Raw genomic sequence first — 106825 nt, forward strand, 5'->3', positions numbered from 1 at the left:
CGAAGGCGTTGACGAAGTTGCGCAGTTTCGAGTCGACCCGGCGCAGGGAGTAGGCGCCGAGCACCGCGATGATGATCCCGAACACGCTGGACCAGAAACTGATCTCGAGGCTGAACTGGATCGCCTGCAGATAGAATTTCGAATTGAAGATCCTGGTGAAGTTGGCGATGCCCCAGCCGAACTCTTCCGATTGCAGGCTGTTGATCATCACCCAGGACAGCGGGGCGATCTGGAACACGATAAAGAACAGTGCGAAAGGCACCAGGCACAAGGCTGCCAGCCATTTTCCGCGCGTCATGGTGTTCACTTGAGCAGCTCCCGGCACACAGGTTTGTCGTGGGCCACACCCAGCAGTTCGCAGACGGTGCCGCAGATTTCAGTCTGTTTCGGTGCAGCGTTGGCGTCGAAGCTGAAGGCATCGCCGAGGACGAACAGCGGTACTTCCCGTTCTTCCGGCAGCAGGCCGTTGTGGGAGCGGTCGTTGTTCATGCCGTGGTCGGCGGTCACCAGCACCTGATACCCGGCGTCGAGCCAGGTTCGCAGATAGTCGGCCAGAATAATGTCGGCCGAGCGGGCGCTGTTGCGGTATTGCGGGGTGTCGAGGCCGTGCTTATGTCCGGCGTCGTCGATGTTCATGGGGTGGACCAGTAAAAAGTTCGGCGCATGACGCAGGCGCAGGTTTTCGGCGTCGGCGAACAGGTGCGAGTCCGGGTAGTGATCGCTCCAGTAGAAATGACCGTGCTGGATTGGCAGGTCCGGGTCGTCGGTGTGACGATCCCGCGCGGCAATAAACGGCGAACGGTTATACAGCTCGCTGACCCAGTGATAGGCCGCGGCGGCGGTTACAAGGCCGGCATCGCGGGCGTAGTGATAGATGCTGCGCTGGTTGGACAGGCGCGAGACGTTGTTGTGGACGATGCCACTGTCGATCGGCGTGACGCCGGTCAGGATGCACTCGTAAAGCGGTCGGGACAGCGCCGGCAGTTCGCACTCCAGTTTGTAGAGCGCCGCGCGTCCTGCGCCAACGTAAGCCTGCAGGTGCCCCATGGCGTGACGGGCGACCTCGTAATTGAGGCCGTCGAGCACGACAAGGATGACGTTGTGCTTCATAAGGGCTGGAACTCCGAAAAGCGAAACTGGATCTGATCGTCGTAGGAGCTGGCGGAGCCTGCGATCTTTTTGGTTTCACTTGAGTGTCGAGTGAAAGATCAAAAGATCGCAGCCTGCGGCAGCTCCTACGGATACATCATTGCTTCATATTGACGATGACTTCTTCCTGCCACTTCTGCGGAAGGGCTTTGGAGGTCTTTTCCCATGCGTCTGCGTCTTTGATCGGCGTGACCTTTTTGTACTGCTCGTTAGGCAGCAACTGGGCCTGAACCTCGGGCGGCAGAGTCAGATGCTCGGCGCGGATCGGACGGGCGTTACCGCGTGCCAGATTGGTTTGGCCGGCGTCGCTGAAGATGTATTCGCGGGCCAGTTTGGCGGCATTCGGGTGCTTGGCGTACTTGTTGATGATGGTGGTGTAACCGGAGATCACCGAGCCATCGGATGGAATCAGCACGGTGTAGTCATCCGGGTTCACCATTTTGGCCTTGTAGCTCAGACCATTGAAGTCCCAGACCACACCGACCTCGATTTCACCCTTTTCCATGGTGGCAATTGTCGGGTTGGCCATCGACAGGCGGCCTTGCTTGGCGATCTCGGAAAACAGATCCAGCGCCGGCTGGAGGTTTTTCTCATTGCCGCCGTTGGCAAGCGCGGCAGCCAGAACGCCGTTGGCCGCTTGGGCCGCGGTGCTCACATCACCGATGGAAACTTTGTATTTGCCGTCCTTGAGGTCAGCCCATTTGGTCGGAGCGTCGGAGCCGTGCAGCAACTTTTTGTTGACGATGAACGCGATGGTGCCGGTGTAGGCGAGCGCCCAGTTGCCGTCCTTATCCTTTGCCCAGCTCGGGATCTGATCCCAGGTGCTTGGCTTGTAAGGTTGTACAACGCCTTGCTTCACCGAGATCGGACCGAACGCTGCACCGACATCACCGATATCGGCAGTGGCGTTGTCTTTTTCAGCGGCGAACTTGGCGATTTCCTGGGCCGAGCTCATGTCGGTGTCAATGTGTTTCAGGCCGTAGTTCTTGGCCAAGTCATCCCAGGTGCCTTTCCAGTTGGCCCAGTTGTCGGGCATGCCGACACTATTGACCTCACCTTCCGCTTTCGCCGCGGCTTCCAGGGTTTTCAAATCGCTATCAGCCGCCGTCGCGGCGGTGCACATGGCAATGGTCGAGCCTAACAGTGAGGCCAGGAAAAGCTGTTTCATCCGAAGCTCCTTTGGGCGTTTTCAACGCTGCGATTGCGGTTGTGTTGGTCTAGGTCAGCAATACCTGAGCCAATTTAGGCGCCTTTGATGACATTTTCATGTCGACGACTGGTCGGCCTATATTTTTTGGGCTGCAATGCTCAGGCTTCGGAGTAAGCGTAGACCATGGCTAATAGGCTGATATAAAAGGACTTGGCCGTGAAATTGCAGGTGTCTGGATCAACCGTTCGGCGGCTTTGTCATCTGTCAGTCATGTGCAGTGCCTAGGCTTGTCGGGAGTTGAGGGAGCCGATTTGAATCGCGGTTCCGCCCCGAAACAGTGCTGGTCTAGTCCAGATAGGTAACGTTGATGCGCATCGAGACAACCAAAGCGGTGACAGCCATCGGACAGGTTCTGCAGGAACAGCTCGACCATGGCCTGTTGGCGCCCGGGAGCAAACTGCCGGCCGAGCGCAAGCTTAGTGAGTTGTTCGGGACCACGCGGATCACCGTGCGTGAAGCGTTGTTGCAACTGGAAGCCCAGGGGCAGATTTATCGGGAGGAGCGCCGTGGCTGGTTCGTGTCGCCACCGCGCCTGGCCTACAACCTGATGCAGCGCAGTCACTTTCACGCGATGGTCATTGCACAGGGGCGGGTGCCGTCCACCGAGGTGATTTCGGCGCGGTTGCAGCCGGCGTCGGTGGCGGTCTGTGCCTGGTTGCAGTTGCCGGCGTTGTCGAGCGTGATTCAGATTTGCCGGGCACGGCGGATTGATGAACGGCTGGTGTTATATGTGGAGCACTATTTGAATCCGCAGTTTTTTCCGGGGATTCTGGATTTCGATTTGAATCAGTCGATTACCGAGCTGTATGCGCGACATTACGACTTGCACTATGGGCGGGTGCGTTTCGAGATTGTGCCGACGGCGTTGTCGGTGGATGCGGCGGCAGCTTTACGGGTGTCGGTGGGGAGTCCGGGGTTGCGCATCGCTCGGGTCAATTACGATCAGCATGAGCGGTTGATCGATTGTGATCTGGAGTTTTGGCGGCACGATGCGATTCATGTCGGGGTTGATGTGGTTTGAGCCTCGCCGCCATAGGCTGTGACCATTATCCGAAGCGGTAAATGTCCATGCCCAAGGCCCCCATGGTGAATCCCTTGTGGGTCACGCTGAATTTTCCTCCAGCACCGCGGGCAAAATACAAAGGCAGCAAATGTTCATCACTCGGATGGTTGCGCACCGCATTCGGTGCTTGCTGACGGTAGTCGTGCAACGCGGTTTCGTCGTTGGCAGCGAGTTTTTCGATCATCCAGTCACGAAATGCCTGGGCCCAGGGTTCGACGCTTTCCGGGCCGGCGTGCCAGTCCAGTTCGCGCAGGTTGTGGGTGATGCTGCCGGAACCGATCAGCAGCACGCCGTGTTCGCGCAGACTGGCCAGGGCATGACCGACACGGGTTTGCAAGGCAGGGCCGCCGCGCGTAGGCAGTGAGACTTGCACCACGGGGATGTCGGCTTGTGGATACATCAATGACAAGGGCACCCAGACACCATGGTCGAACGGCCGTTTTGCATCGATGCGTGCAGGCAGGCCATCACTCTTCAGCAGTTCGACAACCTCTGCGGCCAATTGTGGATTGCCGGGCGCCGGGTATTGCACGTCGAATAACGCCTGCGGAAACCCGCCGAAGTCATGCCAGGTTTCAGGCTGGGGATTGCCGCTGACGAGCAACTCATTGCTTTCCCAATGCGCAGAAACAATTACGATGGCTTTGGGTTTTGGCAATTCTGCGGCCAGACGAGCGAGGGCGGGCCCGCTGGCGCCCGGTTCCAGTGCCAACATGGGCGAGCCATGGGATATGTACAGGCTGGGGAACATGAATGAGCTCCTGAGGGGTAAGATGGCATCATCTTCAGTCAGATCATTGATCTAAATCTAATATAAGTTTTAGGGTCTTTTGATCGAATTTTCGGGATTAATTATGCAGCCGGAGTTTTGGCACAAGCGGTGGACGTCGAATCAGATCGGCTTTCACCTGCCGGAAGTAAATCCATATCTGCAACGGTACTGGCCGCAGCTGGGCCTGGAAGAGGGCGCGCGCGTACTGGTGCCGCTATGTGGGAAAAGCCTGGATCTGCTGTGGCTGGCGAAATGCGGTCATGAGGTGCTGGGCGTCGAGTTGTCGGAAAAAGCGGTGGAAGACTTTTTCCACGAGCATCAATTTGATCCGGACGTCAGCGACCAAGGCCCCTTCACGGTCTATCGGGCGGGCTCGATCGAGATCTGGTGTGGTGATTTCTTCGCGTTGACGGCCGGCGATGTCGCTGATTGCAGTGCGCTGTATGACCGCGCTGCGTTGATCGCCTTGCCACCGAAGATGCGGGAACAATACGCCGAGCATCTGAAGCGGATTGTGCCGAAGGATTCGCTGGGGCTGCTGATTACCCTGGATTACGACCAGGCACAAATGGAGGGGCCGCCCTTTGCAGTGCTGGATGACGAAGTGCAACGGTTGTTCGGTGCTTCGTGGGAGTTGAAAATTCTGGAAGACCAGGACGTTCTGGGCGAGAGCTGGAAGTTCCTGGAAAGCGGTGTTACGCGGCTTGAAGAGCGGGTTTATCGGGTTTCCAGCCGGTAGATTTGGGTTGTTTGTGCCGGCCCCATCGTCGGAACGCCGCCCGGAGCAAGCTCGCTCCCACAGTTGACCGAGTTGTCTAAATGGACGCGGTCTAATGTGGGAGCGAGCTTGCTCCGGGCGGCGTTCCGACGATGGGGCCCGAATGAACACCACAAAAATCAGCAGACAAAAAAAGGCCCGCATCACTGCGGGCCTTTTCTTTTAGTGCGGAACCTATCAGCCCCGACGACGCAGTGCGTCGATACGCTCTTCCAGCGGCGGGTGGCTCATGAACATACGGGCGAACCCCTGTTTGATGCCACCGTTGATGCCGAAAGCCGTCAGGGTGTCCGGCATGTGCACCGGCAGCCCCTGTTCGGCACGCAGGCGTTGCAATGCGCCGATCATTGCGGCGGTGCCGGCCAGACGTGCACCGGCTTCGTCTGCACGGAATTCGCGTTTACGCGAGAACCACATGACGATGGCGCTGGCCAGAATGCCCAGGACCAGTTCGGCGAAGATGGTTGCCACGTAGTAGGCGATGCCCTGGCCTTCTTCGTTCTTGAAGATCACCTTGTCGACAAAGTTACCGATGATCCGTGCGAAGAACATCACGAAGGTGTTCACCACGCCCTGGACCAATGCCAAGGTGACCATGTCGCCATTGGCTACGTGGCCGATTTCGTGAGCCAGAACGGCCTTCACTTCATCAGGGGAGAAACGCTCGAGCAGCCCTTGGCTGACCGCGACCAACGCGTCGTTCTTGTTCCAGCCGGTGGCAAAGGCGTTCGCCTCGTAGGCCGGGAAAATACCGACTTCGGGCATCTTGATCCCGGCTTCCCGGGACAATTGCTCGACGGTTTGCAGCAGCCATTGCTCGTGACGTGTGCGCGGCTGGCTGATGATTTGGGTGCTGGTGCTCATCTTCGCCATCCACTTGGAGATGAACAGCGAGAACAGCGAACCGGCGAAACCAAAGACCGCACAGAAAATCAGCAGCTGATTGAGGTTGAGATCAACCCCGTTGGCCGCCATGAACCCGTTGAAGCCGAAAAGGCTCAGGGTGATGCTGGCAATCAGCACGACCGCCAGGTTAGTGGCCAAAAACAGCAGGATGCGCATCATGGTTGTAGAAATCTCCTCATGCTAAAGATGTAGCGTACTGCGGGGTATATAAGGTGCTGGCCCGGGCTATTCAACCGGGTGACTATTTCAAACTGTGTCCTACGGCAACAGTCTAGCTGCTTGAAGGGCATTTCCGACGTCGATGCGGGAAGCGTTTGTCAGCCAATTAACGCCGTAAGCCCCGCCGTTGTTAGACGCGAGCACGCAACGAGTCATCAGTCAGCGATTGAAGAAGCGATGTTCGGCAGGGCGCAAAGAAAATGTTGCTGAATCAATCACCGTGCGACTTGCGCAAGCGTCGCACGGTGACAGGCAGGTTACTGGCGATAGGACTTGAGGAAGTTGCCGATACGTCCGATGGCCATGTCCAGGTCGTCCACGCGCGGCAGGGTCACCACACGGAAGTGGTCCGGCCATGGCCAGTTGAAGGCGGTGCCTTGCACCACCAGCAGCTTCTCCGACAGCAGCAGGTCGAGCACGAATTTCTCGTCGTTATGGATCGGGCAGACTTTCGGGTCGATCCGTGGGAACGCATACAGCGCGCCCATTGGCTTGACGCAGCTCACGCCGGGAATGTCGTTGAGCAATTCCCAGGTGCGATTGCGCTGTTCCAACAGTCGTCCGTTGGGCAATACCAGATCATTGATGCTCTGGTAGCCTCCGAGGGCGGTCTGGATCGCATGTTGGCTCGGCACGTTGGCACACAGACGCATGTTGGCCAGCATGTCGATGCCTTCGATGTAGCTCTGGGCGTGGTGTTTAGGGCCTGAAATGGCGATCCAGCCGGAACGGAAACCCGCCACGCGATAGGACTTGGACAGACCGTTGAACGTCAGGCACAGCAGGTCTGGCGCCAGGGAAGCCGTGCAGATGTGCACGGCATCGTCGTACAGAATCTTGTCGTAGATCTCGTCGGAAAAAACCACCAGGTTGTGCTGACGGGCCAGTTCCAGCATGCCCAACAGGACTTCTTTCGAATACACCGCGCCGGTCGGGTTGTTCGGGTTGATGATCACCAGTGCTTTGGTGTTCGGGGTGATCTTGGCCTTGATGTCGGCCAGATCCGGCCACCAGTTGGCCTGCTCGTCGCACAGGTAATGCACTGGGTTGCCGCCCGACAGGCTCACCGCGGCGGTCCACAGCGGGTAGTCCGGGGCCGGCACCAGCACTTCGTCGCCGTTGTTGAGCAGGGCCTGCATCGACATCACGATCAGCTCGGAAACGCCGTTGCCCAAATAGATGTCTTCAATGCCGACGCCTTCTACCTGCTTTTGCTGGTAGTACTGCATCACGGCCTTGCGGGCGCTGAACAGACCTTTGGAATCGCTGTAGCCCTGAGCAGTCGGCAGGTTGCGGATGACATCCTGAAGGATTTCATCCGGCGCTTCGAAACCAAAAGGCGCCGGGTTGCCGATGTTCAGCTTGAGGATGCGATGGCCTTCCTCTTCCAGGCGTTTGGCGTGCTTGAGCACTGGGCCGCGAATGTCGTAGCAGACGTTGGCGAGCTTGTTCGATTTGCTGACCTGCATGGCGATGTGTTCCCGAAAATGAACGATCCAGGCGGCGTATGAACGACCGTACTGGGAATCCTGCGTATTCACACAGGCCTGACGCCTTGAGAGGCAGCATCCATAAATCCGTTTGAATGCGCGTGGTCTGGCTGCCAGACTGGCGTTTGACGAGGCGCAATCATACGTGCCGCCCGATCCGTGGAAAAGGTACAGATCGGGCTTTTTCAGCTGCTGAGGTGTGATGATGGAAAAGTTGGAAAAAACCCTGGAAGAATGGCGGGCGATGCTCGATCCGGAGCAGTACAACGTTTGCCGCCTCAAAGGCACCGAACGGCCGTTCTCCGGCAAATATAACGACAGCAAGGTCGACGGTGTTTACCACTGCATCTGCTGCAGCGAGCCGCTGTTCGACTCCAAAACCAAATTCGACTCCGGCTGCGGCTGGCCGAGCTTTTATGCACCGATCGGCGACAGCGCCATGGTCGAGATCCGTGACGTCAGCCACGGCATGATCCGCACCGAAGTGGTCTGTGCCAAATGCGATGCGCACCTGGGGCACGTGTTCCCGGACGGCCCGCCGCCGACCGGCCTGCGTTATTGCATCAACTCGGTGTGCCTGGACCTGGTACCGCGCTCGTAATGCTAGCCCTGTAGGAGCTGCCGAAGGCTGCGATCTTTTGATCTTGATCTTCAGCGATCGAGAGAAGAGTCAAGATCAAAAGATCGCAGCCTTCGGCAGCTCCTACGGTTGATCGACTATCGATTTATTAAATTGCACGCAATTCAATTGCTCGCTATGTTTGTCTCATCTTCCCTCATTTAGAGTCCGAACCATGAGCGACAACCTGCTGAGCATCCCTTGCACCACTATCAAGGGTGAGCAAAAGACCCTGGCGGATTTCGCCGGCAAGGCCGTGTTGGTGGTCAACACCGCGAGCAAATGCGGCTTCACCCCACAGTACAAAGGCCTTGAAGAGTTGTGGCAGACCTACAAGGATCAAGGTCTGGTGGTGCTGGGTTTTCCGTGTAACCAGTTCGGCAAGCAAGAGCCAGGCAATGAAGGGGCGATTTCCGAGTTCTGCGAGTTGAACTTCGGCGTCAGTTTTCCGCTGTTCAAAAAGATTGAAGTCAATGGCGCTGGCGCCCATCCGCTGTTCGTTCAACTGAAAAAACGCGCGCCGGGTGTGCTGGGTTCTCAGGGCATCAAGTGGAACTTCACCAAGTTTCTGATTGGCAAGGATGGCCAGTTGGTCAAGCGCTTCGCCCCCGCGACCAAGCCGCAGGACCTGACCCGCGAGATCGAAGCCCTGCTCAAATGAACACCTTGTCAGTCGATTCCCTGAAGCTTGACAGTCAACTGTGCTTCAAGCTGTACGCCGCTTCCCGGGCGGTGATCCGCGCCTACAAGCCGATGCTCGATCAGCTCGGCCTGACCTACCCGCAATACCTGGCGATGCTGGTGTTGTGGGAATGGCAGGAGGCGGCCCCAGAGCAACCGACGGTCAAGGCGTTGGGCGAACGCTTGGCGCTGGATTCCGGCACGCTGACGCCGTTGCTCAAGCGTCTTGAGCAACTGCAACTGGTTCAGCGTCAGCGCTCGGCGCGGGACGAGCGTGAAGTGCACTTGAGCCTGTCGCCCACCGGCAAGGCTTTGCGCGATCAGGTCGGGCCGCTCAAGGCCCGTCTGTTATGCGACAGCGGTGTGGATCTGGATCGCCTGAATGATCTGCGCGATGGTCTTGATCACCTTTTAGGGCAAATCAAAGCACTGTCGTAGTAGGGACCCACAAGTCCAGCAGGGCAGCCAACTCTTCCCGGCGGAAGGGTTTTGCCAGGTAATCGCTCATGCCTGCCGCACGACAGCGTTCGCGCTCTTCGGACATGGCGTTGGCGGTCAGGGCGACGATGGGCAGCTGTGGCCAGCGTCCGCTGCGACGGATTTGCCGACTGGCCTCATAGCCGTCCATCACCGGCATGTTGCAATCCATCAGCACCAGATCGAATTCGCTCTGCTCCAGTTGATCCAGCGCCTCGCCACCGTGACCGGCGACAATCACCTCGCAACCGAGTTTTCCGAGCATCCCCTTGGCCACCAATTGGTTGACCGGATTGTCCTCCACCAGCAGCACGCGTCCGCGTCGTTGTGGGGAGAGGGCGTCGAGCCGGGCACCGTTGATGGTGTTGAGTTCCGGCTGCAGGGTTCGCCGCAGCGTCTGGTACAGCGCGTTGCGTGCCAGAGGCCGCGCCTGTTGCTGTAAGGGGGCGAGGGCGAGGGCTTCTTCGCTGGGCATGAAACTGCCGTAAGCGGTGACCAGCAGAATCGGTGCTGTACACGAAGGGCGCAGGCCAAACAGGCATTCGGGGCAATCGGTAATCAGTACATCCGGGTTCAGGCCCAGCAACGAGTCATCGAGGGAACGCTGCTCATAGTCGAGCCCCCAGCCGGGCAACACACTGTTCAACAGTTCTGCCAGACCGCTGCTGGCGGCGGTGATTGCGATGACCTTGCCCTGTAAAGAGGCCGGGGGAAGGGCGCGGGTGTGGCTGGGCAGCGGCAGATCCGCACAGAACTGGCTGCCGAAGCCTGCTTCCGAGCTGATGGTGAGGCGCCCTTGCATGGCTTCGCAGAGGTTGTAGGTCAACGCCAGACCCAACCCGGTCCCGCCGAATTGCCGGGTAATGCCGGCACCCGCCTGCGTGAAGGGCTGGAAGATCTTGACCTGGGCGTCCTGCGCGATACCGATGCCGGTGTCGCAGACTTCGATTCTGACGCCGTCCTCGAACGTTGACAGGCGCACATCGACGCGACCGAAGCGGGTGAACTTGAGGGCGTTGGACAAGAGGTTGCTGACGATCTGTCGGACCCGCGTCGGATCCCCAAGCACCAAGGCCGGAAAGTGCGGGTCGATCAGGCAGCTCAGCTCGACACTCGGCGCGGCGTTTTGCGACAGCAGGTTGGCGGTGTCCTCGATCAGCGAACCGAGGTCGAACGGAATATGTTCGAGCTCCAGTTGGCCGGCATCGAACTTCGACAGATCGAGAATATCGTTGAGCAGTTCCACCAGTACTTTGCCCGAGTCATGGGCGATGGACAGCTGTTGCTGTTGCTCGGCATTGAGCGGGCCGTCCAGGGAAAGCGCGATCATCCCCAGCAGGCCATTGAGCGGCGTGCGGATCTCGTGGCTCATGTTGGCCAGGAACACCGAGCGCGCTTCGGCCATGTCCAGGGCGGTGCTGCGGGCGACTTCCAGTTCCTGATTGGATTGGCTGAGCCGCGAGTTGATCGCCTTGAGTTCCGCAGTGCGGGCCGAGACGATGTTCTCCAGTTGCCCGAGGTAGTCGGTCAGGCGGTTTTCGGCGTTGCGTCGCTGCTGGATTTCGGTGGCGATGTTTTCGAATTGTTGATTGGCAACCTTGACCAGTACACCGATTTCATCGTTTTCATGGTCCGTCGGACACTCCAGCGACGTCGACTCCGTGCTGCGCGGGTCGCGACTGCTGAGTTCACGGATGACCCGCACCAACGGCTTGGTCAGCATCACATAGAACAGCGCCAGCAGGATGCCAGTCAGCAGCAGGCTGCGGGCGAAGCCATTGAGCAGGGTCACCTCGGCCCGACGCAGGAACCGGTTGCCGAATGAATAGGTGTCGACGTCCAGGCGCAGGGTGCCGAGGGATTCGGTCGGCAAGTGATCCAGGTAGAGACGGTCTTCGAACTGCCGGTTGGCGCCGAACAGGAAGTCGCTGATCACCCGATAGCCGCTTTGCACGCCCGGGCGTTTGACGCTGGCGAGCACGGTACCGTTGTTGTCGGTCAACTGCGCGCCGATGATCGCCGGCGAGCGCAACAGGCCCAGGGTCAGTTCCTGAGCGAGTTCGGCGTCGATGTTGTAGGCGATACGGGACGCGGGGTTATGGCTGATTTCCAGCAAAGACAGGATTTCGCGGTTGATGGAGGCGTCTTCACTGGCATAATCGATGCCTATTTGCAGCAGACTGAGCAGCGTGCCCAGAATGAAACCGACCAGCACGGTAAGCCTGGCTTGCTTGTAGGACAGCCGGTTGGTGAACTTGATATCCATGGGGTGTTGAACCACTTCCGTTTCCCTTCGCTGCTCAAGCATAGTCGATCATGCATGGATACCGATGTTCTCGCGAGCCCTTGTGCAAAGGGATGAACCGGACACCGAAGCTGTGTTTCGTCGCTGTATCGCCATCATTACTGTGAACGTGCCCGAGGAGAAGACGTGGATTCCCGATTAAATGCTTTTCTTGAACGTGCCGATGCTGTTTTGGCTCGTATTGAACCGTTGCTGCCCACCCCTCGGCAAGTTATCGACTGGAATCATTGCCTTGCCGCGCGCTGGCAACGCGAGGGGCGCAGCGGATTTCTGTTGCCGCTGGAAGTCAGCCTCGACATGCGTTTGTCCGACCTGATCGGTGTCGACCGGCAACTGGAGCAACTGGGGCGAAATACCCAACAGTTCCTCGATGGCATGCCGGCCAACCACGCATTGCTCTGGGGCGCGCGCGGCACCGGTAAATCGTCGCTGGTTCGCGCCTTGCTGGCCGAACACGCCAAGGCCGGTCTGCGGCTGATCGAGATCGAACGCGATCACCTGGCGGACTTGCCGCGCGTGGTCGAACAGATCGCCAAGCTGCCCCAGCGTTTTGTGCTGTTCTGCGATGACCTGTCGTTCGAGTCGGGCGAGGGTGACTATCGCGTGCTCAAGAGCGTGCTCGACGGCTCTCTCGAACAGGCCCCGGATAACGTTTTGCTGTACGCCACGTCCAACCGTCGCCACTTGGTGCCGGAAAAGGAAAGCGATAACGAAAACTGGAAACGCGTTGACGGCGAACTCCATCCCAGCGAGGCGGTGGAAGACAAGATTGCGCTGTCGGACCGTTTCGGATTGTGGCTGTCGTTCTATCCGTTTACTCAGGAGCACTTCCTCAACGTCGTCGAACACTGGATCGGTCAACTGGCCGACAAGGCGGGCCTTAAGTGGCAGCGAGACGAAGAACTGGACATCCTCGCGGTGCGCTGGGCTACGGGCCGGGGCAATCGCAACGGACGTTGTGCGTATCAATTTGCCCGCTATTGGGTCGGGCTGAAGCTGTTGGAGCACAAGGCATGATCGATTTACAAAAGAGCGGCCAGGGCCTCGAAGGCTACGGCATGCTGTGGGCGCAATTGGAGTCATTGCTGGCGGACGAGCGGGATTTCATTGCCAACGCCGCGCAGTTTTCTGCGTTCCTGTTCAACCAGCTCGATGACCTGAACTGGGCCGGGTTCTACCTCAATCGCAACGAAGAGTTGGTGCTTGGCCCGTTTCAGGGACAAATCGCCTGCGTGCGGATTCCGTTCGGTCGGGGTGTATGCGGAGCGGCGGCGGCCACCTTGCAGACCCAGTTGGTCGAGGACGTGCACGCGTTCCCCGGACACATCGCTTGCGACAGCGCGTCGAACAGCGAACTGGTGGTGCCACTGGTCAAGGAGGGACGATTGATTGGCGTACTGGACCTCGATAGCCCGAAACTGGCGCGTTTTACCGCTGAAGATCAGGCCGGTATCGAGCAGTTGGCGGCGATTTTCCTGCGCCTGACCGACTGCTGATCATGCCCTCAAGCCTGCCTTGACCAGCAGGCTTGTCGGATCTACCGCATCAATCTGTTGGGGATCGAGGAATCGATCGGCGTACTGCAAGTAGATTTGCGCGTTGATGAACAGCCCGAACAACTCAGGATCGATGTGGGCATCCCGGCACATCGTGGCCATGATGCCCAGCGCTTCGCTCAAGGACTTGGCTTTCTTGTAGGGGCGATCGGCGGCGGTCAGCGCTTCGAAAATATCGGCAATCGCCATCATCCGCGCCGGCAGGCTCATTTCTTCGCGCTTCAACTGTTTGGGATACCCGGTGCCGTCCATTTTCTCGTGGTGGCCGCCGGCGATCTCCGCGACGTTGGTGAGGTGGCCGGGGAAGGGCAGGTGGCTGAGCATCAGAATCGTCTGCACCATGTGGTGATTGATGATGTAACGCTCCTCGCGGGTCAGGGTGCCTCGGGCAACGCTCAGGTTGTAGAGCTCACCCCGGTTGTACTTGTAGCGCGGCACATCGAGCTTGAACCCCCACGGATTATCCTCCGGAATCAGTTCGGCTTCGGGCCGTTCGAACAGGTGCTCGGGTTTGTCCCCCAGCAATGGCTCGCTGACCGGCAGTGTCGGTGCCGGGGTCCGCGCCTGACGCCGGTTCTCCTCCCAGGAAACGCCCAGCCGGTCATCCAGGGTTCGGGTCCAGGTACGTTGGGCGATGCTGCGCAGGCGTTGCTGGTCGGATTCGGCCATCGCCTCGCCACCCAGGTTGCATCGGGCAACGAACGCGAAATCATCGTCCAGCCCTGCCAGCGTGGCGTTGCGCAGTCCGGCCAAGTGCTGCTCGTTACCGCCCAGGGCCATGGCTTGCCAATAGCTGATCCAGGCATCGCGCTTGAGCACTTCGAAGCGGGTGCGGATTTCGTGGATGCGGTCGTTAAGGGTTTCCAGTTTCGTGGCTTTATCGACCACGTATTCCGGAGTGGTGACCTTGCCGCAGTCGTGCAGCCAGGCGGCGATGTGCAGCGCTTCCCATTCATCTTCGGTGGGTTGATAGCCACTGAAGGCCGGGTCCTGGCTGGCAGCGGCAGCTTGAGCGAGCATCAGGGTCAGCGCCGGCACTCTCTGGCAGTGACCGCCGGTATAGGGGCTTTTGGCGTCAATCGCCCCCGCCAGCAGTTGAATGAAGGAATCCAGCAGTTGTTTTTGTTTGGCTTGCAGCCGCTGGCTTTCAATACTCACGGCGGCCGCGCCGGACACGGCCTGGAGGAATGCGATGCGGTCCGGACGAAGTTTTTCCAGATCGCTCAGGTTGCCGGTATCGGCCAACAGCAGGATCAGCAGGCCCACGGTTTCGTTATGACGATTGTGCAGCCGAATGCCGATCAGATGAACGCGGGGACACTCCAGCGCATGCAACACCTTCTGCAAATCCCCGGCCTGTTCGAAGCCAAGCGTGGTGACGATGTTGTCGGCATTCGACAGCTGTTGTAGCCATGCAGGGCTTTGCGGAGCCTGGAGTTCGTGTCCTCGAAGATCAAATGACGGCAATGCCCGTGAGGTGCCGTTGACGACCAGCCCATGGGGCTCCATTCGATCGCCATCACTTTCGCGCAGGTAGATCAGACCGGCCTGGGCCTGGCCGATTTTCACGGTTTCAAACAACACCCGTTCCAGCAAGGGGGCGAAGCGAGTCTCGGCGCTCAGGCTGTCGGTGATCTGGAAAAAACTCGCCAGGGTCTCTTTCATACGCGTCATCGACACGCTCAGTTGGTCGACTTCGAGCACAGGAGAGCGACGTGAGGCCGGAAAGTTGAAGTCGAAACTGCGAACCGCATCGGCCTCCCTTACCAGCGCGCGCAGGGGTTTGACCAGTATCCGCGAGGTCAGCCAGCCCAGCGGCAGGCACAGCAACAGCGTGGCCAGGGTAATCAGCGCGCCTTGCCAACGCATGCGGTAGGCATCGACGAGTAACTCATCTTCCGGTACCAGCAGCGCCAGTTGCAGTCCCTGGGGGCCGCCTTCCTGCATGCGACTGCGGGCAACGATCCATTGACGACCGGCGACATCCAGGCGGTTACCTGCGGGGGGATTGTTGAGCAATGCGTCGAGGCTGGGGCTGAGGTCAGCGGCTTTGATCAGGCGGGCAGTCTGATCGTCGATGATCAGTTTGCTGCTGTCGGGATAGGCGATGGCATTCCCTTCAGCATCGAACAGCACGATTTCGGTATTGGGGGTCACGACATGTTTGGCCAGGGTTGCGGAGAGTTCCGCCAGGGTCAGATCGGCACCCATGACAGCCTGTTCGCCACTGCGCCGGGCCAGGGTAGTGCCGACATTGTGGGTGGAGAAAAAGATGTAGGGTTCGGTGGTGATCTGATCGCTGTCGCTGCGGGCGTTGGCATACCAGGCGCGGGTTCGCGGATCGTAGGTTTCGTCGGGGTTGTCCTGGCGGCTGATGAGGGCCAGATCCTGATCGAAAAACAATGATTGGGAACGGACCTGACCGCTGTTGCCTGTTCGCTCAATGCTCCACACCTGATAAGCCGCAGTGTCCGGTGCCTTGAGGAGCGTTTTCAGGTCGGGGGTTCGCAAGGGCCGAACCATGAAGAAATCACCGTTGCCGTAGCCCAGATACAACGAGGCCAGGTCGGGGTTGTCCTTGAGCGACTGGCTGAAGGGTTTGAGTAGCGCCAGGCGTTGCTCAAGGTCAGTTGCCTGGGTCGCCGGGTATTCCGCCAGCAGGGTCAGCAGATGGCGAATCGGCTCATAGGTAGCGTGCAGGTCGAGACGGACGTCCTGCTCGATGCGGTTGAAGAGTTTTTCACTGCTGGAAAGAATGATCTGCGTGGTTTGCCGGTAGTTGAAAAGGCCCAGCACCACGCCAGTCAGCAACAGCAGGAAAGTGAACATCACGCTGATATGGACGTGCAGGGGAAACCGACGTTGATCCGGGCGCAGTGGGCTGGGCATTGCAGGTCTCTCCATGATGGTTAACGCACTGCTCAGCGTCCAAGCATAGTTAAGGCTCTGTCATTCTGCTTTTGTCGTTTTGGCCGATCTGTTGCTGCAATGCTTGCTCCAATTCGAGCATGGCGCGCTCTATCGCCTTGCTGCAATCGGCCACTTCGTCGTGATGAAACACTTCATGGCAGGCCTTTTCCAGCGCCTCGCAGCTGTCGATCACCCGGGAAGCCTGGACGATTCGGGCGGCGCCCTTGATTTTGTGGGCGACGTCGAGAAATGGCTGAGGTTCTTTGGAGGGGGACAGCGCCAGCAGTTCTTGTCGGTCCAGACGGTTGCTGTTCAACAGTTCGGTCAACAGTCGCTGGTCCAATACCGGATCGCCACCGGTCAAAAGACGCAGTCCTTGCAGGCTGAACGCGGGATCGCGGACGGTTGGCCTGATACCTTCAAACCACTGACTCAAGGCTGTCAGGGTAAGGGGCTTGAACAGGCAGTCGTCCATCCCGGCTTGTTTGCAGCGTTGTATTTCTTCCGGTTGTGCGTTGGCGGTAAAACCCAGCACGGTACAGGGCGGGCGATGCGTTTTTTGTTCTTGTCGGCGAATGGCGCGGGCCAGTTCGTATCCGTTCATGATCGGCATGTTGCAATCGACAATCACCAGATCGAACGGCTCGGCTTCCCATGCCTCAAATCCCGCCTTGCCATCCGGCGCGACGCTGAATCGGTGGCCCAGAAACTCCAGTTGCTGGCACATGAGCAAGCGATTGGCGGGGTGATCGTCGACCACCAAAACATTCAACGGGGGTGTCGTGGTGTGGATTTGCGCTTCAACAGTCTCTGGCTTCTGCTCGAGCGGCAGTGTTGCCAGATGCAACGACACCTCGACTTGAGTGCCGACACCCGGCTGGCTGCTCAATTGCAGGCTGCCGCCCATCATTTCGCACAGGCTGCGGCTGATCACCAGCCCAAGCCCCGCACCGCCTCTGGCTGATTGCCCGCAGTGATCGGCTTGAGCGAAAGGTTCGAACAGCCGCCGCTGATCCTGTTCACTGATCCCTATGCCGCTGTCGTGTACCTGCAACAGCATCCGGACCCGCTCAGGCTCGGCGGTTGGGTGCAGGTCGACGATGATCCTGATTTGGCCGCGCTCCGTAAATTTGATGGCGTTGCTCACCAGGTTGGACAGCACCTGCTTGAAGCGCATCGGGTCCAACAGGACATCAAACCCTGGATTGGCAGGGCGAAATTCCAGCTGCAGCCGCAGGCTTTTCTGGCGCGCCAGTCCATCGAAGACCCGCACCACCGAGGCCACGATTTCACTTGGATTGACCCGTTCAGGGCTCAGGCTCAGCCGTCCGGATTCAATCCGTGCAATGTCGAGAATGTCCCCGATCAGCTCCAGCAGGTCCTTGGCCGAGTTGTACGCCACATCGATGGCCGAGCGATCCGGGTGCGTATGATCGATGCGTTTCAGCGTGAGTTCGAGCATGCCGATGACCGCATTCATCGGGGTGCGGATCTCATGGCTCATGGTCGCCAGAAACGTGGTTTTGGCACGGTTGGCTTCATCGGCGCGTTCTTTGGCATAGCGCAGATCATCGAACAGTTGCCGCCGTTCGCTGATGTCGATCCAGCCGCCGATGATGCCTTGTACTTCACCGCTCGAATCACGGTAGGGAAGAATCCAGTGGTAAATCGTCAGCCTGCGGCCGCCGATGTGCAGCGCGCGATCGAGAATCAGCGGTATGCCCTCGGCCACGACGCGCTGGTAATCGGCCTGATACTCCCGGGCTTCGAACGCATTGCTCATATTGCCTTGCATGACGCCTTTGCCGATGACGTCTTCACGTCTCGCGCAGAAGGCTTCCAGGTAACTGTCGTTGCAGCTTTGCAGCAGCCCCTGACGATCGCGGACGTAGATGGGATGAGGCGTCCCGTTGACCAGTGAGCGCATGAATTCGAGTTGATCGTTCAATGCACGCTCGGCTGCCTGACGCTGCTTTATCTGGCGACGCATGTAAGCGTTCCAGGCAACGGAAATCAGCAGCAGCACCCCGGCACCGATAACGATTTGGTAGAACAGTCGGTGATAGTTGCGCCAGGTACTTTGCGAGGACGCCGAATAGCCGCGCCAGCGGCTGTTGATGATGCCCAGTTCTTCCGGCGCAATGCTCAGCAGTGCCTTGTTGAGGATGGCGTTCAGTTCTTTGGCATCTCGGCCTGTGGCCAGGGAAAACGCAGCCTGCCGGGTACCGATGGTGGTACTGATTTGAAGGGTGTGCTCGAAGAGCTGCGATGAGATGAAGTAGTTGGCAATCACCAGTGAATTCACCGCACCTTCTGCCTTGCCCTCGGCCAGCAACTCCACGGCGCTGAACGTGTCCGGGGTTTCAATCAGCCTGATCCGCGGGAACTCGCTGCGCAGGTAATCCACCAGGGGATTGCCTTGGGCGATTGCCAGGCGTTTGTCCTGCAACTGCGCAAGGCTTGTCGGGCTGTCGGCGGCTTTGCGAGTCAACAGGACAAAAGAGTTTTGCAGGTAGGGGCGGGTGAAGTTCAGCGTAGATTCACGTTGGGCGCTGGGGAGCAGGGCGGCGATCAAGTCGGCCTTATTGTCCCTGATCTGCTCGATCATCTCGTCATCACTGCGGCTGCGACGGACGTCGAAGCGCAAACCGGTGCGCAATCTGATCAGCTCGAGCAAGTCGGCGGTAACCCCACGAAAGTTGCCATCACTGTCGAAAAACGTCAGCGGCGCAAAAGCCTCATTGACCACCACACGCACTACCGGGTGTTGTGCCAGCCAGCGTTCCTCATTGTGGGTGAGCTGCAGTTTTTGATCGGTGAGCAGCATGTCACTGCCGGCACTCCAGCGCTTGGCAATGTTGTCTCGTTCGCTGGTGGGGATGGCCATGAGCATTGCGTTGATGATCCCGAGCAGTTGCGGGTTGTCCTTGTGCACGGCAAAGCTGAAACCGTGGGCTTCGTGTTTGCCGAAGTTGGCCATGCGGATGTTGTTCAGATACCCCTTGTTGATCATGTAATGGGTGGAAATGGTGTCACCCAGAAAAACGTCAGCCTGGTCGAAGGCAACGGCATTGATCGCATTCTGGTAGGACGGAAAGGACGTGATGATCGCCCTCGGATACATTGCCTTGACCTCCTCCAGCGGCAAATAGTGATACACCATGCTCAGGCGCAGACCGGCCAGGCCATCGGTCAAGGATCTGGTTTCACCTTCGCGCGTCACCAGAACCGGCTGGTCTACGGCGTAGGGGGTGGAAAGTACGATGTCAGCGTTGTGAGCTTCGAATCCATTGGCGGTCCCCAGCAAATCGATCTCGCCGTTTTCGAGTGCCTCTATAGCGGCCTCCCGGGACGAAAATCTCAGAACCTTGATTGGCAAACCGGTTGTTTTACCGAGGATGCCCGCGTAATCGGCGGTAAAACCTTCGTAGTCGTGACCACTGATGGTCAGGTCGAAAGGGGGGTAGTCCGGGGCTGACGTGCCCAGGATCAGTTCCCGTTTATTCTCAATCCATTGTCGTTGTGATTTATCCAGTTGGACTTCCTGGTGTCCGGCCATCGAGCGACTCATCAGGGTGTAGTTCTCGCTGACGGTCTGCGCAGCGGCCACTGAGGCGGTGAGGCATAATCCTGCGGCCATGAGTGTCAGATAATCCTTTATACGACTGGGCATCCTGTTTCTCACACTAACGCGTTGCGTTTTGCCATATCGATGAGTTCAACCAGGGATTTGGCTTTGAGTTTCTGCATGAGGCGTTTTTTATAAGTGCTGACAGTCTTGTTGCTCAGAAACATGCCTTTGGCAATTTCCTTGTTGGTGCGGCCTTGGGCAAAGAGTTGCAATACCATCAGTTCCCGGTCATTGACTGACTTGAACAGTTCCAGGTCGGCGAAACGTGCGTCATCACAGCGAACAGGATTCAAGGCCTGACTTGGGAAATAGTTGTAACCTGACAGTACGGCCTTTATAGCACTGACCAGTTCACTCAGGTCTTTCCGATCAATTTCTGTTCAGGTTGATATGGCAGACCGTGGTTGGTGCGAAATTCATGAAGCCTTGAAATGCATGTTTTCAAAAAAAATAATACTGATGAATATTGTTAGGCGAAAACTTATACGAGTGAAAGTGCTGTCGGGTGGCCGTAGGAGGTTCACGGCTTAATACTGCCCAGTGACTGAGTTAGTCCTATGTGGGTAAAGTTTAAAAGTGGCAGGGGGCGTGGCGAGCAGAGATCGGGTGCGAACGGCTTGAAGAAGTGTCGTGGTTGGAGATCGATGTGATGTTGGGAGAGGATAGTGACACCCTGCTCGATTGAGTATTAAATGCGCTTGTGATTATTTGAGTTTGAGATAAGAACTTACGGGGTGGTTGATAAGGTAATTCGATATCATGTCCCGCTGTATTAATGGTTTGGTGATAAAATTGGATAGGTGTTCTCCTATCAGAATGCTTCTTCTAATCAAGCATCGACTAGTTCCGGAGTTGTTGAAAACCAATCTGTCGGCCATTGCGCAGGTGATGTGCGAAGCGAGGATGTGTTGGCACTTATCAAAATCTTTTCTGTTTAGGTATTTTTCCCTCTCATGTCTGATTAGTGACACAAAGCCTTTCTTTAAAAACGTGTCATAAAAATCGTTGTAGCTGATTCGGAATTGTTCAAGGGCAACGCTGAGCAATATGCAATCGGGCGGGAGAGTTGGTACCTTAGGGCGGAAAAAATGTGCCGCTCTTTTTATTTTGGTTGAAATAGGGGAATCAATTGGTGTCTCTGAATTTAGATACGAGAGTATGAAGGCGCTGCTTCGATAGAATTCCGCCGTATTGGTCCTGGGTGGTATTTCTTTGGTGTCATATTTGTACAGCTTCTCGATAAGTCTAGGGGTTGGTCTTAACGGAAAGCCCATTGGGGCCAGCAGTGTTTCAATAATCGAAAATTTCTTCCGAAACAGATCCAGAACGCTGGGCCGAAAATAAAACGATGACTTACCCGCTACGTGAGAGAGTACATTGCGATAGGCCAGGGCTCTAAGGGTGTGTTCGGAAGCTTGTGCACGTTTAGCGGCTATAGTAATGCTCAGGTAATTTTGATTTTCCGTAGGTTTTTCTGTGCTTAGGTGAATGGCAAACTTTGAAATTTCTTTTTTTCTATAGATGGCAGTGGTTCGAGATTGTGTTGTGGCGGGAAATATTAGTGGCTGGATGCCAAAAAACTGCAGCACATCGGCCAGGCGGTTTACAGAGATTTTCAGAGTTTTGCTTGTGGTTTTGCTATTTAAGTATTTTTGTTTGAATTTTTGTATTTCCGTTTTAGGAATGTAGATTTTTTTCACGGATATGTAGCAGTTTTTCAAGTAATGCCACTTTATGAGCTCATGAACGGCTGCTTTTTCAATTCGAAGTGATTTCGCGGTCTGCGCATAGCTCAGGAATTTTGCGAAAAAAACTGGATCAGCTGGGAGGTTTGGTAGAATTAGCGGAAACGCTTCCGTGGCTCGTGATTTTTTGTGTGCCAACCTTAGCTTGATTGACTGGATGTCTTCTGAGGTAAATAGCCAGTACGACCAGTGGAGTTCGGCATTGTAGCTGGGTTCAACTTGCGATTCGAGAATGGCTTTGCGGATTTTTATGACTTTAACGCCACAGGTTGCTGCAATGTAGTGCGGAGGTTGGAGTCGATCGAGTAGGCAATCCACGTCAGCTGGAAGAAAAAATTTCCTGCCCTTCTTGCCGCAATAGAATGGCAATAAACCATCTCTGGAATAAGTTTGTACGACGTCCGGTTTTACATTTAGCCGCCTTGCGACCTCTTTGGTAGTCCACATCTCTGACTGTGCGATGGGTAAACGTCCAGCACTCTTGGCGTGATATTCTTCAAGCGCTAGAGATAATGCAAAAATGTCATCATTGGTAAAGAATTTTCTCGTTGCGTTAACGCTTTGGCATATCCGGCTTATGCTGGCGAAGCGTAAGCCCTCCGCTTGCATTTTTCGTCTGGCTTGTCCGGCCGTTAATAGAAAAGGTGTATCGCTCTGGATGCTGTCCTGAGAAAACGATGTCCTTTTCATGAAGGAATTTATAGCTTCATTCACTTCAGGGCTCTTGAAACCTGAGAAACGGGCGGCTATCCAAGACTTATCGATATCGGGATATATACTATGTAACGCTGTTAGGTGTTGCAGAATTCCGTGCGCATCATTATTCGCAATGAACATAGCTGCTTCATTAATCTGGCAGCGGCTGGCCTCGGGGGCGGTAGGTTTTTTTTGCATAACACTTCCCAAATTGCGAGCAATTCTCATAACCTTGTCAAGGTAAGCTTGATCGTGGGTCTTCAAACTCTGCACAAGATATTGTTCATGCCTGCAGTCCTGGGCAGTGCAGGGAGTACACTTAAGGACAACCCCGCAGTAGTGACATTTGCCATGTAGAGCATGCCACCACTTAAAATCTCCACCGCATGCGGGGCAGTGCGCCAAGTATTTTTTCTGGTGATATGGGCAAAATTCTGCAAGTTTTATGTCTTGAATTTGGCGTTGCCAGCCCTCTTCGAAACAGCCGTCACAGTACACAAAAGAACGTAACCTTAGATAAATGCTTGGTATTTCAATTCCGCTGACCAACAAATTCATCGTCTGGGCGCGGTTTACAGTTTTGTAAAATCCACTGAGTACTGCAGGGGCATAGGTCCCCGCCTCTTCTGCTAAAAATTGAGCGATCGCTGATGACTGGGTTACTGCAATGTGTTGTACAGCTGATTCACCCACGCAGTGGCTACTGAATTGACCAATCGTGTGAAATCCGTGAAACAGTGTTACCCGCCTGATCAAGCTGTATGGGCTTTCTTCAGCGAGCGGAATTGGTACGAAGATTAGCTTGTTCATTGGTGTACGCCGTTATCAACGCTAGACACTCACTCAGCGTCAAAGTGAACGGATTGGTTGCCTCACTGAGCTGTTTGGGGAGATTCAGGCATTGGCAGGCCTCGAAGAAGTCCTGGCGGGTGAGAGTAGTTGAGTTACGGGTTAAGGCACAGATAACCGCTTCGTGTACGGTTTGTCGAAGGTATTCCAGGCTTCCTACGCTCGCAACGTAAAGCGGCGCCATGATCATCAGATCGTGGAGATGAACATCGCCTTCGAACTTCATTAGCTTAAATAACTGCTGATCAAGAACCTTAAGCGTCATGTAGTACTCAGAGGTTTCGAGCTCGCTGAACTTGAAATGCTCCAGATACGCGACGTAGCAGTATCTTCTGATGAACGGTGAAAAACTTTGTTTTTTCTGTTCCTTAAGCAGAAGTTTGCACTCTTCGGTGCCTGCTAGCATGATGGGGATCTCACTCTTGCTCAGTAGTGTTACCAGCCAATCCAAGGTCACGCCGCGTGCTTTCTCCGCTTCCGGGTTCAACAAGCGCAGGATTTCGTCCAAGATTATGACTCTGACCCGGCATTTTTTTAGACGATCTAGGAGTAGTTCGTTAAGCGCATGCACGTCGCCGTGCGGCGGGTAAACACCCAGCGCTTTGAGTAGCGTGGTGCAAATCCCCTTGATCGTCACCGGAGCGGGAACGATGCAGTAGAGCGCGGTTATAATTTTGAATATGCCGTCTTTATCGCACTCTATATACGGCGGATTAAAGGTATCGGTGAACAGCTCGCACAGACGAGATTTTCCGGAGCCGGACGGCCCGATGATGAAGGCGCAGCTTGCCGTTTTACGTATTTCAGTGGCTTCCACGGCTTTGGAAAGCTGGGAGTAGGCGAACTGATAGCTGGGAAAGAACACGGTCTGTTTATTGAATTCGACCATGGCTTGAGCTTTCGATTCATCGAGCATGTTTGGTCACCACGCTCGCATAATCCGGTGGGGTATCAGGGTGGAATTGATAACGTCTGTTGCTGTCATCCTCCCTAGCCGCTGAAGGGGCGGGCAAGCTCGACCAAGCGTTGAAGTCGCCACGCTCCTCCGCGCGTTTCCGTGTTTTCCATTCAGTTTTGGTTTTCGCGTTGGCCAGTTCTCGTAATATCTGAACCCGCGCCTCGCGTGCGGCACTGTAGTTTCGTGATTGCTTTCTGGCTCTGAGCCGGGCCTTGATCATTTCGTGAAGGTGCATGGTCAAACCCTTTTGATAATCGGGATCAACCGGCATGACTTCGAAGAGTTCGTTTGGAGAATTAGGGTCGCAGACCCAGGCCTTGCCCAGTTCGGAAATGTCATAGAGCAGCCGCAGCGACCTAGGTTTTCCGGAATACTGGGTGGCCAGATAACTCACTGCTGGGCCAGTCCAGGCGAGTCCTTGGAAGCGCAGCCGGCCATTGTTGGGTTTGACGTAAGCGACACACAGCAGATGGCGATTAAGGTCTTCCTCGTTGTACCTTTTCCATTCGAACGCGAGAGTATTGGCTTGGTCCTCGTCCCAGGCTTCCAGGGGTGATTTGCCCAAGCCATCTTGGAATCCTGGATGGTAGGCAGTAACGAGCCAATCTTCGAAATTTTTCATGACGTCCTCCAAGGTGAGGGTGGCATTGGCTTCGGAGTCATAAGGATTTGGCCCCGAGAATGTCGTGCCGGGCATGCAATGGGCGATGGATGTGGTCCAGGTCTTGAAGAAACTTTCGATGTGCGGTTTTTGATCCGGATTACCCGGTTCACAGTAGGTCACGTCACTGCCAAGGTCCTGAAGGACGCTTTTCAAACGGGCATTGGCGAATTCGCTTCCATTGTCCAAACGATAACGGCGAGCCAGTCCTCCATAGGGATTACTACTCAACAGTGAATGTTTCAGCGCGCGTATCGTCTTTTCGGTGCTGGGCGGGTTGTAGGAGATGTCCCATCCTGTGATTACCCTGGTTCTCACTTCAATCAGCGCAGTCAAGTAAAGGCGTCCGGTCAAGTGGCCGTTCTCATCGACGGTTTCCACATCGAGTTCATGGGTATCGCCCTCGACGAGGTTGAAGAGCTCCAATGGCCGCCTACATTTTTTACTCCATTTTTGCCTTTTGATGGCTTGGCAGTAACCGAGCTGATAGTGGTCGGTCTCGTACCGGTCCAATTCTGTAATGATTCGGTACAGCGTACTGATCGACGGACAGGCGAGCTGATCGTGTGGAGGCCGTTTTTCGTTGCAGGCGTTAATTGAGCATTGGATGGCACTAATAAGGTCGGTTTTCTTGCACGGCGTAGGCTTAAAGAACAATTGAGCCAAGTTGAGCTGGATGAGTTCTTGCACAACCTCTGGCTGCCTGAAAACACGCCGGATTGGCGAACTCCGGGTTCGGGGTACGAGAGCGAGCTTATTTTCGCCCATGCTCAGGTAGGCTCTTATCCATAGGTAAAGGGCACCGTAGCTCGGTCTCGCTTCGCCCCTCTGTTCGGCAATCTCGGAGAGCAAAGTCAGCACCGGCTGGCGAGGCAGATGGCCGCCCCAGCGCTCCATCACGGGTAGTACATACCGCAGCCGTTTAGCCATGGTGGTCTGCTGGTGTGCATTCAATGCGTCGACGATCAGCTCCACCCGCGGAGCAAACGGTGCCTCCTGGGTTTTGACCAAGGTGCCATTCCGCCAGGCCCGCACCAAGCGCTCATACGACTGAATCACGATTTGTTTGCTGAATTTCAGCGAGCGCAGCTGATAGCGATTGCCTTGGGCCGCGACCACCTGGTAATCGGAACCGCAATATTGGTAATGCTCGCCGACATTGAGCTCCAGACTGTTCATCACATTCACCACACGCGGCTGAGTAAGTTCAGCGGGCGTTGCAGGTTGCAATGCAGCCGTTGATGAAACAGCGCACAGGTGATGTCAGCCTGCGAAACCCCCTGTTTCAGCAAAAACGCTATCGACGCAAACCCTTGTGGTTGGTCATGCAGCAGGCGAAGCATATACGGCACCCTGGCGAGGCTGCCGTTGTAGCCCAAATGGTAAAGCGTGCGAAGGTTTTGGATCTGGACAGGATGGCAAAACTGACGCTCTTCAACGCATTCGAACCGCAAGCCGTTTCGGCTGAACAGTTGCTCAAGTACGGCACGCCGTGTTTGCCATCTTCGATTGCGAGCACCCGCGCAGCTTTTCACCTCGTACACAACCTGGCCACCGTCCACCAGTGTTGCAAGAAAGTCAGGGGTATAGCGGGATTTCGACCCGGTGAAGCAGATGGTGAAGGGCTGCGATTGGTAGGCGGCGATAGCTGCTTGATATTCCAGATGAATGCAAAAATCAGCCTCCAGTAAGGTCTCGCAGCCTATGGAGACTTGGTTCTTGCGCGAGGCAACGAAGGTCACCAGCTTGCGGGGTTTTCCAAACGCCAACGGTCTGCTCGGTTCGAGCGTATAGCCCGCATGTGGCGCATGTCGATCATATGGAGTAACCATGGGTTGGGCTCCGAGAGTGCTGGCGATGATTGGTCCACATCACTCACCGCCAAGGCCTTGAAGTAAACTTTTCGAACGGGCATTGGGGAACTCGCTTCCATTGTCCAGGTGATAGCGCCGACACAGCGATGCATTTACCTGGCAACGTTGAGCTGCCTGCTTCGCCTCGGGGGAAAGTCTGCCCGTTCCGTGGGTAATTGTTGATGCCGGCGCGAGCTCGGCCAGGCCGGCTATTGGGATGATTCGCCAAGGCTTCGACCTTTCTAATTACCCTGGCGCAAATGCGTAGCCCGATTACAAAGCGTGTCTGTGTATCGGACACTATTAGGACTTGCGGGCATCCACTCATAGGTTCGTTGATATGGACGTCGGGCGCCCATTTCGACAGCAATTCGACGCTGACCTTCATCCCGAGCGCGCTTAGCAAGTAGCTGATCAAGTGGTGTCCGTGGCCGCGAGAAGAATCCCCCGCGAACACGAAACTATCCCGGCGAAACAAATTCAGGTTGGGGGGCGTGCTGGCCTGTCGAGAGGGATAGGGGCAGTGATGGAGGTTGGCCAGCGACAGCGTTGTTCGCAAAGAAAAGGGGGGGCGCAGCGCTTCGTCGTGCTCAGGTTGGGTGATTGATGGGGGCGGAGAGATCGACAGCGGGAGCAGTAAGCGAGGCGCGCGAAAAGCCAATTCTGCACTGACGCGAAGTGCAGTTGCTTCTCTCCGTAAACGATACCGATCAAGTATGGTGCTCATAATAGTGGCGCTCTCAGCACGTGGCAGAGGTTTGCTGATGTCACTGCGTTGTTAATATTATTCAACGCCATTTTTTAATGCAGATCGACGTCCAAACAGTTGTTGAAGAGCGGGTCCTATCTTGTTGATGTCGAGTGTCTTTTTGCTCCGTGTTATCAACACATGTTGCGTTTGCCGCTGCAATCACGCTTTCTTCGGTCACTAGTGTGCTTCACTGCAGGTGTTGAAAGCTGCAAAGGAGGCTGTGCCATGACTTGTTCATTGGTGATCCGTCGGCTGAGGGGCTGCGTGTTTGCTCACGACTTGTGCAGTTGCTTTGGATGTCCGCACAATGGACCGGCCTTGGCGCGATGTGGCTGCGAGTGGTCACACCAGCATCATCCGTTGGTAGACTTGGCCCGTAACAACAAGTGGCCGCGGTTGCTGACGGGCAGTGAGCTTCACGACGCGTGTTTGAAGGAGTTGCTGATGGACTTTCCCGCGTTGTGGTCCGTCCGGAGCAATTCGTTGTGGATCGTCCTGAGTACACTCTGGGATGAGCGCCTCTGCACCGATCAACTAGCGCAGATGCTGCACCTGAAAAATGGCTGCCTGCTTCCGACGCATAGCACCTCTCTGATGCATCGCCTGTCTGCCTGCCCTGACTGGCGCAACCTGGGTTGTGTGCTCGCCCTTTTGGGCTCGAAATCCATCCAATTCAAATCCCATCGTCGTTGGTTGCGCGAGCATTTTCTGAATTACCTACTCCTCGTGTGCATGGCTGAACCGTGCTGCTTCATCCGCGAGCCCCTATACGAGTTACTGAACAAATTGTATGAGCGCGATTTGCTCAAAGACATCGATGGCTGGCCTTCCGACTTCGCTTCCTTTGAGCAGGCCTGCCAAGTCTTCAACCACTACGGTAACTGGATGCGCTATCAGGGGTGGATCTGCGGTTGGGACCTTTACGCATCTACCCTTGTGCAGCTTTACCGGCCCGATCAAGAAATTCAGCGGCAAAACGCCTCAGTGCTGGTCGGTCCACCGGTGCCGGTTGAACTTCCGCCACAGATTGCCCTGAAAGTCGAGGCGAGGCTCAAACAACATCGACGTGACCAGTTCGCGATGGGGGGCAGGGACCCGCGGTCGCGGGTGGTCGTTGTGTTAACCCTCGCCCGTGATGGTGAGGGTCGGCTTCGGCGGCTGTTGGTCGGCGAAAGGAAGCCTAGCTCTCTCCAGCCATCGATGACGGCGGCGTACTGTGGCTGAGCAGATCCTGCAAGCGCGTGACCTGTTGCCGCTGGAGCCTTAACTCGCGACGGATCTGCCGTTCCGTGAGCACCTGACGCTTGACCCGTTCGCGCAGACCGGCGTGCTCGCTGGTCAACGTTTGGACCCGCGCCTGCGCGCTGTGCTCGCGGACTTCCGCGTCCTGGTGTTGTTGCCGCAACTGCTGCAGTGCACGTTCACGTTGGCGATCTTGCTGGCCCTGGTGGCGCAGTTCACCGACCAGCCGTTCGTTGTCCTGGAACAGGCGGGCGAGTTCATCCTGTTTGTCCGATAGGCCGATACGTAATGCGCGCAACTCGTGTTGCAACTGCTGCACTTGCGCGTCGTGACGCTGGGTTTCCTGCTCACGCTGGGTCAGATGCTCTTGGCGAAAGTGCTTCAGCGCCTCGCGCGCTTGGCGGTGCTTGTCCTCCAATGACTGGAGGTGCGCCGCCCGTTCGATCAACAGCTGGTTCAGGTCGTGTTGCAGCTGGCCCAAACGTTGGCATTCGCCGTCCGCTTGGCGCAGTTGCTCCTGGAGTGTTCGTTCGTGCTCACGCAGGGCCTGCAGCTCACGATCGAGGCCGGCGTAAGCGCTCTGCAGGTGATCGATTTGCGCCTGGTGCTGCAGCCGCTGCTGCTCATACGCCGAACGATCCCGCTGCAGGCGCTGGCGATCCTCGGCGACCGCCTGTTCGGCCAGCACGGTGAGGCGAGCGCTTAAACCGGCGACAAAGCTGTGCAGTTCCTCGTCGGGGGTGGGCGGCTGCGCCTGCTCTCGGGCGCCGAGCTCCTTCAGATAACGCTGAATGGTGCTCTTCGAACCGGTGTTGCCCAGCTCCACGCGCACCGCGTCGATGCTCGGGTGCTGGCCGCGGGCGAGCAGCGCTTCGCGGGCGATTTGCACCACCGCCTTGTTGATGCCTCCGCGTGCCATGGCCTGACTCCGACGATTTCGTATTGGTTTACGGAGTATGCAATTACAGCTGTAACCCTGCCTTTGGGACGGCAGGAATTCGGACGGACTGGCGTTCGAGAATGCTGAATTCTTGAACGTGATAAGCCTTTTTCGGCGCAGGGTTCCGGAAAGGCGGTATGCGGGAGGTGGGGTGAGCGATTCAGCCGAGCGGTACCTGCAAGCGGCGCGACGCGACAGCACCCTGCGCCGCTATGCGCAAGCCGTTGAACACTTTGAAGCGGAGTGGGGCGGGGTGCTGCCGGCCTCCAGTGAAAGCGTCGTGCGCTACCTGGCCGCCTATGGTGCACAGTTGGCCAGCAACACCCTGCGCACGCACCTGGCGGCATTGGCTCAGTGGCATCAGCAGCACGGCTTCGCCGACCCGACCAAGGCGTCGCGGGTGCGCGATGTCTTGCGCGGTATTCAGGCGCTGCATCCGCAACCTATCAAGCAGGCGGAAGTGCTGCAGTTACAGATGTTGGACGCGTGCATCAAGGGTTTGGAGGGGCAGCTGACCTCCGATCAGTTGGCGGTACGGTTGCGCGCGGCGCGGGACCAGACGTTGCTCCTGATCGGCTTTTGGCGTGCGCTGCGTGGCGACGAACTGTGCCGGCTGCGTGTCGAGCATATTCAGTTGCGCGAAGGGCAAGAGTTGGAAATCTTCCTCGCCAGCAGCAAGACCGATCGCGATCACCGCGGCCGTACCTTGGTGGTACCGGCCCTGAAGCGGCTCTGCCCAGTGGACGCCTACCAGCACTGGCTGGCGGTCAGTGGCATCAAGCAAGGGCCGGTGTTTCGCGCCATCGATCGCTGGGGCCACCTAGCGGAGGGGCGAGTCAATCCGAATAGTCTCTCGCGTATTTTGCGTCTGGCGTTTGTGCGCAGCGGTGTTGCTGGCGAGGGTTACACCGCGCATTCTCTGCGCCGCGGCTTTGCTACTTGGGCCAGTCGCAACCAGTGGAGCAGCAAGGCGTTGATGGAGTATGTCGGCTGGCGCGATGTGCAGTCGGCAGCACGCTACATTGAGGCCGATGCTCCCTTCGGCGATTGGGCTCGTTGAGCACGCCGCCTGCCAAAGCGTTCGTCCAGTCGGGAAGGGCAAAGGTGCAGTGTTGTGACTGATTCCTGGAGGGCGATATCGACGGCATTGCTTCGCCGAATGGCTAGTCGTAAGCCGCCATACTCGGTGAGCTGAGGATGGTAGGCCTGCAGTTTTGGTTGTGAAACTGACCGGTCGCTCACTAAGTTTTTTAAACTCCTGTAAACCGATTTTTTTTTGTAAGTCAGTGAGGTTAACAACTCAAAAAAGTGGTTTACAGCATCACTATTCTTCATTCGATTGCTCTTCTCCTACCTTCAGAAAGGCTGCGTGAAACGTCCATTGTTCTCTCGGCCGACCGCTTTCCGCCCGAGGTCGAAGTCTCTCCAGTCTGCCTCACGGGTCTAGCTGGAGTTGGAAAAAGCCAGACAATTGCTGCCTTACGCAAGGTATTGCCGCTGCCAATGGAGTTTTCGTGTGACCTGTACGAAGGCTCCGTGACCTTGGTGTCACATTGGTATGCGAGTGCGCGGGGTAGAGCGAGCGGCAAGGCGCTGCTTGAAGATTTTGTTTTCGGAGATGGCGACCGAATCGGAAGGACCACCGTCGCTCAGCTTTTAAAGGAATCCCGTCGAAGGGCTAACAGAGATGGCATTTCGCTCGCGGTGTTGGAAGAGATGCAACACACCAACGCTGGCTCTGGAGCTGCAAAGGTGACTGACATTTTACTGACCATGGCAGCCATTGGGTTGCCGATGGTTTTTGTGTGCAACTACAGCTTGGCTCACAAGCTGCTTGGTCGAAACAGCGAGGACAAGCAACGCCTGCTCGCTGATCCCCGAATCATGTTGCCGGACGAGCCTGGCAGCGCGGATTGGCTGAATTATGTCGCTGAATGTCTCAGAGTGAGCAACGGCTACATAAAGGCCGACATTGATGATCTGGCCATTGAGCTGTACCGCTGTACTTTTGGTATCAAGCGATTGGTGGTGCTGCTTTTGAAGCTGGCATATGTGGAATGTCGCAACGCGGGCCGGCAGTGCGTGAACCTGTTCGATATCACTCGTGCATACCGTGCTGCAGCGTACACGGCAAGCGCCGGTGAGGTAGAAGAGCTGCAGCTTCAGGCACTGAGCAGTCGCAAAAAGCAGAAGCACAAGGATTTGCAATGCCCCTTCGGTCTGCCTGTTGCGATGAAGACAAACGTCGTGAATTTCACTCGTGCTGATCGTCACGAACGTGTCATTGCCACGGTCTTCCACTCCTCGTTGACCAAAAAAGAGCGAGCAGTGGTCAAAGATATGGAAGCTCTCGGCATGGACGCGCCTCAGGCAGTCAAACCGCGCCGTCGGGCTCCGGTCACGAATCTGACTGATGAGGAGAAAGGGGACGCTTTCCTTAAGTATATGGATACCGTGGCACCTCCCAAGCCTAAAAGGCCGAAGTGATAACGCATGGTGCCAGAGCATCTATGGATGAGCGCTTCGCCAGGGGCGGTACGATTCCGAGATGAGGTTTTCACCGATCTTCATCTGAAATGTTACTCAAGCTTTTACTCGTTGCGCCGAAAGTCTTGATAGAGGCATTCTGCCATTCCATACAACGCCTGTCCCTGGGCTCTCGTTTTGGGAATACAAAGGAATGTATACCGTCGTCCAACTGGGCGTTGCGCTTTCAATCGCTCTGCTCTTCAGCCCCGATGCCCTGTCTAGTACCCTAACGCCTACAACTCACGCCGATCTTTTGGGGGTATACCAAGCCGCCAGCGAGAATGATGCCCAACTTTCCGCTGCTCGCCATGCCTATCGCGCCCAGCTAGAAGCCGTGCCCCAAGCCCGCGCGAGGTTACTACCCGAGTTAACCGTGGGGGCGACAAGCGAAACAACTCGGCTGGCGCGCGATGAGCCATCACTTTCGCGTGAGCGCAGCGGTACGATTTTTAGGGCAAACCTGAGCCAGCCATTGTTTCGCATTGACCGCTGGTATCAACTCAAGGCCGCTCAGGCGGGAGCAGCCCAAGCGGAGTTGGAACTGTCGGTTAAAGAGCAGGCGATGGTGTTTAACGCCGCTCAGGCGTACTTCGAAACCCTACGCCAGCTCGACGGCTTGGCAGCTGCCAAAGCGGAGCAAGCAGCAATGTTGCGTCAACGGGATCAGGCCCAAGGGAGACTTGAAGACGGCGCATCGAGTATCACCGACGTTTATGATGCCCAGGCGGCTTATGACAACGCCTGGGCCAATAGTCAATTGGCACGGCGCAAGGTTGATGATGCCTTCGAGGCACTCCTTCGCTTAACGAAGCAGTCCTATGATTCTATTGCTGGCGTGGTTCATCAGATGCCGGTTGAAGCGCCGGTGCCCAATGATTCAGAACAGTGGGTCGAGACCGCTATAAAGCAGAATCTGCAATTGCAAGCGAATGACCGAGTGGTGGAAGCTGCACAGCAGACCCTGCATCAGCGTAAGGCCAGCTATGCACCTACTGTTGACATAGTCGCGTCCTATCGCAAGGGTGACAACGACAGTTTCGGCTACAGCAACCCAACTGATTACGGTACCAACGGTTACCGCGGAAATGCCGCTCAGAGTTCCATTGGTTTAGAACTGAACATCCCTTTGTATTCCGGTGGCATGACTCGCTCCCAGGTTTCGGAGTCTACCGAGCGGCTCTACCAGAGCCAGGACGAACGAGAGGATCGTGTGCGTGAAGTGGTGCTCAATACCCATAATGCATTCCGCGGAATCAACGCTGACATAGAGCAAATTGGCGCGCGCCGGCAAAGCATCCTCTCAGGTCAAAAATCGGTGGAAGCTAACCAAGTGGGAGTGGATATCGGCTCGCGCAATATCGCCGATGTATTGAATGCTCAGCGCCAACTTTACGCTGCCGTACGCGACTACAACAACGCGCGGTACGACTACATCCTTGACAACCTCAAGCTCAAGCTCAAGCAAGCCGCAGGCAGCTTGAGCCCGGCGGACCTGAGCCAGCTGTCTGCATTCCTGAAGCAAGACTACGATCCTGACCGAGATTTTCTGCCCTCTATAGCGCCTGTAAAAGGTGCCGACAGACGGCTGTGAATATCTTGGATCTTATGTAGATAAATTGTTACTAGCGAATACACTCAATGATGTTGAAATGATGTCAAGTTAGCAGTCAGGCCGTTTCAGTCGCAGCAAGGATGTGCAATGGACGAAGAAAAACCGGCTGCTGCTCAGCCTGAAGGAGCGCAGCAATTCAACTCAGGCATAGCTGCGTTGGTCATGCTAGCTCGGTTTCATAGCGTTGCCGTTTCGGCTGACCAACTGGCCCATGAGTTCTGTACTCCCGGACGTCCGATGGGTGAAGCGGAAATCTTGTTGGCTGCGAGAAAGCTCGGCCTGCAAGCCAAAGTTGCCAGAACCAGTAGTGATCGCCTTGATCGCACACCATTGCCGGCGATCGCGGCTGATATTAATGACGGCTATTTCATTATCGCGCGTGTGGAGCATGGCAAGGTTCTGATCCACGACCCACACTCACAGCGTCCTGAAGTCTTGACCATCGAAGAGTTGGAAAAGCGGTGGTCTGGCACGTTGGTCTTACTGCGCTCTCAAGCAGGTAACGCTGGAGCGTCCTCGCGTTTCGACTTCACCTGGTTTATCCCTGCCATCGTCAAGTACCGCAAGCTGCTCGGTGAAGTACTGTTGGTGTCCTTCGTGTTACAGATGTTCTCGCTGGTTACGCCGTTGTTTTTCCAGGTGGTAATGGACAAAGTGTTGGTTCACCACGGCCTAACAACTTTGGATGTCATCGCCATAGGACTGGTTGTAGTGATGCTGTTCGAGTCAGCTTTGTCAGGCTTGCGAAGCTACGTGTTCGCGCATACCGCCAGCCGTATTGACGTCGAGCTGGGCTCCAAACTCTTCCGTCATCTGATTACTCTTCCCTTGGCGTATTTCCAGGCACGACGGGTGGGCGACTCGGTGGCTCGGGTGCGCGAATTAGAAAATATCCGCAGCTTCCTAACGGGCAACGCGATCACGCTGCTGCCGGACGTTCTGTTCTCTGTAGTGTTCCTGGCGGTGATGTTTTACTACAGCGGCTGGTTGACGCTGATTGTGGTGCTTTCACTGCCGCTTTATATCTTAGTCTCGGTGCTGGTCACGCCAATGCTGCGAGCTCGCCTGAACGACAGCTTCTCCCGCAGTGCGGAGAACCAAGCATTTTTGGTCGAGACGGTGAATGGCATTGATACCCTGAAGTCGATGGCTGTGGAACCCCAGGCAATTCGCAACTGGGATAACCAACTCGCCGGCTACGTGGCCGCAGGCTTCAAGACCCAAACCCTCTCGAACATCGCCAATGAAAGTGTGTCCTTGATCGGCAAACTGGTAACCGTGGCCACACTCTGGTTCGGTGCTCGGATGGTGATCGACGGGCAACTTACGGTGGGTCAACTGGTGGCCTTCAACATGCTTGCTGGTCGCGTGGCGCAACCTATTATGCGACTGGCGCAGCTGTGGACCAACTTTCAACAGACCGGTGTTTCCGTGCAACGCCTGGGCGATATCCTAAACACCCGTACCGAAATTTCCCAAACCGCCCGCAGCCCGTTACCGCCGATACGAGGTCGTATTGAGTTTGATCTAGTGCATTTCCGTTACCGCCCCGACGGTTCGGAGATTTTGCGGGGCATTAACCTCGACATTGGTGCGGGTGAGGTGATAGGTGTTGTCGGGCGCTCGGGTTCGGGTAAGAGCACCTTAACCCGTTTGCTACAACGACTCTATGTACCGGAGCGCGGCCGTGTGCTCGTGGACGGCATGGACCTAGCACTGGCAGATGTTTCCTCACTGCGCCGGCAAATTGGTGTGGTATTGCAGGACAACATGCTTTTCAACCGCAGCATCCGCGACAACATCGCCCTGACCGATCCTGGCGCGCCACTTGAGTCGGTTATACGGGTGGCGAAGCTGGCTGGTGCCCACGAGTTCATCCTCGAACTCGCTGAGGGCTACGACACTATGGTAGGCGAGCACGGCGCCCTGCTCTCCGGTGGCCAGCGCCAACGGATAGCTATCGCCCGCGCGTTGATGGGCAATCCAAGGATCCTGATCTTTGACGAGGCAACCAGTGCACTGGACTACGAGTCCGAGCGCGTGGTGCAGCAGAACATGAAAGACATCTGCCAGGGCCGCACCGTGATCATCATTGCCCACCGGCTTTCGGCAGTGCGTGACGCCAACCGCATTGTGGTGATGGACCGTGGACAGATTGTCGAACAGGGCTCACATGCCGAATTACTGGCGCATCAGGCTGGGCACTACTCTCGCTTGCATCGTTTGCAGCAGGGAGCCAGTCATGTCTGATGCAAAAACAACCGGTTTGCTGCAGCGCTACCGCTACGCTTGGCGCCAGTCCTGGAAATCCCGGCGGGACATGGTCGCGCCGCGGCGCCTAGCGCATGAACTGCAGTTCCTACCCGCGGCTCTGGAGTTGCAGGAGCAGCCTACTCACCCGGCCCCCCGCGTGTTCATGTGGGCCATTATGGCTTTTGCAGCTTTAGCTCTATCGTGGGCGTGCATCGGGAAGATCGATGTCGTGGCCACTGCCACCGGCAAGATCATCCCTACAGGTAAGAGCAAGGTTATTCAGTCCAGTGAAACAGCGGTGGTCAAAGCCATCCATGTCCATGACGGCCAAGAGGTCAAGGCCGGTGAATTGCTTGTGGAACTAGACTCCACTACCGCCGAAGCCGACGTGGGACGGGTGGAAAGTGATCTGTTGGCCGCCCGTATCGACAGCGCCCGAGCAAACGCCATGCTCGATGCCATCGACCAGCAGCGCGCCCCCAAGCTGCTGACCGGCGCGATTCAGGGAGGCGATCCTGAGCACGTCATAGCAGCCGAGCGCTGGTTGCAAGGACAGTACCAAGAATACCGTAGCAGTCTTGATACCGCTGACGTCGAAATCACTCAGCGTCAGGCCGATATGCAGTCGGCGCGGGGCCAGGTCGCCAGTCTTCAGAAAACTTTACCCATAGTCACCAAGCTGGCGGACGACTACCAGCATTTACTGGAAAAACAATTCATAGCGCGACATGCCTATCTGGAGAAGGAGCAGGCCAGACTGGACATCGAGCGACAGTTGAGCGTGCAGCAAGCTAGCTTGCTGCAGTCTTCGGCGGCGCGCCAGGAAGCGGAGCGCCGCCGGGCGGGTGTCGTTGCTCAATCGCGGCGGGCGATGCTCGACCTGTTGCAACAGGCGGATCAGAAAGTGACGTCACTGAGTCAGGATTTTACTAAGGCAGCCTATCGGAATGACCTGACGACATTGGAGGCGCCCATTGACGGCACAGTGCAGCAGTTGAATTTGCACACTGTGGGTGGAGTGGTGACGTCTGCACAGCCGCTGTTGACCCTAGTACCGTCTGGGCAGCAGATGGAGGTGGAAGCCATATTGGAAAATAAAGATATTGGCTTTGTTCACAAGGGGCAAACGGTCGCAGTGAAAGTAGAAACTTTTACGTTCACCAAGTATGGGGTGATCGACGGTAAGGTGGAGAGTGTATCGTCGGATGCTATTGAAGACGAGAAGCGCGGGCTAATTTATAACGCGAAGATTCGCCTCGCGCAGGACTATTTGTTGGTTGAAGGGGAGCGACTTGCTCTCGAGCCAGGGATGGGAGTTACGGTGGAAGTGAAGACTGATAAACGGCGAATAATTGAGTATTTCTTGAGTCCATTGCAGGCTCATTTTGATGAGAGTATTAGAGAGCGATAAAGTTTTTAATGTTGTATATCTCCGAGTTAATGCTCTCGCTTGTATAGATCTAAGTCTCAAAATATGGATAAATTTGAGGTGGGAAATGAACTGGCGATTGAATAGGTACTTGCTACTTTTTTTATCTTTATTTTGCGCCATGTGTGAAATTGCTTGCGCGGAAAAACGCTCGTCAGAATCAAGGCCAGAGTTGTCGGCTGCATTGTTGAGTCGATACATAGATAGTGGGGTTTGTAGTAGCTTTGAAAATTGTCTCGACTCAGAGGTGATGCTGGATCGCGGAGGGAGTGATGGCTATAACATAAATTTCTACCGAGTTTCAAATCTAGAGTTCGCGCAGCTATTAATTGCGGATATCTTGAGTTATTGCTCATCACACCCTGGAGCTACAGCGAACGTTGCGTTTTATTTTGATAAAAAAAGAATTGACTCTGGATTTTTCAGCTCTGCAAAACCTAATTTGACATTGGAGGTTATTAAATGAATCCTACAGTGCAGGTACGAATCGACATCGGCGGAATTGATTATATACCTCATACATTTCTGTACATTACTGATAGCAATGGGCGGTCTTATGAGTATGGTTTTGTTCCAGCTGATGGAGGAATTTATGGGAAAGGAAAAGTTGATCAAACGGGTACGGTAGAAAACCCCACTCATGAATATAGCGTGGCCGGAGATACGCTCCAATTAACAGGTGATCAGTATACCTCGCTGATGAATATAATAGGTGCAGATACTGTTAATCCCCCAGATTATCTGTTGGGCCCTGTTTTACCTAATACTTCGAATTGTACAACATGGGCGCTAGGTGTGCTGGATAAGCTTGGTGTAGGAGATGGTCCCGTTACCGGGGGGGCCGGGGGCGGAATTTATAATCCTTATCAGCAATTTACTAACGTGGTCATGCGTGATTTTTTTAGGGGACTTGGCTGGACTACGGATAACCTTCAGCAGGAATATCATCAAGCTGAAGATGCTCGAAGTCCCCTCGTTCTTGATCTAGATGGCGACGGCGTTGAGACTGTCGGGATGGATGTAGGGATTCATTTTGATCACGATGGTAATGGGTTTTCTGAGTTGTCGGGTTGGGCGGCGCCAGATGATGGGATATTAGTTTGGGATAAAAATAATGATGGTGCAATTGATACTGGAAACGAATTATTTGGCAATAGCTCGGTATTGTTGGATGAACAGCTTGCGGCGAATGGGTTTTGGCATTGTCGGAATTTGACAGTGACGGCAGCGGAGCGGTAAACGAGTCTGATCAGAATTTTGACTTGTTGAGGGTCTGGAAAGATCTGAATAGTGATGGTGTTGTACAAACTGGAGAATTGTATGCGCTGAAGGATGCCGGAGTTTTATCCGTAAATCTAAATTATGTTGATAGTTCTTTTGTTGATGCTGTTGGAAATGAGCATCGGCAAATTGGGAGCTACACTAGCACTTCTGGAGAGGTGCATGCAGTCGAGGATGTATGGTTTGCGGTTAACAAGGCTAAAACGATTGATGTTTCAGCCATCGCAATTTCTTCGCACGTTTCAAGTCTTCCCGAGATTAATGGGATTGGAAATGTGCATAGCTTGCAGCAAACGATTATGCGTGACGAGTCGGGAGAGCTTGAAGGGTTGATTGTAAGCTTCTTAGAGGAAAGCGATCCTGCGGAACGAGAAAAGCTCCTCCTAAACATTATTTACAAATGGGCTGGAGTTGAAGATGTTGATCCGCTAAGCAGGGCTGCCACCAAAATTTACGGAAATGTGATCGGTGATGCTAGAAAACTGGCAGCACTCGAAACGTTTTTGGGGGAGGATTATTTAGGTACTTGGTGCTGGGGGGAAAAAGATCCGAATCCTCATGGACCTGCCGCAGCAATACTACTTCAGCTCTTTGATAACTTTAGTCAAGTGATATATGACAAATTAATGTTTCAGACGCACCTGTTGCCGTACGTTAGTTTGATTCAATATGGGGTCGGTGCGGATGGTGGTCGGTGGGATGTGTCAGCACTTGTAGCGCGGTTGGAAGGTGAGTTTTTATTTGATCCTGATAGTACAAGGTCACTGATTGTTGAGTTGGGGCGGTCATTCAAAAGCAATGAATTGATAGGTAATGACATAATCTCTGCGTTTCATGCGTCTGCCCCTACAGTCGTAGAAGGGATGCAATCAGCAGTTTTAGGTTTTGGTGTTTCGACTATTAGTCCGACATTCGGAAATGACTTATTGAATGGTACGGCCGAAGGAGACTATCTTTTCGGGTTAGGAGGGCAGGACCGGATCTATGGGGGGGGCGGTGATGATCTGCTTAACGGAGGCACGGGTAATGATTATCTTGCGGGCGGTGATGGGGCGGATACCTATGAGTTCGATAGGGGCGATGGCCGCGACACTATCTTCAACGCGGACCAGAATGGCAGCGACACCAAATTAGATAAACTGTTTTTTGGCGCCGGTATAACCGAAGCCGATATTGTCGCACGCCGTAATTACTATGATCTGATTCTGGAAATTAAAGGCACATCAGATTCGGTTACCATCCAAAGCTATTTTGACGAAGACACTGTTGCTAATCATGGTTACGCAGTCGATCAGATTGTATTCACTGATGGTAGCTTCTGGAGTATCGACAAGGTAAAAGAGATAGTTCAGCGAACTACCGATGGTGATGATGCCATCTGGGGGGATGCAGGAGTAAACACGCTGAACGGCGGAGCCGGTAATGATTCGTTACATGGCATGGCTGGTGATGACATTCTCGCCGGTGGTGAGGGGGACGACGCCCTCTACGGCGAAACGGGAGACGATCTGCTCGAAGGCGGCGCAGGAACGGACTATCTGAGCGGAGGTAGCGGCTCCGATACTTATCTTTTTAAACTAGGCGATGGCCAAGACGTTATTGATGACGTAGGACTTTCTTCAGATATCAATGTTCTGCGCTTTGGCGTCGGAATCCTGGCGTCGGACATTAAGGTTGGAATGTATCAATTTGACCTAGTCATTAGCCACAATAACCTGGGAGACCCTTTCACGCCTTCAGAATTCAGGATCCTTTTGGCCTGAGGAACGCCATCGTACCCGTGTTTCGTCAAGACACTGCGGGACGCATCTATGGGTTCGGTACGGCGTTCAACATTGATGAATTCGGCTCATTCCTGACGGCCCATCATGTTGTCGACTTTTCGGAGTATAGCGGGCCAAGCCGACCGGTTCTTTTCCTTAGCGTGCATGCCCTAGGGTATGGCTCCGTCCCAGTTCCTCCTGACTGTCCTGCGGAGCTTTCCGTTCGACGCATATCACTTCCGGACGCTGACGGTTGAGCACAACAACTCAGCAGCGCGCGAGGAGATCCACGCGTTCCTAGCGTCCAAAGGCTATGTCCGGGTGAGAACCCTGGGCATTGACGATGCTTACATTTGGATGGGCGAAGGGCTCAGTGATGCCTGGCAAAGCCAAGTTTGGCGAACGCCGAGGCTGTCCGGACGATAGGGAGGTAGCAATGATGATCCGCGACCTAGTCGAGCACCATCACTCAGGTGCTCGACGTTGCGAAGAGAGTCTCTTACTAGTTCGGCATGCTGCTGAAAGTCTGGGATCATCTCCGTACTGCTAGAGCGATTCACAGTGTCACCCGACGACATTTCGACGCTGAAGCCCGTCGTTCCCGCACCCATCGCGCCGGTGATCCATCGCAGTAAATCCAACCGAGCCATAAACTCGCCTTCCTTGTCGCTCGCGCTGCGGATTAGCGCCAGAGTTACCAGATAGTCGCCTGACGCGGCGGCGGCTTTCGCGAACTCCACAGCGAACGAATGCCGACTCAACTGTGCGTGGTCTTCCCTGCGCCCGACTGCATCCATCCAACGGCGCAATGGCGAGCATGACAAAACCGCGAAGATTAGTTGGTTTGTTGTATCGGTGGAGGCCTGGGTTGGGTACGCTCCCTGGACATAGTTGATTAATACTTGCGCAGGGTCGGTGGCGAATTGCTCGCGCAGCAGATAGTCGGTCGACATCGCCTTAAATAGGGCATTAGTACGTGAGGCTGATTTCGCTTCCGCAACAAATCTTGACCTGTCCATGACTTCCCCAGTATGTGAGTTAGCGCATGGAAAGGTATAGGAGGCCACTGCCCCTTACGCAAGTATTTTAGACCTCATTTTCCTACATGTAATTGGCATGAGAAGACCTCCGTATGATTACTTTGTAGGTCCGTTCATGGAATAAAGGAAATGGCCGTATCGTTGCCCTATAGCTCAAAATTCCGAGCCACCTACGATGTTGCTTTACGCAGCAACAGGTGGAACGTCTGTAATTTCTTGGGCGAAGTCGATAGGCAGCTAATGGCCGATTCTGTTGAAAAAGTCGGTCTGCCCAAACGGCCTGATCATTGACTGGTGAAAACGCCTTTTTTGCACGCGGCTACGTGAAATCCGAGTCCGGAAGCCTCTGCCAAAAGTAAAGATTTCAATCTCGGACACGTACTTTTCTGATGCGTAAACCATTGCGGACTTTTTCAACCGAATCGGCCGATTTCAGTCACTCCGGAGTCATCATCACTGCGAGCGTCATCTTGATGAACTCTTCATTTTTGTCGATGGCTTCTAGGGCGCCGCGCACGTTGTCGGCAACCTCAGCCGAGCCGCGCTGTTCGACCCAGTTCGAAATCTCCATGATGGCGGCTTCGAGGGCAAGTTGATTTTCATTGAGTTTGAACAGCAGGGGGGGAGCAAATCTGAATTTGGCATGGTGTTTCCTCCATGAAGAGGAAAGGGTAGCAGGATGTTGACTGGTTGAGAGTGGCCAACTGAGCGAAGTTTTATTGGTTATCGGTAGACTTGCTTAGGTCTAGTTTGGTTTCACTCAGCTGCACGACCTCTTGCGACCAAGGCTGTATAAAAACGGTTTAGAGCAGGTTTGACAGTCAGAACCAGAACGAAAATCGCGTTTCTACGCAAATTTCAGGTCCGCTGATACACCAACCATTGGCAGATTTTACGTAGCGACGCAGACTTCAAAACAGTGTCTGCGTTTTTACACAGCCTGGGCCGAAAGCAGTCCGTCGTAGTGGTCAGCTTTCGACCTGCTATGCAGCGATAGCCAACGAGCCATCCAACGCGCAAACCGGTAAACGGAGTTCCGCCAAAAGGACTGTGGGTAGGCTCGATGCTGGGTGTTTACGATTCAATATTCCTGAAAAAAATTAATTTTTCTTGAAAATGACCGCTTCCTGTTTACACACATATCCTGATGCGCCGGATTGCATGCAACGAATACCGAAAAGTGTCGGGCACTGTGCTGTTAATACCAATGTTTTCAGGCGGGTACTCATTGCGTTGAAACGGGCGAGAACTTCCAGCCCATCCAGCTTGGGAATGCTGATGTCGAGAATGACGAGGTCAGGCATGCATTCGCGAACCATCTGCATGGCGTCGACCCCATTATCAGTTTCGCCGACGACTTTGTAACCTTCATGTTCAAGCAACATTCTGACGGCAAGGCGGATGACCGGGTGATCGTCGACAATAAAAACGGAGTTCATAATCAAATCCCATACGAGCTCTAATAAAGCGCGCACCTTAGCTCAGATAGTTGAGGCGACGCATGAGCTGACGGACCTGCAGCGGCAATATAGGAATAATCCTACAGCTGAAGAAGAATGGGACTACGTATCAACTAGGTTTTTTATGAGGAAGGGTGAAGAGTGTTGATGGTTAGTCGAGAGTTTTGAAGTATTTAATTGTAAGTTGTGAGTTGTATTCAGGCTGATTTTTTAGTGCGTTTGGTATGGGTTTTTACAATGAGGTTAAGGTCAATAGGTTTCTAAATTCGGATTGTTTCAGCGGTTTGATCAAGTACCCTAATAATGGCAGTCCGTGTTCGTTGGCCTTTTTTTCAAGTTTATCCAGTTCGGCGGATGTCAGACTACTTAACAGTATTGCCTGTCTAATCATCCCCCGGTGGCTGGCGAATTCGACCAGATCAAGCCCGCAGAGGTCGGGCAGACATTGATCGCACAAAAGAATATCAAACGGTTGCACAGCCTTGAGCATTTGTTGCAAGGCGCCATCGGCGCTGTCGGTGGTGGTCAGTTGGGTGAAACCGTAACTCTCAAGCAGGTATTGAGTCGCCCGGAGTTGGAAGGGATGATCTTCCACCAGCAAGATGCGCAGATCGTCTTTGAACATAGGATTATTCACGCTTCTTCTGTCGAACTGAAGGAAGCGAGATTATTTCGCGACGTTACCGAATAATCGATCAGTTAGCTCAGCACATGTTGTAGGGGGATTCGGCGAACGTTGAGTGCACTTGGTGGGGTTTGAGAGGCAAATCAACCATTGCAGGCGGTGTAATGGCTGATCACCCGGGTCTCATCAGCGGCTCGAACGACCGGTCATCTCCAGCGCCATTTCGCTTGCATAGCTGTCGGTCATGCCGGCGATGAAGTCAATCATCCGTAGAAACGAGGCGTGCAATGAGCCGTGAGGATCGGGCGCATTGTTACCCAACAGGTCGAGGACTCGGCGACTCTTGAAAGACGGCGTTCGACCGTTATGCTGTTCCAGTGCCGCACCGCAGAAGGCGTTGAGCAGGATTTCCAGGGTGGTGTAGGCGCCGATTTCATGCAGGGTCTTGCGCTTGTCCTGGAAGATTTTTTTCCGCGCCATGTCCTTGGCATTCAAGACGCAACGCTTGGCAGGGCCGTGCATGTGCTCCACCAGATCGCCGGGCAGCGTGCCTGCCAGCAACGCGTCCTGTTGCTCGACAAAGGCCCGTGCTGCGGCGTTGGTCAGGTGTTCAATGGCTTTGCCTCGCAGGATCGCCAGTTTGCGCCGGCGCGAATCCAGTGGACCAAGCTGGCGATAGGTTTCCGGCAGATCGTCACCCACAAGGTCCAGCAACAGGGACTCGACTTCGGCGTACTCCAGCAACTCCATTTCCAGACCGTCTTCCAGATCGATCAGCGCGTAGCAGATGTCATCGGCAGCCTCCATCAGATACACCAGCGGATGGCGCGCCCAACGCTGTTCCTCGAGTTGCGGCAGGCCGAGTTTATGGGCGATTTGTTCCAGAAGCGGCAATTCGCTCTGATAGCAGCCGAACTTGTGTTTCTTGTAGCCCAGTGAATCCGCGTGTTTTGCCGTCCATGGATACTTCAGATAAGTACCCAGCGTGGCGTAGGTCAGCCGGGTGCCGCCGTCGAACTGGTGATATTCCAGCTGGGTGAGTACCCGAAAGCCTTGGGCATTGCCTTCGAAATTGAGGAAGTCATTGCGTTCGACTTCGCTCATTGCATCCAGCCAGCCACGGCCGGCGGCTTGCTGGAACCAGTGGCGAATCGCGTCTTCGCCGGAATGGCCGAAGGGCGGATTGCCGATGTCATGGGCCAGGCAAGCCGATTGCACCACCATGCCCAGGTCGCTGGGCTCGCACCAGTCAGGCAGGGCGCTGCGGATGGTTTCGCCGACGCGCATGCCCAGCGAACGCCCGACGCAGCTGACTTCCAGCGAGTGGGTCAGGCGCGTGTGGATATGATCGTTGCTGGTGACCGGATGGACCTGGGTCTTACGCCCGAGGCGGCGAAACGCGCCCGAGAAAATGATCCGGTCGTGGTCTTTATGGAAAGGGCTGCGACCGAGTTCTTCCGGGCTGTGCAGAGGCTTTCCGAGGCGTTCGCGGGTAAGCAGTGTTTGCCAATCCAAGGCTGGTTCTCTCCGTCAGGTGACTGATTGCTTAAGCTTCCGGGTTCGCGTCCGGACCTGCAAGCGGAACTACAGCCCGACGGCGTCGATATCGATGAGCAGCAGTCGCTTGCCGTTGTCGAAAAATTGCCCGGCGGTGAGGCAGTACTGGTTACTGGTGGCATCGCGGTAAGTGTTGGAAAGCGTCAGCCTGCGCTCATCCCAACCCTCTGCCAGCAGGTGATAGAAGTAGGGACGCCATGACCAATTGTGGCCCAGGTAGCGATTGTCGGCCTCCCAGCCGTTGTTGCGCCATTCAAGGTTGGGCGTCAGTTGCGTGCCGTGGCGGTCGCATTGGTAGAAGCGCAGCAGCCAGGGAAATGCATCCAGTTGTGGCAAGGCACTGAGCGGCGCGCGGGCCTGAGCCCATGCTTGCAGGATGGTCATCAGCTCGCTGAGTTGCTGGCGCATGATCATCAGGCGACCGCGCTCATCCAGCTTCTGCTGAACATAGCGCTGACGCAGTTGCGCGAAGCGCTCGACAAAGGCGTCCGAGGCAAAGAAACCGGCTTGCGCCCGGGCGAACAGAAAACCCTGAACGTAGCGCGAACCGCACTCCAGGGCAAAACTCAGTTGAGCTTCGGTTTCCACCCCTTCGGCGATGATCCAGCAACCGGTTTTCTCCGCCATTTGCGCCAGAGCCTTGACCACGTCGCTGCTCGGTCCACCTAACGCAGCGGCCTGGAACAAGCGCATGTCGAGTTTGAGAATGTCCGGTTGCAGCGCGAGTACGCGATCAAGCTGAGAGTATCCGGCACCGAAATCATCGATGGCGATCCTCGCGCCGGCCTGTCGGTAGTGTGCCACGACTTCGGTCAGGCGCTGAATATCGCCTCCCAGTTCGGTGATCTCGAAGACAATGCGTTGTGGATCGACGTTGTGCCTGCTCAATTGCTCGAGGCTCGGTAGAGCCTGGTCCTGCCGCAAGCGGTTGATCCAGCGTGGCGATATGTTCAGGCTCAGAAACCAGTCCGAGGGCGCTTCATGCAGGCGGCTTAGCGCGTTATCGCGGATCTGGCGATCCAGACGACGCAGCGCGATGGCGGGCGTTCGCGGGTCGGCGAACAGCGGCCCCACCGAGGTCAGTTGACCGTCGGCCTGCAGCAATCTTCCCAGTGCCTCGACACCAGCGATACGGCCGGTGGCGGTATCGATGAATGGCTGAAAACAGGCGAGCGGTTGCCCGTCGATCACGAGGCCTCCTTGGTCTGGTCTTGTTATTGGATAAAACCTGTTCACCGGTCAGGCACGCAGGATTGAACCCCTCGATAAAGAGGTTCAATCCCGATGTTGCAAGAATGCAGCCAGATAACGGCCTTAGTGGTTACGCGAAGAGCCTTGCATGACCAGCTTGATCAATGGCCCCAGCGTGGCGCCCAGACGTACCAGTCGAGTGAGGCTGCTGACGCCACCGCTCTTGGCGCCCTTACCCGTCAGAAAGCCCAGCAAAGTGACGGCTGCCACGCCCCAGAGTGGAGCGTGCTTGATGTCGAAGCCATCTTGCAGGTTTTGCGTCATCCCGCGCACACGCTGCAAGGGTTGCAGCAGTTGCGCGGATTCGTGGCGGATTTCCTGGCGATGCATTTCCATGCGCAGGCGGATCAGCGCCTTGCGCATTTCGGTGCGCGAGCTGTTGTGAGGCAGTTCTGGCAGGCTCATGGCAGCAGACGCTCCCGATCGTTGGCCAACTCTTCCAGGGTGCCGTGGAAGGGCGACGATTCATCGAAAATCGCCGCTCTCAAGCGCATCGCACAGAAAGTGGCCGCAAGTGTGTAGAAAACACAGAGCCCGATGATTGCCGCCAGACGGTAGGTGTCCCAAAACAGGATCAACACCAGCGTCGACAACCCCACCAGCAACAGCAAGGCAAAAACCAGCGCCAGGCCTGCGAATAGCAACAGGCTTACCGTGCGGGCTTTTTGTTCCTGCAATTCGATGCCGAACAGTTCGACATGGCTGTGCAGCAGTCCAAGAAACGCGGCACCCAGGCGCCGCGGTGAGGAGCTTGGGCCCGTCGCGGACGAGCCGGATTCGCCGATCGCCATATCAGCGCCGAGTGGCCAGCAAGCCAAGCAGGAAACCCACGCCGGCCGCGATCCCGACCGATTGCCATGGGTTGGCCTGGACATAATCTTCGGTGGCGGTAACGGCGGCTTTGCTGCGTTCGCGCAGGGAGTCTTCGGTCAATTTCAAGGTTTCGCGCGCACGCAGCAGACTGTCGTGGATTTGCTCGCGCAACTCATCAGCCTGATCGCCGGCCAACGTTGCGGTGTGTTCCAGCAAGCGTTCGGTGTCGCTGACCAGCGTCTGAAAATCGTTCATCAGGATTTCTTGAGCAGTCTTTGCCTTGATACTGGCCATGGGTGGATCTCCGTAAGTGGCTTCTGAAGCGTTCGAGTATGAGCCTTGCGCGAAGGTTCAGTACAAATGACTGGTACAACTTTTGCTACGTCGTGGTGCGTCTGCCTGCGCCGTTGCGCTGTTGCTGGGCAGGATTCGAGCAAAACCTTATCTCAAATAATGAAAACTCGCGCAAAGGTTCCAACCTTGTGCGCCAAAGTGGCTCATCGGGATCAATCTGCCGATCCCGGCAAGGTGCAACTTGGTGCATGAATTGTCTGCGCGAACTGCTTTGGTGCTTTTTTAGCCTTCAGGTCTGCCAACCCCATGGAAAATCTGCAAAGCGCTGTGGACAGTCTGGTCCATAGCTCAAATACATTGTTCATTCTGATCGGCGCGGTCATGGTGCTGGCGATGCACGCCGGTTTCGCCTTTCTTGAAGTCGGCACGGTTCGACAAAAGAACCAGGTCAATGCCTTGTCGAAGATCCTCAGCGACTTCGCCATTTCGACCTTGGCCTACTTCTTTATAGGCTATTGGATTTCCTATGGGGTGACCTTCATGCAACCGGCGGCGGTGATCAATGCTGATCATGGCTATGGGCTGGTGAAGTTTTTCTTCCTGCTGACGTTTGCTGCTGCGATACCCGCAATCATTTCCGGCGGCATCGCCGAGCGTGCCCGGTTTGTCCCGCAGTTGTGCGCGACGGCACTGATCGTGGCGTTCATCTATCCGTTCTTCGAGGGCATGATCTGGAACGGCAACTTTGGCCTGCAAGCCTGGTTGCTGGAGCACTTTGGCGCCAGCTTCCATGATTTCGCCGGCTCGGTGGTGGTCCACGCCATGGGTGGTTGGCTGGCTCTGGCGGCGGTGTTGTTGCTCGGGCCGCGCAATGGTCGTTATCGCGAAGGGCGACTGGTGGCGTTCGCGCCCTCGAGCATTCCCTTTTTGGCGCTGGGGTCGTGGATCCTGATCGTTGGCTGGTTCGGTTTCAACGTGATGAGCGCGCAAACCCTGCAAGGTGTCAGCGGACTGGTGGCGGTGAACTCGCTGATGGCCATGGTCGGCGGTACCGTGGCGGCGCTGATCGTCGGGCGAAATGACCCGGGCTTTCTGCATAACGGCCCGCTGGCCGGGCTGGTGGCGATCTGCGCCGGTTCCGATCTGATGCACCCGGTGGGTGCGCTGATCACTGGCGTCATCGCCGGCGCATTGTTTGTCTGGTGCTTCACTGCGGCTCAAGTCAAATGGCGCATCGACGATGTGCTGGGGGTTTGGCCGTTGCATGGTTTGTGTGGCGTCTGGGGCGGAATCGCCTGCGGCATTTTCGGCCAAAGCGCGTTGGGTGGGCTGGGCGGCGTAAGTCTGATCAGCCAGTTGATCGGCACTGCGTTGGGGGTGGTTGTGGCGCTGGCTGGTGGCTTTGCCGTGTATGGCGCGATCAAGGCGTTCCATGGCTTGCGCCTGAGTCAGGAAGAAGAGTATTACGGCGCTGACTTGTCGGTGCACAAGATTGGCGCTGTGAGCCAGGACTAGTTCTCTTCGTCGTCAGCGCCAGGATAGAAACCGTGCAGCAGACGATAGCGGTCGTGCCGAATCTGGTCGGCCCGCTCCTGTACCTGATGCGCGGGTAATCCCAGCATGATCAGCGCGTGGGAGGCGAGCATCAGGCTCGACTCCAGCAGTTCGGGCACGACTTCGCTGGCGCCGGCTGCCTTCAACTCGGCCAGCTGGCTGTCGTCGCGTGTGCGCACCAGAATAGGCACTGTCGCGTTGAGTCGCCGCGCTTCCTTGAGGATCAGCAAAGCGATGTCGGTCTGATCCACGGCGATCACCAGCAGCCTGGCGCGCTCCAGCCCTATCGCGACCAGCAGTTCACCGCGGCGTGAGTCGCCATAATGCACACAGGTTTCACCAACGGCGGCTTCGTGGACACGCACCGGATCAGTATCCAGTGCGATATAGGGTTGCTGCGCATTGCGTAGTGCGCGTCCGATTGACTGACCTACACGACCATAGCCACAGATCACTACATGGTTATGCAAGTCGGCGTTGAGTGCGCTGATTTCCTCGAGTTTCGCTTCTTCATTGGGCTTGCGGTGCAGGCGCGTGGCGACGTGGGGCGCGGCGCGCAGCAACAACGGCGTGACGAGCATCGAACAAAAGGTCGCCGCCAGCAGCAGGCCGCCAAAATCCGCGGGCATCAGTTTGTTCTGCTGCATCTGTGCCATCAGCGCAAAGCAGAACTCGCCGCCCTGAGCCAATGCCAGGCCGCTGCGCCAGGCGGTTTCGCCATCGCTGCCGCGCCATTTGACCAGCAGCGAAACGACGCTGCCCTTGAGCACCAACAACCCCAGGGTCAGGCCGAGAATCAGCAGGCCGTGGTTGGCGAACAACTGCAAGTCGATCAGCATGCCGATACTGACGAAGAACAACCCGAGCAGGATGTCGCGAAACGGGCGGATGTCGGCCTCGATCTGATGCCGGTAGTGGCTTTCCCCCAGCAGCATGCCAGCGAGAAACGCACCCAGGGCAGGCGAGAGACCGAGCAGGTGAGTCAGCCACGCCGTCAGCAGAACAATCACCAGCGCCAGTAGCACGAACAGTTCCGGGGAACGGGCAGCCGCCACTTCATGGAACAGCCGCGGCAGCAACCAGCGACTGGCCAGCAGCAGACCGACGAACAACACGACGGTTTTACCCAGCGTCAGTGGCAGCGCCCAATACCAGGCCTGGTCGCTGCTGCCAGCGAACACCGGCACCAGGGTCAGCAGCAATACCGCCACGACATCCTGGAACAGCAACACGGCAATGACATTCTGACCGTGGCTGCTGAAAATCTCGCCGAGACTGCTCAGCTCTTTACTGACAATGGCCGTGGAAGACAGTGACAGGCCGGCGCCGAGTAACAGCGCAAGCGTGATCGGCATGCCGAGCAGCATCAGCAAACCACCTAGCAGCATCCCGGAGCACAGCACTTGCAGACTGCCAAGGCCAAACACCACTCGGCGCAACACGAGCATTTTCGACAGGGAAAACTCCAGCCCGAGGGAGAACAGCAGAAACACCACGCCCAACTCGGCGAGGTCCGGCAACTCTTCGCTTTCATTCACCCAGTTGAATGCAGTTGGCCCGACGATCAGCCCCACGCACAAGTAGCCCAGCACCGGTGGCAATCGCAGGCGCTGGAACAGTGCAATCACCACCAGGGAGGAGGCGAGGATGATCAACAGGTTAGCGAACACAAAAAACTCCGGTGATGGACGCTGGCAATTCAAGCGTAGAGGCAAATAATCCGTGAGCATCGCGCAAAGGATATGGAAGGCGACTGATGTGCGTCAGCGTATTGCCGCGACCCGTTGCCGTTATGGCTCAAGGGTAGAGCATTCAATGGCTCGACGGCTTTTCGGGGCGGGCCTAGAATGATGACTTAATTTTTTCGGTAGAGCGCTCATGCTTCCTGAATGTCAGCTGTTCGGCACCCTTGGGTGTCATCTCTGTGAAGTGGCAGAAGCCATGCTGATGGAATTTGTCGAGCGCGGTCTGCTGGTGGAACTGGTGGATATCGCGGACGATGAAACATGGTTCGAAGCTTACAGTCTGCGTATTCCGGTATTACGGCGGGTCGATACTGGCGCGGAGCTGGGCTGGCCGTTCAGTGCCGATCAGGTAGTGGCGTTCCTGCGTTAAGCCGTTGTCGCGGATGGCGATGTTCCGCCTGTCGAACTTTGCGATGGACCCCCTTGGCTTTACCGGCACTGATCGGATACTGTATGCGTATACAGTTATTCGTGATGCCTGCCTTGCACCCCTGGTTTTCGGGTTTGGGCAGGCGGTCCGGGCGTGAGAGGGATGAATTGTGGTCAATGTCGAACAATTGAAGAACAGCGTGAACCGGATGTCAGCGGACGTGGTGCGCGAGGCTGTCCTCGAATTGCGTCTGGATGGCCTGGTGACAGAAGGAAAAACCCCCTTCAATAAACTGCATTTCAATACCTGTTTCGCCGAAATCGAAGCCTTGTTCCAGCGTGCGGGCTATCACCGGCAGCTGGATGTCGTGGGCTATCAGGGTTTGTTGTATGCGCTTTATGACCCTGGTCGCTGGGAGGCAGTCGATGTGCTGCGCTGGCTCAAGGAGTTCACCGAAGCGGCAGCGCGCGCGCAGATACCGGCTTGAGGATTCTCTTCTAGGTTCGTTCCGGCCGCTGTTGGATAATGCCGCCCTGTATTGAGGGTTAGAACTTTCGTATGTCCACTTCATCTTTTTCTGCTGCACACAACCAGGCCAGCACGCTCTACTTGCCGCCTGGTCCGTGGCAGACCGTGCTCGATTGTCTGTGCGAACACTTCAGCGCCATCGGTCGTGAACAATGGCTGGACAGAATCGCTCGCGGTCGTGTCCTCGACGGTCACGGCATGCCGATCGCCCTTGATCTGCCTTACAAGGAAGGCTTGCGGATTCATTATTTCCGTGAGGTGCCGGACGAAAAGCCGATCCCGGTGGTCGAGTCGATTCTGTACGCGGATGAGCATCTGGTCGTGGCGGACAAGCCACATTTTCTGCCAGTGACTCCCGCGGGTGAATACGTGGAGCAGACCCTGTTGCGACGGCTTATCCGTCGACTCGATAACCCGCATCTGGTGCCTTTGCATCGCATTGACCGGCACACAGCGGGGCTGGTGCTGTTTTCCGCCAACCCTCAGAGCCGTTCTGCCTATCAGTCGTTGTTTCCTACGCGGCAGATCGAAAAGCGCTACGAGGCAATTGCCCGAGCGTTGCCTGAACGCTCTTTTCCATTGGTCCATAAGAGTCGCCTCATCGATGGCGAGCCTTTCTTCCGCATGCAGGAAGGTCCGGGCGTCAGCAATACCGAAACGGCTGTCGAAGTCAGGGAGAAGAACGGTGATCTCTGGCGTTATGCGCTTTACCCGGTGACGGGCAAGAAGCATCAGTTACGGGTGCACATGACAGCCTTGGGCGCCAGCATCTGCAACGACCCGTTTTATCCGCACGTACTCAAGGATGTTGAGGATGACTATGCCAATCCTTTGAAACTGCTCGCTCAGGGATTACGGTTTTTGGACCCGGTCACCGGCCAGGAAAGAGCATTCGAAAGCACCATCACCCTGCAGTGGTGATCACGAAGTTCAGTGAGTCTGCTGATCTTCAGCCACGAAAAAGCCCGCATAAAGCGGGCTTTTCCATATCCGGTTATCACCGCAAAAATTACAGCTCTTTAACGGTACGAACCTGATCCTTGTTTATGCGGGTCTGCTTGCCATCCAGTTGTTCGAATTCGTAGAAACCCGAATCTTTATCGAACTTTGGCGCGTCGACAGCCTGGATTTCTCGACCGTCATTCAAGGTGATCACTGTAGGCGATGCGCAACCGGCGAGGGTAGCGAGGCCCAGTGCGAGCATGAAAGTGGCGAGGGGCCGTTGAGTCATGAGTGTGTCTCCGAATATGAATTCTTTTGGTTACGGAGCTTGAGACGTGTACAGCACGCGCAAGTTCCTTCTCCTGTCAGTCTGACACAGTGTAGTGGACACTCAACAGTTCTGGTGTGTTGAGGTTGGCCAGGCGTGGGTCATTGTCGGGGCATTGCAGGGCATTAGCGCCCAGTTTGCGCATGAGACGACCCGGGCTGCGTTCGCCGTCGTTCCAGGCACTGTCGAAATCCGCCGAGAGTGCTACGGGGATTATGCACAGCAGAGGTTCCCAATGTTCGCCATGGCGCAGCATCAGCGGTTGATCCGGGTGCCGGCTGGCGGCGTCGCGCATGCTATTGAGCAGCGCGGCATCGATGCGCGGTACATCACACGGCAGCACCAGCAGATGCGCATGGCGGGCGGCCTTCAGGCCTGCGCGAATACCGGCCAGGGGGCCAGGAAAGTCGCCTTCATCGTCATGAACCAGCTGGTCGGCGTAGGGCGCGTACTTTTCCAGGTTTCTGTTGCAGGAGATGATCAGGTCATCGCTCAATGAACGGGTCTTGCGGTGCAAGTGGGCAATCAGTGGCTCACCTTGCCATTCCAGCAGTCCTTTGTCCTGACCGCCCATGCGTTGGCCACGACCACCTGCCAGGAGCAGAATGGAACAGGGCGGCAAATGTGTATTCGAGGTCATGGCAGGTCTCCATGGGGGCGGCGAAAAAATGAAGCGCTGTGATATAACACCGGGCTGTTTCTCCTACAACTGGATGAGCCTATGAAAGCCAAGGCTGATGTACCTTTCGCACCGCTCAACATCGCGGTGCTGACGGTCAGCGATACCCGTACCCTGGAAACCGATACCTCAGGCCAGGTCTTCGTCGACCGGTTGAGCGCTGCCGGTCATAACCTGGCGGCCCGGGTTCTGCTCAAAGATGATCTCTACAAAATTCGCGCGCAAGTCGCCAACTGGATTGCCGACGATGTCGTGCAGGTGGTGCTGATCACTGGCGGTACCGGTTTCACTGGACGCGACAGCACTCCGGAAGCGGTGAGTTGCCTGCTGGATAAACAGGTCGACGGTTTTGGTGAGCTGTTCAGGCAGATATCGGTAGCGGATATCGGCACCTCTACTGTTCAGTCCCGTGCTCTGGCCGGCCTGGCCAATAGCACGCTGGTCTGCTGCTTGCCGGGTTCGACCAATGCCGTGCGCACCGGTTGGGATGGCATTCTTGCCGAGCAGCTGGATTCGCGTCACCGTCCGTGCAATTTCGTGGCTCATCTCAAACAGGCGGCACCCTGTGAATCCCGCGGGTAAGCCAGGCAAGACTGGCAGTCTGATGGCTGTCGAGGTGGCACTGGCACGCTTGCTGGCAATGGCCGAAGCCTCACCGATTCGTGAGCGTGAACGCTTGCCATTGGCGCAGGTTCAGGGCCGGGTGCTGGCCGATGACCTGGTCTCGACGCTTGATCTGCCACCTTGGCCCAACAGTGCCATGGACGGCTATGCCTTGCGCGTGGCCGACTGGACTGGAGAGCCACTGGAGGTCAGCCAGAAGATTTTTGCCGGTCAGGCTCCGGAGCCGTTGAGGCCTGGCACCTGTGCACGAATCTTCACCGGTGCACCAGTGCCCGCTGGTGCAGATTGCGTCGAGATGCAGGAAAACACCGAGGTTCAGGCGGACGAGCGAGTACGTTTCACCGAAACCATGGCCCCAGGACAAAACATTCGTCCTCAAGGCCAGGAAGCTACTGTTGGTGAATTGATTCTGTCAGCCGGCACGCGCCTCGGGCCGATCGAACAGGGCTTGGCTGCATCGCTGGGATGCGCAGAGCTGGACGTGATTCGCAAGGTTCGCGTTGCTGTTCTGTCCACCGGGGATGAACTGATTGAACCGGGTCAGGCTCTGGGGCCGGGACAGATCTACAACAGCAATCGAGTGTTGCTGTGCAGTTGGTTGCAGCGCCTGGGATGTGAGGTGATCGATGCCGGAATTCTTCCGGATGATTTAGCGACCACCCGCACTCGCCTTGGTGAATTGAAAGATGTCGATCTGATCCTTTCGACCGGTGGTGTCTCGGTGGGAGAGGCTGACTTTCTGGGCATTGCCTTGCGGGAAGAGGGCGAGTTGACGTTGTGGAAACTCGCCATCAAACCTGGCAAACCGCTGACATTCGGACATTTTCGCGGCGTACCTGTGATTGGTTTGCCTGGCAATCCGGCTTCAACGCTGGTGACCTTTGCTTTGTTGGCAAGGCCCTATCTCTTGCGCCGACAGGGTGTAAAAGAGGTTGAACCCCTGAAGTTTCAGGTGCCTGCAGGGTTTGCATGGCCAAAAGCAGGTAATCGGCGCGAGTACTTGCGTGGACGTCTGGAGAATGGCCGGGCAATCATCTACAGGAATCAGAGTTCGGGTGTACTGCGTAGCGCCGCCTGGGCTGATGGTCTGGTTGAGGTGCTGGAGGACCGCACGTTGATCGAAGGTGACTGCGTAAGCTTTATCCCGCTGAGTGAAGTCCTGAGCTGACTCTTGCCGCAAACCCGGTTGGTCGAACCGGGTTTTGCGTTCATGGCTAACCCTTAATGAGCCAGGAGTGTCACGACCTGGTCAAAACGGCTATTGGCGATCCAGGCCAGAAGCCCGATGACCACGGTTGTTCCGCCAGCCGAATAGGCAAGCCTGTGTTTGATGGATTTGACGTCACCACGGACTTCATCCATGTCTCGTCGGATGTATTTGAGGTGTGTCTCCAATTCAACGACGCGAGGTTCCATATCAACTTCTCCAGTGGGTTTTGCGCTGATTTTTAATTCAGCTTGATGATTGACGCGTTTTTCTGCGAGCGGTACGACCGGAATGACCGGTGACCTGATCTCATGGCTTTGCATGGCACGTCCCTGTGTAGTTCCTGCTGATGTTTGATAACCGCAGGCGCCAAGGTGTACCAATCGCATGGGTCGGTCAATTGAGCCGATTCCTCACGTCTTGTAAGAAAAAATCCCGCCTTGTAGGACGCCATAGGGCTCGACTTCAAATAATTCAAATTCTTGCGACTTTTATGGGGCGAGATGAGGTCAACATCTCCCATACGGAATTCAATCATGGGAGTAACAACTAATGAGCGAACGCAAGGCGCTGTTGATTCTGCATGGCAAGCAAGCGCTCAACGAGGAGGTTCGGTCTGCCGTTGCGGACAAGCGCAAACAGGGTTGGGAGCTGGCCGTTCGAGTGACCTGGGAAGCGGGCGACGCACAGCGCCTGGTAGATGAAGCGCTGGCGGCAGGCTACATGCAGATCATCGCCGGTGGCGGTGACGGTACCTTGCGCGATATTGCCGAAGCCATGGCTGCGCATTCGACTGAGGCCAGCCTGGTACTGATGCCGTTGGGGACCGCCAATGATTTTGCGCGTGCCGCTGGCGTGCCTCTGGAGCCCGCGCAGGCGCTGGAACTTCTCGACGCTGCGCCGAGCGCCATTGATCTGGGGGAGGTCGGCGGGCAGGTGTTCCTGAATATGGCCACGGGCGGTTTTGGCAGTCAGGTCACGGCAAACACCTCGGAGGACTTGAAAAAAGTCCTCGGGGGCGCGGCTTACCTGTTCACCGGTTTATCGCGCTTCAGTGAGTTGCATGCAGCCTATGGCGAGTTGCAGGGGCCTGATTTCCAGTGGAGTGGCGAGCTGTTGGCATTGGGCATCGGCAATGGCCGACAGGCCGGCGGTGGAAATGTGTTGTGTCCAGAAGCGCTGGTTGACGACGGTCTGCTGGACATCAGTATTCTGCCTGCGCCGCAGGAAGTCGTCGGCACCTTGAAAACCCTGCTCGCCGATGGCTTCGGCATCGACAACATGTTTGTGCGAGTCAGGTTGCCATGGGTCGAAATCAAGGTCTCGGAAGGCCTCTACATCAACCTCGATGGCGAACCTCTGGAAGGTGACAATTTGCGTTTCTCGATACGTCCTGCGGCACTGCGCGTGCATTTACCTGAAAACTCGCCGCTGCTGGGGTCATCGCAGTTGATCAATCATCCAGGCTGATGATCTGCTCGCGAACGGCGAACAGCACCAGGCCCGCCACATCGTAGATCTGCAAGCGCTTCATGATCTGCGAGCGGTGGGTTTCCACGGTCTTGATGCTGAGGCCCAGGCCATTGGCGATCTCCCGGGTGGATTTTCCGCGAACGATCAGCCGAAGGATTTCCAGCTGACGCGCTGTCAGGTTGTGCGAGTCGGCAGGTTCCGGCTGGTTTTTCTGAGTTCGGGTTAGCGCCTGGTTGATGACGGTGTGGGCGATGGCCGGGCTCAGGTAGCGTTCGTTGTTACGCAAGGCATCCAGGGCATGTTCGAGCTCGGTAGCCGTGGTGTCCTTGAGCAGGTAGCCATGTGCACCGGATTCCAGTGCCTGCATGATGAGTGCTGGATCGGTGTGCATCGACAGGATCAGCACCTTGCTCTGCGGGCGTACTCGCTTGAGTCGCTGCAATGCGTCAAGGCCACTGGTTTCCTTCATGGAAATATCCAGCAGGACGATGTCCGGGGACAACTGTTCGACTATCTCGAGCAGCTGCGAGCCGTCATTGGCCTCACCGATTACCGCGTAGCCGGGAATATCCAGCACCAGAGCGCGCACGCCTGCCCTGATAAGCGAGTGGTCATCCACCAGAAGTAAGTTACAAGTCAACGCATAACCTTATTCGTACTAGCCCGTTCGAGTGCACGAGGCGCCCAGGGGAAGAGTGCTTCGATTTGAGTGCCTTTGCCCGGCTCGCTGGTCACGCTCAGTGTGCCGCCCAGCTGATTGATCCGTTCCGACATCCCTGCCATTCCACGTTGCCCCTCACGACCTGGATCGGTCGCTGGCGCGAATCCCAGGCCATCGTCACTGATCAATAGTGTCAGGCCCTGAGGCTGACGTTGCAGGCGGACCAACAGATTTTTCGCTTCGGCATGGCGCAATATATTGGTCACCGCTTCCTGGGTGATTCGAAAGGCGGCCAGCGTCATTTCCTCCGGTATACCGGCCAAACGCTGATGGCATTCCAGGCTCCAGTGCACCGGCGTGTTGGCCAGCGTCTTGAGTAAATGCGCCCGCAGACTGGCTTCCAGCCCGAGACTGGTCAGCTGCCTCGGATTGAGAATGGCCGATACGTCTCGCACTTTGGCCAGGGTTTCTTCCAGCGTATCGCAGAGCACCGAACACTGGCCCTGAAGTTCTTCGGGCATTCGGCGTTTGAGCCAGTCGCTTTGAAGTTTTGCCGCGGTCAGCAATTGGCCGATATCGTCATGCAGTTCCCGACTGAGCCGGCGCCGTTCGTTTTCCTGTACCTCCAACAACCGGTCAGCCAACTCCTGGGGTTGAAACTTTATCGACTTGCGCGAAAGACAGTACTGCACCCCGACGCAGGTCAATGCCGCAATATTGAGTACCAGCAGACTCAGCGGCAGGGGAGTGGACTGGCTATAAATCAGCAGGCAGCCAAGCGCCGAGCAGGTACACAACACAAGCGTGACCAGGCGCGCGTTTTTTCGGGAGGGTGGCTTTAGGGTGATCGACTTGAGGCTGGCGTACATAGCGGATGGAGCCAATGGATGTTCGCTGCGGGAAGACCGGGCATCGTGGATGACGGGTCTCTGTCTGGAGTCACTCTGCCATTAATTGACGTCAACTAATGGGCGGCATAATACCACTTAAGATACCGTTGGTCGCGTTTGCTATATATGTCTGCCGAGTCAGGAAATAAGCGTTTGTGGACAGCAGTTCCATAATGGAAAAAGTTGGGTGGCAGGAAGGGTTTTATTTGTTTTGAGTTGTCGTTAGCAGGTATGGAATATTCAATTGCGACATGAGCCCGTTAAAGTTAGAGAGGCAGTCATGGCAATAAAAACTCGGAGCGCGGCACAGTGCTCCGATCCATTGAGGATTACCGTCCCAAAGAGGAAACGAGCGTGAACGGTTTGGAATTAGCGGGGGGCTGAAACTGACTTTGTCCGACCTGAAAGGCGAAGGCTTCGATCAGGGATGTCTGTTCGCTGTCATCAAGGCTGAGTTGGCCGGTCTTCTGATCGATAAGCTCAAGTTGCCAGGCGATCAACGTCAGGCAGTCTTTCAGCGCACTCAGGGCCTGGTCGTGTAAATCCATGTGATTCTGGGCATGGCTCAGCAAACCATGAATGTGCAACGAGAACTCGGAAACGGCTGCCAGAGCAAGGGCATCGGCCTTGTTGGCCAGTTTGAGCAGGGTGCTAAGCATGCAGTCGATGGCATCCTTGTCATTGCTTATCAGTTGCAAATGACTCAGGCATTCCTCGGTTTTAACCAGGAGTGTCTCTGCTTCGACGAGAAACTCCGGGAGCCGTTGAGCCCACTCTTTACGATCGTTCGGCATGCTTATCTCCACAACGTCATGTCAAATGAGGGGATGTCGTGTGTGTCGACGGGGACGATCAGAGTCCCCGCATTGCCATGCCGTCGTGAGATCGCGCGCCGGCCTGTCTGGCTGCAGGCTGGGGAACTCGATAGGGTGGATGGCCACTTACCTGCGATCGCACACAAAAGCCTGACTCCGTTCATGCAATGAGAATGGCGTCACATTAATGGCTATTGGATATTGCGAATATCAGGTTGGGCCTGATTGCTACTAGGGGAATCCCTTACACGGGGGAACCAGCCGAACGAAACGAGGTCTCGCGGCAGGCAATGACGCAGATGAAATCACCTGGCTAGTAAAGCATGATGTTAATGTGGCATCAATGTTTGGTCGTGGCATTTTACAGGGGGGTCAAGGTCCGGCAAAAACAGCCGATAACCCCCTTTAGTGAATTCATCAGAACAAGCCCAGGAGTCATTGATGGCCGGCATTCTCGACACGGTAGACCAACGCACGCAACTGGTGGGTGAGAATCGCCTGGAAATTCTCATGTTCCGGCTGGCCGGACGGCAATTGTTCGCGATCAACGTGTTCAAAGTGCAGGAGGTGCTGCAACTGCCGAAGCTGACACTGATGCCTCAGCGTCATCCATTTGTCTGCGGCGTGGTTAATTTGCGTGGCCAGACCCTGCCGGTGATCGACCTGTCCCAGGCCATCGGTATGCGTCCGCTGGTGCCAAGCCCGACCAGTACGATCATCGTTACCGAGTACAACCGTTCGGTACAGGCGTTCCTGGTCGGTGGTGTGGACCGTATCGTCAACATGAACTGGGAAGCCATTCTGCCGCCGCCGGCCAGCGCCGGTCGTCAGCATTACCTGACGGCCATCAGCAAGGTCGACGATCAGTTGGTGGAAATCATCGACGTCGAAAAAGTCCTGGCGGAAATCGTCCCGTACAACGCCAAGGTCTCGCGCGACAAACTCGACGATCCGGTTCTGGAACGTGCCCGTGGCCGTGAAGTGCTGCTGGTGGACGACTCTAACGTGGCGTTGTCGCAACTGCGTGACACCCTGGGTCAGTTGGGCGTGAAAATGCACATTGCCAGCGATGGCTTGAAGGCACTGAACATGCTCAAGGCCTGGGCCGATACCGGTGTAAACATGACCGACAAACTGTTGATGATCTTCACCGACGCGGAAATGCCGGAAATGGACGGCTATCGCCTGACCACGGAAATCCGCAACGACCCGCGTCTGCGTGGCCTTTACGTGGTGCTGCATACCTCATTGTCCGGCAGCTTCAACGACTCGATGGTCAAGAAAGTAGGCTGCGACAACTTCCTCTCCAAATTCCAGCCGGACAAACTCGTCGACGTGGTGCGCCAGCGCTTGATGCTTGATGAAGTACCTGCCTGACACCACCCGCAGAGGCTGACTTGACGTCAGCCTTTGATTCGGCGATCAAGCTCGTATAGGGTGGCGTTTTTTGCCCACCAGGGAGCTGGCCATGTTGCGTCTGAGCGCGCTTTATCGTTATCCGTTGAAATCCGGCAAGGGCGAGATCCTGCAGCAGGTCAGCCTTGACAAGCTGGGCCTGGACGGTGATCGACGCTGGATGCTGGTGGACGAGGCCAGCGGGCGCTTTCTGACCCAGCGTGCAGTGGCGCAGATGAGTCAGCTGTCGGCGTTGTGGAATGCCGACGGTGGCTTGACCCTCAGTGCGCCGGGCCGCTCACCGATCGATGTCGCATTGCCTGCCAGCGACGCGGAACTGCGTGGCGTGACCATCTGGCGCGACACACTGCGTGTGCCGGATGCCGGCGACGAGGCGGGTGCCTGGGTCAGTGAATTCATTGGCAAACCGACTCGTCTGGTGCAAGTCCCTCTTGATCGCGCACGGACCACTCAGGCCGGCTATGGCAAGGATGATGATCAGGTGGCCTTCGCCGATGGCTTTCCGCTGTTGCTGATCGGACAGGCCTCACTGGAGGACTTGTCGCAAAAAGTCGGCCGTCCGCTGGAAATGCTGCGCTTTCGGCCCAACCTGGTGATCGAGGGCAGCGAGGCGTATGCCGAAGATGGCTGGAAGCGTATCCGCATCGGCGATGTCGAGTTCCGCGTGGTCAAGTCGTGTTCACGTTGCATTCTGACCACCATCGACCCGCAAACCGGCGAGCGTAGCGAAGATCGCGAACCTCTGGCCACGTTGCAAACATACCGTGCCGAGGCCGATGGTGCGATGTTCGGACAGAACCTGGTCAACGACAGCAATGGCCAACTTGAAGTCGGTATGCCGGTGACAGTCCTGGAATAAGACAATTTGAATGACTGCCGTTGAACAAAAAATGCCCGTGTCCAAGGACGCGGGCATTTTTTTGTCGCTGTGAAAACCCAGGTGTCTAGCCGCGGTATTCGCACAGGTAAGCGGTGTCGACGGCCACTTTCAGCTGGAACTTGCTGTTGGCAGGCACGTTGAACTGGCTGCCGGCGGCGAAGGTTTCCCAGTCGCTGCTGTCCGGCAGTTTGACGGTCAGGGCGCCGGACACCACGTGCATGATTTCACGCTGGCTGGTGCCGAATTCGTATTCGCCCGGTGCCATGACGCCGATGGTCGCAGGACCTTCAGCGGTGCCAAAGGCGATCGACTTGACGGTGCCGTCGAAGTACTCGTTGACTTTAAACATGGGCGATTCCTCGAAAAGGGCTGAAAAGGGCCGGCCAGTATGCACAAGGCCCATGCCGGCGTCACCTCTCTAAAGCGGAAGAACCAGTGGCAATAATCGTGCGGTATTGCGCGCATCTTCCAGCGCCCGATGTTGTTGGCCATTGAACTGCATGCCCGCCAGTTGCAGCGCGCCGTTAAGCCCCAGCGGGCGCTCCAGTCGACGAGCCTTGGCAAAGCGCTGTTTGAGGTTCATGTGCGGCACTCGGCTCAGGGCGCTGTCGAGTTGCAGGCGATCCCACTCCTGAACCAACTGTTTGCGATCGTAATCGCCCCAACTTGCCCAGCCTTCGAGGCGCGAGTGATGTTGGTCGAGCCAGTGCTCGAACGACGCCCAGACCTCGCTCAGAGGCTGCGCGGCGTCGATGTTGGCCTGGGTGATGTGGGTCAGTTGCCGGCAAAACGGCGTCAGCATGGGCCGACGCAGCGGCCGGACGAAACGCTGGAAAGCGTCCAGTTCGCGCCCCTTGCGGTCCACCAGGGTGGCGCCGATTTCGATGATTTCCATTTCAGTTACTGGCCAACCACCCTCATCGGTGGTGGCTTCGAGATCAATGACCAGCCAGTGAGGCATCGCAGGGTTCCTGGTATCCGCGTCCTGATAGGGCTTGAGCGTAGCCAAACCCGGCGGATCCGCCTAGCAGCTTATTCGACCTCCAACAAAATCTGACGATTTTTCACCTGATCACCGACCCTGACCTGCAAGCGTTTGAGCACGCCGTCGATGCCCGACTTGAGCGGATGCTCCATTTTCATGGCCTCCAGCACGACCAGCAACTGGCCTTTAATGACCGGGCTGCCTTCAGTCACCAGCACATCGACGATCGCCCCGTCCATCGGAGCCTTGAGGGTGCCGGTGCTGACGCTGGCCTGGCTGCTGACCAAGGCCTGCGTCCGGTCCACCAGCCGCACACTGCCGGGACGGGTGAACAGCCAGAGTTGCCCGGCCTCAAGACGGTAAGCATGGCGTCGTCGGATACCGTTGATTTCCAGGCTGGCCCAGCGTCCGTCGCACTGGATGATCTTCAATTCAAAGGGCGTTGTGGCGACTTGAATCCGATACGGTTCACCCGGCACAGCGTTCAATTCCACCGGCCAATCCTGATCCTCAAGGCCGATTCGATAGAGCAACGGCACGCTGGCGTTGTTGCGCCAACCGGCCAGTGGCACTTGATGAACCTGCGCCGAGGCCTGATAGAACAGCGCAGCAGCGATGGCCAGTTCTTCGGCGCTCGGCACATGCGCATGCAGGCAGGGATGTTCGGCGAAGTGAGTCTGGATGAACCCGGTACTGAACTCGCCACTGATGAACTGCGGGTGTTCCAGCAGGGCGGCGAGCAAGCGCTGATTGCTTTGCACGCCGAGCAGCACGCTGTCCTGCACCGCCCGCAGCAACTTACGCCGGGCGTCTTCGCGGGTGGCGCCGTGGGCGATGATCTTGCCCAGCATCGGGTCATAAAACGGGCTGATAGTCTGGCCTTCAATCAAGCCATGATCGATCCGCACGCCGCTCTGCAACGCAGGCTCCCAGGCGGTGATGCGGCCGGTTTGTGGGAGAAAACCGTGTACCGGATCTTCGGCGTACAAACGGACTTCTATGGCATGGCCGCTGAGCTGCACTTGCTCCTGGCGCAAGGGCAGAGGCAGTCCTTCGGCGACGTGCAACTGCCAGGCCACCAGATCGAGGCCGGTGATCAATTCGGTCACCGGGTGCTCCACCTGGAGTCGGGTGTTCATCTCCAGAAAGTAAAACTGCCCACGCGTATCCAGCAGGAACTCGACAGTGCCAGCGCCGACGTAATTCACTGCGCGACCTGCCTTCAGCGCCGCTTCACCCATGGCCTGACGCAACTCGGCGGTCATCACCGGGCAGGGCGCTTCTTCGATGACTTTTTGATGGCGACGCTGGATCGAACAGTCGCGCTCGCCAAGGTAGATCAGGTTGCCGTGCTGGTCGCCGAACAGTTGAACTTCGACGTGACGCGGGTCAATCAGCGCTTGCTCGAGAATCAGTTCGTCGCTGCCAAACCCATGCAGCGCTTCGGAGCGGGCGGTGCGCAGTTGCTCCAGCAAATCACTGGCCTCGTGCACCAGGCGCATGCCCCGCCCGCCACCGCCGGCACTGGCCTTGATCATCAGCGGATAGCCGATGCGTGCGGCTTCTCGGCTCAGGGTCGCGTCGTCCTGTTCTTCGCCCTGATAACCCTTGATGCACGGCACACCGGCATCGAGCATGGCGAGTTTCGACAGGCGTTTGCTGCCCATCAGTTCGATGGCTTCGGGGCTGGGACCGATGAAGGTGATGCCGGCATCCTGGCAGGCGCGGGCGAACCCGGCGTTTTCCGAGAGGAAGCCGTAGCCTGGATGGATCGCGTCAGCGCCCGTGCGCCGGGCGGCGTCGAGAATGACCGGGATATTCAGATAGGACTGCTGCACCGGGGCCGGGCCGACGTTAACGGCTTCGTCGGCCATCTGCACATGCAGCGCATCGGCGTCGGCATCGCTGAAGATTGCGACCGTGCGATAGCCCAGGGCCTGGGCGGTGCGCTGGATGCGGCAGGCGATTTCACCGCGGTTGGCGATCAGGATTTTGCTGAGTCCGGGCATGGGGGTTTCCCTTTTGTTTTGCGGTGGATGTGATGGCCTCTTCGCGAGCAAGCCCGCTCCCACAGGGGAATGCATTTCAAATGTGGGAGCGAGCTTGCTCCGGGCGGCGTTCCGACGATGCTTTTAAGGCGCCCAACCCGGTTTACGCTTTTGTACGAAGGCCATGGTCCCCTCGACCCCTTCAGCCCCGGTCACCGCCTCGCTGAACCAGTCGGCCGCTTCATCCAGCAACGCACTCGATGGCTGTCCGGCACTCGCCAGCAACAGTTTTTTGGTCGTCGCATTGGCCTCCGGCGCGCAGCACAACACATGGGCCAGAATTTCATCGAGACGCTCGGCCAACGCTTGCGCGTCATGCTCGACAAAATGCACCAACCCCATGCGCCGTGCGTGTGTGCCATCGAAACGTGCCGCGGTCAGCGCCAGTCGGCGAGTCTGGGTCAGGCCGATGCGCTGCACCACGAACGGCGCGATCTGCGCAGGCAGAAGACCGAGGCTGGTTTCCGGCAGACCGAATTGTGCCTGGTGATCGGCCAAGGCGACGTCGCTGACGCAGGCCAGACCCAAACCACCGCCGAGCACCGCGCCTTGCAGCACCGTGATCACCACTTGCGGCGCGTGTTGCACCTCTTGCAGCAACGCACCGAACGCGCGATTCAAGTCGCGATAGGCACTCGGGCCTTGAGCGCGTGCGTTGGCCATGTCCTTGATGTCGCCACCGGCGCAAAAATGCCCGCCCGCACCACCGATCACCAGCGCGCGAATGGCTCGGTCGTCACGCACCGCCGCCAGCACCGCGCGCAGCTCAGCGACCATCTGCAAGCTCATGGCGTTACGGCTTTCGGGGCGGTTGAGGGTGATGTGCAGGACACCGTTATGCGGTTCGAGCAGCAAGGTCTGGCAAACCGGCAGGGTGCTCATTTGTTTTTCCCCGGCAGGATGCCCATGAGTTTGCAGATGATCCCCAGCATGATTTCGTCGGCACCGCCGCCGATCGACACCAGCCGCACGTCACGATAAGCGCGGGCCACCGGGTTGTCCCACATGAAGCCCATGCCGCCCCAGTATTGCAGGCAGCTGTCGCTGACTTCGCGGCCCAGACGCCCGGCCTTGAGTTTGGCCATCGACGCCAGACGGGTGACGTCCTGGCCTTTGATGTATTGCTCGGTGGCTTGATAGACCAACGCCCGCAGGCATTCGATTTCGGTTTGCAGTTCGGCCAGGCGGAAGTGGATGACCTGATTGTCGATCAGCGCATTGCCGAAGGTTTTACGTTCCTTGCAGTACTCGATGGTGCTGTCGACGCAGTACTCCAGGCCCTTGATCATGTTCGCCGCGCCGAACAGCCGTTCCTCCTGGAACTGCAGCATCTGCATCATGAACCCCGCGCCTTCATGGCCGATGCGGTTGCGTTGCGGCACGCGCACGTTGTCGAAAAACACCTGGGCGGTTTCCGAGCTGCGCATGCCGAGCTTGTCCAGGTGCGAGCTGAGGCTGATGCCCGGCGTGTTCATCGGCACCATGATCAGCGACTTGTTGATGTGCGGTTTGTCGTCCGAGGTGTTGGCCAGCAGACAGATGAAATCGGCGCTCGGTGAGTTGGTGATCCACATCTTGCTGCCGTTGATCACGTAGTCGTCGCCGTCCTTGCGGGCGGTGGTTTTCAAACCGGCCACGTCGGAACCGGCGCCGACTTCGGAAACACCGATGCAGCCGACCTGCTCGCCAGTGATCGCCGGCCGCAGGAATTCTTCACGCAATTCATCGGAGCCGAAACGCGCCAGCGCCGGGGTGCACATGTCGGTCTGCACGCCGATGGACATCGGAATACCGCCGCAGTGGATGGTGCCGAACTCTTCCGCCGCGACGATGGAATAGCTGTAGTCCAATCCCATGCCGCCAAACTTTTCCGGTTTGGAAATCCCCAGCAGGCCGAGGTCGCCGGCCTTGCGGAAGATCTCGTGGATCGGAAAGCGTCCGGCCTTTTCCCATGCCTCGACGTGAGGATTGATCTCGTGATCGACGAATTGGCGGACGGTGCGGCGCAGTGCTTCGTGTTCCTGGGTGAAGATCATTTTTATTGTCTCCTGAGCGCCCTTAGAAACGGGCTACACCAAAGCTGTTGGATTGCAGCGGCCGCACTTCAGCCTCATGACAGATATCCAGCAAGTACCCGAGCAAGGTCCGGGTATCCCGAGGATCAATCAACCCGTCGTCCCACAAGCTGGCACTGCCATAGAGCGCGGTGGACTGGCTGTCGAGTTTCTGCGCGGTGACCTGTTCCAGCATGTCGAGCATTTTCGGGTCGGGCACCAGGCCGTCCTTGGCCTGTTTGGCCTCGGTGACGATCCGCAGCACTTTGCCGGCCTGGGCACCGCCCATCACCGCCGTGCGGCTGTTGGGCCAGGCAAAAATGAAGCGCGGGTCGAGGCCGCGGCCGCACATCGCGTAGTTGCCGGCGCCGTAGGAGCCGCCGACAACGATGGTCAGTTTCGGCACCCGGGCATTGGCCACCGCTTGAATCATTTTCGCGCCGTGTTTGATCACGCCTTGCTGCTCCGACTCGGTGCCGACCATGAATCCTGTGGTGTTGTGGAAGAACAGCAACGGGGTCTTGCTCTGGTCACAGAGCTGAATGAACTGCGCCGCCTTGCTCGCACCCTTGGGCGTGATCGGTCCATTGTTGCCAATGAACCCGCAGGCGCGACCTTGAATCTGCAAATGGCCGCAGACGGTTTGCTGATCGAACTCACCCTTGAATTCGAGAAAGTTCGAGCCGTCGGCAATCCGCGCGATGATTTCGCGCACGTCGTAAGGTTTTTTCGCGTCGTCAGGAATCAGCCCGAGCAACTCGTCGATGGGGTAGAGCGGTTCTTCCCACCGACGTTCGGGTATCCAGGGCAACTGATCATTCCACGGCAACAGGCTGATAATCTCGCGCACCTGCCGCACGCCATCGGCATCGTTCTCGGCCAGGTATTCAGCGGTGCCGGCGATTTGCGCATGCATCTCGGCGCCACCCAGCGCTTCATCGGTGGCGACTTCGCCGGTGGCAGCCTTGAGCAGCGGCGGACCGGCCAGAAACAGCTTGGCCTTGCCACGCACCACCACCACGTAATCCGACAACCCTGGCTGATAGGCGCCGCCCGCCGTGGCCGAGCCATGGACTACGGTGATTTGCGGCAGGCCCATGGCCGACATCCGCGCCTGATTGGCAAAGCTGCGGGCGCCTTCGACGAAAATCTCCGCCGCGTAATTGAGGTTGGCGCCACCGCTTTCGGCCAGGGTAATGACCGGCAGTTTGTTCTCCATGGCGATCTGTTGCAGGCGCAGGGATTTTTTCAAACCGCTGGGGGAAATGGTCCCGCCCTTGATCGCACTGTTGTTCGCCACCACCAGCACCCGCACGCCGGACACATAGCCGATCCCGGCGATCAAACCGCCGCCAGCCGAACTGCCGTCCTTGTCGTCATGCAGTTTGTAGCCCGCCAGGCTCGCCAGTTCTAGGAACGGTGCGCCAGGGTCCAGCAGCAGATTGAGGCGTTCCCGGGGCAACAATTGCCCGCGCTTGTCGAACCGGGGTTTGGCTTCGGCCGCCTTGTTCAGCAGGGTCTGTTCGAGCTGGCGGACCTGTTCGATGCCGACCAGCATCGCCGCGCGATTGCGGGCGAACTGTTCGCTGAACGGGTCCACTTGCGACTGAATCACCGGCATGACTTATTCCTTGTCCTTGAGCACGTCGGGAAGGTAGGCGCGGTGAAAACCGTTGAACGACTCGCTGATCTGCGCCTTGTGTATCGGCCAGGCGCGCCCGCCCAGGCTGGCGGCGCCATCAATGCGCAAAGTGCTGCCACTGACAAATGCCGCGGCCGGGCTGAGCAGGAAAACGATCGCCGCGCTGACTTCCGATTCGGTGCCGATGCGTTTCAGTGGAACGTGCTCGCGCAAGGTCGGGATCACCGCCTTGAACGCGCCTTCGTAGGTGTCCATGCCACTGGACGCGATCCAGCCCGGCGCCACGGCATTGACCCGCACCCCGGCATAACCCCATTCGAACGCGGCGGTCTTGGTGAGGTTGTCCATGCCTGAACGCGCCGCGCCCGAGTGGCCCATGCCGGGCATGCCGCCCCACATGTCGGCGAGCATGTTGACGATGGCGCCGCCGTGCGTGCTCATGGACTGGTTGAACACTTCCCGAGCCATCAGGAAGCCGCCCATCAGGTTGGTGCGCAACACCGTATCGAAGCCTTTTTGATTGATCGACGCCAGCGGCGACGGGTACTGCCCGCCGGCATTATTGACCAGACCGTGAATCGGTCCGTACTTGCGGATCAACTCGCTGACCACATGCTTGACCGCTTCTTCCTCACGAATATCGCAGACCATCCAGTCAGCCTTGCCGCCATCTTCGGTAATCTCGGTCGTGACGTTTTTCAGCTTGTCGGCCTTGCGCCCGAGCAGCAGCACATGGGCGCCGAGGGCCGCCAGTTCGTGCGCGGTGCAACGGCCGATGCCGCTGCCACCACCGGTGACGATGATGTTTTGGCCTGCAAACAAATCGGCTTTGAAAATCGAATCGTATGCCATGGCGACAGTCCTCTAGTTGACTCGGTCAGCGATGCGCTGAGGCACCGGTATCTGGATTTCCAGCAGTTGCTGGGCGAAGGCTTTGCCTTGCGGATCGATCCGCAGGCTGGCCACGCCACCGCCTCCCAGGGCGTTTTCCAGCAGAAAATTAAGGCTGTGGGTGCCCGGCAGGTACCAGCGTTCGACACGTCCGTGGATCGGATCGAGGACATGACTCATCCAGTCGACGATCACTTCCGGCGTCAAGGCTTCGGCAATCCACGGCAGGTACTCCGGCTCGCGGGCCATGACGCCGATGTTGCTGTGGTTACCCTTGTCACCGGAACGCGCCACGGCGAGTTTGACCAGGGCCACGCTGGCATCGGCCCGGCCTGAGGGTTTCGGTGAGGCGCACGCCACGGGCAGGTCGGCGGTGTCGAGCACATCAACGGCAGGCAGGGCGCAGGGATGGCGCTGGCCCTTGAGATCAATTTCCAGCGTGCAGGCGGTTTTGTCGATAAGGAACGAGAACAGCCGGATCAGCGGATACACCGTCGGCCGTCCACCGACAATCCCGGTCAGTCCCGGCGCCATGCCGGTGGCGGCCTGGGCGATTTCACGGGAGAACACAATCAACGCCTGTTTATCCGGATGGCGCACCGCGAGTTTGATCACCACTTCGCGGCTGTCCTGACGCTGACCGTGGGGGCCGTAAGTGGCTTCGCTGCCGAGCAGTTCGATGTTCACTTCGCTGTAGGGTGGCCAACCGCGCTGGCTGAAGATTTCCGAGGTTTTGTTGATGATGGCTTCGCTGACTCGACGCGCCTTGTCGACCGCATCGATCCCGGCGATCAGGCAACTGGCGGTGCAGCGGAAACCGTCCGGGTACGTCGCGCTGACCTTGTACTGATTGGTCGGCGGCAAGCCTTTTGCGCCATGCACCTGGACCGCGTTTTTGCCTTGTTGCACAAGTTTGACTTCAGTGAAATCGCAGACCACGTCCGGCAGCAGATACGCCTGCGGGTTACCGATTTCATACAGCATCTGCTCGCCGACCGTCAGTGGAGTGACCAGCCCGCCGGAGCCTTCGGGTTTGCTGACGATGAACTGGCTGTCGGCGCTGACTTCGACGATGGGGAAGCCGATGTGTTCGTAGTCGGGCACCTCGCGCCAATCGGTGAAGTTGCCGCCGGTGCACTGGGCGCCGCATTCGATGATGTGCCCGGCCAACGCGGCCTGGGCGAGTTTGTCGTAGTCGTGCCACGACCAGCCGAACTCATGCACCAGCGCGGCGCTGACCACGGCGCTGTCCACCACGCGTCCGGTGATGACGATGTCGGCGCCCAGACGCAGGGCCTCGACGATGCCCGGTGCGCCGAGGTAGGCGTTGGTCGAGACGCACATCGGCGGCAGGGGCGCGCCACTGAACATTTCATGGATACCGCTGCTGCCCAGCTGTTTGAGCTGCGGCTGCAGGTCATCGCCCTGCAGCACGGCGATTTTCAGCGTTACCCCGGCCTTGTCGCAGGCCGCTTGCAGGGCGGCGGCGCAGGCTTGGGGGTTGACCCCGCCGGCATTGCTGATGACGCGGATTTTCTGTTGGGCCAGTTGACCCAACAGCGGGCTGAGGACTTCGATGAAGTCGCTGGCGTAACCGGCCTCGGGATCTTTCATCCGCGCGCCGGCCATGATCGACATCGTAATTTCGGCCAGATAATCGAAGACCAGGTAGTCCAGACGCCCGCCTTCGACGAGTTGCGCGGCAGCGGTCGAGGTGTCGCCCCAGAAGGCGCTGGCGCAACCGATGCGGATTGTTTTTGGCACAGTCAACTCCATAACCACCCCCGACAGAAGTACATCGAGACTACCAAGCAAGCGCTTGGTTTGTAAACGGCTGAAATATCTTCTGCCCGAGCGCTTGCTTGGTCGCGCCGGCCAGCTTAAATTGCCCGCGCAACCCCGCAGTTTTAGCGGTGAGCGGCGTATTTGATTGATCGACTGTAGGAGAGAACGGGTGGACGAGCAAAAAGCCCTGAGGGTGATGCGCGAATTGGTCGATAGCGGCCAATTGACCGACCCGGACAGCGCCCGCGGCAAACTGCTGCAAGTGGCGGCTCACCTGTTCCGCAACAAAGGTTACGAACGCACCACCGTGCGCGATCTGGCCGGCGCCGTGGGGATTCAGTCAGGCAGTATTTTTCATCACTTCAAAAGCAAGGACGAGATCCTGCGGGCGGTGATGGAGGAAACCATTCGTTACAACACTGCGTTGATGCGTGCAGCCCTGGCAGAAGCCGGCAGTGTGCGCGAGCGGGTACTGGCGCTGATTCGTTGTGAATTGCAGTCGATCATGGGCGGCAGCGGCGAGGCCATGGCGGTGTTGGTGTATGAATGGCGCTCGCTGTCGGAAGACGGGCAGGCGCAGGTGCTGGCGCTGCGCGATATTTATGAAGAACTCTGGCTTCAGGTGCTGGGCGAGGCCAAGGAGGCCGGTTTTATTCGCGGGGATGTGTTCATCACCCGCCGTTTTCTGACCGGTGCGTTGTCCTGGACCACCACCTGGTATCGCCCCAGCGGCAGCATGAGCCTCGATCAATTGGCCGATGAGGCGTTGATTCTGGTGCTGGAAGAGAAGCAATAAGTTTATTCAGGTCGCAGGAAACTGGCTAAGTGGCCGAAACCGCCTAGCTTGAATGCATTGAAGTGTATTTTTTTGGGGAGTGGGTTGTTTTGATGTCTTCGCCAATTCGGACGGCTTCGCGGCTTTTGCTGGCGACGCTTGCAGCGTTATGCGTGGTTCCGTCCCAGGCCGCACAGCTGGTGCGGGTCGGTGCCGCACATTTCCCCCCCTATACCGTGCGCCCGGAATCCGGTGCCGACACCGGTTTGCTGCCGCAGCTGGTCGAGGCGCTCAATGCCTTGCAGAGCGACTATCAGTTTGAGTTGGTGCCCACTTCCATTCCCCGGCGTTTTGGTGACTTCAAGCAAGGCCGGGTGGACATGGCGATTTTCGAGAACCCGGACTGGGGCTGGAAGGACATCCCGCACACCACTGTCGACATGGGACTGGAAGACGCCGAGATTTTTGTCGCGCAACGCCAGCCCGATGGTCAGCCGGTTCGTCAGCAGAATTATTTTGCCGACCTCGCCGGCAAGCGTCTGGCGCTGTTCAGCGGCTATCACTACGAGTTCGCCAACTTCAATGCCGATCCAAAATTCCTCGCGCAAAACTACGAGGCAACGCTGACGTATTCCCATGACAGTAACCTGCTGATGGTGCTGCGCGGGCGTGCCGACGTTGCCCTGGTGACGCGCTCGTACCTCAGCGATTACCTGCTGCGCAACGAGAAAGTCGCCAATCAACTGCTGGTGTCCCAACGTATCGATCAGGTTTATCACCACTACGCCATCCTCAGTCCGGCCGCACCCATCAGTGGTGAGGCGTTCGGCAAGTTGCTGCAAGGGTTGCGGGACAATGGCCAGATGCTGAAGATTTTCGATCCCTACAAGATCGCCGTGGTGCCGGTGCCCAAGACCTGATCAATTCCCCTTTGTTTTGACACGCGGGCATAACTCCATTCGTCGCAGATCCGGTAGTTTGCGCTTTGAACTGTCAGATCTGACAGTAGACGCTCCAGTGTCCTTACGTTTAGATGACTTTCAGGTGCCGAACTCTTTTTGCGAGTTTGGCTTTCAACCAGAAAGGACTCCTGCCATGTCAAACCCCTCGTTGGTTTCTCTCTCCTGCGTTCCCTCTCCTGTGGTGGCGCAAGCTGTCGATAATGTTCTCATTCTGAAAAAGACTGATGATCCGACCGGTATCACGGTCGAGGTGGCGCGTTGGCCGTTCATGGTGGTCAATCAAAAGGCGACGTTGCATGTTTGCGGTCAACAGGCCGACGGCTCGCCAGTGATGCTGCGGGTGGCCGACGCTGAGCCCGTCACGCAACAAGAGTTCGTGGAGGGCTGGCGTCGGAATATTGCCTGGGCGTCTTTGCAAAATCTGAAAGACGGGAGCCCTCTCGTGTTTGTTTTTCAAGCGGCGCTGGATGGCAGAAACTGTGCTTGCTCGGTGCTGTTCCCGACATTGTGTCTTGAGGTTCAGGCACCTTTTGAGGATACGACGACCTTCTCGGCAGATGACGGTACCGATGACTGGAATGGCTGGATGAGGGGCGACGCTGCGACTGATCGACGGGATCTCACCATCACCAAAGATGGGGATATCTACGTATTATTCAACTACACCTCCACCAACAACTCTGCCGGCACGGTGTTGAAAAAGACGTTTCAGGGGCTGAAGGAGGGGCGATCCTATGAGTTCGGGTTGACCGTGCGCAGGTGGAATACCAGCGCTGCAGTTCCAGTGCTGTCACTCGACAGCGGATCGCAAGTCATTGCCCCCGCGACGGAAATCCCGACAATGGCCTGGGTGCAGCTCAAAGGCACTTTTACCGCGAGCTCGTCGCAGACGGAGTTGCAGATCGTTAACCATGTCCCCACCGGAGGCGGGAATGACTTTGCCTTCCGCGAAGTCTGGGTCAGATCGATCTAGCGCCTGCGCAACGTCAATGGCCTGGAACTGACCCGAGCGATGCATGCCACCGCGGACGCTCATTAAGGTTCGCGGTGTTTTTCGTTAAATTTCCATGTCTGGCCCACGTCCCCTCAGTTAATTGTCGACGATTAACGTGAGCCCCACCCATGTCCACTCTGAATGACCTGACTGCCCTGGCCTTGCCGACAGGAAGCTGTCTTGTAGCTGATGAAACCGAAAGCCGCCTGTGTCTCAGCCTTGAAGGGCAGCCGCTGATTCAGTTGCGCCTGACTCGCGAGCCCGAGTTGCATGTGCAAGTAGAAGAGCGCTTCGACCACGCCGACAATAGGGCCGTCTGGGCGGTCTGTTATTGGCTGTTTGCCCGTGACCCGGTCTGCCAGCGCCTGACCTGGCATCTCGATGAAGCCCCCACCGAAGCATTGCTCAGCGGGTTGCTGAGCCCTACCGAAATCGTCGGCCAGTATCGTTGCGAACGCACGCTGTTCTGGCAGTTGCCGCAGCCTTGGCTGGGCGTGTCACAGACATCGAGTTATCCGCAGCAAATGGTCATCAGTGGCGGCAAGCGTCATCCGCTGCGCCCGGTGAAACCGCGTAGTGAAGTCTATCGGCGTTTTGATGCGCGCCTCGGTGCCTGGATTTCCCTGCGCACGGTGGACATCGAACTGGACCTGGCACGTTTCAATCGTTGGCAGAACAGCCCGCGTGTGGCGAGTTTCTGGCAGGAGGAGGGCAGCCTCGAGCAGCATCACGAGTACCTGAGCAAGCTTGAAGCCGATCCCCATACCCTGACGCTGATCGGGTGTTTCGATGATCAGCCGTTCGCCTACTTTGAAGCGTATTGGGCCAAGGAAGATCGCATCGCGCCGTTCTATGACGCCGGTGATTACGACCGCGGTATTCACATGCTGGTGGGTGAAGAAAATCACCGAGGCCCGCATAAGGTGGCGAGCTGGTTATCGGCGTTGACGCACTACCTGTTTCTCGACGATCCACGCACTCAGCGAGTGGTTGCCGAGCCTCGCGCCGACAACGTGAAGATGATCGGGCATATGCAGAGCCAGGGTTTCCACTGCGAGAAAGCGTTCGACTTCCCACACAAGCGTGCGGCGCTGATGGTGCTGGGGCGTGAGCGGTTTTTTGATCGGTGTGTGTTGGTTTGAGATGTAAGTCTCAAGGTCTGCACCGACCTTGAGTCAGTCTTCGCGAGCAAGCCCGCTCCCACATTTGATCTCCAGTGTCCACAAAGAGTGTGTTCACAAAAGATCCAATGTGGGAGCGGGCTTGCTCGCGAAGGGGGCGACGCAAATTTCAGATCTTAGCGGCGGGCAAAGGTATCCACACGACTGCCCGACACCTTGCGGCAGTGCACCAGCGCATCGCGAATCATGAAGTTCACCAGGGTCGGCGAGACGCCAAGCTCCTTGGCGATGTCCTTTTGCGGCACGCCGTGCAGGCGGTACATCTCGAAGGCGTAGCGGGTGCGGCTGGGCAGCTCGGTCAGCGCGTCGGCGATGTGTTCCAGGGTCGAGAAGTTGATGTGCGAGGTTTCCGGCGAAGCACCTTGAATCACCACGTTCAGGCCTTCCTCTTCAGGGCCCGAATACTTCTGCTCCAGCGCCTGTTTGCGGTAGTGATCGATCGCCAGGTTGCGCACGATCTGGAACAGGTAGCTGAGCTGAGCCTTGAACGAGGACGTGATCTGCGGCGCTGATTGCAGCCGGAAAAACGCATCCTGCACTACGTCTTCAGCACGCGACCGGCAGCCGGTAATGCGGGCTGCAATCTTGACCAGAATCAGTCGATTGTCGACGAATGCCTGAAGTAGCGGTGAATCGCACCTGCTTGTGGACACTTGTTCCGTCATGGAAATCACCTTGCTGCCAATAGGTTAGCGGGACGGCAAGCGGGGGCTTAGCCGTCCAACACATCGAGCGACAAATTATTCTTAATGATAATGATTGTCAAATGAGAAATAGAACTAATGCGCCGCGAAGGTGCAGAGTGAGAACTGCGACACGCTGACGCACTGCAGCCCCATTGGCGATCAGGCTTACCGACTAATTATTTCAAGAGGTCAACCGTTCTCATTGGTGAATGGTTCCGGGTAGCGGCTGCGGCCAAAACAGCATTCCCAAGCCTTGCGCGGTCGGCGAAGACCGCGTCCTGCACGCCCTCGAAGGGGCGTGACGTCAGAAAACCGATTCCACTTGCAAGCCGAATTCAGGCAGGAAACCTCATGACCGACGCGTTCGAACTCCCCAGCACACTGGTCCAAGCCCTTCAGCGCCGAGCGGCCCTGACGCCGGATCGGGTGGCCTTGCGTTTTCTCGCCGAAACCCAGGATCAGGCTGTGGTGCTCAGTTATCGCGAGCTGGATCAGCGGGCGCGGATCATTGCTGGCGCGTTGCAGGGCGAGGCTGCGTTTGGCGATCGCGCGGTGCTGCTGTTTCCCAGCGGTCCGGATTACGTCGCGGCGTTCTTCGGCTGCCTGTACGCCGGTGTGATTGCGGTGCCGGCCTATCCGCCGGAGTCGACTCGTCGTCATCATCAAGAGCGTTTGCTGTCGATCATCAGCGATGCCGAACCGCGTTTGCTGCTGACCAGCGCCGCTCTGCGCGATGCGTTGCAGCAAATTGAGGGCGCGCCGCCGTTGCTGTGTGTCGACACCCTCGACAGCGCCCTGGCCGAACGTTGGGTGGCGCCGGTCCTTACAGACGACCACATCGCGTTCCTGCAATACACCTCCGGCTCCACCGCGTTGCCGAAAGGGGTGCAAGTCAGCCACGGCAACCTGGTGGCCAATGAATTGCTGATTCGCCACGGCTTCGGCATCGATCTGAATCCTGACGACGTGATCGTCAGCTGGTTGCCGCTGTACCACGACATGGGCCTGATTGGTGGTCTGTTGCAGCCGATTTTCAGCGGCGTGCCGTGCGTGTTGATGTCGCCGGCGTATTTCCTCGGCCGGCCGTTGCGCTGGCTGGAAGCAATCAGCGAGTACGGCGGGACCATCAGCGGCGGGCCGGATTTTGCCTTTCGACTGTGCAGCGAGCGGGTCAGTGAATCGGCCTTGGAACGCCTCGACCTGAGTGGCTGGCGCGTGGCGTATTCCGGTTCCGAACCGATTCGCCTCGATACGCTGGAACGCTTCGCCGAGAAGTTCGCGGCCTGCGGTTTCACCCAAGACAGTTTCATGGCGTCCTACGGGTTGGCCGAAGCGACGCTGTTCGTGGCCGGCAGCCCTCGCGGTCAGGGCATTGGCAACCTGCGCGTGGACGATCAAGCCCTGGCACAAAACCGTGCCGAGCGGGGTGATGGCAGCCCGATCATGAGTTGCGGCATCAGTCAGCCGGATCACGCGGTGCTGATTGTCGATCCAGCAGCCCTCACCGAGTTGGCTGACGACGCGGTTGGCGAAGTCTGGGCCGCCGGACCAAGTATCGCCCACGGTTACTGGCGCAATCCGGAGGCCAGCGCCAAAACCTTCGTTCAACACGCTGGCCGTACCTGGCTGCGCACCGGTGACCTGGGCTTTATGCGCGGCGGTGAACTGTTCATCACCGGGCGCCTGAAGGACATGTTGATCGTTCGCGGTCACAACCTTTATCCACAGGACATCGAGCAAACCATCGAGCGCGAAGTGGAGGTGGTGCGCAAAGGTCGTGTCGCCGCTTTCGCCGTCAACATCGAGGGGCAGGAAGGCATCGGCATTGCGGCGGAAATCAGCCGCAGCGTGCAGAAAATCCTCCCGCCCGACGCGCTGATCAAAGCCATCCGCCAAGCCGTGGCCGAGGCGTATCAGGAAGCGCCAAGCGTGGTGGTACTGCTCAATCCGGGCGCGTTGCCCAAGACCTCCAGCGGCAAACTGCAACGCTCGGCATGCCGCAATCGTCTGGCGGACGGCAGCCTCGACAGCTATGCATTGTTCCCGTCGGCAGACATCGAAAGTAAATACGCGACTGAATCAGGTTCCGAACTGCAAACCCTGATCGGCCAGATCTGGTGCGAGCAGCTGAGCGTCAAACAGGTTAGCGCCGACGATCACTTCTTCCTGCTGGGCGGCAACTCCATTGCCGCCACTCAGGTGGTTGCGCGTCTGCGCGAAGCACTCGGTCTGGAGCTGAACCTGCGCCTGCTGTTTGAAGCGCCGACCCTCGGCGCGTTTGCCGCCGAAGTCGCTCAGCAGCAACAGGACGGGGGACTCGCCCAAGGCGCGATCACCCCGTTGTCGCGCACCGAAGCCATGCCGCAATCGCTTGCGCAAAACCGTCTGTGGATCACCTGGCAACTCGACTCGCAGAGCAGCGCCTACAACATTCCCGGCGCCTTGCGCCTGCGCGGCGAGCTGGATGAAGACGCCTTGCGCACCAGTTTCCAACAGCTGATCAAGCGACACGAATCCCTGCGTACGCGGTTCTTCGAACGTGATGGTGTGGCGCTGCAACAGGTCGATGCAGCGAGCGAATTCAACCTGCAACTCATCGATATCAGCGACCTGCCGGTTGCCGAGTGTGAAGCTCGCGCACAGCAGATCCGTGAAGACGAAGCCCGCACGCAATTCGATCTGCAGCAAGGCCCGCTGCTGTGGGTGACTCTGGTGCGTCTCGATGATGAGGACCATCAACTGTTGGTGACGATGCATCACATCATCGCCGACGGTTGGTCGCTGAACGTGCTGATCGACGAGTTCTCGCGCCTGTACGCCGCTGCGTCCCAAGGACAACAAGCGACGCTCGCGGCATTGCCCACGCAATACGCCGACTACGGCAGCTGGCAGCGTCAATGGCTGGCGCAGGGGGAGGGCGAGCGTCAGCTGGCTTACTGGAAAGCGCAATTGGGCGATGAGCATCCAACCCTGAGCCTGGCCACCGACCATCCGCGTTCGGCGCACCACATTCACACGGCTGCCCGCCATTCTGTGAAGCTGGGCGCGACCCTGAGCGATGCCATTCGCCAGACCGCCCAGGCCCATGAATCCACCTCGTTCATGCTGTTGCTCGCCGCGTTCCAGAGCCTGCTGCACCGCTACAGCGGCCAACGCGACATCCGCATCGGCGTGCCGAACGCCAACCGTCCGCGCCTGGAAACCCAAGGGTTGATCGGCTTCTTCATCAACACCCAGGTGCTGCGCGCCGAACTGGATTCGCAGCTGCCATTCGTCGAGCTGCTGGCGCAAACCCGCCGGGCAGCGTTGGACGCACAAGCGCATCAGGATCTGCCGTTCGAACAGTTGCTCGAAGCCTTCCCGCAAGCCCGCGAACAAGGTTTGTTCCAGGTCATGTTCAACCACCAGCAACGAGATTTGAGCGCATTGCGTCGCCTGCCAGGGCTGCTGGCTGAAGAGCTGCCGTGGCACAGCCGCGAAGCCAAGTTCGACCTGCAACTGCACAGCGAGGAAGACCGAAATGGTCGCCTGAGCCTGTCTTTCGACTACGCCAGCGACCTGTTCGACGCGACGACTATCGAGCGTCTGGCCGAGCACTTCACCAACCTGCTGCGAGCCATTTGCGAACAACCGAAAACCGCCATCGGCGACCTTCCACTGCTGACCCCGAGTGAGCACGATCAGCAAGTATTGTGGAGCGCCGCACCGTGTACGCCGGCCGGCGTTTGGCTGCCCGAATTGCTCAACGAACAGGCTCGCCTGACCCCGGAACGCACCGCGTTGATGTGGGACGGTGGCGCCATGAACTTCGCCGAACTGCACACCCAATCCAACCGCCTGGCCCATTACCTGCGCGACAAAGGCGTCGGCCCGGACGTCTGCGTGGCCATCGCCGCCGAGCGTTCACCGCAGTTACTGATCGGTCTGTTGGCGATCATCAAGGCCGGTGGCGCCTACGTGCCGCTGGACCCGGATTACCCGGCCGAACGCCTGGCCTACATGCTCAGCGACAGCGGCGTCGAATTGCTGCTGACCCAGACTCAATTGCTTGACCGCTTGCCGGCCACCGATGGCGTCAGCGTGATCGCCATGGACGCCTTGCATCTGGAGAGCTGGCCGAGCCACGCACCGGGCCTGTACTTGCACGGCGACAACCTGGCGTACGTAATTTACACCTCCGGTTCCAGCGGCCAGCCGAAGGGCGTCGGCAACACCCACGCAGCCCTCGCCGAACGCCTGCAATGGATGCAGAACACCTATCGTTTGAACGACACCGACGTGCTGATGCAAAAGGCGCCGATCAGTTTCGACGTGTCGGTGTGGGAGTGCTTCTGGCCGCTGATCAGCGGTGCACGTTTGCTGATTGCCGGCCCCGGCGAACACCGCGATCCGCACCGCATCGCGCAACTGGTTCAGCAATTCGGCGTGACCACGCTGCACTTTGTGCCGCCGCTGCTTTCGTTGTTCATCGAGGAACCGCTCACCGCTGAATGCACCAGCCTGCGCCGCGTATTCTCCGGTGGCGAAGCCTTGCCCGCCGAATTGCGCAACCGCGTGCTGGAACAACTGCCAGCCGTGCAATTGCACAACCGCTACGGCCCGACCGAAACCGCGATCAACGTCACTCATTGGCACTGCACAACGGCCGATGGCGAACGCTCGCCGATTGGTCGTCCGCTGGGCAATGTGCTGTGCCGCGTGCTCGACGAGGCACTCAATCCCGTTCCGGCCGGTGTGCCGGGTGAACTGTGCATCAGCGGTATCGGTTTGGCCCGTGGCTATTTGGGGCGTCCGGGTCTGACTGCAGAACGTTTTGTCGTCGATCCATTGGGCGAGCAGGGCGCGCGTCTGTACCGCACCGGTGACCGTGCACGCTGGACCGCTGACGGTGTGATCGAATACCTCGGCCGTCTCGATCAGCAGGTCAAGCTGCGTGGCTTCCGCGTTGAACCGGAAGAAATCGAAGCACGATTGCTGGCTCAGGACGGTGTCGCTCAAGCCGTGGTGTTGGTGCGAGAGACGGCGGCCGGTGGACAGTTGATCGGTTACTACACCGCAACCGATTCCGCAGAAGATATTGATGCTCAAACCGCACGCCTGAAAGCTGCGCTGGTCGCCGAGTTGCCGGAGTACATGGTCCCGGCGCAACTCATGCGTCTGGACGAAATGCCCCTGAGCCCAAGCGGCAAACTCGATCGTCGTGTCTTGCCGGAACCGCAATGGCAAGTGCGCGAACACGTCGAACCGGTTACCGCGCTGGAACAACAAATCGCCGGCATCTGGCGTGAGGTATTGGGCCTCGCGAAAATCGGTCTGCGCGACGATTTCTTCGCACTCGGCGGCCATTCCTTGCTGGCCACGCAAATCATTTCCCGCACCCGTCAGGCCTGCGACGTCGAGTTGCCGCTGCGAGCACTGTTCGAAAACAGTGAGTTGGGCACCTTTGTCGAACAGGTTCAACTGATCCAGGCCAGCGGCAAAACCAACCAGCAACCGCCGATCGAGAAAGTCGATCGCAGCCAACCGGTGCCGTTGTCCTATTCCCAGCAGCGCATGTGGTTCCTCTGGCAGATGGAACCGGACAGCCCGGCCTACAACGTTGGCGGCATGGCGCGGCTGCGCGGGGTGCTCGATGTCGGGCGCTTCGAAGCCGCGTTGCAAGCACTGATCATGCGTCATGAAACCCTGCGCACCACGTTCCCGAGCATCGATGGCGTGGCCCGTCAGCAGGTTCACCCGCAAACCGGGATGCACATGGACTGGAAGGACTTCTCCGCGCTGGATGCCGATGGCCGCGAGTGGGCGGTGCAGCAACTGGCCGACGACGAAGCCCATACATCGTTCGATCTGGAAACCGGACCGCTGCTGCGCGCCTGTATGGTCAAGACCGCCGAGCAGGAGCACTACCTGGTGCTGACCTTGCACCACATCGTCACCGAAGGCTGGGCGATGGATATTTTCGCCCGGGAACTGAGCGCGCTCTACGAGGCCTTCGTCGATGACCGCGAATCGCCGCTGCAACCGCTTCCGGTGCACTACCTGGATTACAGCGTCTGGCAGCGCCAGTGGCTGGAGTCCGGCGAACGTCAGCGCCAACTCGATTACTGGACCGCGCAACTGGGCCGCGAACATCCGCTGCTGGAATTGCCGGGCGACCGTCCGCGTCCACCGGTGCAAAGCCATCAGGGCGAACTGTTCCGTTTCGACCTGAGCGATGATCTTGCCGCGCGGGTGCGCGCCTTCAATGCACAAAACGGTCTGACCCTGTTCATGACCATGACCGCCGCGTTGGCGGTGCTGCTTTACCGCTACAGCGGTCAGACCGACCTGCGCATCGGCGCGCCGGTGGCCAACCGGATTCGTCCGGAAAGCGAAGGGCTGATCGGTGCGTTCCTCAACACTCAGGTGCTGCGTTGCCAGCTTGACGGGCAGATGTCCGTGGGTGAGTTGTTCGAGCAGGTTCGCCATACCGTGATCGAAGGCCAGTCCCATCAGGACTTGCCGTTCGATCACTTGGTGGAAGCCTTGCAGCCACCGCGCAGCACCGCTTACAACCCGTTGTTCCAGGTGATGTGCAACGTGCAGCGCTGGGAATTCCAGCAGAGCCGCACACTCGCGGGCATGACCGTCGAATACCTGGCCAACGATGCGCGTGCGACCAAGTTCGACCTCAACCTGGAAGTCACCGACCTCGACCATCGCCTGGGTTGCTGCCTGACCTACAGCACCGATCTGTTCGATGAACCACGCATTGCGCGGATGGCCGGGCATTGGCGCAACCTGCTGGAAGCGCTGTTGGCCGATCCGCAACAGCGCCTCAGTGAACTGCCGCTGCTGGAAGCCACCGAACAGCAACACCTGCTCGACAGCCTCGGCGTCGAGCCGGGCGAACATCGCCTCGACCAGTGCATTCATCACCTGTTCAGCGAGCAGGCGCTGGCGCGCAAAGATGCGCCGGCACTGACCTTCGCCGGGCAAACCCTGAGCTACACCGAACTCGACAGCCGCGCCAATCGCCTGGCCTGGATGCTCCGCGAGCGTGGCGTCGGGCCGCAGGTTCGGGTCGGTCTGGCACTTGAGCGGTCACTTGAAATGGTCGTCGGCCTGCTGGCGATCCTCAAGGCGGGCGGCGCCTACGTGCCGCTGGACCCGGAATACCCGCTGGACCGTTTGCACTACATGATCGAAGACAGCGGCATCGGTTTGCTGCTCAGCGATGCGGCGATGTTCGAAGCGCTTGGCGAGCTACCGCCAACCATGGCTCGCTGGTGCCTGGAGGAGGACACAGCAGAACTGGCCAACTACCCGGCCACCGAGCTGCCGTTTATCAGCCTGCCGCAGCATCAGGCGTACCTGATTTACACCTCGGGATCTACCGGCAAACCGAAAGGCGTGGTGGTGTCCCACGGTGAAATCGCCATGCATTGCCAAGCGGTCATTGAACGTTTTGGCATGCGCCCGCACGACTGCGAACTGCACTTCTATTCCATCAACTTCGACGCCGCGACCGAGCGTTTGCTGGTGCCGCTGTTGAGTGGTGCTCAAGTCGTTTTGCGCGCTCAAGGCCAGTGGGACGCGGAAGAAATCTGCGGGCTGATTCGCCGTCACAACATCAACATTCTCGGCTTCACCCCGAGCTACGGCAGCCAATTGGCGCAGTGGCTGGCGACGCAGGGCGAAATCCTGCCGGTGCGCATGTGCATCACCGGCGGTGAAGCGCTGACTGGCGAGCACCTGGCGCGGATTCGCGCGGCGTTCAAGCCGAGCCTGTTTTTCAACGCCTACGGCCCGACCGAAACCGTGGTCATGCCGCTGGCCAGTCTGGCGCCCGAGCAATTGGAAGAAGGCCTCGGCAGCGTGCCGATCGGCAGTGTGATCGGCGCTCGCGTGGCCTACATCCTCGACGCTGATCTGGCGCTGGTGCCGCAAGGCGCGACGGGCGAGTTGTACGTCGGCGGCGCTGGTCTGGCACAGGGTTATCACCAGCGTCCGGGCATGACGGCCGAACGTTTTGTGGCTGATCCGTTCGCCGCCAATGGCGGGCGTCTGTACCGCACCGGCGATCTGGTGCGCCAGCGCGCCGACGGTCTGGTGGAATACCTCGGACGTATTGACCATCAAGTGAAGATTCGTGGTTTCCGCATCGAGTTGGGCGAAATCGAAACCCGTCTGCTGGAACATGAATCGATCCGTGAAGCCGTGGTGCTGGCGCTGGATGCCCCGAGCGGCAAACAACTGGTCGGCTATCTGGTGACTGAAGTCGCCGAGCAAGATGAAGCGCAACAACACACACTGCGTGAGGCGTTGAAGGCGCACCTCAAATCCCAGTTGCCGGATTACATGGTGCCGACGCACCTGATCCTGCTCGCAAGCATGCCGCTGACCGCCAACGGCAAACTCGACCGCCGCGCATTGCCGGCACCGGACCCGGAGCTGAACCGTCAGCAGTACGTGGCACCGAGCAACGAGCTTGAACAGACGTTGGCTAGCATCTGGTGCGAAGTGCTGAACGTCCTGCAGGTCGGCCTCAACGACAACTTCTTCGAACTGGGCGGCGATTCGATTTTGTCGATCCAGGTGGTCAGCCGTGCGCGGCAGCAGGGCATTCACTTCAGCCCTCGTGACCTGTTCCAGCACCAGACCGTGCAGACCCTGGCCGCCGTGGCGACCCGCACCGAGCAGGTCACGGCCGAGCAAGGTTTGCTGACCGGCGAATCGCGTCTGACGCCGATCCAGCACTGGTTCTTCGACACCGACATCCCCCAGCGCCAACACTGGAACCAGGCATTGCTGCTGGAACCGACCGAGGCGCTAGAGCCCCATGGTCTGGAGCAAGCGCTGCTGGCAGTGATCGAACAGCATGACGCCTTGCGTTTGCGTTTCTCTGAAATAGCAGGTCAATGGCAGGCCGAGCACCAGGTGGTTTCCGACGCGCCGGTGCTGTGGCAAGTGCGTGTTTCGACCATGGACAAATGCGCGGCATTGTTCGCCGATGCCCAGCGCAGCCTCGACCTTGAGGAAGGGCCGCTGATGCGCGCGCTGCTGGTCGACGGTCCCGAGGGGCAACAGCGGCTGTTTATCGCCATTCACCACTTGGTCGTGGATGGGGTTTCGTGGCGGGTGTTGCTGGACGATTTGCAAACGGTGTATCGCCAACTGGACGCGGGGCAGTCGGCAAAACTGCCGGCGAAAACCAGTGCCTTCAAGGACTGGGCGGCACGTTTGCAAGCGTATGCCGGTAGCGAATCCCTGCGTGAAGAATTGAGCTGGTGGCAGTCGCAACTGGCCGGTCAAAGCGCCGAATTACCGTGTGATCGCCCCGAGGGTGGCCGGCAGAATGGTCATGCGCAAACCGTCAGCGTGCGCCTCGACAGCGAGCGCACCCGCCAATTGTTGCAGCAAGCGCCGAGTGCCTATCGCACCCAGGTCAACGACTTGCTGCTGACCGCTTTGGCCCGCGTGCTGTGCCGCTGGAGCGGTCACGAATCGGCGCTGATTCAACTCGAAGGTCACGGCCGCGAAACGCTGTTTGACGAGATCGACCTGACCCGCACCGTCGGCTGGTTCACCAGCGCTTACCCGCTGCGCTTGACGCCGAAAAACGGGCAGGGCGCCTCGATCAAGGCGATCAAGGAACAACTGCGCGCGGTCCCGCACAAAGGTCTGGGTTATGGCGTGCTGCGTTATCTCGCCGATGACTCGAGCCGGCAGACCATGGCGGCCTTGCCGGTGGCGCCGATCACCTTCAACTACCTCGGGCAGTTCGACCAGAGCTTTGGCGCGGACGCCTTGTTCCGTCCTCTCGATGAAGCGGTCGGTGCGGCCCATGATCCGTGCGCGCCGCTGCCCAATAAGCTGAGCGTCGACAGCCAGGTCTATGGCGGTGAGCTGGTGTTGCGTTGGACTTTCAGCGCCGAACGCCACGACCCGCAGAGCATCACTGAACTGGCGGATGCTTACCTCGGCGAATTGCAGAGCCTGATCGAGCATTGCCTGCGCGACGATGTGGGAGGCCTGACGCCGTCGGACTTCCCGTTGGCGAAACTGACCCAGCCACAACTCGACGCGTTGCCCATTCCTGCCGCCGCTATCGAAGACGTCTACCCGCTAACGCCGATGCAGGAAGGCATGCTGCTGCACACCTTGCTGGAACCGGGCACCGGCCTCTACTACATGCAGGATCGCTACCGCATCAACAGCGAGCTCGACCCGCAGCGTTTCGCCCAGGCCTGGCAAGCGGTGATCGCCCGCCACGAAGCCCTGCGCGCATCGTTCTGCTGGAACGTCGGCGAAGACATGCTGCAAGTTATCCACAAACCGGGCAGCACGCCGATCGAGTATCTGGACTGGAGCGCAATCGCGGAAGCCGAGCAGGAGCCGAAACTGCAAGCACTACTGAAAAGCGAGCGCGAGGCCGGGTTCGATCTGCTCAATCAGGCACCGTTCCATCTGCGCCTGATCAAGGTCGGCGCGGTGCGCTACTGGTTCATGATGAGCAACCACCACATCCTCATCGATGCCTGGTGCCGTTCGCTGCTGATGAACGATTTCTTCGAGATCTACACCGCACTGGGCGAAGGTCGGGACGCGCAGCTTGGGCTTGTGTCGCGTTATCGCGACTACATCGGCTGGCTGCAACGCCAGAGCCTGGCCGAGGCGCGGCAGTGGTGGAAAACCAACCTGCAAGGCTTCGAGCGGACCACGCCGATCCCGAGCGACCGGCCGTTCCTGCGTGAACATGCCGGCGAAAGCGGCGGCATGATCGTCGGCGACCGCTACACAAGGCTCGATGCTCGTGACGGTGCGCAACTGCGCGAACTGGCTCAGGCGCATCAGCTGACCATCAACACCTTCGCTCAAGCGGCGTGGGCGTTGGTGCTGCGCCGTTTGAGCGGTGATCGCGACGTGTTGTTTGGTGTCACGGTGGCCGGACGTCCGGTGGACATGCCGGAGATGCAACGCACGGTCGGGCTGTTCATCAACAGCATCGCGCTGCGGGTGAAAATGCCGGAAGACCATCAGCGTTGCAGCGTTCGTCAATGGTTGAGCGGCTTGCTCGACAGCAACATGCAACTGCGCGAGTACGAATACCTGCCGCTGGTGAGCATCCAGGAAAACAGCGAGCTGCCCAAGGGCCAGCCGTTGTTCGACAGCCTGTTCGTGTTCGAAAACGCCCCGGTGGAAGTCTCGGTGCTGGACCGTGCGCAAAGCCTCAACGCGACCTCGGATTCGGGCCGCACCCACACCAACTTCCCGCTGACGGCGGTCTGCTATCCGGGCGAGGACCTGGGTTTGCACCTGTCTTACGACCAGCGTTATTTCGATGAGTCGACCGTCGAGCGCATGCTCGGCGAGTTCAAACGGTTGCTGCTGGCACTGGTCGAAGGTTTCCACGGCGACATGGCCGATCTGCCGTTGCTGGGTGCCGAGGAACAGGACTTCCTGATCCACGGCTGCAACCAGAGCGAACACGATTACCCGCTGGAGCAGAGCTATGTCTCATTGTTTGAAGCGCAGGTTGCCGAGCATCCACAGCGCATTGCTGCCAGTTGCCTGGATCAGCAGCACAGCTACCTTGAGCTGAATGAGCGCAGTAACCGTCTCGGTCACGCCTTGATCGCCGCTGGCGTGAGGCTGGATCAACCGGTGGCGTTGCTGGCTGAACGCAACCTCGATCTGCTGGGCATGATCATCGGCAGCTTCAAGGCTGGCGCAGGTTATTTGCCGCTGGATCCGGGGCTGCCGAGTCAGCGTCTGAGCCGGATCATTGACCTGAGCCGCACGCCGTTGCTGGTTTGTTCTCAGGCCTGCCGCGAGCAAGCGTTGGCGCTGCTGGATGAGTTCGGTTGCGCCAACCGGCCCACGTTGTTGGTCTGGGAAGAGGTACAGGCGAGCGATGTTTCGGTTGCCAACCCGGGCATCTACAGCGGCCCGGACAACCTCGCCTACGTGATCTACACCTCGGGCTCGACCGGCCTGCCGAAAGGCGTGATGGTCGAGCAGCGCGGCATGCTCAACAACCAGTTGAGCAAGGTGCCGTACCTGAATTTGAGCGATGCCGATGTGATCGCTCAGACCGCCTCGCAAAGTTTCGACATTTCGGTCTGGCAGTTCCTCGCCGCACCGCTGTTCGGCGCTCGGGTGGACATCGTGCCGAACACCATCGCCCATGATCCGCAAGGGTTGCTGGCGCATGTGGCGGCCCAGGGCATCACCGTGCTGGAAAGCGTGCCGTCGCTGATTCAGGGCATGCTCGCCCAGGAACGCATGAGCCTCGACGGTCTGCGCTGGATGCTGCCAACCGGTGAGGCAATGCCGCCGGAGCTGGCGCATCAGTGGCTGCAGCGCTACCCGGAGATTGGGCTGGTGAATGCATACGGTCCGGCGGAATGCTCGGACGACGTGGCGTTCTTTCGCGTCGACATGGCGTCGACGCGCGGCAGCTACCTGCCGATTGGTACGCCGACCGACAACAACCGTTTGTACTTGCTTGATGGTGCCTTGGAACTGGTGCCGTTGGGTGTGGTGGGCGAGTTGTGCGTCGCGGGTACCGGTGTCGGCCGTGGCTACGTCAGTGATCCTTTGCGCACGGCTCAAGTGTTTGTGCCTGACCCGTTTGGTGCGCCGGGTGATCGTCTGTATCGCACCGGCGACCTGGCCCGTCGGCGCAGTGATGGCGTGCTGGAATACGTCGGGCGGATCGACCATCAAGTGAAGATCCGCGGCTACCGCATCGAATTGGGTGAAATCGAGGCGCGTCTGCACGAGCAACCGCAAGTGCGCGAAGCGGCGGTCGGTGTACAGGAAGGGGTCAACGGCAAACATCTGGTCGGCTATTTGGTAGCGGCTGATTCTTTGATCAATCCAACGGAGCGACTGGAACGCATCAAGCAACGCCTGCGTGCCGAACTGCCGGAATACATGGTGCCGTTGCACTGGCTATGGCTGGATCGCATGCCGCTCAACGCCAACGGCAAACTTGATCGCAAGGCTTTGCCGGCGCTGGAGATCGGCCAGTTGCAGAGCCAGGGCTACCAGGCGCCGCGCAATGAACTGGAGCAGACGCTGGCGGATATCTGGGCCGAGGTGCTGAAGGTCGAGAAGGTGGGTATTCGCGACAACTTCTTCGAGCTGGGCGGGCATTCATTGCTGGCAACGCAGATCGCTTCGCGGGTGCAGAAAGCCCTGCAACGGGATGTGCCGCTGAGGGCGATGTTTGAATGCAGCACGGTGGCGGAGTTGGCTGGGTACATCGACGGATTGGCGGCGAGCGACATCACTGAGGAGAAGGTGGATCGCCTTAACGATTTGATGGCGGAGTTGGAGGGGCTTTGATTCTCTAGCGATTGTGAATGCCCTTTCGCGAGCAAGCCCGCTCCCACATTTGATCTGTGTACGCAGGACTAATGTGGGAGCGGGCTTGCTCGCGAAAGGGCCGGTACAGACACTGCAAAGTTGACTGTGGATCGTCAGCGGCACAGTCTGCCTGTGCCATTTTGGAGAGGAGACAACCGATGCCCTTCGCAACAATAGACGGACAAGCGCTTCACTACATTGATCAAGGCACAGGCCCTGCCGTTCTGCTGGCCGGCAGCTACCTGTGGGACCAGGCCATGTGGGCGCCGCAGATTGCCGCTCTGTCGCAGCAGTATCGGGTGATCGCTCTGGACCTGTGGGGCCATGGTGAATCCGGGCCGCTACCCCAAGGCACACAGTCGCTGGATGACATTGCGCGCCAGGCCCTGACCCTGCTCGATCATCTGGACATCGACCGTGTCACGCTGGTCGGTCTCTCGGTCGGTGGCATGTGGGGCGTACGTCTGGCGCTGTCGGAGCCGCAGCGGATCAACGGTCTGGTGCTGATGGACACCTACGTCGGCGTCGAGCCGGAACCGACTCGCCAATACTATTTCTCGCTGTTCAAACAGATCGAAGACACCGGCGTGATCGCGCCGCAGCTGCTCGACATCGTCGTGCCGATCTTCTTCCGTCCGGGCATCGATCCGCAGTCGGCGCTGTATCAGGACTTCCGCGCCAAACTGGCCGCACTACCGCCGGAGCGTCTGCGCGAGAGCATCGTGCCGATGGGGCGGATTACGTTTGGGCGGGATGATCTGTTGCCGCGTCTGGGCGAGTTGAATCCTGACACCACGCTGCTGATGTGTGGCGATCAGGACAAGCCGCGGCCGCCGTCGGAGACAAGGGAAATGGCCGAGCTGATCGGTTGCCCGTATCTGCTGGTGCCGGAGGCGGGGCATATCTCCAATCTGGAGAATCCGCAGTTTGTCACCGACGCACTGCTGAAGTTTCTAAGTGAGAGAGCCCGCAAAACCGCGTAATCGTTCTTCGCGAGCAAGCCCGCTCCCACATTTGACCTGTGTTCGCAGGACTAATGTGGGAGCGGGCTTGCTCGCGAAGACGCCAGTGAACCCACCAACGCCCTATCAGAAAGAACTACTTCGGTCCGAGAATTTGCACCAACTTGTCCGGCGAAGGCGCGCCTTGCTGTTGTTGCAGCTCGCCCTTGTCGTCCATGTAGAAAATCGCCGGGGTGGCCTGCAGCTCCAGGTCTTCCATCAACTGCATGTTGGCCGCCAGCTTCGCCTGAATCGCCGGGGGCACGTTTTTCAGGGCTTTTAGCGAGCTGTTCTTGCCTGACTTCTCATGGTCTTCCAGGGCTTTCTGCGGATCCTTGGCGGCCAGCAGCGCAGCCGATTTCCCCGGACTGTCTTCGCGAATGATGCCGACCATGATGTGCCGCAGCTGCACCTTGCCCGACTTGACCCATGGCCGCGCCTGCTCCCAGAACATGTTGCAGTAAGGGCAATTCGGATCGCTGAACAGGTACACGACCCGCGGCGCATCTTTCTTCCCGTCGCCGATCCAGTTGCTGGTTTCCAGCTTGCCCCAGACTTCCTTGGCCATCGGCGCGTAAACCAGCTTCTGCAGCGGCGCGCTGCTCAGGTCGTTGCCGTCTGCGTCGTACAGATTGCCGAGCAACACATGTTTGCCATCCGGCGTCAGGTACAGCGCCATGCCACGGTTCTGGTACTGCGCGGCATAACCACGCAAGCCATCGGGTGCGTCGAATTGGCCGACGATTTTCGCGCCCTTGGCTTCGATTTTCTTGATCGCTTCGGGCAATTCTTCGGCGGCCTGCACTAACGGTAAATGGAGCAGGGCAGCGCCGAGGGTCAACGTCAGCAGGTGGCGGAGGCGGGGCATGGCAATTTCCTTGAAGAGGTGGCCGGTGCGGCAGGATTCGGGGTGTCGAAGTTTTCCAGGGCGCGGGCCAGGCTGGCTTCCGACAGCTCACCCAGGTGGCTGCCCAGCAGGCGACCGTCGGGACTATAGAACAGCGTAGTCGGCAACGCCATGGAGCCGACGGCCTGGCCCAATCGGCCACTGCCGTCAAACAGCACGTTGGACAGGCTCAGGCCCTGGGTTTCCAGAAAAGTACTGACGCTTTGCATGCTTTCAGCCTGGTTGACGAACAGGAACGTCAGGTCCGGGCGGTGTTGCTGGGCGTTTTCCAGCACCGGCATTTCCCGACGGCATGGCGGACACCAGGTGGCCCAGAGATTGATCACCAACGGGCCGCCCTTGTAATCGGCCAGCTGCACGGTTTCGCCGGCGGCATTGCGCAGGGTGATTTCCGGCAGGCGTGTGCCTTGTTCGTAGATAGTCAGTGAGAAGGTCGCCAGCAGCCAGAACGCCAGGCCGCTGGCCACGCCAAAGCCCAGCGGACGGCGCAAGCCCGGGCGACGCCAGCCTCGATACAACGCGGCGAGCAGCAACACGATCACACCGGGCCAGGCGAGGAAACCGCCGTCGCGCAGGTCGATGATCTGCCAGGGGTCATCGCGATAGTGCGCCCAGTAAACGGCCACGAACCCGACCCGGGCGGCCAGCATACCCAGCAGGAACAGACTGAACAGCACCGACTCTGGATTCTCGCCGCCGCGCTTGGCCACCCGCCAGCCGATGAAGGTCGCCAGCGCCAGGGCGCTGATCAGCAGCAGGTGATTAAGCGCGATGGCAAAAGTGCCGAGGGTAAAGGTCAGCATTAACGAGCGTCTCGGGTGGTGGTCCAGCGTTGCAGGAAGGTGCCGGCATCGACCTCGCCGGTGATGCGCTGGCTGCGACGCTCGATGCCGTCGGCGCCGATCCACAGCAGGCTCGGTGGCCCCGGCACTTTATAACGGCCCAGCAGTTCGCGGCTGGCGGCATTGTCGGCGGTGACGTCCAGCCGTAGCAAGCGCACATCGCTCAAGGCTTGCAGTACGTGGGCTTTGCCGAACACCTGTTTTTCCATAACCTTGCACGACACGCACCAGTCGGCGTAGTAGTCCAGCAGCACCCACTGGCCTTGAGCCTGGGCCGCGTCGAGCTCCCGTTGCAGAGCTGCCGGGTCCTTGATCGTGGTGAATGCGTCGTGGCCGACCGGGTTTGCGGCGCTGCTCGAGTTTGAAGCGCTGTAGACCTGCAATGGCTTCAACAGGTCGTCGCCGCCGCCAGCGGCACCGATCATCAGCAGGCTGCCCCACACACCCAGCAAGAGTGAGCTGGCGCCGAACACATGGGCGACGCGACCGAAACCTTCCGACTGCTTCCAGGCGCTGTATGCGGCAATCAGCAGCAAGGCACCGCACAAACCAATCCACAGTGATTCGTCCAGCACCGGACGCAGCATCAGCAACGCGGTAGCGAGGAACAGGAAGCCGAATACGCCCTTGAGCAGGTTCATCCAGGCACCGGGTTTGGGCAGGAAGCGATTGCCGACGGTGACCAACAACAGCAGCGGCACACCGATGCCGATGCCCATGGCGAACAGAATCAGCCCGCCATGCAGCGCATTGCCGCTTTGCGCGATGTAGAGGAGGGCGCCCGCCAGCGGTGCCGTCATGCACGGACCCACCAGCAAACCGGACAAGGCGCCCAACACACCGGCACCGAACAGGCTGCCGCCGCGTTGATTGCGCGAGACATTTTCCAATCGATCACGCACGGCCACTGGCAGTTGCAACTCGAAGAAGCCGAACATCGGCAACGCCAGCAACACAAATACGGTAGCGAAACTGCCCAGCAACCAAGGGTTCTGTAACAACGCCTGCAGATTCGCCCCGAGCAGCGCGGCCAGAACGCCCATCGCCGCATACACCAGCGCCATGCTGACGACGTAGCTGGTCGCCAGCGCGAAGCCGCGTTTGGGCGTGGCGCCACTGCCGACGATCAAACCGGCGAGAATCGGCAGCATCGGCAGCGAGCAAGGGGTGAAGGCCAGTAGCAGCCCAAGGCCGAAGAACACCAGCAGGCTCCAGCCCAGCGCCCGCTGCTGCAGATCACTGGCCAGGGCCTGGTCCGGCGCTTCGCTTGCGGCGGCCAAGGTAGTGGCGTTTGCGAGATCAACGACCTGGGTTTGTGGCGGATAACACAGGCCAGCATCGGCGCAGCCCTGGAAACCTACCTTGATCCGGCCGGAGGCACCCGCCGGGATCTTCAGCTCCAGCCCTTGGCGATAAACCTGTTGCGCGCCGAAAAACTCGTCGCTGTGCGCTTCACCTTCCGGCAAGACAGGTTGCTGTTCCGGGGGTAAACCATCGAATTTCAGGCGTTTTTGATACAGGTAATAACCGTCGGCGATCTGCCAGAACAGTTGGGTTTCCCCGGAAGCGAGACGTTCAGACGTAAAGCTGAAGGCTTTGCTGACGGGAAGAAAGTCGGGCTTGGTTTCAAACGGATTGCTGCCAGCCTGGGCCTGACCCAAGCTGGCAAACAACGTTAATAGCAATAGAAGAACGTAACGCATCGACAACGCCTTGAGGTTTACACACTTCGCCCAAGATGATGGCCAGCGATTAACCGGGGGTTAACGCAAGACGTCGATGGCCGTCTTCGGTGATTGGCGCCCGGCGGGATCAGGCAATGTCGCTATAGGTCAGCCTGAATTCGGACATCGGGGGATGAGTCGTTTTCCATTGCTGCGCGAAGGCTTTGGCGGCAGTTACTTGATCAGTCGTCATCTCCTCGGCGATATCGTCAAGGTATTGTCTGGCGCTATCGTGTCGAGACAGCTCTTTGGTGGTTTCGACGACCAGCCAGATCAACCCATAGCCTTTGACCAGATCCTTCGTGAAGCCATATTCGTTATCGACACCGCTGTCATCTTGATAGAAACCGCTGAGTGCGAAACCGTAATTCAGTACGCCGTTCACGTCATTGAGCTGTGCGCGTTTTTCCAGCCATTGGCGCCTCAGAGGAAGATCCTGGTTGATCGGGGTACGGTTGGTGTACCAGTGGACCGCTTTCGAAAAACCGGCGTCGGCGGCTTTTTTCAGCAGCGCATCGATGGTGGATCGACGTTGCTCACTGTCGGCAATGAGCGTTGCGTCCTGGTCGTACTTGACCGCGAGAATGTACTGGCCCTCCAGGGAGCCGGCATCCGCAGCTTTTTTTAATGTTTCAATGTTCTGGTCCAGCTCGTACAACTCAAGCATGGCTTGAGCGGCATCGGCCTGGGCCAGTTCCTTTGCTTTCCTGAGCGAGGCTTCGTCGCCCAGTCGCATCAGGGCATAAACATGATTCTGGGCACCAGCGAGTCGATACCAGTCTTTTGCTTCGTCGGTGATGCTGCCCGCCTGACGCCTTGTCACCTCCCCCAACGCATATTGCGACGCACGGTCTCCCGCGACGGCGGCAACCGTCAAATAAGGCTTCGCCTGAATGAATTCGCCCAGGTTGTACAGGGCCAGGCCCTTGGTTATCGCTTCTTTTGGCTGATCGTTGACTTGGGTTGCCAGCGCGCTCAGGGTGTCAAACAGATTGAACAGAATCGTTAAAGCACTTACATGGGAATACATGATGGATACCTGTATTGAGTCGAGTTGAATTTAAGTACTACCCGACACAGGCTATTGAGAAGGGGACGCACGGGTGCGGTATATATGTATTGCGTTGAATTGATCCCTGCGACGTGAATGCAAGCCCTGCTTCTCGTCAGATGAAGCCCTTGCCATAATTGCGACTTAATCCTCACCTGTTTGACTAGGGTCTTTGCTCATGGAGTTCCCATGCACGTACTGGTTTGCGAAGACGATGAGCTGATTGCCAGCGGTATCGTTGCCGGCCTCACCGCACAGGGCCTGACCGTGGAGCATGTCGCCACCGCGTCGGCGGCCCGGGCGATGCTCAAGGTCGCCGAATTCGATGTGATGGTGCTCGACCTCGGTCTACCCGATGAAGACGGTTTGAAGCTGCTGCAGCAGTTGCGACACAGCGGTCTGGAAATCCCGGTGTTGATCCTCACCGCCCGGGATTCGGTCACCGACCGCGTCGACGGCTTGCAAGCCGGTGCTGACGATTACTTGCTCAAGCCTTTCGACTTGCGTGAGCTGGCGGCGCGCCTGCATACCCTGTTGCGACGGGTGGCGGGGCGCAGCGTCAACCTGATCGAACACGGTCGCCTGACTTACGACCCGAGCAGCCGCGAAACCATGCTTGGCGGCCAGCCGGTGGACCTTTCCCGTCGTGAGCAGTCGCTGTTGCAGGCCTTGCTGCATAATCGGGGCCGGGTGCTGTCGACCGAGCAACTGAAAGACAGCGTTTATGGTTTTAACGATGAGCTTGAAAGCAACGCTCTCAATGTGCATATCCATCACCTGCGGCGCAAACTCGGCAATGGCATTGTCGAGACGGTGCGCGGCCTGGGCTATCGCCTGGGGCCGGCCGATGGCGCAGAGGTATTGAAAAAGTGATGAGCCTGCGTTTGCGCCTGAGCCTGACACTCGGCGCCGCTTTTGCCCTGATCTGGGCCCTGGCAGCGGCCTGGATGCTCAGCGACCTGCGCAATCAGATGATGTTTTCCCTCGACCAGCGGCTGGTGGCCTCGGCACGCATGGTCGCCGGCTTGATGGAGCAATTGCCGCCATTGCCGAGCAAGGGCGAGGGCACCCATTTCAGCGCTGAACAACTGAACCTCCCCGGCGGCATGGCCTGCCAGGTCAGTTCATTGCGCGGCGAAATCCTCGCCCGCAGTCACACCGATCCGCAACAAACCCTCGAAGCCGAGAAAATGGGCTTTCACGACCAGATGATCGATGGCGCGCCGTGGCGCAGTTTCACCCTGGCCCGCGGCGACGTGCGCATCACCACCGCTGATCGACAGATCGAGCGGGAGGCGCTGAACATGTCGATCCTGCTGGCGGCTTCGGTGCCGGTGGGCGTGGCCTTGCTCGGCTGCCTGTGCCTGCTCTGGCTGGGGGTCGGCCAGGGGCTGGCGCCGCTCAACCGCATGCGCGATGCCTTGATGCGCCGCAGCGCCGACTCCCTGGAACCGCTGCAGATCCAGCCGCTGCCCAGCGAACTGCAACCGTTGCTGGACACCCAGAATCAGTTGTTCCAGCGCATCGGCAAGACCATCGAACGGGAACGCCGTCTGACCGGTGACGCTGCCCATGAATTGCGCAGCCCACTAACAGCGATCAAGACCCACCTGCAAGTGGCGCGCATGACCGACGGCGCGGCCCGGGATCAATCCCTGGCCCGGGCCGAAGAGGGCGCCGATCGCCTGCACCGGACCCTTGAACAATTGCTGTTGCTCGCGAGGGTCGAGGGCAGTCTGTCGTTCGATGATGGCGTGCAATGCAGCGCCGAGCAGGTGGCGAAACTGGCGATTCAGGACGCCGCCAGTGGTGATCGTCAGCGGATCAAATTTCAGATGCCGAGCAAATTCTCCGCTGCACCGGTGCAAATGCCAGCAGTTTTGTCGATTGCGGCGTTGCGCAACCTGCTGGACAACGCACTGCGTCATACCCCTGGCGAAGGGGCGGTGGAGCTGAGCCTGGAAACCACTGGCAGTCGTGTGCACTTTTTGGTTCGCGACCACGGCCCGGGGATTGCCGAAGACGATCTGCAACACCTGACCCAACGCTTCTGGCGCAACGGGCAGAGCACCGGTTGCGGCCTGGGTCTGGCGATTGTTCAGGCGATCGTCCAGCGCTGCGGTTGCACCCTGCATTTCGACAGTCGACCGGACGGGTTGCGAGTCGAACTGACCATGCCGTTGCAACCCATCTAACAAGCACCGCAGAGCAAATGTGGGAGCGGGCTTGCTCGCGAAAGCGGTTTAACATTCAACGATGATGTTGGCTGGGAGTCCGCCTTCGTCGGAACGCCGCCCGGAGCAAGCCCGCTCCCACACTGGTTTTGTGTTGCACACCAAATGTAACGTCTCTCCATTAGCCATCCACTCGCCACAACGCTATCGTCCCCGGCAGCTTTTTCTCAATGGATTGAGGTAACAGCGCCATGGATGCCCCCCTACACATTTGCAAGGCAACCCCCGCCGACGCCGGCATCATCAGCCGGATCGTCGAGCGCTCCATTCGCGTGGGTTGCGCGCTCGACCATCGCAACGATCCGCTCACCGTCGCCACCTGGACCCACAACAAAACCATCGAACACGTGCAGCCCTGGTTGGCCGACGAGCGGTTGTACCTGAACATCGCCCTGTTGCACGACAAACCGGTCGGCGTCGCGATGGCTGCGATCAGCGGGAAGGTCGCGTTCTGTTACGTGCAGCCGGAATGGTTTCGGCGTGGGGCCGGGCAAGCACTGGTGCGCGACCTCGAAGGCTGGTTGACCGATCGGGGGTTGCGTCAAGCCCGACTCAATAGCACCCGCACCAGCGAAGCGTTTTACCGTCATCTGGGTTACCAGCCTTGCGCTGAAACCTTTACGGTGGCGGGGCTCCACGCCATCCCCATGCACAAAGCGCTGACACCCCCCTCATAGAAAGCTGATCGAGGGTCTAAATCCTCGGCGCCCTGATGCGTTTCCAGAACAGGAAAACCTTATTGAGGGGTCGAGAGATGTCAGTCGCTACCAGCCTTATGGAAGATCAGTCGGCCCGGATCACTCCGGCGCCGACCGAGACGCTTTATCAGTTCAACGAATCGCCGCTGCTGGCCCGTCAAAACCAGCAGGAATCGAATGCCCGCAGCTATCCGCGACGCATTCCCCTGGCCCTCAAGCGTGCCAAGGGCATTTATGTCGAAGACGTCGAAGGCCGCCGTTTCATCGACTGCCTAGCCGGCGCAGGGACGTTGGCCCTTGGGCACAACCATCCGGTGGTGATCGAAGCGATCCAGCAAGTGCTGACGGATGAACTGCCGCTGCACACCCTCGACCTGACCACCCCGGTCAAGGATCAGTTCGTTCAGGACCTGTTCAGTCTGCTGCCGCTGGCTTTGGCCGCTGAAGCCAGGATCCAGTTCTGTGGCCCGACCGGCACCGACGCGGTGGAAGCCGCGCTGAAACTGGTGCGCACCGCCACCGGACGCAGCACCGTGTTGTCGTTCCAGGGCGGTTATCACGGCATGAGCCAGGGCGCGCTGAGCCTGATGGGCAGTCTGGGGCCGAAGAAACCCTTGGGCGCCTTGCTCAGCAGCGGTGTGCAGTTCATGCCATATCCCTACGATTACCGCTGCCCGTTCGGGCTCGGCGGCGCGCAAGGTGTGCAGGTCAACCTGAATTACCTGGAAAACCTGCTCAATGATCCAGAGGCCGGTGTGCAATTGCCGGCGGCAGTGATCGTTGAAGCGGTGCAGGGCGAGGGTGGGGTGATTCCGGCCGATCTTGATTGGTTGCGCGGCCTGCGGCGGATTACCGAAAAGGCCGGTGTCGCGCTGATCGTCGACGAGATTCAGAGCGGTTTTGCCCGCACCGGCAAGATGTTCGCCTTCGAACACGCCGGGATCATTCCGGACGTGGTGGTCATGTCCAAAGCCATCGGCGGCAGTTTGCCGCTGGCCGTGGTGGTCTATCGCGACTGGCTCGACACCTGGCTGCCGGGCGCCCATGCCGGGACCTTCCGCGGCAATCAAATGGCCATGGCCGCAGGTTCTGCGGTGATGCGTTTCCTGACCGAACACAAGGTATGCGAGCACGCTGCCGCCATGGGCGAACGCTTGAGCGAACACCTGCGCATCCTGCAACGGGACTTCCCGCAGCTGGGTGATATTCGGGGGCGCGGCTTGATGCTGGGTGTTGAGCTGGTCGATCCAAGTGGCGAGCTGGATGCCTTGGGTCATCCGCCGATCTTCGGCCGTCTGGCGCCATTGGTGCAGCGTGAATGCCTCAAGCGTGGCTTGATCCTCGAACTGGGCGGGCGTCATGGTGGCGTGGTGCGTTTCCTGCCGCCGCTGGTGATCACTGCCGCGGAAATCGATCGGGTAGCCGAGATTTTCGGCAGGGCCATGTCCGCTGCCACCGCCAGCCTCTAAATTTTTCAACCTCTGACACGTTCCTTCTACATAACGGCTGCGCACGCAGTGCAGCCCACCCTACAGCGATGGAGAAACACCATGACTTCAGTATTCGACCGCGAGGACATCCTCTTTCAGGTCGTGGTCAACCACGAAGAGCAGTACTCGATCTGGCCCGACTACAAAGCCGTGCCTGCAGGTTGGCGCACCGTGGGCAAGAGCGGCCTGAAAAAGGAATGCCTGGCTTACATTGAAGAAACCTGGACTGACATGCGTCCACTGAGCTTGCGCCAGAAGATGGAAGAGCAGGCGGCTTTGGCTCACTGAGTCACCGCGCAAAAAGAAGCCCGCTGAACCGGTAAGGTCAGCGGGCTTTTTCATATCTGGAATGTGTGTTGCTTGTGAGGCCGCCTTCGCGAGCAAGCCCGCTCCCACATTGGATCTGTGTCGCGCCACAAATCCAATGTGGGAGCGGGCTTGCTCGCGAAGAACGATAACGCGGTCCAACTGACGTTACGCCCCGCTCAACCCCTTGATCATCAAATCCACATTCCCCTCGAGCTCGGCCACCGGATCCGCCGCATCGACACTCAACACCACCAACCGACTTCCAGCCTCGACAATCACCGCTTTCACCGCATCCGACGGCTGTCGGTGATGCAGCACCACCGCCACGTCATTGTCCTTGAGCATCGCACCCAATTGCTTGAGCGCTTCAGGTGTCCACTCGGCGTCCGGCCGCGCATCGAGGCCGATCAGTTCCAGGTTGAGGCCGCCGATCAGATAGCCAAAGTGATCGCTCAGGCTCATCACGCTGAGGTTATCGGCACTGGCCAACCGCGCTTCGCTGTCAGCGCTGAGCTTGAGCAAGCGCTGTTTGAGCGTCGCCAGGTTAGCCTCGATCTTCGGCTTTGCCTCGGGCGCCAGGCGCACCAGGTCCGCCGCCATAACGTCCGCCATCCGCCCCATATTGTTGCTGGAAAACCACGGCTGACTGTTCAACCCATCAACTTTGTTGACGGGTTGCACGGCGATGCCGGGAAGGGAGCCGTCCACCGGGCGGGCGGCGTCGATTTCAATGATGCGGATGTTGCTACGCCGGGAGATCGGATACAGCGGATCATCCGCCCACAACGAGCGCAGGCCGATCACCGCATCGGCGTCGGTCGCCAGTTTGGCCAGCGCCGGAGCGCCACGACCCGTGAAGTACGCGGTCTGACGGCTACCGGGCAGGTTCGCCGGCGCGGCACGTTCAAGATTGACGTCGGTGCCTTTGAGCAAGACTTCACCCAGACCATAAGTGATCGGCAAGGACGCCAGCACGCGCAGCGGTTTGACGCTGTCAGCTGCAAAGGTTGTGTTGACCAGCCCGCACAGGGGCAATGTGAAGGTCAGTGCCAAGGTCAATTGACGCAAAGTAAAAAACATTTATCCGAGATTCCCTTTCAGGCTGGGGACAACGCCACGCGCAATGGCGGCGAGAGCGAAGGCGATACCGGCCACCAGAATGATCGCGGCGCCGGACGGGATAGGCAGGTCGAAGACAATCGGCGCAAGGATCCCGCACAGCGTGCTGACCGTGGCGATCAGCACCGAGCACCAGAAGAAGCCCTTCAGCGACTGACTCAGCAATCGCGCAGCTGCAGCTGGAATCACCAGCAGAGCACCGACCAGAATCGCGCCGATGACTTTCACCGCCGCCACGGTGATCAGCGTCACCAGAATCACAAACAGATAATCCAGGGTCTTCACCGCCACGCCACGGACCGCCGCCAGTTGCGGATTGAAACTGGCCAGCATGATGCGGTTGTACAACGGCAAGGCCAGCGTCATGACCAGCGAACCGACGATGGCCAGCACCAGCAGGTCATTGCCGTTGACGGTCAGTACCGAACCGAACAGTACGTTTTCGAGGATGTGTACGTTGATCTTGCCCGCCAGAATCAGCAGCAGACTGGCACCCAGCGCCAACGACACCGACAGAAACACACCGATCAACGTATCCGGCGCCAGACCCGTGCGGTTACGCAGGTAGTTCAGCAAGATGCCGAACAACAAGCAGTAGCCGAACAGACTGCCATAAGGCCCGGTGTAAGGTTCGCCCAGCAGAATACCGATGGCCACGCCGGTCAGCGCCGCGTGGCCTACCGCTTCGGAGAAAAACGCGAAGCGCTTGACCACCACCAACGTACCCAAACCGCCCAACACCGGGCCGATCAGCAAGCCGGCGAGCAGCGCGTTGACCACAAATCCATAGGCCAGCGCCTCGGGCAAGTAACCCGACGAGGCCCAACCCTGGACCATCAAACGAAAGGCTTCGTAACTCATCAGGCAGCGCTCCGTGGATGGGTCGAAAACAGGGTCAGCAATCGCTCCGGGGTCAGCGCCTGTTTCGGTGTGGCATCGAACAGTACTCGGCGATTGAGCCCTGTGACCCGATCTGCCAGACGTCCAACCGCTTCCAGATCATGCTCGATCCACAGCACGGTGATGCCGCTCTGGCGCCAGTCGCCGAGCAGCCGTTCGAACACCTGAATACCGGCCTCGTCGAGCGCCGACATCGGTTCGTCGAGCACCAGCAACTGCGGCGCCGGAATCAGTCCCTGAGCCAGCAACACTCGCTGGCGCTCACCGCCGGACAACGCACCCATGCGCCGCTTCCGTTTGTCCTGCATACCGACCCGTTGCAGGGCATCGCCAATCGCGGCGGCGTAGTGCTTGCTCAACCCGAGAAACGCCGGGCGCCGCTGGCACATCGCGGCCATGAAATCGTCGACGGTCATCGGCAAACCTCGATCGAATTCCAGGGCTTGGGGTACGTAGCCGATGGTTCCAGGTGTGCCGGGCCATTGCAGACTCAGGCGCCCCTGATGCGGCATCTGTCCGAGCAAGGTTTTGATCAGCGAGCTTTTGCCGCCACCGTTGGGGCCGACCAGTGCATGCACGCTGCCGGGCTGGACCTGGAACGTGACGTTGTCGAGGATCGTCGTGCGCCCGAGGGTCAAACTGACCTCCGCAAAATCCAGCGTCGGCCCCGAAACCTGTGGGAGCGGCGGTGCGACGATTCGACTTGCTCGCGAAGAGGGAGTGTCAGTCGACATCAATGTTGACTGACCCACCGCCTTCGCGAGCAAGCCCGCTCCCACAGGGGATTCGGGGGCGGTCGGGGTTGGGTTTTGTGCACAGATGGTTTCTTTAGCCGTCATTGGCCGGACTCCTGAATCGCCCGGACCACGGTGTTGAGGTTGCCGGTCATTTCCTTTTCATACTTGTCGGCGGTGTACTCGCCATAGGAAATGTGCGACAGCGGGTACAGCTTCACGCCGGATTCACGCTGGATGGTCTCGACGTAGGTGGACGGGAAATCCATCTCCGAGAAGATCACTTTCACGTCCAGTTCCCGCAGTTGATCGATGGTTTTTTTCAACTGGCTCGGGCTCGGTTCGATGCCGTGGGCCGGTTCGACCACGGCGGTCACTTCCAGGCCAAACTCGCGCAGCAAATAGTCGTAAGCCGCGTGAACCGTGGCCACTCGCAGTTCGGCGTTCGGCGCCTGGGTCAGTTTCGCCAGGGCGTCGGCGCGCATCTGCCGCAGGCGTTTGCCGTAGGCGCGGGCGTTCTGGGTGTAGGTCGTGGCATTGGCCGGGTCGAGCTTGCCCAGTTCCCGGGCGATGTTGTTGACCTGGGCAATCGAGGCACTGATCGACAGGAAGGTGTGCGGGTTTACGACCTTGCCGGCGCCGCGAGCGGCGACGCCGGTGGCGGCCAGCAACGGTACATTTTCGTTGGCTTCGATCACGGGAATGTTCGGTGTTTCGCTGGCGGCGATCATGCGGTCGGCGAAGTCGTCATGGCCGACACCGTTGAGCACGACCACGTCCAGACCGCTGATGCGCTTGATGTCTTCGGCGCGCGGCTCGTAGGCATGCGGGTTGAAACCGGCCGGAATCAGCGGCACCACCTCGGCCTTGTCACCGACGATGTTCGCCACGTAGCTGTAATAAGGGTGCAGGGTGATGCCGATGCGCAGGCGCTTGGCCTCGTCAGCATTGGCCATGGGTGTCAGCAGACAGGCAAATAGGCCGACCAGCAGCAGGCGCAAGAAAGAACGTTGAGATGAAATAGGCATGGGAAAGCGGTCTTCTCTCGGGTGAAGGCGAGGGTTCAGTGCCGGTGCTGGCGGGTCACGCCGGCATCGAATTGCGCGACGATCTGCTGCCAGCCGGCGCTTTCGAGCGCGGTGTCGGTGAGGTCGGTCGGGGCAGCGAGGGCGTTGCCGCGGTTGAGCCAGACGTCCGGAGCATCATCGTCAGCGGTCAAACGCATCAGAAACGAACCCGCCACGGTGGGCGTCTGGCTCTGGCCGAAGTAAGCCTTGGCGTCGAGCAATTGCCAGGCATGACCGCCGCGGCTGACGGAACTGGCGTCCTGAGCGAATGGCGCAAAACCCTCATCGGCGAGGGCTGCGGGGGCGGGTAGCGCTTGTTGCTCCTGACGCAGCAGATGAATTTCGTCGAGCGTCACCCGCAGGTCGGCGTAGATGCCTTGCTCGGACGCGCTCAAGTCACGACGGGCATCCAGTTGGTGGCTGCCAACGTTGCTGACGTGCTGAGGCTCACCGTGCCAGGCGACCACCGAGCCGGCAACCGCGAGGATCATCAGGCACAACAACAGCACATAGAGGGTTTCATGGCCGGCACCGGCCGGGCGGACGACTTGCGTGGTTGGCGTACTCATGGGGCTTCGATGTCCGCTTGGTCAATCTCGACGACGTGACCGGGACCTGCGTCGAACAGCACGTAGAACTCGGCGCCGGGCTTCTTGAAAGTCAGGGTCGAATCGGCGCCGAGCTTGCCCGGCACCAGGATGGTTTCGTCATAGCCGATCACGTCCAGGGTCACCCCCGGCGCGCCACTGCCGTCGGAGAAACCGCCGGTGCATTTGATCTGCTCGGCGTCGAGGGCTTTGCATTCGCACATTGGGTTGTGGGCCAGGGCGCTGGCGCTGAAACCGGCGCAGAGCACCAGCAGCACGGCGCTTAGAGGACGTATAACGTTGATCATGGTTTGCCTCCTTGTTGGTTCAGCCAGGCGAGGGTGGCCGGGGATGCCTGGCTCAGGGGGACGGAGGCCTGATGCATGGCGCCGTCCCAACCTTCCATGGTGATCCACAGCTCGGCGTCGGCTTTGGTCTTCTCGGGGATCGGCAACATCGCGCCCATGCGGTACGGCGTACCAAAGAAAATCACCCCGGCAGCGCGCAGGCTGCGCGGTTTGCCAATACGCAGGTACGTCGCCTTGACCTGATCGCGGCAGCTGTCGCACAGCGCCGCGTTGAAGCTCTTCATGTAGCCGGCTGGACCGTCGAGGGTCGGTGCTTCGTTTCGCAGCTCGGCCAGACGCAGGCTCCAGGGGCCGACCTGAACCTCTCCGATCTCCCGCTCGCCCAGGCCGGTGTCACCACGAAACAGCGCAGCGTCGGCGAAGTACTTGGGCATGAACCCCAGCGGCACCAGCAACAGCAGAACGTTGATGTGGAAGCGCCATTTGTGCCAGAAACGACTCAGTTTCGAGCCCGGTTTATCAGCGGTAAACAGACTCATTAGCTGACCTCCGTGGTTTCACGGCTGTGGGCCGCAGCGGTCTGGCTGCGCGGGCGTTTATGGCTGCGCTTGAGGGCATTGGCCGTGGCCAGGGCGGTGCGTTTGGTCCAGATCAACAGGCCGCTGAGGACCATCATGCTCAGGATCAGGCCGAAGAAGAACCAGATCAGCTTGATCCAGATGCCGCCGAAATCCCCGGTGTGCAGCGGACGCATGGACTCGGTCACCAGCTCCAGGCCGGAACGGTCCGACAACAGGCGGGTGGCGGCGATGTCGCCGGTGTACGGATTGATGTCCGCGGTCTGGAACATCAGCGGATACCAACTGCGTCCGCCTACCGACAGATAGCTATAGGCATTGGCAGGCAGGCTGACGAAGCTGTCGTCCAGTCCGGGAATACGTTCCTTGGCTTCGCGGATCGCCGTCTCCAGGCTGATCATCGGCGCTGGCGAACCGTCGGCAGTCAGCGGGACACTTTCACGCGGGACCACGGCAGCCACCGGCGCGGTGGAAATCGAAATCTGGTTATCGAACATGAACGCCTGAATCAGAAACCAGGTGCTGGTGATGGAAATCACCGCGATGAACCAGATCGACCAGATGCCGCTGAGGCGATGAAAGTCGCCCCAGAAAATCCGTGCGCCGTGACGAATGCGCAACGTCGGGCGCAAGAAACCTTTCCAGAAACGCTTGTAGACCACCAGCCCGGTGACCAACGAAGCCAGCAACGGCAAGCTCAGGAATGACACCAGGTACCAGCCCCAGCTGTAGCCATTGGTAAACGGCACGAGCCACCAGCCATGCAGGGCGCGGGTAAACGCCTTGAAATTGAACTGCGGCGCCGTGCCCTGAATGACGCCGCTGTAGGGATTGACGTAGACCGTCACCGAGCGACCGTCGGGGTAGCTGACGTCCACGTCGAGGGCGAAGTGCGATTCATCGGGTCGACTGATGCCTTCGACCAGTGTGTTCGGCTCCGCTTTTTTGATCGCGGCAATGATCTGGTCGTAACTGAGCAGCGGCGCATCGTCCGAGGGTTGGCTGGCACGCATTTGCGGGTTGGCCAGCCAGACGATTTCCTGGCTGACCACCGCCAGGGTGCCGGTCACGCAGACGATGAGTACGAAAAACCAGATCGGCAATGCCAGCCAGCTATGGACCAGAAACCAGAGTTTTGAACGGGATTTCTTCGACATGATTAAAGGTCTTGTTTCGATGAGAGGGCCGCCGCTAAGGGCTTCCCAGCGATGAGGTCCATGAAAGGCCGGGCCGTGGCTTTTGCCTGCGCGGGCGACTGCATCTAAATAAGACGGATGAGCATCGAAAATCCCGAAGGGGGATATGAAAGAAAATGTTTCGCGATATCGCTTGGCCGGTTTCTGTAGGAGTGTTGTGCACTTGGGCTGATCCAACACGAAACATGTCTTTCTTGGTGGTCATGACAAAACGAACACTGGCGGCATGAGCAGTGGGGCGCGGCGATCAGAGCAGGAAACCCAGCGCTTCGGCGAGCAGCAGCTCGGGGGCTTCTTCGGCGATGTAATGGCCGGCGGGCAGCGCCTTGCCACGCACGTCAGTGGCGACGTGTTGCCATTCCTTGAGCGGCTCGAAACAGCGTCCGACCGTGCCTTCTGCGCCCCATAGCACCAGCAACGGCAGATTCAGCTGACGGCCAGCGGCGATATCGGCGCGGTCATGCTCCAGATCCGTGCTGGCGCTGGCGCGGTAGTCCTCGCAGATTCCGCGCGCAGTGCCCGACAGTTTCAGGCAGCGCAGGTACTCAGCGAATGCTTCAGGTGTGAACGGTTTGAGCCCGGCGCTGCGACTGCCCATCACGCTGCGCAGATAAGATTCTGGATCAGCTTCAATCAATGTTTCCGGCAGCGGTGCCGGGCGGATCAGGAAGAACCAGTGCCAGTAGGCGCGGGCAAAGGCTTCGTTGGTTTGCGCGTACATCGACAGGGTGGGCGCGATGTCGAGCAGCACCATGCGTTGCACGGCAGCGGGATGATCGAGGGCCAGCCGATGGGCAACGCGGGCGCCACGGTCGTGGGCCAGCACCGAGAACTGTTCGAAGCCCAGGGACTTCATCAGCTCGACGCCGTCCTTGGCCATTTCGCGTTTGGAGTAATGGGTGTGGTGATCGGTGGCCGGTGGTTTGCTGCTGTCGCCGTAACCGCGCAGGTCGGCGGCGATGACGGTGAAGTGCTCGGCCAGTTGTTCGGCGACTTTGTGCCAGATGACGTGAGTCTGCGGGTGACCGTGCAGCAACAGCAGGCCCGGCCCGTTGCCGCCGATGCGGTAGGCAATGTCCACACCGTTGACGTGGCGCTGGTCTTTCAGGAATCCGGCGAACATGGATGACTCCTTGTAGTAGTTGCCTGCATCCTGAAATCGTTGAGTCCTTACGGCAAGGCGCAAAGCGTGGTGCGCTTGTTCATGAAGTGTGTTGAAGCAGATGTGTGGTGCCTGGGCT

Annotated in this window: 85 protein-coding genes and 3 pseudogenes (1 of these 88 running past the window's edge); 35 read left to right on the top strand and 53 right to left on the bottom strand. The window is 58.2% G+C overall.

Annotated features, from left to right (window positions below):
* From E3W21_RS08995 to E3W21_RS09005, 3 genes are all read right to left on the bottom strand, one after another.
* Positions 1 to 298 carry the start of an ABC transporter permease subunit gene (locus E3W21_RS08995; RefSeq protein WP_166793815.1) on the bottom strand. The gene continues 539 nt to the left of window position 1, outside the view, so only the first 298 of its 837 coding nucleotides appear in the window; its start codon is at positions 296 to 298; its stop codon lies beyond the left edge, outside the window.
* A gap of 5 nt (positions 299 to 303) precedes the next feature.
* Entirely contained in the window at positions 304 to 1110 is an 807-nt protein-coding gene (locus tag E3W21_RS09000) for an alkaline phosphatase family protein (protein WP_134419126.1), read from the bottom strand.
* A 136-nt stretch (positions 1111 to 1246) separates the two neighbouring features.
* Positions 1247 to 2317 (bottom strand): ABC transporter substrate-binding protein, encoded by a 1071-nt coding sequence (locus tag E3W21_RS09005; protein WP_134419127.1) that lies wholly within the window; start codon positions 2315 to 2317, stop codon positions 1247 to 1249.
* Positions 2318 to 2666: 349 nt separating this feature from the next.
* Here E3W21_RS09005 and E3W21_RS09010 point away from each other — a divergent pair, with 349 nt between their 5' ends.
* On the top strand, positions 2667 to 3380 hold the full coding sequence (locus tag E3W21_RS09010; RefSeq protein WP_134419128.1) for a UTRA domain-containing protein: 714 nt from the start codon (positions 2667 to 2669) through the stop codon (positions 3378 to 3380).
* A 25-nt stretch (positions 3381 to 3405) separates the two neighbouring features.
* Here E3W21_RS09010 and E3W21_RS09015 read toward each other — a convergent pair whose 3' ends face one another.
* Positions 3406 to 4173, bottom strand: a complete 768-nt coding sequence (locus E3W21_RS09015) for a class III extradiol ring-cleavage dioxygenase (RefSeq protein WP_129437341.1) — start codon at positions 4171 to 4173, stop codon at positions 3406 to 3408.
* Positions 4174 to 4276: 103 nt separating this feature from the next.
* Here E3W21_RS09015 and E3W21_RS09020 point away from each other — a divergent pair, with 103 nt between their 5' ends.
* On the top strand, positions 4277 to 4933 hold the full coding sequence (locus E3W21_RS09020; protein ID WP_008145864.1) for a thiopurine S-methyltransferase: 657 nt from the start codon (positions 4277 to 4279) through the stop codon (positions 4931 to 4933).
* Between the two features lie 216 nt (positions 4934 to 5149).
* Here E3W21_RS09020 and htpX read toward each other — a convergent pair whose 3' ends face one another.
* On the bottom strand, positions 5150 to 6037 hold the full coding sequence (gene htpX, locus E3W21_RS09025; RefSeq protein ID WP_008145865.1) for a protease HtpX: 888 nt from the start codon (positions 6035 to 6037) through the stop codon (positions 5150 to 5152).
* Between the two features lie 317 nt (positions 6038 to 6354).
* Positions 6355 to 7566 carry a pyridoxal phosphate-dependent aminotransferase gene (locus tag E3W21_RS09030; RefSeq protein ID WP_046056560.1) on the bottom strand — a complete coding sequence of 404 codons (1212 nt, stop codon included), beginning with the start codon at positions 7564 to 7566 and terminating at the stop codon, positions 6355 to 6357.
* A 226-nt stretch (positions 7567 to 7792) separates the two neighbouring features.
* Between E3W21_RS09030 and msrB the strand changes: the two genes are divergently transcribed.
* From msrB to E3W21_RS09050, 3 genes are all read left to right on the top strand, one after another.
* Positions 7793 to 8188 (top strand): peptide-methionine (R)-S-oxide reductase MsrB, encoded by a 396-nt coding sequence (gene msrB, locus E3W21_RS09035; protein WP_134419129.1) that lies wholly within the window; start codon positions 7793 to 7795, stop codon positions 8186 to 8188.
* A gap of 193 nt (positions 8189 to 8381) precedes the next feature.
* A complete protein-coding gene (locus E3W21_RS09045; RefSeq protein ID WP_008002671.1) occupies positions 8382 to 8867 on the top strand; it encodes a glutathione peroxidase in 486 nt (161 codons plus the stop codon).
* Entirely contained in the window at positions 8864 to 9325 is a 462-nt protein-coding gene (locus E3W21_RS09050; RefSeq protein WP_008145868.1) for a MarR family winged helix-turn-helix transcriptional regulator, read from the top strand. Before E3W21_RS09045 ends, E3W21_RS09050 begins: the two co-directional genes overlap by 4 nt.
* Here the strand turns inward: E3W21_RS09050 and E3W21_RS09055 are convergent.
* Positions 9309 to 11630 (bottom strand): response regulator, encoded by a 2322-nt coding sequence (locus E3W21_RS09055; protein ID WP_178084129.1) that lies wholly within the window; start codon positions 11628 to 11630, stop codon positions 9309 to 9311. The two genes, E3W21_RS09050 and E3W21_RS09055, sit on opposite strands and share 17 nt — an antisense overlap.
* Before the next feature lie 165 nt (positions 11631 to 11795).
* On the opposite strand from E3W21_RS09055, the gene E3W21_RS09060 reads away from it, so the two are divergent.
* Together E3W21_RS09060 and E3W21_RS09065 are read left to right on the top strand one after the other, a co-directional pair.
* A complete protein-coding gene (locus tag E3W21_RS09060) occupies positions 11796 to 12686 on the top strand; it encodes an ATP-binding protein (protein ID WP_134419132.1) in 891 nt (296 codons plus the stop codon).
* Positions 12683 to 13165, top strand: coding sequence for a GAF domain-containing protein (locus tag E3W21_RS09065; protein ID WP_134419133.1), 483 nt, complete (start codon positions 12683 to 12685; stop codon positions 13163 to 13165). The genes E3W21_RS09060 and E3W21_RS09065 overlap by 4 nt, the downstream gene beginning before the upstream one ends.
* On the opposite strand, the gene E3W21_RS09070 is transcribed toward E3W21_RS09065, so the two are convergent.
* The 7 genes and pseudogenes from E3W21_RS09070 to E3W21_RS09100 all read right to left on the bottom strand — a co-directional run bounded on the left by E3W21_RS09070 (position 13166) and on the right by E3W21_RS09100 (position 26507).
* Positions 13166 to 16114 carry an HD domain-containing phosphohydrolase gene (locus tag E3W21_RS09070; RefSeq protein ID WP_134419134.1) on the bottom strand — a complete coding sequence of 983 codons (2949 nt, stop codon included), beginning with the start codon at positions 16112 to 16114 and terminating at the stop codon, positions 13166 to 13168.
* A gap of 49 nt (positions 16115 to 16163) precedes the next feature.
* Positions 16164 to 19808, bottom strand: coding sequence for a transporter substrate-binding domain-containing protein (locus tag E3W21_RS09075; RefSeq protein WP_134419135.1), 3645 nt, complete (start codon positions 19806 to 19808; stop codon positions 16164 to 16166).
* Positions 19809 to 19816: 8 nt separating this feature from the next.
* A pseudogene (locus E3W21_RS09080) lies at positions 19817 to 20134 on the bottom strand (LuxR C-terminal-related transcriptional regulator); the annotation flags it as partial.
* Between the two features lie 336 nt (positions 20135 to 20470).
* Entirely contained in the window at positions 20471 to 23017 is a 2547-nt protein-coding gene (locus E3W21_RS09085; protein WP_134419136.1) for a TniQ family protein, read from the bottom strand.
* On the bottom strand, positions 22980 to 23972 hold the full coding sequence (locus E3W21_RS09090; protein ID WP_134419137.1) for an ATP-binding protein: 993 nt from the start codon (positions 23970 to 23972) through the stop codon (positions 22980 to 22982). The genes E3W21_RS09085 and E3W21_RS09090 overlap by 38 nt, the downstream gene beginning before the upstream one ends.
* A complete protein-coding gene (locus E3W21_RS09095; protein WP_134419138.1) occupies positions 23962 to 25854 on the bottom strand; it encodes a DDE-type integrase/transposase/recombinase in 1893 nt (630 codons plus the stop codon). Before E3W21_RS09095 ends, E3W21_RS09090 begins: the two co-directional genes overlap by 11 nt.
* A gap of 5 nt (positions 25855 to 25859) precedes the next feature.
* The gene (locus E3W21_RS09100) at positions 25860 to 26507 is read right to left on the bottom strand and encodes a TnsA endonuclease N-terminal domain-containing protein (protein ID WP_134419139.1); all 648 of its coding nucleotides are present in this window, start codon (positions 26505 to 26507) and stop codon (positions 25860 to 25862) included.
* Positions 26508 to 27723: 1216 nt separating this feature from the next.
* Between E3W21_RS09100 and E3W21_RS09105 the strand changes: the two genes are divergently transcribed.
* The gene (locus E3W21_RS09105; RefSeq protein ID WP_256661537.1) at positions 27724 to 28503 is read left to right on the top strand and encodes a hypothetical protein; all 780 of its coding nucleotides are present in this window, start codon (positions 27724 to 27726) and stop codon (positions 28501 to 28503) included.
* Here the strand turns inward: E3W21_RS09105 and E3W21_RS09110 are convergent.
* Positions 28460 to 29440, bottom strand: a complete 981-nt coding sequence (locus tag E3W21_RS09110) for a DNA-binding protein (protein ID WP_134419140.1) — start codon at positions 29438 to 29440, stop codon at positions 28460 to 28462. The genes E3W21_RS09105 and E3W21_RS09110 overlap by 44 nt on opposite strands.
* Positions 29441 to 29612: 172 nt before the next feature.
* Between E3W21_RS09110 and E3W21_RS09115 the strand changes: the two genes are divergently transcribed.
* The 7 genes from E3W21_RS09115 to E3W21_RS09145 all read left to right on the top strand — a co-directional run bounded on the left by E3W21_RS09115 (position 29613) and on the right by E3W21_RS09145 (position 40328).
* A complete protein-coding gene (locus E3W21_RS09115) occupies positions 29613 to 30521 on the top strand; it encodes a site-specific integrase (RefSeq protein ID WP_134419141.1) in 909 nt (302 codons plus the stop codon).
* Positions 30522 to 30769: 248 nt separating this feature from the next.
* Positions 30770 to 31948 (top strand): transposase, encoded by a 1179-nt coding sequence (locus E3W21_RS09120; protein ID WP_134419142.1) that lies wholly within the window; start codon positions 30770 to 30772, stop codon positions 31946 to 31948.
* A gap of 193 nt (positions 31949 to 32141) precedes the next feature.
* On the top strand, positions 32142 to 33581 hold the full coding sequence (locus tag E3W21_RS09125) for a TolC family outer membrane protein (protein WP_134419143.1): 1440 nt from the start codon (positions 32142 to 32144) through the stop codon (positions 33579 to 33581).
* 108 nt (positions 33582 to 33689) lie between these two features.
* On the top strand, positions 33690 to 35852 hold the full coding sequence (locus E3W21_RS09130) for a type I secretion system permease/ATPase (protein WP_134419144.1): 2163 nt from the start codon (positions 33690 to 33692) through the stop codon (positions 35850 to 35852).
* Positions 35845 to 37266, top strand: a complete 1422-nt coding sequence (locus tag E3W21_RS09135) for an HlyD family type I secretion periplasmic adaptor subunit (RefSeq protein WP_134419145.1) — start codon at positions 35845 to 35847, stop codon at positions 37264 to 37266. Before E3W21_RS09130 ends, E3W21_RS09135 begins: the two co-directional genes overlap by 8 nt.
* A 480-nt stretch (positions 37267 to 37746) precedes the next feature.
* Positions 37747 to 38523: a hypothetical protein gene (locus E3W21_RS09140; protein WP_134419146.1), complete on the top strand. Its 777-nt coding sequence runs from the start codon at positions 37747 to 37749 to the stop codon at positions 38521 to 38523.
* Complete coding sequence (locus tag E3W21_RS09145) at positions 38481 to 40328, top strand: calcium-binding protein (protein WP_134419147.1); 1848 nt, start codon at positions 38481 to 38483, stop codon at positions 40326 to 40328. Before E3W21_RS09140 ends, E3W21_RS09145 begins: the two co-directional genes overlap by 43 nt.
* A 347-nt stretch (positions 40329 to 40675) precedes the next feature.
* On the opposite strand, the gene E3W21_RS09150 is transcribed toward E3W21_RS09145, so the two are convergent.
* From E3W21_RS09150 to E3W21_RS09190, 9 genes and pseudogenes are all read right to left on the bottom strand, one after another.
* A complete protein-coding gene (locus tag E3W21_RS09150) occupies positions 40676 to 41347 on the bottom strand; it encodes a hypothetical protein (RefSeq protein ID WP_134419148.1) in 672 nt (223 codons plus the stop codon).
* 457 nt (positions 41348 to 41804) lie between these two features.
* A pseudogene (locus E3W21_RS09155) lies at positions 41805 to 42013 on the bottom strand (hypothetical protein).
* Positions 42014 to 42492: 479 nt separating this feature from the next.
* A pseudogene (locus E3W21_RS09160) lies at positions 42493 to 42807 on the bottom strand (response regulator transcription factor); the annotation flags it as partial.
* A gap of 253 nt (positions 42808 to 43060) precedes the next feature.
* On the bottom strand, positions 43061 to 43453 hold the full coding sequence (locus E3W21_RS09165; RefSeq protein ID WP_129437324.1) for a response regulator: 393 nt from the start codon (positions 43451 to 43453) through the stop codon (positions 43061 to 43063).
* Between the two features lie 186 nt (positions 43454 to 43639).
* The gene (locus E3W21_RS09170) at positions 43640 to 44968 is read right to left on the bottom strand and encodes a deoxyguanosinetriphosphate triphosphohydrolase (RefSeq protein ID WP_134419150.1); all 1329 of its coding nucleotides are present in this window, start codon (positions 44966 to 44968) and stop codon (positions 43640 to 43642) included.
* Positions 44969 to 45037: 69 nt separating this feature from the next.
* On the bottom strand, positions 45038 to 46201 hold the full coding sequence (locus E3W21_RS09175; protein WP_134419151.1) for an EAL domain-containing protein: 1164 nt from the start codon (positions 46199 to 46201) through the stop codon (positions 45038 to 45040).
* Positions 46202 to 46324: 123 nt separating this feature from the next.
* Positions 46325 to 46666, bottom strand: coding sequence for a hypothetical protein (locus tag E3W21_RS09180; RefSeq protein ID WP_134419152.1), 342 nt, complete (start codon positions 46664 to 46666; stop codon positions 46325 to 46327).
* On the bottom strand, positions 46663 to 47052 hold the full coding sequence (locus tag E3W21_RS09185) for a phage holin family protein (RefSeq protein ID WP_134419153.1): 390 nt from the start codon (positions 47050 to 47052) through the stop codon (positions 46663 to 46665). The genes E3W21_RS09180 and E3W21_RS09185 overlap by 4 nt, the downstream gene beginning before the upstream one ends.
* Before the next feature lies 1 nt (position 47053).
* Positions 47054 to 47368 (bottom strand): YqjD family protein, encoded by a 315-nt coding sequence (locus tag E3W21_RS09190; protein ID WP_046049174.1) that lies wholly within the window; start codon positions 47366 to 47368, stop codon positions 47054 to 47056.
* A 306-nt stretch (positions 47369 to 47674) separates the two neighbouring features.
* On the opposite strand from E3W21_RS09190, the gene E3W21_RS09195 reads away from it, so the two are divergent.
* Entirely contained in the window at positions 47675 to 48883 is a 1209-nt protein-coding gene (locus tag E3W21_RS09195; RefSeq protein WP_134419154.1) for an ammonium transporter, read from the top strand.
* Here E3W21_RS09195 and E3W21_RS09200 read toward each other — a convergent pair.
* A complete protein-coding gene (locus E3W21_RS09200) occupies positions 48880 to 50592 on the bottom strand; it encodes a monovalent cation:proton antiporter-2 (CPA2) family protein (protein ID WP_134419155.1) in 1713 nt (570 codons plus the stop codon). The genes E3W21_RS09195 and E3W21_RS09200 overlap by 4 nt on opposite strands.
* A gap of 208 nt (positions 50593 to 50800) precedes the next feature.
* Between E3W21_RS09200 and E3W21_RS09205 the strand changes: the two genes are divergently transcribed.
* The 3 genes from E3W21_RS09205 (at position 50801) to E3W21_RS09215 (ending at position 52486) form a co-directional block, all read left to right on the top strand.
* Positions 50801 to 51037 carry a glutaredoxin family protein gene (locus E3W21_RS09205; protein ID WP_111452360.1) on the top strand — a complete coding sequence of 79 codons (237 nt, stop codon included), beginning with the start codon at positions 50801 to 50803 and terminating at the stop codon, positions 51035 to 51037.
* A gap of 169 nt (positions 51038 to 51206) precedes the next feature.
* Positions 51207 to 51524 carry a hypothetical protein gene (locus E3W21_RS09210; protein ID WP_046049178.1) on the top strand — a complete coding sequence of 106 codons (318 nt, stop codon included), beginning with the start codon at positions 51207 to 51209 and terminating at the stop codon, positions 51522 to 51524.
* A gap of 71 nt (positions 51525 to 51595) precedes the next feature.
* Positions 51596 to 52486: a pseudouridine synthase gene (locus tag E3W21_RS09215; protein ID WP_134419156.1), complete on the top strand. Its 891-nt coding sequence runs from the start codon at positions 51596 to 51598 to the stop codon at positions 52484 to 52486.
* Between the two features lie 88 nt (positions 52487 to 52574).
* On the opposite strand, the gene E3W21_RS09220 is transcribed toward E3W21_RS09215, so the two are convergent.
* Both E3W21_RS09220 and mobA read right to left on the bottom strand, forming a co-directional pair.
* Positions 52575 to 52796, bottom strand: coding sequence for a YgdI/YgdR family lipoprotein (locus E3W21_RS09220; protein ID WP_129437312.1), 222 nt, complete (start codon positions 52794 to 52796; stop codon positions 52575 to 52577).
* A gap of 76 nt (positions 52797 to 52872) precedes the next feature.
* On the bottom strand, positions 52873 to 53475 hold the full coding sequence (gene mobA / locus E3W21_RS09225; protein ID WP_134419157.1) for a molybdenum cofactor guanylyltransferase MobA: 603 nt from the start codon (positions 53473 to 53475) through the stop codon (positions 52873 to 52875).
* Positions 53476 to 53556: 81 nt separating this feature from the next.
* Here mobA and moaB point away from each other — a divergent pair, with 81 nt between their 5' ends.
* Together moaB and glp are read left to right on the top strand one after the other, a co-directional pair.
* Positions 53557 to 54096, top strand: a complete 540-nt coding sequence (moaB, locus tag E3W21_RS09230) for a molybdenum cofactor biosynthesis protein B (RefSeq protein ID WP_129437308.1) — start codon at positions 53557 to 53559, stop codon at positions 54094 to 54096.
* Positions 54080 to 55306 (top strand): gephyrin-like molybdotransferase Glp, encoded by a 1227-nt coding sequence (gene glp, locus E3W21_RS09235; RefSeq protein WP_134419158.1) that lies wholly within the window; start codon positions 54080 to 54082, stop codon positions 55304 to 55306. The genes moaB and glp overlap by 17 nt, the downstream gene beginning before the upstream one ends.
* 53 nt (positions 55307 to 55359) lie before the next feature.
* On the opposite strand, the gene E3W21_RS09240 is transcribed toward glp, so the two are convergent.
* Positions 55360 to 55668 (bottom strand): hypothetical protein, encoded by a 309-nt coding sequence (locus E3W21_RS09240; RefSeq protein ID WP_129437304.1) that lies wholly within the window; start codon positions 55666 to 55668, stop codon positions 55360 to 55362.
* Positions 55669 to 55897: 229 nt separating this feature from the next.
* On the opposite strand from E3W21_RS09240, the gene yegS reads away from it, so the two are divergent.
* Positions 55898 to 56815, top strand: a complete 918-nt coding sequence (gene yegS / locus E3W21_RS09245; protein WP_134419159.1) for a lipid kinase YegS — start codon at positions 55898 to 55900, stop codon at positions 56813 to 56815.
* On the opposite strand, the gene E3W21_RS09250 is transcribed toward yegS, so the two are convergent.
* From E3W21_RS09250 to E3W21_RS09260, 3 genes are all read right to left on the bottom strand, one after another.
* Entirely contained in the window at positions 56799 to 57458 is a 660-nt protein-coding gene (locus tag E3W21_RS09250) for a response regulator transcription factor (RefSeq protein ID WP_134419160.1), read from the bottom strand. The two genes, yegS and E3W21_RS09250, sit on opposite strands and share 17 nt — an antisense overlap.
* On the bottom strand, positions 57455 to 58348 hold the full coding sequence (locus E3W21_RS09255) for a sensor histidine kinase (RefSeq protein WP_134419206.1): 894 nt from the start codon (positions 58346 to 58348) through the stop codon (positions 57455 to 57457). Before E3W21_RS09255 ends, E3W21_RS09250 begins: the two co-directional genes overlap by 4 nt.
* Positions 58349 to 58698: 350 nt before the next feature.
* Complete coding sequence (locus E3W21_RS09260) at positions 58699 to 59163, bottom strand: hypothetical protein (protein WP_134419161.1); 465 nt, start codon at positions 59161 to 59163, stop codon at positions 58699 to 58701.
* A 462-nt stretch (positions 59164 to 59625) separates the two neighbouring features.
* Between E3W21_RS09260 and E3W21_RS09265 the strand changes: the two genes are divergently transcribed.
* Entirely contained in the window at positions 59626 to 60561 is a 936-nt protein-coding gene (locus tag E3W21_RS09265; protein ID WP_046049189.1) for a chemotaxis protein CheV, read from the top strand.
* A 91-nt stretch (positions 60562 to 60652) separates the two neighbouring features.
* Positions 60653 to 61459: an MOSC domain-containing protein gene (locus E3W21_RS09270; RefSeq protein ID WP_134419162.1), complete on the top strand. Its 807-nt coding sequence runs from the start codon at positions 60653 to 60655 to the stop codon at positions 61457 to 61459.
* An 85-nt stretch (positions 61460 to 61544) separates the two neighbouring features.
* Here E3W21_RS09270 and E3W21_RS09275 read toward each other — a convergent pair whose 3' ends face one another.
* The 8 genes from E3W21_RS09275 to E3W21_RS09310 all read right to left on the bottom strand — a co-directional run bounded on the left by E3W21_RS09275 (position 61545) and on the right by E3W21_RS09310 (position 70864).
* The gene (locus E3W21_RS09275; protein ID WP_007940055.1) at positions 61545 to 61829 is read right to left on the bottom strand and encodes a pyrimidine/purine nucleoside phosphorylase; all 285 of its coding nucleotides are present in this window, start codon (positions 61827 to 61829) and stop codon (positions 61545 to 61547) included.
* 69 nt (positions 61830 to 61898) lie between these two features.
* On the bottom strand, positions 61899 to 62441 hold the full coding sequence (locus E3W21_RS09280) for an exonuclease domain-containing protein (protein ID WP_134419163.1): 543 nt from the start codon (positions 62439 to 62441) through the stop codon (positions 61899 to 61901).
* Positions 62442 to 62512: 71 nt separating this feature from the next.
* Complete coding sequence (locus E3W21_RS09285; protein ID WP_134419164.1) at positions 62513 to 64474, bottom strand: acetyl/propionyl/methylcrotonyl-CoA carboxylase subunit alpha; 1962 nt, start codon at positions 64472 to 64474, stop codon at positions 62513 to 62515.
* A gap of 123 nt (positions 64475 to 64597) precedes the next feature.
* Entirely contained in the window at positions 64598 to 65395 is a 798-nt protein-coding gene (locus tag E3W21_RS09290) for an enoyl-CoA hydratase/isomerase family protein (protein WP_134419165.1), read from the bottom strand.
* Entirely contained in the window at positions 65392 to 66549 is a 1158-nt protein-coding gene (gene atuD, locus E3W21_RS09295) for a citronellyl-CoA dehydrogenase (protein ID WP_134102833.1), read from the bottom strand. The genes E3W21_RS09290 and atuD overlap by 4 nt, the downstream gene beginning before the upstream one ends.
* Before the next feature lie 22 nt (positions 66550 to 66571).
* Complete coding sequence (gene atuC, locus E3W21_RS09300; protein WP_134419166.1) at positions 66572 to 68188, bottom strand: geranyl-CoA carboxylase subunit beta; 1617 nt, start codon at positions 68186 to 68188, stop codon at positions 66572 to 66574.
* Positions 68189 to 68191: 3 nt separating this feature from the next.
* Positions 68192 to 69061: an SDR family oxidoreductase gene (locus E3W21_RS09305; RefSeq protein WP_134419167.1), complete on the bottom strand. Its 870-nt coding sequence runs from the start codon at positions 69059 to 69061 to the stop codon at positions 68192 to 68194.
* A 12-nt stretch (positions 69062 to 69073) separates the two neighbouring features.
* Positions 69074 to 70864 carry an acyclic terpene utilization AtuA family protein gene (locus E3W21_RS09310; RefSeq protein ID WP_166793814.1) on the bottom strand — a complete coding sequence of 597 codons (1791 nt, stop codon included), beginning with the start codon at positions 70862 to 70864 and terminating at the stop codon, positions 69074 to 69076.
* Positions 70865 to 71054: 190 nt separating this feature from the next.
* Here E3W21_RS09310 and E3W21_RS09315 point away from each other — a divergent pair, with 190 nt between their 5' ends.
* From E3W21_RS09315 to E3W21_RS09330, 4 genes are all read left to right on the top strand, one after another.
* Positions 71055 to 71681 carry a TetR/AcrR family transcriptional regulator gene (locus E3W21_RS09315; protein WP_129437281.1) on the top strand — a complete coding sequence of 209 codons (627 nt, stop codon included), beginning with the start codon at positions 71055 to 71057 and terminating at the stop codon, positions 71679 to 71681.
* Between the two features lie 92 nt (positions 71682 to 71773).
* Positions 71774 to 72580 (top strand): ABC transporter substrate-binding protein, encoded by an 807-nt coding sequence (locus E3W21_RS09320; protein WP_134419169.1) that lies wholly within the window; start codon positions 71774 to 71776, stop codon positions 72578 to 72580.
* Positions 72581 to 72755: 175 nt separating this feature from the next.
* Positions 72756 to 73595, top strand: coding sequence for a carbohydrate binding domain-containing protein (locus E3W21_RS09325; RefSeq protein ID WP_134419170.1), 840 nt, complete (start codon positions 72756 to 72758; stop codon positions 73593 to 73595).
* Between the two features lie 149 nt (positions 73596 to 73744).
* Positions 73745 to 74758 carry a GNAT family N-acetyltransferase gene (locus tag E3W21_RS09330; RefSeq protein ID WP_134419171.1) on the top strand — a complete coding sequence of 338 codons (1014 nt, stop codon included), beginning with the start codon at positions 73745 to 73747 and terminating at the stop codon, positions 74756 to 74758.
* Positions 74759 to 74913: 155 nt separating this feature from the next.
* On the opposite strand, the gene E3W21_RS09335 is transcribed toward E3W21_RS09330, so the two are convergent.
* On the bottom strand, positions 74914 to 75462 hold the full coding sequence (locus tag E3W21_RS09335; RefSeq protein ID WP_008145913.1) for an RNA polymerase factor sigma-70: 549 nt from the start codon (positions 75460 to 75462) through the stop codon (positions 74914 to 74916).
* 372 nt (positions 75463 to 75834) lie between these two features.
* On the opposite strand from E3W21_RS09335, the gene E3W21_RS09340 reads away from it, so the two are divergent.
* Both E3W21_RS09340 and E3W21_RS09345 read left to right on the top strand, forming a co-directional pair.
* Positions 75835 to 88818: a non-ribosomal peptide synthetase gene (locus tag E3W21_RS09340; protein ID WP_134419172.1), complete on the top strand. Its 12984-nt coding sequence runs from the start codon at positions 75835 to 75837 to the stop codon at positions 88816 to 88818.
* Positions 88819 to 88997: 179 nt separating this feature from the next.
* Entirely contained in the window at positions 88998 to 89822 is an 825-nt protein-coding gene (locus tag E3W21_RS09345; RefSeq protein ID WP_134419173.1) for an alpha/beta fold hydrolase, read from the top strand.
* 115 nt (positions 89823 to 89937) lie between these two features.
* On the opposite strand, the gene dsbG is transcribed toward E3W21_RS09345, so the two are convergent.
* From dsbG to E3W21_RS09365, 4 genes are all read right to left on the bottom strand, one after another.
* Entirely contained in the window at positions 89938 to 90708 is a 771-nt protein-coding gene (gene dsbG / locus E3W21_RS09350) for a thiol:disulfide interchange protein DsbG (protein ID WP_134419174.1), read from the bottom strand.
* Positions 90684 to 91550 carry a TlpA disulfide reductase family protein gene (locus E3W21_RS09355; protein WP_134419175.1) on the bottom strand — a complete coding sequence of 289 codons (867 nt, stop codon included), beginning with the start codon at positions 91548 to 91550 and terminating at the stop codon, positions 90684 to 90686. The genes dsbG and E3W21_RS09355 overlap by 25 nt, the downstream gene beginning before the upstream one ends.
* Positions 91550 to 93292 carry a protein-disulfide reductase DsbD gene (dsbD, locus tag E3W21_RS09360; protein WP_134419176.1) on the bottom strand — a complete coding sequence of 581 codons (1743 nt, stop codon included), beginning with the start codon at positions 93290 to 93292 and terminating at the stop codon, positions 91550 to 91552. Before dsbD ends, E3W21_RS09355 begins: the two co-directional genes overlap by 1 nt.
* A 109-nt stretch (positions 93293 to 93401) precedes the next feature.
* Positions 93402 to 94190, bottom strand: a complete 789-nt coding sequence (locus E3W21_RS09365; RefSeq protein ID WP_256661538.1) for a sel1 repeat family protein — start codon at positions 94188 to 94190, stop codon at positions 93402 to 93404.
* Positions 94191 to 94553: 363 nt separating this feature from the next.
* On the opposite strand from E3W21_RS09365, the gene E3W21_RS09370 reads away from it, so the two are divergent.
* From E3W21_RS09370 to E3W21_RS09390, 5 genes are all read left to right on the top strand, one after another.
* Positions 94554 to 95237, top strand: coding sequence for a response regulator (locus E3W21_RS09370; protein WP_134419178.1), 684 nt, complete (start codon positions 94554 to 94556; stop codon positions 95235 to 95237).
* A complete protein-coding gene (locus tag E3W21_RS09375; protein ID WP_134419179.1) occupies positions 95234 to 96559 on the top strand; it encodes an ATP-binding protein in 1326 nt (441 codons plus the stop codon). Before E3W21_RS09370 ends, E3W21_RS09375 begins: the two co-directional genes overlap by 4 nt.
* Positions 96560 to 96789: 230 nt before the next feature.
* A complete protein-coding gene (locus E3W21_RS09380; RefSeq protein ID WP_134419180.1) occupies positions 96790 to 97275 on the top strand; it encodes a GNAT family N-acetyltransferase in 486 nt (161 codons plus the stop codon).
* 77 nt (positions 97276 to 97352) lie between these two features.
* Positions 97353 to 98765: an aspartate aminotransferase family protein gene (locus tag E3W21_RS09385; RefSeq protein ID WP_134419181.1), complete on the top strand. Its 1413-nt coding sequence runs from the start codon at positions 97353 to 97355 to the stop codon at positions 98763 to 98765.
* Positions 98766 to 98846: 81 nt separating this feature from the next.
* On the top strand, positions 98847 to 99074 hold the full coding sequence (locus E3W21_RS09390) for an MbtH family protein (RefSeq protein WP_134419182.1): 228 nt from the start codon (positions 98847 to 98849) through the stop codon (positions 99072 to 99074).
* Positions 99075 to 99260: 186 nt separating this feature from the next.
* On the opposite strand, the gene E3W21_RS09395 is transcribed toward E3W21_RS09390, so the two are convergent.
* From E3W21_RS09395 to E3W21_RS09435, 9 genes are all read right to left on the bottom strand, one after another.
* Entirely contained in the window at positions 99261 to 100175 is a 915-nt protein-coding gene (locus tag E3W21_RS09395) for a metal ABC transporter solute-binding protein, Zn/Mn family (RefSeq protein ID WP_134419183.1), read from the bottom strand.
* The gene (locus E3W21_RS09400) at positions 100176 to 101075 is read right to left on the bottom strand and encodes a metal ABC transporter permease (RefSeq protein ID WP_134419184.1); all 900 of its coding nucleotides are present in this window, start codon (positions 101073 to 101075) and stop codon (positions 100176 to 100178) included.
* Entirely contained in the window at positions 101075 to 101848 is a 774-nt protein-coding gene (locus E3W21_RS09405) for a metal ABC transporter ATP-binding protein (protein WP_371927059.1), read from the bottom strand. Before E3W21_RS09405 ends, E3W21_RS09400 begins: the two co-directional genes overlap by 1 nt.
* Positions 101849 to 101949: 101 nt before the next feature.
* Complete coding sequence (locus E3W21_RS09410) at positions 101950 to 102876, bottom strand: metal ABC transporter substrate-binding protein (RefSeq protein ID WP_134419186.1); 927 nt, start codon at positions 102874 to 102876, stop codon at positions 101950 to 101952.
* Positions 102877 to 102911: 35 nt separating this feature from the next.
* A complete protein-coding gene (locus E3W21_RS09415; RefSeq protein ID WP_134419187.1) occupies positions 102912 to 103484 on the bottom strand; it encodes a DUF6162 family protein in 573 nt (190 codons plus the stop codon).
* Entirely contained in the window at positions 103481 to 103810 is a 330-nt protein-coding gene (locus E3W21_RS09420) for a hypothetical protein (protein ID WP_134419188.1), read from the bottom strand. The genes E3W21_RS09415 and E3W21_RS09420 overlap by 4 nt, the downstream gene beginning before the upstream one ends.
* Entirely contained in the window at positions 103807 to 104349 is a 543-nt protein-coding gene (locus E3W21_RS09425) for a thiamine pyrophosphate-binding protein (RefSeq protein ID WP_134419189.1), read from the bottom strand. Before E3W21_RS09425 ends, E3W21_RS09420 begins: the two co-directional genes overlap by 4 nt.
* The gene (locus tag E3W21_RS09430; protein WP_134419190.1) at positions 104349 to 105545 is read right to left on the bottom strand and encodes a PepSY domain-containing protein; all 1197 of its coding nucleotides are present in this window, start codon (positions 105543 to 105545) and stop codon (positions 104349 to 104351) included. The genes E3W21_RS09425 and E3W21_RS09430 overlap by 1 nt, the downstream gene beginning before the upstream one ends.
* A gap of 286 nt (positions 105546 to 105831) precedes the next feature.
* Complete coding sequence (locus E3W21_RS09435) at positions 105832 to 106707, bottom strand: alpha/beta fold hydrolase (protein WP_134419191.1); 876 nt, start codon at positions 106705 to 106707, stop codon at positions 105832 to 105834.
* Positions 106708 to 106825 lie beyond the last annotated feature (118 nt).

It is taken from the genome of Pseudomonas sp. F01002 (assembly GCF_004402115.1).
Lineage (GTDB): Bacteria > Pseudomonadota > Gammaproteobacteria > Pseudomonadales > Pseudomonadaceae > Aquipseudomonas > Aquipseudomonas frigoris.

Coding starts and splice junctions, on each gene's coding strand:
- E3W21_RS09275 (WP_007940055.1), bottom strand. CDS start 61,829: ATGTTTAAAGTCAACGAGTACTTCGACGGCACCGTCAAGTCGATCGCC.
- msrB (WP_134419129.1), top strand. CDS start 7,793: ATGGAAAAGTTGGAAAAAACCCTGGAAGAATGGCGGGCGATGCTCGAT.
- E3W21_RS09390 (WP_134419182.1), top strand. CDS start 98,847: ATGACTTCAGTATTCGACCGCGAGGACATCCTCTTTCAGGTCGTGGTC.
- E3W21_RS09410 (WP_134419186.1), bottom strand. CDS start 102,876: ATGCCTATTTCATCTCAACGTTCTTTCTTGCGCCTGCTGCTGGTCGGC.
- E3W21_RS09020 (WP_008145864.1), top strand. CDS start 4,277: ATGCAGCCGGAGTTTTGGCACAAGCGGTGGACGTCGAATCAGATCGGC.
- E3W21_RS09005 (WP_134419127.1), bottom strand. CDS start 2,317: ATGAAACAGCTTTTCCTGGCCTCACTGTTAGGCTCGACCATTGCCATG.
- E3W21_RS09405 (WP_371927059.1), bottom strand. CDS start 101,848: ATGTCGACTGACACTCCCTCTTCGCGAGCAAGTCGAATCGTCGCACCG.
- E3W21_RS09130 (WP_134419144.1), top strand. CDS start 33,690: ATGGACGAAGAAAAACCGGCTGCTGCTCAGCCTGAAGGAGCGCAGCAA.
- E3W21_RS09215 (WP_134419156.1), top strand. CDS start 51,596: ATGTCCACTTCATCTTTTTCTGCTGCACACAACCAGGCCAGCACGCTC.
- E3W21_RS09355 (WP_134419175.1), bottom strand. CDS start 91,550: ATGCTGACCTTTACCCTCGGCACTTTTGCCATCGCGCTTAATCACCTG.
- moaB (WP_129437308.1), top strand. CDS start 53,557: ATGAAAGCCAAGGCTGATGTACCTTTCGCACCGCTCAACATCGCGGTG.
- E3W21_RS09370 (WP_134419178.1), top strand. CDS start 94,554: ATGCACGTACTGGTTTGCGAAGACGATGAGCTGATTGCCAGCGGTATC.
- E3W21_RS09205 (WP_111452360.1), top strand. CDS start 50,801: ATGCTTCCTGAATGTCAGCTGTTCGGCACCCTTGGGTGTCATCTCTGT.
- E3W21_RS09280 (WP_134419163.1), bottom strand. CDS start 62,441: ATGCCTCACTGGCTGGTCATTGATCTCGAAGCCACCACCGATGAGGGT.
- E3W21_RS09265 (WP_046049189.1), top strand. CDS start 59,626: ATGGCCGGCATTCTCGACACGGTAGACCAACGCACGCAACTGGTGGGT.
- E3W21_RS09335 (WP_008145913.1), bottom strand. CDS start 75,462: ATGACGGAACAAGTGTCCACAAGCAGGTGCGATTCACCGCTACTTCAG.
- E3W21_RS09030 (WP_046056560.1), bottom strand. CDS start 7,566: ATGCAGGTCAGCAAATCGAACAAGCTCGCCAACGTCTGCTACGACATT.
- E3W21_RS09055 (WP_178084129.1), bottom strand. CDS start 11,630: ATGGATATCAAGTTCACCAACCGGCTGTCCTACAAGCAAGCCAGGCTT.
- E3W21_RS09380 (WP_134419180.1), top strand. CDS start 96,790: ATGGATGCCCCCCTACACATTTGCAAGGCAACCCCCGCCGACGCCGGC.
- E3W21_RS09090 (WP_134419137.1), bottom strand. CDS start 23,972: ATGCTCGATGAATCGAAAGCTCAAGCCATGGTCGAATTCAATAAACAG.
- E3W21_RS09185 (WP_134419153.1), bottom strand. CDS start 47,052: ATGGCGATCGGCGAATCCGGCTCGTCCGCGACGGGCCCAAGCTCCTCA.
- dsbD (WP_134419176.1), bottom strand. CDS start 93,292: ATGCGTTACGTTCTTCTATTGCTATTAACGTTGTTTGCCAGCTTGGGT.
- E3W21_RS09290 (WP_134419165.1), bottom strand. CDS start 65,395: ATGAGCACCCTGCCGGTTTGCCAGACCTTGCTGCTCGAACCGCATAAC.
- E3W21_RS09100 (WP_134419139.1), bottom strand. CDS start 26,507: ATGGTTACTCCATATGATCGACATGCGCCACATGCGGGCTATACGCTC.
- atuC (WP_134419166.1), bottom strand. CDS start 68,188: ATGCCGGTGATTCAGTCGCAAGTGGACCCGTTCAGCGAACAGTTCGCC.
- E3W21_RS09195 (WP_134419154.1), top strand. CDS start 47,675: ATGGAAAATCTGCAAAGCGCTGTGGACAGTCTGGTCCATAGCTCAAAT.
- E3W21_RS09150 (WP_134419148.1), bottom strand. CDS start 41,347: ATGGACAGGTCAAGATTTGTTGCGGAAGCGAAATCAGCCTCACGTACT.
- atuD (WP_134102833.1), bottom strand. CDS start 66,549: ATGATCTTCACCCAGGAACACGAAGCACTGCGCCGCACCGTCCGCCAA.
- E3W21_RS09095 (WP_134419138.1), bottom strand. CDS start 25,854: ATGAACAGTCTGGAGCTCAATGTCGGCGAGCATTACCAATATTGCGGT.
- E3W21_RS09345 (WP_134419173.1), top strand. CDS start 88,998: ATGCCCTTCGCAACAATAGACGGACAAGCGCTTCACTACATTGATCAA.
- E3W21_RS09325 (WP_134419170.1), top strand. CDS start 72,756: ATGTCAAACCCCTCGTTGGTTTCTCTCTCCTGCGTTCCCTCTCCTGTG.
- E3W21_RS09400 (WP_134419184.1), bottom strand. CDS start 101,075: ATGAGTTACGAAGCCTTTCGTTTGATGGTCCAGGGTTGGGCCTCGTCG.
- E3W21_RS09190 (WP_046049174.1), bottom strand. CDS start 47,368: ATGGCCAGTATCAAGGCAAAGACTGCTCAAGAAATCCTGATGAACGAT.
- E3W21_RS09220 (WP_129437312.1), bottom strand. CDS start 52,796: ATGACTCAACGGCCCCTCGCCACTTTCATGCTCGCACTGGGCCTCGCT.
- E3W21_RS09015 (WP_129437341.1), bottom strand. CDS start 4,173: ATGTTCCCCAGCCTGTACATATCCCATGGCTCGCCCATGTTGGCACTG.
- E3W21_RS09140 (WP_134419146.1), top strand. CDS start 37,747: ATGAATCCTACAGTGCAGGTACGAATCGACATCGGCGGAATTGATTAT.
- mobA (WP_134419157.1), bottom strand. CDS start 53,475: ATGACCTCGAATACACATTTGCCGCCCTGTTCCATTCTGCTCCTGGCA.
- E3W21_RS09075 (WP_134419135.1), bottom strand. CDS start 19,808: ATGCCCAGTCGTATAAAGGATTATCTGACACTCATGGCCGCAGGATTA.
- E3W21_RS09435 (WP_134419191.1), bottom strand. CDS start 106,707: ATGTTCGCCGGATTCCTGAAAGACCAGCGCCACGTCAACGGTGTGGAC.
- E3W21_RS09425 (WP_134419189.1), bottom strand. CDS start 104,349: ATGAGTCTGTTTACCGCTGATAAACCGGGCTCGAAACTGAGTCGTTTC.
- E3W21_RS09305 (WP_134419167.1), bottom strand. CDS start 69,061: ATGGCATACGATTCGATTTTCAAAGCCGATTTGTTTGCAGGCCAAAAC.
- E3W21_RS09165 (WP_129437324.1), bottom strand. CDS start 43,453: ATGTTCAAAGACGATCTGCGCATCTTGCTGGTGGAAGATCATCCCTTC.
- E3W21_RS09330 (WP_134419171.1), top strand. CDS start 73,745: ATGTCCACTCTGAATGACCTGACTGCCCTGGCCTTGCCGACAGGAAGC.
- E3W21_RS09285 (WP_134419164.1), bottom strand. CDS start 64,474: ATGCCCGGACTCAGCAAAATCCTGATCGCCAACCGCGGTGAAATCGCC.
- E3W21_RS09180 (WP_134419152.1), bottom strand. CDS start 46,666: ATGAGCCTGCCAGAACTGCCTCACAACAGCTCGCGCACCGAAATGCGC.
- E3W21_RS09320 (WP_134419169.1), top strand. CDS start 71,774: ATGTCTTCGCCAATTCGGACGGCTTCGCGGCTTTTGCTGGCGACGCTT.
- E3W21_RS09000 (WP_134419126.1), bottom strand. CDS start 1,110: ATGAAGCACAACGTCATCCTTGTCGTGCTCGACGGCCTCAATTACGAG.
- E3W21_RS09260 (WP_134419161.1), bottom strand. CDS start 59,163: ATGCCGAACGATCGTAAAGAGTGGGCTCAACGGCTCCCGGAGTTTCTC.
- E3W21_RS09255 (WP_134419206.1), bottom strand. CDS start 58,348: ATGTACGCCAGCCTCAAGTCGATCACCCTAAAGCCACCCTCCCGAAAA.
- E3W21_RS09135 (WP_134419145.1), top strand. CDS start 35,845: ATGTCTGATGCAAAAACAACCGGTTTGCTGCAGCGCTACCGCTACGCT.
- E3W21_RS09045 (WP_008002671.1), top strand. CDS start 8,382: ATGAGCGACAACCTGCTGAGCATCCCTTGCACCACTATCAAGGGTGAG.
- E3W21_RS09420 (WP_134419188.1), bottom strand. CDS start 103,810: ATGATCAACGTTATACGTCCTCTAAGCGCCGTGCTGCTGGTGCTCTGC.
- E3W21_RS09430 (WP_134419190.1), bottom strand. CDS start 105,545: ATGTCGAAGAAATCCCGTTCAAAACTCTGGTTTCTGGTCCATAGCTGG.
- E3W21_RS09270 (WP_134419162.1), top strand. CDS start 60,653: ATGTTGCGTCTGAGCGCGCTTTATCGTTATCCGTTGAAATCCGGCAAG.
- E3W21_RS09110 (WP_134419140.1), bottom strand. CDS start 29,440: ATGGCACGCGGAGGCATCAACAAGGCGGTGGTGCAAATCGCCCGCGAA.
- E3W21_RS09010 (WP_134419128.1), top strand. CDS start 2,667: ATGCGCATCGAGACAACCAAAGCGGTGACAGCCATCGGACAGGTTCTG.
- E3W21_RS09065 (WP_134419133.1), top strand. CDS start 12,683: ATGATCGATTTACAAAAGAGCGGCCAGGGCCTCGAAGGCTACGGCATG.
- E3W21_RS09125 (WP_134419143.1), top strand. CDS start 32,142: ATGTATACCGTCGTCCAACTGGGCGTTGCGCTTTCAATCGCTCTGCTC.
- E3W21_RS09105 (WP_256661537.1), top strand. CDS start 27,724: ATGGACTTTCCCGCGTTGTGGTCCGTCCGGAGCAATTCGTTGTGGATC.
- E3W21_RS09085 (WP_134419136.1), bottom strand. CDS start 23,017: ATGAACAAGCTAATCTTCGTACCAATTCCGCTCGCTGAAGAAAGCCCA.
- E3W21_RS09385 (WP_134419181.1), top strand. CDS start 97,353: ATGTCAGTCGCTACCAGCCTTATGGAAGATCAGTCGGCCCGGATCACT.
- E3W21_RS09395 (WP_134419183.1), bottom strand. CDS start 100,175: ATGTTTTTTACTTTGCGTCAATTGACCTTGGCACTGACCTTCACATTG.
- E3W21_RS09240 (WP_129437304.1), bottom strand. CDS start 55,668: ATGCAAAGCCATGAGATCAGGTCACCGGTCATTCCGGTCGTACCGCTC.
- dsbG (WP_134419174.1), bottom strand. CDS start 90,708: ATGCCCCGCCTCCGCCACCTGCTGACGTTGACCCTCGGCGCTGCCCTG.
- E3W21_RS09050 (WP_008145868.1), top strand. CDS start 8,864: ATGAACACCTTGTCAGTCGATTCCCTGAAGCTTGACAGTCAACTGTGC.
- E3W21_RS09070 (WP_134419134.1), bottom strand. CDS start 16,114: ATGCCCAGCCCACTGCGCCCGGATCAACGTCGGTTTCCCCTGCACGTC.
- yegS (WP_134419159.1), top strand. CDS start 55,898: ATGAGCGAACGCAAGGCGCTGTTGATTCTGCATGGCAAGCAAGCGCTC.
- E3W21_RS09340 (WP_134419172.1), top strand. CDS start 75,835: ATGACCGACGCGTTCGAACTCCCCAGCACACTGGTCCAAGCCCTTCAG.
- E3W21_RS09415 (WP_134419187.1), bottom strand. CDS start 103,484: ATGAGTACGCCAACCACGCAAGTCGTCCGCCCGGCCGGTGCCGGCCAT.
- htpX (WP_008145865.1), bottom strand. CDS start 6,037: ATGATGCGCATCCTGCTGTTTTTGGCCACTAACCTGGCGGTCGTGCTG.